Here is a 115,343-nt window from a genome sequence, read left to right as displayed (position 1 = left end):
GAAAGGGTTTAATTTGAACGCGCAATTCACGTTTTCAACACCCTTTCCATAAATATTTGCGATTAGATAGCCATCTTTTTTTAAAGCTTTAGCGTTAGCTTTAGTAATACTCTCTCTAATAACGCCTTCTAACATGTCAATCCTTTAAAATAAAATAAGGGCTTATTCTATCCAAAAAACCCTTAAAAATCAAAAACTGCTTAAAAGCTTTTCAAAGGATTGTTTGAACGCTATCAAGCCTTCTTTAAGGAGTTTTTGGGCGGTGTTTTCTAAATCAATGTTTTGCGCTTTTAATTCTTTTTTAAACGCTTCAATTTCTGTGATTTTTAAAGGGGTTTGACACTCGGTGTTTGGGTCAAGCAAATAAGCGTTTAGGGCGTCTAGGGGGGCTGTGTTGATAGAGTTTTTAAAACACAGCGCTTTAATGTAATAATCTTTAGCTAAAGAATTAGATTTAACGCCTGTGGACGCAAAAAGGGTGCTTATTAGCGTATTAGCATGCTGGTTGATTTGGTAATAGCACTCGGTAGCGTTCATGATCCCGCTTTGAGCTTGCAAGTTTTTTGGCACTAGTGGGTCTATTTCTTTGTCAAATCGTGAGACAAACACGCTAATGACCGCTCTCTTTCGCACTTCTTTGGCTAAGATTTGAGCGATTTCACTAGCAATTTTAGGCGAAAAGACTAGAGTTACATTAATGGGGATAGAGGCTTGAGCCAGAGCGCTAATGACTTCAAGACCGCTCTCGCTCGCCGGGACTTTAATCATCACATTAGGGCGGTTTAATGCTTTGAATAACCGCTTGGCTTCATCAATGCTTTTAATGGCATCATCTTCTAAAAAAGGGTCAATTTCTAGGCTAATGTAGCCATTATTAGGGTCTTTTTCATATAAAGGCATTAACGCACTAGAAGCTTGTAAAATATCCTTTAACGCCAAGGTTTCATAAATTTCTTTAGCTTTTTTGCCTTTGAGTTTAGCGATTTCATCTTGATAAAACGCGCTTTTTGTGATCGCTTCGCAAAACAAACTAGGGTTACTCGTCGCCCCACAAATAGCCCCCTTATTGATGAGCTTTAAAAAGTCGTTTTCTAAAAAATCCCTTTCTATAAAATCGCACCACAAACTGAATTCTTGCATGTTTTATCCTTGTTTTAAATTGAGATAATAATCTTTAACGACTTCTTGGTCGCTAAAAAAAATCGTTTTGTCTTTAAAGATTTGAATGTTTTCATCACCCTTGCCTAAAATCAACAACACCTCATCGTCTTTTAAATTTTCTAAAGCGTTTAAAATAGCCTTTTTTCGGTCTTTTTCTATAATGACTTTAGAAGAATCATTGATGCCTTTTAAAATATCCTTGATAATGTCTTCTTCATTCTCGCTTCTGGGGTTGTCTGAAGTTAAGATGATTTGATGCGCATAACAACTCGCTATCGCTCCCATTTTAGGGCGCTTGGTTTTATCCCTATCGCCCCCTGCTCCAAAAAGAGCGGTGATTTTTTGATTCTTAAAGCTTTCAAAAACTTGTTGCATGCCGTCTGTGGTGTGGGCAAAATCCACAACTACTAAAGGTTGAGAATGCACAATTTCCAAACGCCCCTTAACCCCATAAAAGTTTTCTAATAACGGCGTGATCGTTTCTAGAGGTAATTGAGTGAGTAATTTGACCCCTAAAACGCCCGCTAAGATATTATAAAGGTTGTAACGCCCTAAAAGGGGGGAATGGATGAGAACGATTTCTTTAAGATTAGGATCTCTTAAATTTTGTTGGTAGCATAAAGACGCGCTGATGGAGGGGTTGAGCGAAAAGGCTTGAACGTTTAAATGCGCTTTTTTATCCAGCGCGTAAGTGCGCGCGTTAATGGGGTTAAAAAGGGCGTTTGTTTCATCTCTGTTAATCACTTTCAAGCCCTCATCTTTAAAAAAGCTGTTTTTAATATCTCTGTAATTTTCTATATTTTGATGGAAATCTAAATGATCGCTTGTGATATTAGTGAGAATTTTAAGGGCGAAATCAAGCCCAGCGATGCGCTTTTGGACAATCGCATGGGAGCTCACTTCCATAATAAAGTATTCGCATTTTAAACGCACCGCTTCTTCTAAATCGCTATAAAGCTCTAAAAGAGTGGGCGTGGTCAAGCCCTTTTCTTTGATTTGTGTGTCGTTGATAAAAAACCCTCTTGTGCCTAAAAGAGCGGTCTTTTTATTCAAATCTAAGAGCAAGGAATACATCAAACTCGCTGTGGTCGTTTTACCATTAGTGCCAGTAATCCCTACAATTTTAATCTTAAAATCAAAGTAGTTTTTAAGCTCGTTAAAATCTAAAATAGCCAGGTTTTTTTCTGCAATTAAGGGGGCGTATTTTTCGTTTAAAGGCGTTTTGACAAAAAGGATTTCTTTAGGGTTTTCTAAAACTTCATGCGTGTTATCGCTCAAAAAAGAATAGGTGTGGTTTTGATAAGTCAGGGTTTTTTTAAGCTTCATTCTTTAAGCCTTATTGGATTTGAGAGCGTCTTCTAAAAGAGAACGCAAAAATTTATCGTAAATAAAAGAATCTTCATGCATGTTTTCAATGTAATTGATCGCTAATTCGTAATAGCCATAGTGGTTCAATTCTTTCAAAAATTCATAAAAATCCTCTTTATTGTCAAAAATCACCCTAGAGCTGAACATCAAATCTTCAAACGCTTCCTTAAAGCCGCGCTCCAAACTCAAGCGTTTGAAATCCGCATACAAAATGCCGTTCAACTCCTCGCCTTTTTGAGAAATTTGCGCATCAATCTTTTCAGCCATTTGGTTTAGCCCCTCATCAAAAGAAGCGATCAAATTGATGATTTGCTCTTCAGCCTGGTTTTTTAAACTCCGTTTTTGCATAGCGATCAAGCTTTGATACAATTCATAAAAGCTATGGGCTTCTTTAGGGAAATCCTTAGCGATGTCGCTTAATAACGCCCCCACTTTGGCTTTTTGGTTGTCTTTATCTAAAAACAACACTTCAGAAAAAAAGCGTAACGCTTCAGCGTAATGGGCTTGTTTGAACGCTAAAAAGCCATCTTTAATCAACGCTCGCTTTTTAAATTCATAATCAAACTTTTGCATGCCTATAATCCTTAAAGCTTATCAAACTCCTTAGCGTTTTCTAAGCACACCACTTCTAAATTGGGGTGGATATCCATTTTAAGCTGCCTTTCAATGACATTTTTTAAAGTGATTTTACTGCTAGAGCAAGTCTTACACGCTCCTTCTAAAGCCACATAAATTTTCATGCTTTTCACCCCTAGCACTTCAATATTGCCGCCATCTTTGAGCAAGTAAGGGCGGATCTTTTCTATTACAATACGCACCGGTTTTTGTAAATCTTCATCGCTAAATTCTATCATTTTTAAAAACCTTATTTTTAAAATTTTACTTTAAGATACCATATAATGAGCCATTTTTATCAAACAACGCTTTTTAAGAGTGGCTCAAGGGCTAATTGGATAGAATAGAGCCACTATTAGAATAAGGTTTTGATGACGATATGGAAATTAAAAACATCAAAGAGTTTGAAAAAGCTTCCAAAAAACTCCAAAAAGACACTTTAAAGATCGCTCTCGCTCTTTTGTTTCTCATCGGTGCCGCTTTGCTCGCTCTCATTTTTGGGCAGGCTAATTCTAAGGGATTGTTGCTTATTTTTGCGGCCGTGATTGGGGGGTATATGGCGATGAATATTGGCGCGAACGATGTGTCTAATAATGTCGGCCCTGCCGTAGGCTCTAAAGCCATTAGCATGGGCGGGGCGATTTTGATCGCTGCGATTTGTGAAATGCTTGGAGCGATCATTGCCGGGGGGGAAGTGGTTTCTACGATTAAGGGCCGTATCGTTTCGCCTGAATTTATTAATGATGCGCATGTTTTCATTAATGTCATGTTGGCTAGCCTTTTGAGTGGGGCGTTGTGGTTGCATGTGGCGACTTTAATAGGCGCTCCTGTTTCCACTTCACACTCTGTGGTGGGGGGGATTATGGGGGCTGGAATGGCAGCAGCTGGAATGTCTGCTATTAATTGGCATTTTTTATCAGGCATTGTGGCGAGTTGGGTAATCTCGCCTTTAATGGGAGCTTTGATAGCCATGTTTTTTTTAATGCTCATTAAAAAGACTATCGCTTATAAAGAAGATAAAAAGAGCGCGGCTTTAAAGGTCGTGCCTTATTTGGTAGCGTTGATGAGCTTAGCCTTTAGCTGGTATTTGATGGTTAAGGTTTTAAAACGACTCTATGCGGTGGGTTTTGAAATCCAACTGGCTTGCGGCTGTATCCTTGCGCTTTTAATCTTTATTCTTTTTAAAAGATTTGTGTTAAAGAAAGCCCCGCAATTAGAAAATAGCCATGAAAGCATTAATGAACTTTTCAATGTCCCTTTGATTTTTGCTGCTGCGCTTTTAAGCTTTGCACATGGGGCTAATGATGTGGCTAATGCTATAGGCCCACTAGCGGCCATCAGTCAAACTTTAGAAGATGCAAATAGCCCTATAGGGAGTACTTTAAGCTCTGTGCCGTTGTGGATTATGGTAGTGGGGGCAGCTGGGATCGCTTTAGGCTTGAGCTTGTATGGGCCAAAGCTCATTAAAACGGTGGGGTCTGAAATCACAGAATTAGACAAAATGCAAGCTTTTTGCATCGCGCTTTCAGCGGTCATTACCGTGCTTTTAGCCTCTCAATTAGGCTTACCGGTAAGCTCTACGCATATTGTGGTGGGCGCGGTGTTTGGGGTGGGCTTTTTAAGAGAGCGTTTAAGAGAGCAATCAAGAAGGCGTTTTGCTAGAATCAGAGACAACATTGTAGCGGCGCACTTTGGGGAAGATTTAGAAGAAATTGAAGGCTTTTTAGAGCGCTTTGATAAAGCCAATTTGAAAGAAAAATCGCTCATGCTAGAGAGCTTGAAAAAAAGCAAGAACACCGCTATCGCTTTGGAATTGAAAAAGAAAGAAAAAAAGTCGCTTAAAAAAGTGTATAAAGAAGAAGTGATCAAACGCTCCATTTTAAAAAAGATTGTTACCGCTTGGTTGGTAACCGTGCCGGTTTCTGCGCTTTTAGGCGCGCTTCTTTTTGTGGCTCTTGGTTTTATAGAAAAGTATTTCTAAGGTTTTAAAAGCTTGATTTTTTAAATATTTGCTAGATTAAACGCTAAAAATATTTAAAGTTAGGCTTAATCTTTTATGTTAAAATTCTAAGATTTTATATATTTTATATTTATCGTTAGGTTTTAGGTTTAAATCATGGGGAGGAATCAAGGAGCTTATTTGGATCCGTCTGAATCGATTTTGATGTTGATGGTTGCTTTTTTATTGGTGCTGTTGAACGCTTTTTTTGTGCTTTCAGAGTTTGCCCTTGTGAAAGTGCGTAAAACCCGCTTAGAAGAGCTGGTTAAAATCGGTAATTCCAACGCTAAACTCGCTTTAAAGATGAGTCAAAGACTGGACACTTATTTGAGCGCGACGCAGTTAGGCATCACCCTTTCTTCATTAGCTTTAGGCTGGGTGGGTGAGCCCGCTATCGCAAAATTGTTAGCCGCGTTGTTTGAGTCTATGGATTTGAGAGAAAATCCTATTTTCATCCATTCAATGAGCGTGGTCATAGCGTTTTTAAGCATCACTTTTTTGCATGTCGTGTTGGGCGAGATTGTGCCTAAATCTTTAGCGATCGCTAAATCTGAAAAAGCCACCCTTTTTGCCGCACGCCCTTTGCATGTGTTTTGGGTGGTGTTTTATCCGGTGGTGCGTTTGTTTGATGTGATCGCTCATTTTTTTTTGAAAAAGATGGGCGTCAATCCTAAAGAGCATGAGGGCATGCATTCTGAAGAAGAGTTAAAAATCATTGTGGGCGAGAGTTTGAGAGAGGGCATTATTGATTCAGTGGAGGGCGAAATCATTAAAAACGCGGTAGATTTTTCTGACACGAGCGCTAAAGAAATCATGACCCCACGAAAAGACATGGTGTGTTTGGACGAAGAAAACAGCTATGAAGAAAATATAGACATTGTTTTAAAAAGCCACTTCACGCGCTACCCTTATTGTAAAGGCTCTAAAGACAACATTATCGGCATGGTGCATATCAGAGACTTGCTTTCTCGCTCTATTTTTACCCCCAAAATGCATGATTTCAATCAAATCGTTAGGAAAATGATCATCGTCCCTGAAAGCGCGTCTATTTCTCAAATCCTTATTAAAATGAAAAAAGAGCAAATCCATACCGCTTTGGTGATTGATGAATACGGCGGCACGGCTGGGTTGCTCACTATGGAAGATATTATTGAAGAGATCATGGGCGAGATTAGCGACGAATACGATTTGAAACAAGAGGGCGTGAACAAGCTTGAAGAAGGCGTGTTTGAATTAGAGGGCATGCTGGATTTAGAAAGCGTAGAAGAAGTGCTTCATATCCAATTTGACAAAGAATGCGAGCAGGTAACGCTTGGGGGCTATGTTTTCAGCTTGTTAGAACGCATGCCTATGGAGGGGGATACAATCGTTTCGCATGGGTATGCTTTTGAAGTCTTAAGCGTGGATGGGGCTAGGATAAAACGCTTGAAAGCGGTTAAACAAGATCAGGGAGAAAATGAAGCATGAAAAAAACAACCCTCTTTGTATTGGGCTTATTATTCAATAACTCTTTAAACGCTGTTGATGGAGTTCCTAAAACCGATCTTTCTTCTTTGAATTTGGCTGAAGACAGCGTGCCTTTGAACCACCCTAACGCCCAAAAACTCTCTTTAAAAAACGCATGGAATAGGGTGTTGTCTAATCATGAAGGCTTGCATGCGCAAGAATACGCCATTAAACGAGCGAGCAAAATGAAATTAGCGGCTAAGCTTTCTTTTTTGCCTCAAATTGATTTGAGCGCGTTTTACGTGTATCTTTCTAACCCCATTAAAATGGATTTTGCCAGCCAAAAACAAGCGGGCGTGCAAAAAGCCACCAACCAGATCCATCAAGGCTTGCAAAACATCCAGCAAAATATCCCCCCTCAAGTATTAACCCCTCAAATCCAATCGGGTATACAAGGGGTGATGCAAGGTTTTGGGGCTTTGAGCAGCACTTTAGAAGCCCCCTTATTGTTTTCTAAGCAAAATGTGGTGATTGGGGCTTTGAGCATTATTTATCCCCTTTATATGGGTGGGGCAAGATTCACGATGGTGCGCATTGCGGATTTGATGCAAAAAGACGCTAATGAAGTGTATCGCTTGAAAAAGCTTTCCACTTTTCAAGAGCTTGTGAGCGTGTATTATGGCATGGTGTTAAACGCTGAAGTGTCTGAAACTTTAGAAGAGGTGGAAAAAGGCCATTACAAGCATTTCCAAAACGCTTTGAAAATGCAAAAAGTAGGGCAAATCGCTAGGGTAGAAACCTTAAGCGCTCAAGTGGCTTATGATAAGGCTCATATCGCTAGCGTTAAGGCTAAAGACGTGTTAGAGGTTTCGCAACTCTCATTCAATTCCATTTTATCTAGCAAGGACGATTTAGCGCCTTCAAGCAAATTAGAGATCCACACTGAGAAAAATCTGCCCGATCTGAGCTTTTTTGTTTCTTCCACGCTCAATTCCTACCCGGCTTTAAAAACTTTAGAAAACCAGGTTCAAATTTCTAAAGAAAACACGAAACTACAGATCGCTAAATTCTTGCCCCAAGTGCATTTTTTTGGCTCTTATCTCATGAAACAAAACAATTCGGTGTTTGAAGACATGATCCCTAATTGGTTTGTGGGCGTGGCCGGGCGTATGCCTATCCTTTCCCCCACAGGGCGCATTCAAAAATACCAAGCGAGCAAATTAGCCGAGTTACAGGTGAATAGCGAGCAAATCCAAGCTAAAAAAAACATGGAATTGCTAGTGAATAAGACTTATAAAGAGACGCTTTCTTATTTGAAAGAATACAAAAGCTTGCTTTCTAGCGTGGAATTAGCTAAGGAAAATTTAAAACTCCAAGAGCAGGCTTTTTTACAAGGCTTAAGCACCAACGCTCAAGTCATTGATGCGAGGAACACGCTTTCTTCTATCATTGTGGAGCAAAAAAGCGTGGCTTATAAATACATTGTTTCATTAGCGAATTTAATGGCGTTAAGCGATCACATTGATTTATTTTATGAATTTGTTTATTAAAGGAAAAAATCATGTCAAACAGCATGTTGGATAAAAATAAAGCGATTCTTACAGGGGGTGGGGCTTTATTGTTAGGGCTAATCGTGCTTTTTTATTTGGCTTATCGCCCTAAGGCTGAAGTGTTACAAGGGTTTTTGGAAGCCAGGGAATACAGCGTGAGCTCTAAAGTCCCTGGCCGCATTGAAAAGGTGTTTGTTAAAAAAGGCGATCACATTAAAAAGGGCGATTTGGTTTTTAGCATTTCTAGCCCTGAATTAGAAGCCAAGCTCGCTCAAGCTGAAGCCGGGCATAAAGCCGCTAAAGCGCTTAGCGATGAAGTGAAAAGAGGCTCAAGAGATGAAACGATCAATTCTGCGAGGGATGTTTGGCAAGCGGCAAAATCCCAAGCGAATTTGGCTAAAGAGACTTATAAGCGCGTTCAAGATTTGTATGACAATGGCGTGGCGAGTTTGCAAAAGCGCGATGAAGCCTATGCGGCTTATGAAAGCACCAAATACAACGAGAGCGCGGCTTACCAAAAGTATAAAATGGCTTTAGGGGGGGCGAGTTCTGAAAGCAAGATTGCCGCTAAGGCTAAAGAGAGTGCGGCTCTAGGGCAAGTGAATGAAGTGGAGTCTTATTTAAAAGACGTCAAAGCCCTAGCCCCTATTGATGGGGAAGTGAGTAATGTGCTTTTAAGCGGTGGCGAGCTTAGCCCTAAGGGTTTTCCTGTGGTGCTCATGATAGATTTAAAGGATAGTTGGTTAAAAATCAGCGTGCCTGAAAAGTATTTGAACGAGTTTAAAGTGGGTAAGGAATTTGAAGGCTATATCCCAGCGTTGAAAAGAAGCGCGAAATTCAGGGTCAAATATTTGAGCGTGATGGGGGATTTTGCGACCTGGAAAGCGACGAATAATTCCAACACTTACGACATGAAAAGCTATGAAGTGGAGGCCATACCCTTAGAAGAGTTGGAAAACTTTAGGGTGGGGATGAGCGTGTTGGTTACCATTAAACCTTAAAAAGGATTGTTTTGTTCAGATTGATAAGCGCATGGGTTTTACAAGACAAGTTCTTGTTTATCGTGTGTTTTATATTGCCTTTTTGTTTAGGGGTTTTAGGCACGCAAATCTTTAAACAAGAAACCCCAAGACAGCTCCCTATCGTGGTGGTGGATTTGGATAAGACCTCTACAAGCCATCAAGTGGCGTTTGAATTGGGCGCAACGAGCGCGGTTGAAATCAAGTACCAAGTGGCTAGCCTTTTAGAAGCCAAACGCTTTTTAAATTCCGCTGAAGCGTATGGGGCGTTGGTTTTGCCTAGAGATTTAGAGAAAAAAATCAAAATGGGGCGAAAGGTGGATTTGCCCTTTTATTATAACGCTGAGTATGTTTTAGTGGGCAAAACGCTCAAAAACGCCTTTTTGCAAACCGCTTTGACCTTAGACACTAAAACCTTAGCCACCAAAGCTTTAGTGCGAGATTCCAATTTGATTTCCGCTAAAGCCCAAGCAATGCCTATTGTTTTGAAATTGCATGCCCTATACAATGAAGAAAACAATTACACGCAATACCTTTTAAGCGTGATGCTGCCTTGCATGTGGCTCATTTTTATTGCGATTGGCATGCTCAATTTCATTCAAAAAATCTCTAACATGCGAGAGCTTTTAATCAGTATTGTAGCGAATGCGTGCGTGTTTAGCTTTTGGGGGATGGGCATGGCGTTTTATTTTAATCTCATTGGCATGGAGGGGCATTATGCACACTTGTCATTGGTCTTTTTAGCGGTAGTCTTGATGACGCTCATTATGAGCGGGTTTGTGGTGTTGGTTTATGGCGTTTCAAAAAGCGCTATTGAAACCGCTGGTGCGATTGGGGTCTATACCGCTCCAAGCTTTGCGTTTGCTGGGGTGACTTACCCGCAAAACAACATGGAAATTTTTGGGAGTTTTTGGAGCCATTGCTTGCCTATTAGCCATTTTATGAAGTTCTTTTTACAAGAGGCTTATTATAAGACGGAATTTAGAGAGTCTTTAAATTCGTTAATGCCGCTTGTGTTCTTTTTAATCTTTTTAGCTTTAGGGCTTTTGATTTTTTATTTTTCTTTTAAAAAAGACAAGGCTAGCGCATGAATTTTTTTAAAATCCTTTTAATGGAATTAAGAGCCATTGTTTCTCATAAAGGCGTTTTATTAATCCTTATAGGCGCTCCTTTAATCTATGGCTTATTATACCCTTTGCCTTATTTAAGAGATATTGTAACGCAGCAAAAAATCGCCCTTGTAGATGAAGACAACTCCTTTCTTTCTAGGCAATTAGCCTTCATGGCGCAAAGCTCCAACGAGTTAGAAATCGCTTTTTTTAGCCCCTCTATGCTGGAAGCTAAAAAGCTTTTAAAAGAAGAAAAAATTTATGGGATCTTGCATATCCCTTCGCATTTTGAAGCCAATATTTATAAACAAGTGCCTGTAACGATAGATTTTTATGCGAACGCCAATTACTTTTTGATTTATGGCGCGTTAGCGAATGCGGTGGTGGGGAGCATCAACGCTTTAAATGATGAAATAAGGTTCAAACGCAACGCCCAAATAGAAGAAGCTGAATTAGGGACAGATGGGATTAAAATCAGGCCTATCGCTTTGTATAACCCTAGTGAGGGGTATTTGAATTACGCGCTCTCTAGCGTGTTTATTTTCATTTTGCACCAGGTGATGCTCATTGCAAGCAGCATGTTTACTAGCTCCAGGCGTTTGGAATTGGCCCTTTTAGACAAAAAGCAAATCGCTTTAAGGCTGTGTGCAAGACTCTTGGTGTTTATGGCAGCGTTTAGCGTTTTTGTTTTATGGTATTTTGGGGCGCTGTTTTCTTTTTATGGGATCGAACGGCATGGAAGCGCTTTAATGGTGTTTTTGAATAGCTTGATTTTCATGCTTGCAACCTTGAGTTTGGGGTCGTTTTTAGGCGCATGGATTAAAAATGAAGCCCACACCACTCAAATCGTTTTGATTTCTTCTTTGCCCTTGATCTTTATGATGGGTTTTGTGTGGCCTTTTGAATCCTTGCCCTCTTATTTACAGGTTTTTGTTCAAATAGTGCCTGCTTATCATGGGATCAGTTTGTTAGGGCGATTGAATCAAATGCATGCGGAATTTATAGATGTTTCTGTGCATTTTTATGCGCTTATTGCGATTTTTATCGTGAGTTTTATAGGGTGCGTATTCAAACTCAGCTCTTTAAAGAAAGCTTGTGAAAACGCTTAAAAACCTCATCACCTCCAAGCACCAGACTAAAGCATCTCGCTTTTTAGGCTATCTCATGCCCTTTAGCGATTTTGAAAAAACCCTCACGGCTTTGAAAAAAGAGCATTTTAAAGCCGCGCATTTTGTAACGGCGTTCCGCTATTCTTTAGAGGGCAAAATCACGGAGGGTTTTAGCGATGATGGCGAGCCTAAAGGGAGTTCAGGCATGCCTATGCTTAGCGTTTTAAGGCGAGAGGATTTAATCAATATAGGATTAGTGAGCGTGCGTTATTTTGGAGGCACGCTTTTAGGGGTGGGGGGCTTGATGAAGGCTTATGCCACTAGCGCGTTATTGTGCGTAGAAAACGCTCAAAAAGAAAACGCTTTGAAGGATTTTGTGGAGTTGGAAACTTTAAGCGCTCATTATTCTTACAAAGAATTAGACGCTCTTCAGCGTGAAATTAAGAAATTTAGCTTACAATTAAGCAAAAAGAATTTTTCAAACCAAAGCGTGGAAGTGGAAATCAGCGGCGAAAGAGAAAATTTGCAAGCGTTTTTACAGCAAAATAAGATAAATTAGGGAGAGTGGTATGGGATTTTTGAGTGGGTATTTTTTATGGGTTAAGGCTTTCCATGTGATAGCGGTCATTTCGTGGATGGCGGCGTTATTTTATTTACCGCGCCTTTTTGTCTATCATGCAGAAAATGCGCATAAAAAAGAGTTTGTAGGAGTGGTTAAAATCCAAGAAAAAAAGCTCTATTCCTTTATCGCTTCGCCGGCTATGGGTTTCACGCTTATTACAGGGATTTTAATGCTGTTGATAGAGCCAACGCTTTTTAAAAGTGGGGGTTGGTTGCATGCTAAATTGGCTTTAGTGGTTTTACTTTTAGCCTATCATTTTTATTGCAAAAAATGCATGCGCGAGTTGGAAAAAGACCCCACAAGAAGAAACGCAAGGTTTTATCGTGTGTTTAATGAGGCGCCCACGATTTTAATGATCCTCATTGTGATTTTAGTGGTTGTCAAGCCTTTTTAAAGACCAATCATGAAAAAAGAAAATCGCCTTAAGCAAGAAAAAATCATCAACATGTTTGATGATATAGCCAGCTCTTACGATCAAGCCAACCGCTTGATGAGTTTTGGTTTAGATGTTAAATGGCGCCAAAGGGCTTGCGAGCATGCGTTTTTGTTTTTGGAGAATAAAAAAGCGTTAAGGCTTGTGGATGTGGCATGCGGGACTGGGGATATGCTTGTGGCTTGGCAAAAAAGCGCTCTCAATTGCGGCATAGAGTTTAAGGAATGTTTGGGGATTGACCCCTCTAATAACATGCTTGAATTAGCCATTAAAAAATGCGAAGAGCTTGAAAACAAAGCTTCTTTCATCCAAGCTCAAGCCAAAGATTTAAAGGGCGTTGAAAATAACAGCGTGGATATCCTCTCCATTGCGTATGGCTTGCGTAATATCGTGGAAAGACAAGAGGCTTTAAAAGAGTTTTTTAGGGTGTTAAAGCCTAGGGGCGTTTTAGTGATTTTAGAATTTTTAAAAAAAGACAACCCCACATGGCTGGATAAAATCTCAGGGTTTTACACGAATAAGGTTTTGCCTTTAGTGGGAGGGGCTATCAGTAAGAATTATGGCGCTTATTCTTATTTACCGCAATCCATTGAGGGGTTTTTGAGTTTGGAGGGTTTGAAATTTGAATTGAAAAACGTAGGGTTTGAGATTTTAAGGACTGAAGATTCTATCGCTCAAATTTCAACGACCATGCTTGTTAAAAAAAGCTAAAGGAATGTCATGCAAGATGAATTATTTGAAACCGAAAAAATCCCCCCAAAAAACACTAAAAACGCCAAAAACGCCCTTAAAAAAAGCTTTGAAGAGCATGTTCATTCCCTAGAGCAAGCCATAGATCGCTTGAATGATCCTAACTTGTCCTTAAAAGACGGGATGGATTTGTATAAAACGGCCATGCAAGAGTTGGTTTTGGCTCAAAAGCTTTTAGAAAACGCTTATTTGGAGTATGAAAAACTCCAAACGCCAGACAAAAAGGCTTAAAGGATGCGAGTGTTTGCTTTGCAGTTAGAGTCTTTTAAAGAAACCCTCATGCAATCCTTATTCAACTCCATACCCGAGCGAAGCGTAATCGTGTTGCCTGAATACGTGATCAACCCCTTTTTCCACCATAACATGGGATTGGATGTGAATGAAATCAGCAATCAGTCCAAGCGAGCGGTTGAGTTTTTATCGCAAAAATGCGAAGAGTTAGACTTAATTGTCTCGGCCCCGGTGCTTTTAGAAGAACATTCTAAAATCTATAAAAAAATCGCCCTCATTTCTAAAGAAAGCGTGAAGTATTACACGCAACAACGCTTAATCCCCTATCCTCATTGGGATGAAGAAAGCTTTTTTGACAATGAAAAAAGCGCTTTTAAAGAATTGCTCGTGTTTGAAAGAGACGGCTTGAAATTCTCCCCTATGTTTGGCTTTGAAGCGCATTTTGATGAAATATGGGTTCAAGCTAAAAATCAGGGCGTGGATGTGGTGCTTTTAAGCAGCGTGGCCACTTTTGAATCCAATGAAAGGTGGCGGCTTTTGTGCCAGATGCGCGCTTTTTGCGCTTCTTGCGTGGTGGTTAGGGCTAATAGGATCGGAGCGTATCGCCAAATCCTTGTAGAAGAAGATCAAAAAAACGAATTTTTGTGGAAATTTTATGGGGATAGTTTTGTGGCCTTGCCTAATGGCGCTATTGAAGATTCTTTAGAGGGTAAAATGGGGGCTTTGAACGCTCAAATAGATAAAAACGATATAGACGAATGGGCTAAATTGTGGCATTTTAGAACGATTAAAGAGGGTTGAATGATTGATAGAAAACTTTTATTGCAAGATTTTGACAAGATGGCTCTTTCTTTAAAAAAGCGTAACGATGCGATGGGTGATGAGTTGGAGCGTTTGCGCGAAGTCATCACGCATTATAAAAAACAGCTCATTGAATTAGAAAGCTTGCAGGCCTTTCAAAACAAGGTTTCTAAAGAATTTGGTATTAAAATGGCTCAAAAAATGGATACAAGCGATCTCAAAAAAGAGCTAGAAAACAATAAAATCAAATTGAATGAGCTTTCCAAAAGCGTGGGCGAAGCAGAACAAGAAATGGATTTAAAGCTTTCCATAATCCCTAATTTAGTGGATGAAAAAACCCCTTTAGGTGCGAATGAAGAAGACAACATAGAAATTAAAAAAATCTTAACCCCCAGGGTTTTCACTTTCAAACCCAAAGAGCATTTTGAACTCGCTCAACAAAACGGTTGGATTGATTTTGAAAGCGGCGTGAAACTCGCTAAAAGCCGTTTTTCGGTCATTAGGGGTTTTGGGGCTAAAATTTATCGCGCGCTCATTCATTTAATGTTAGATTTTAATGAAAAAAATGGCTTTGAAATCGTCTACACGCCGGCGTTAGTGAATGAAAAAATGCTTTTTGGGACTGGGCAATTACCCAAATTCAAAGAAGATGTTTTCAAAATAGAAAATGAAAATTTGTATTTAATCCCCACCGCTGAAGTAACGCTCACTAATCTATACAACGACACCATTATTAGCGTTGAAAACCTCCCCATTAAAATGACCGCGCACACGCCTTGTTTTAGGAGCGAAGCAGGGAGTGCGGGCAAGGACACAAGGGGGATGATAAGACAGCACCAATTTGATAAAGTAGAGCTTGTGGCTATCACGCACCCTAAAGAAAGCGATGTCATGCAAGAGCATATGCTAGAGAGCGCGAGCGAAATTTTAAGGGCTTTGGAATTACCGCACCGGTTCGTGCAATTGTGCAGTGGGGATTTAGGCTTTAGCGCGAGCAACACGATAGACATTGAAGTGTGGTTGCCCGGGCAAAATTGCTACAGAGAAATCAGCTCCGTGTCTAACACGAGGGATTTTCAAGCTAGGCGCGCTAAAATCCGCTTCAAAGAAAATCAAAAAAACCAATTAGCGCACACCTTAAACGGCTCTTCTTTAGCGGTAGGCAGGACGATGGTCGCTTTAATGGAAAACCACCAGCAAGCGGATGGGAGCATTCACATTCCTAAGGCGTTAGAAAAATACCTTTAAGGCTAGTTTGTGCTGAATGAAGAGCAAAATTCATTAGAAGAAAAAGGGGGCGAAAACAAAAACGAAAAAGAAACCCCCCTAAAGGGCATTCATTCTAAAATCCCCTCTTTGAAGCAGGCTTTAGAGCAGACGCTCAATAAAATCAAAAGCTCTAAAGAGTTTTTCAAACAGCTTTCACGCAATAAAAAAAAGCTTTATATCGCGCTTGGAATATTGCTTTCACTCATCGCGCTCATTGTAATTTTGGGCTTGTTACTAGGGCATAAAAAAGAAAACAAACAAACTTCTTTACAAACTAATACCGCCACCACCAATAACGAAACGCCTAATAACACCAACAACGCTAACAACGCGCAAGCCGAGGGGCAAATAGAGAATTTAGACTTACCCGATCTAATCGGCAAGGACTCCCTCAAACGAAGCGATGAGAATCAAGTGGATGCGATGATGAAAAAAGCGAGCCTTTTGTATGAGCAAGGGCAAAAAGATGAAGCTTTGCATTTGTTTGACAAGGCCGCTTCTTTTTCGCAAGGGATTGCGAGCCATAATTTAGGGGTGATTAAGTTTAAGGAAAAGGATTTTAATGGGGCGTTGGATTTGTTTGATTCTAGCATCGCTTCTAAAGAAAACGCGAGCGTGAGCGCGATTGATGCGTTAGTGAGCGCTTATCATTTGCAAGATGAGGATTTATATTATCATTATCTAAAAATTGCGAGAGACACTTTGTATAAAGACTATAAAAAATCTTTTTATTCCTACGCTTACGCGCTCAAATCCTATTACGCCGGGGAGTATTTTGAAGCCCTTTCGCCTTTAATGCACCCTAATTCCAACGCTTTTTTAAAGCCTAACGCGCGCTTAGCGTCTAAATTGTTTTTGATGTTTAAAGATGAAACGAACGCTTACAAGCAATTACAAAAAAGCGCGAACGCCCAAGATGAGCTTGCTTTAGGGCTTTTGCAGGCGCGTTTGGGCCATTACAAGCAGGCTTTGGAGCATTTGCAGCATTATTTGCACAACTACCCTAGAGATTTAAACGCTTTGATGGCTTTGGAATTAGTGAGTTTGAAAAAAGGCGACATCCTTAAAGCGAGCGAAGCCTTAAAATTAGCCAGCCACACCAAAGAAGACACGCTATTAGCCAACTCTTTTTACCCCATCAAGCCCACGATAAACCCTGTTTTTTTGGATAAAGAAAGGGCCAAAGAGCGTTTTTGGAACACGCAATATTTTGAAGGTAAAAGGGATTTTATCTACCGCTTGCTGTTTTATTACGCTCCTTTTAAGGTTTTAGACTCTAAAGAAACCTTAGGCGTGATTGAAGAGGGGCTGTTTCTTTTGGATTCTGAAGCGCAAAAGGATTTAGAGGGGGCAAGCCTTGCTTTTAAAAGGGGGCGTTTGATGGCGATAGCGGATAAAAACGCGCTCAAAGGGCTGAAAGCGTTAGAAAACAAGCAGTTAAAAAAAGCCCTTTCTTTTTTTGATTTGTCTTTAAAAAATAGCCCCAATAACGCGCTCCTCCATTATAATACGGGCTTGATTTATGCGCAATTAGAAAATTACCACAAAGCTTATTTCCATTTTTTAAGGGCTTTCCATTTGAATTCTGCGGATTATTTGAGCGCGGTTTTTGCGATTTTAGCCTCGCATTTCACCCACGAAGACACCACGGAGTTTTTAAGAGAAATCACAGAGAATTTTTATAGTCAGGATTTTTCTAGTCCCACGCAAAAAGCTTTACTCTCTTCGCTCATCGCTTATTTGAATTACCGCACCAATTGGGATATGGACTGGCTTAAAAACGCCCCTAAAAAACTCCCTTTTTATTACGCGCTAGAAGCGGTGTTCGCTAAAGAGAGCAAGGATAAAAAATTGATGGTGCAATCTTTTGGGCATTTAAAAAAAATGCTCCCTAAAGATCTCATCTCTAATATTTTTTATGAAATCGTTTCGTATTACGATGCGAGCATCCGGCACACTTTAAGCATTTACACCCTTTTAGATTCGCATAAAATCAGTTGGGATCAAACCATGCAAGGGCCCATTTTGGGGCGTCATTTCTACACCTACATGGGATTTATGGTCAATGATTTGGATCATCAAGAAAGATTATTAGAGCAAAAAATCGCCAGTTTAGAAGAAGGCGAAGCCCCTGACGATTGGTTAGAAAATTTAGCGCTAGTGAGTTTGTTTCAAGGCCAGTATGAAAAAGCGGGCGCGTTGTATCAAAACTTAATTAGCGATCTTAAGGACAATGAGACGCGTTTAAAAATCCTAGCGGGTTTGACTTATATCGCACAGAATAATTACAATAACGCCGCTTTATGGCTAGAGCTTGGGAAATTAGACGATCCGAATAATGAAAATATCCGTTACGCTTTAGGGTTGTTGTATCAAAGAAAAGGGGACTTGAAATCAGCGTTAAACCATTTTTTAGCCATTAAAACCTCTGATTTTTCGTCGCCTTATTTTGATTTTGAAATTGATGCCAACCTTTTGAAAGAGCGTTTGAGTCAAGAAAAAAAGGGCGAGTTTTTAGAATGATGGATTTTGAAAAAAGCATTTTAGGCAATTTGAACGGAGCGCAAAAAATCGCCGCAAGCCACATTCAAGGGCCATTGCTCATTTTAGCGGGAGCTGGGAGCGGTAAGACTAAGACTTTAACGAGCCGTTTAGCGTATTTGATTGGCGTTTGTGGCGTGCCTAGCGAGAACACTTTAACGCTCACTTTCACCAATAAAGCGAGTAAAGAAATGCAAGAAAGGGCTTTGAAATTATTGAACAATCAAGCGTTTATCCCCCCCTTGCTTTGCACTTTCCATCGTTTTGGTTTGCTGTTTTTAAGGCAACACATGAATCTTTTAAAAAGGGCGTGCGATTTTTCGGTGTTAGATAGCGATGAAGTCAAAACGCTGTGCAAGCAGCTCAAAATTTCAAACTTTAGAGCCAATATTTCTCAAATCAAAAACGGCATGATGGATTTGAGCATGCAAGATAGCGAATGCTATAAAGCGTATGAGCTTTATCAAAACGCGCTCAAAAAAGACAATTTAGTGGATTTTGACGATTTGCTTTGTTTAAGCCTTAAGATTTTACAAGATAATGAAAAACTCGCCAAAGAGACCAGCGAACGCTACCATTACATCATGGTAGATGAATACCAAGACACGAACGCCTTGCAATTAGAATTTTTAAAACAATTGAGTTGCACGCACCATAATTTGTGCGTGGTGGGCGATGACGATCAGAGCATTTATGGGTTTAGGGGGGCTGATATTTCTAACATTTTAAATTTTTCCAAGCATTTTAAAGGGGCTAAAATAGTGAAATTAGAGACCAACTACCGCTCCAGCGCTGAAATCTTAGCGTGCGCCAATTCCCTCATCAGCCATAACCAACACCGCCACATTAAAACGCTTCAAAGTTTCAAAGGCTCGCATAAAAGCGTGGTTTGTAAGGAATACCCCACGCAAAAAGAAGAGAGCCTGGATGTGGCTTATCAAATCAAAGCCTTTTTAAAGAAGGGCGAGAATTTAGAAAATATCGCTATTTTGTACCGCTTAAACGGGCTTAGTCGCAGCATTGAAGAGAGCTTGAACGCTTTGAATATCCCTTATAGGCTCATTGGGGCGGTGAGTTTCTATGAAAGAGCTGAGGTTAAAGACGCTTTGGCACTCATGCATGTAGTGGCTAAAAAAGACGATCGCTTTTTTATTAAGCGCGTTTTAAACAAACCTCCAAGAGGCCTTGGCAAGATCACTCAAGAATGGATTTTTTCTCTTTTAGATGATGGGGGTTTGAATTTAGAAGAGGCGCTAAAACTTGGGGCGTTTAAAGACAAACTCAACCCTAAAAACGAATACGCTTTAAAGAAATTCACCGCTATGATAGGGCGTTTGAGGGAGGCTTTTGAAATTTCAGTAGAGAAGTTTTGCGCTCAGTTTTTAGAAGAGACCAACCTTTTAAAAAGCTATGAAAAAGAAGACAATTACGAAGAAAGAGAGGGCTTTGTTAAAGAGCTTTTAAGTTTAGTGAAAGAGCATTTTAAAACTAACCCCACGCATTCTTTATTGGATTTTTTGAATGAAAGCGTGTTAGATGTCCATAATACAGAAAACGTGCAAAAAGTGAGCTGCATGAGCGTGCATATGAGTAAGGGATTAGAGTTTAAGCATGTGTTTGTGATCGGGTTAGAAGAAGGGTTTTTCCCGCATAGGGGGTTCAATCAAGAAAGCGATTTAGAAGAAGAAAGACGCTTGGCTTACGTAGCGATCACTAGGGCTAAAGAAGGATTGCAACTTTCTTATGTCAAAGAGCGTTCGTATTTTGGGAGGAAAATTTCTTGCTCGCCCTCTGTGTTTTTAGAAGAAGCCAAGCTGCTCCAACAAGAAAAACCCCCTAAACAAAATCACCAAAAAAACACGCCCATTAAAGTGGGGGATTTGGTCAAACATAAGATTTTTGGCACCGGTAGGGTTTTAGGCGTAGAAAAAGGCTTGAGCGGTTTGTGCTTGAAAATCAATTGCGGAGGGAATGTCTATGATAAAATCTCAGAAAAATTTGTAGAAAAAGTGGATAACGGGTTTTGAAAATTTTAATCCTTTTTTTTATCTGTTTAAACGCGCTATTCGCCCTGGATTCAAACGCGCTTAAAGCAGAAATTAAAGAAGCTTACCTTAAAGAATACAAAGACTTAAAATTAGAAATTGAAACCATTAACTTAGAAATCCCGGAGCGTTTTTCTCACGCTCCCATTTTAAGCTATGAATTAAACGCTTCTAACAAGCTTAAAAAAGATGGGGTCGTGTTTTTAAAATTGGAAAATGAGCCTAATTTACGCCTACCGGTGCGTTATAGCGTGATAGGCAGCATGCAGGCTTTTAAAAGCATAGGAGCGATTAAAAAAGACGAGAACATCACCGCTAACAACACTCAAAAAGAGCGCGTTTTGTTTGGTGCGCTTTCTAACCCCTTATTAGAGGGCGCGATCGATAAAGTGAGCGCGAAACATTTTATCCCCCCTGACACGCTTTTAAGCGCAGACAAAACCCAAGCTTTAATCATCGTGCGTAAAAACGACATCATCACCGGGGTATATGAAGAGGGGCAAATCAGCATAGAAATAAGCCTAAAAGCCCTAGAAAATGGCACGCTCCATCAAGTCATTCAAGCGAAAAATTTAGAAAGCAATAAAATCTTAAAAGCGAAAGTGTTGAGCAGCTCTAAAGCGCAAATCTTATAAAGGATATTCATGAAATTAGTTTTAGGCATCAGCGGGGCGAGCGGGATACCCCTAGCCTTGCGGTTTTTAGAGAAATTACCCAAAGAAATTGAAGTTTTTGTCGTGGCGTCTAAAAACGCACATGTCGTGGCGTTAGAAGAATCGAATATCAACCTTAAAAACGCCATGAAAGATTTACGGCCTGGCGCGACTTTTTTTAACGAGCAAGACATTCATGCGAGCATCGCCTCAGGGAGTTATGGCATCCATAAAATGGCGATCATTCCGGCGAGCATGGACATGGTGGCTAAAATTGCGCATGGCTTTGGGGGGGATTTGATCTCTAGGAGTGCCTCTGTGATGCTTAAAGAAAAGCGCCCCTTACTCATTGTCCCTAGAGAAATGCCTTTAAGCGCTATCATGTTGGAAAATTTGCTCAAACTCGCCCATTCTAATGCGATCATCGCGCCGCCGGTGATGACTTATTACACCCAGAGCAAGACTTTAGAAGCGATGCAAGATTTTTTAGTGGGGAAGTGGTTTGACAGCTTGGGGATAGAAAATGACTTATACCCACGATGGGGAATGAACTGATGCAAAAAATCGGCATTTACCCAGGCACTTTTGATCCGGTCACTAACGGGCATATAGACATTATCCATCGATCCAGCGAATTGTTTGAAAAGCTCATTGTCGCTGTGGCGCACTCAAGCGCTAAAAACCCCATGTTTAGTTTAGATGAGCGCTTAAAAATGATGCAACTCGCCACTAAAAGTTTTACAAATGTAGAATGCGTGGCGTTTGAAGGGCTGTTAGCCAACCTGGCTAAAGAGTATCATTGTAAGGTGTTAGTTAGGGGCTTAAGGGTGGTGAGCGATTTTGAATACGAATTGCAAATGGGCTATGCGAACAAATCCTTAAACCACGAATTAGAAACCTTGTATTTCATGCCCACTTTGCAAAACGCTTTCATAAGCTCTTCTATCGTGCGATCCATTATCGCGCATAAGGGCGATGCGAGCCATTTAGTGCCTAAAGAAATTTATCCTTTGATTTCAAAGGCTTAAAATGTATGTGGTGTTAGAAGGCGTTGATGGCGCGGGCAAAAGCACTCAAGTAGAATTATTAAAAACCAGGTTTAAAAACGCCCTTTTTACCAAAGAGCCAGGGGGGACAAGAATGGGCGAGAGTTTAAGGCGTATCGCTTTAAATGAAAATATTAGCGAATTGGCTAGAGCGTTTTTGTTTTTAAGCGATAGGGCTGAGCATACAGAAAGCGTGATAAAACCGGCATTGAAAGAAAAAAGACTCATCATTAGCGACAGGAGTTTAATCTCTGGCATGGCTTATAGCGAGTTTTCAAGCTTGGAATTAAACCTGCTTGCCACTCAAAGCATCTTGCCTACAAAAATCGTTCTTTTAGTGATAGATGAAGAGGGCTTAAAACAGCGCTTAAGCCTTAAAAGTTTAGACAAAATAGAAAACCAAGGCACAGAGAAATTACTCACCATCCAGCAAAAGCTCAAAACTCACGCTTATGCGTTACAAGAAAAATTCGGGTGCGAAGTTTTGGAACTAAACGCCAAAGAAAGCGTTAAAAACTTGCACGAGAAAATCGCCGCTTTTATAAAATGCGTTGTTTAACCTGTTTGAAGCTTTCTTTCAAACCCCTTTGCAAAAATTGCTTGAACGATTTGCCCTTAAGCTTAAAAGTAAGGGTTTTAGAGGGCGTGAGCGTGTATAGTTTTTACGCTTATAGCGAAATAGAAGAGCTCATTAAAAGCAAATACGCGCTGATTGGATCTCGCATTTTGCCCTTGCTTTCTCAAAAAGCCGGAACGGAATTTGTGAAAATCCTGCAAGAACAAGGCTTGAATATTCCCCTTTATGGCATCGCCATTGATGATAAAATCAAATCCTTTTACTCGCATTCAGCCGCGCTTTTAAAAGGCTTTTGTCAAGGCAATTTAAAACCCACTTACGGGCGTTTAAGGGCTAATAATGCTGTTTCGTATGCCGGGAAAAGCTTAGAATTTCGCACTAACAACCCACGGGATTTCACTTTCAAAGGCGATGAGAATTTAGATTATTTTTTATTAGATGACATTATCACCACCGGCACCACCCTAAAAGAAGCCCTAAAATACCTTAAAGCTTTAAACATTAAAGCGCACTTTGCGATCGCGCTTTGCAGCGCGGATGAATGAGTTATAATTTTATTTTTTAAAAGGATAAAACCATGCAAGCTTTTCGGTTAGAAGATGATGTTGATGACTATGTCAAAAAAGAATTGACCAATTTAGGGCTTATGAAAAATACGGATTTTAATGTTAAAAGCCAAATGAGTCCTAGCCTTAAAAACGCCCTTTTGAATGCGAGTAAAACCAAAGATAAAACTTCTTATGGCGAGCCAGATTTTAGCTTAGAAAGATACACGCACCCTAAAAATAAAGAGAGCGTTATCCCTGTAATCATAGAAAACAAACTCTACGCTAAAAATTTAAAAAAGCTCAAAAACAGCGCGTTGCAAAACGATGACAATTCCATTTCAAAATACGCCGTGAATGGGGCTTTACACTACGCTCAAAACATCTTAAGAGACAAAGAAAAATATAAAGAATGTATCGCCATAGGCATCGCCGGCGATGATGAAGAAAACCTTTTGATAGAAGTGTATTATGTTTTTGCAAGCGGGATCAATTCGCACAAGCTCACTAACGCTAAAAACCTGCATTTTTTAGAAAATCAAGAATCGTTTAACGCTTTTTATAAAGAATGCACGCTCACTGAAGAAGAAAAACACCTCATCTTAATCAAAACCAAAGCCGAGTTGAACGAAACCGCTAAAAAACTCAACCGCCTTATGCATAACCACAACATCACAGCGCCTCAGTGCGTGCTATACGTGAGCGGCATGCTTTTATCCATGCAAGAAATTAAGGGCAAAAAAGGGGGCTTAAAACCAAGCGATTTAAAAGGCGAAGTAACCGACACTAGCCGTGATGGCGTTTTAGTGTTTAACCAAATCAGCGAATTTTTAAAAACCAAAAACTTGAGCGAAGAAAAACGAGATCTGATGCTCGCTAGTTTTAAAGAAATCAGTAAAGACCCGCAGCGCGATAAAGAAACGAGCCTGGATAAAGCCATCAGCATGCTTTTAGAAAAAGATTCAAGCATCACTAAGCAAATTTTTACCTTTCTTTATGAGTTTGTCCATAAGCCCATTAATGAAAGCGACAATACCGGTCATTTAGACATCATGGGCGAACTTTATAGCGAATTTTTAAAATACGCTTTAGGGGATGGTAAGGAATTGGGCATTGTTTTAACCCCGCCTTATGTAACTAAAATGATGAGCGAACTTTTAGGGGTTAATGCGAAGTCTTTTGTGATGGATTTGGCCGCAGGGAGCGCGGGCTTTTTAATTTCTTCTATGGTGCTAATGATTGAAGACATTGAAAAAACCTATGGTAAAAACACCACTAAAGCGAACGAAAAAATCAAAAACGCAAAAACCACGCAACTTTTAGGCGTGGAGCTTAACGCTGAAATGTTTTCGCTAGCCACCACTAACATGATTTTAAGAGGCGATGGATCAAGCCTAATCATCAAAGGCAACACTTTTGAAACCAGTAAAAAGATTTATGAAGATTTTAAACCCAATATCCTTTTATTGAACCCTCCTTTTAGCTACGAAGAAAACGGCATGCCTTTTATCAAGTTTGGGTTAGAGTATATGCAAAAAGGCGGCTTAGGAGCGATCATTATCCAAGATAGCGCAGGGAGTGGGCAAGCTTTAAAATCCAATGTTGAAATTTTAAAAAAACATTCGCTTTTAGCGAGTATTAAAATGCCCACCGATTTATTCATGCCTCAAGCCTGGGCGCAAACCAGCGTTTATATTTTTAAAGCCCATGAGCCGCACGATTATGAAAAGCCCGTTAAATTCATAGACTTTAGAAACGACGGCTTCAAGCGCACCAAAAGAGGCTTAAATGAAACCTCTAACCCCACCAAACGCTACGAAGAAATCATTAAAATTTACAAAGCCGGCTTAAACGCTAAGGTTTCTAAAGAGCTGTGGGGCGATTTAAAAACAATCTATATTGAAGATTTTATCGCTAAGCCGCACGAAAACAAACATGCTAAAGACTTTAATTTTGAAGCGCACCAAAAGAATGTAATTTTTAAGCTAAATCTAATCTACAAAACGATTACTCTGTTATTATACCAAAAATCTACAAAACTAATCTTAAAGAATGCTTTATTTTCAATTAAAGCTCACATTCTTTTTTCTATTTTTCCTTTATCCTTTCTTTTTTTTGAAAACACTAATAACTACATGTCTAATATTACTTATTAAAAAAACTTCTTTCCCTTTATTACAATATAATTATATGGAAAATTTTTTCCGCTTTCTGTTTAATTATCGTATTCATGGGAGCTCAAAAGCTTAAAATAATCTTAAATTTTTAGGCTATTAACGGCATTTTACTTCGTTATTGTTGCGAAAAAAGTCTCATTCTTAACCCTACAAGATGATTTTTATGGATTAAAAATAATTAAGGGAGAAAGAGATGAGTGATTGTAAAATGAGTAGGGTTAGTAGAGAATTGTTTAATAATATTAAGTCATTTTTACACCATAAGCTTAAAACAATGATACGCATTCAAAGCGTGAATGATTTACAATTGGTCTTAAAATGGCAGGATAGAGTTTTAGAGTGCCAAAGTCTTATCGCATTGAAAGAACTCAATCGCAAGCTTTATAATCAAGGTATTAGGCATACGATTATGATGCAAGGCTTGTTTTTGTTCTTTGAATATTTTGATAATAGGATTAAGCTCAAATCCTTGCACAATCTAGCAGAAGAACAAGTTATAGACTTCTTATTTGGATTAGCCAAAAACAGGAAGCCAAGCTCTATGGCTAAATATGTGATGTATTTAAGACAATTCTTTGATTATTTAGACAGAAAAAGAAACTATAGCTTTGATTTTGAACTTAAAAATCTATCGTTTGCCAAGAAAGAAATGCATTTGCCTAAACATTTGAATAAAAATGATTTTAAGGCTTTTATTCAAGCTCTTCTAAAATACCGTCCCAAAACCAGTTTTGAAAAACGCAATCAGTGTATTTTACTGCTTATTGCATTAGGGGGGTTAAGGAAGTTTGAAGCCTTAGATTTGGAGCTAAAAAACATTGCTTTAGAAAATAACCACTACCGCCTTTTAATCAAAGGCAAAAACAACAAAGAGAGATACGCTTATATTGAAAAAGAGTTTTTGCAAGTTCCTTTGAATGCGTGGCTAAGCGATACTAAACGATTAAAGAGTTTTAAGGGGCGTTTTGTGTTTAAAAAAGCAAAAACAACACCACGCAAAAAACTTGCTCTTTAAAGAGCTTTATCGCTAAAATTTTTAAGCTCTCTAATATTGATGTAAAATCTTATGGATTAGGTTTGCATCTTTTTAGGCATAGTTTTGCCACTTTTATTTATGATGAAACACAGGATTTGGTTTTAACTTCAAGAGCGTTGGGACATAGTTCTTTGCTTTCTACTAAAATCTATATCCATACCACTCAAGAACACAATAAAAAAGTGGCTCTTGTGTTAAAAGGATTGTTAAAAAATGAAAAAAGCGAGTAAGCTTTTAAGAAATCTTGATTTATTTTGATTTTTGAGTTATAATGTATCTACATTCAATGGGCTAACCGAAGCCCACCTTTTCACAAACCACTTAAATTTTCCAAGTCTTTATTCCCAATGCTTTTAATTAAATCATCTAAAAACAAGACGATTTTACTTGGTTCTACACTTATATTCATAGGCATTTTTGCCCTATCATTGTCTTTTAACCCAGTGAAATAAGTCGTAATGCGTGGGCGGTTGTTTGGTTTGGTTTTGAGTAAGTTTTCCCAATGATACGCGCGATTTCTAATCGTCCATAGCAAGTTTAAAGCAATATGAACCTTTGAGGCACTAGATAATGGATTTTTTTTATTGTTGATAAATAATGCATTTTTATTATTGGGGTAATAGGATTTGAAATTGATGCGCTTTAAATCTAATATTACCCCCTCTAATTTATAACAAAAAATAAGCTTAATCACTGCCCCTAAAGACATTTTAGATAAAATCAAAGAATGCGTGATTTCTTTTTTCTTTTCTTTTTGCTCGTTAATTAAATTTGTTAAAGAATTTTCACTAAATACCCAATCACTCCCTTTGATTTGGGTTAAACAATAATCTAAAGCGTTGCGTAAATAAATTTCTAAGCTAGAGATTTTAGGCGTGATGAAAGAAATGAGTTTCAAATTTTCTTTGTATTGCTCTAGGCTATCGTAAGTATCTAATCTTTCTCTAGATAAAATGAGTGCAATATCATTTTTGAAATGTTGTAAATCTTGCATGATTTCTCTTAAGGTTTTTTGAAAAATTATCACTAAAAATAATTTTCAAAAATTGCCCTAAAATGGCCTTTATCATTTGCTAGCTCTATGAGACTTGGGAAGTTCAATCGTCTCCACACCTACTCTAACACCAGGATGTCCTGGCATGTCTCTCATGTTAGCCGTAGTGCTGTTTATCGTAGATTTTGCGTCTTTATAAGCTTCTAGCGTTCTGCCAAACGCTGAACGACCCGCACTCTTAAGACTTCCAGCTATGGCTCCAGCTCCAGCACTAGCCATTTGCACACCTTGATATATGAAGCTTTTAGCATCCGTTAGACCACCTTGTGTGCCAAAGATAGCGTTAATCATTTCGGGGATTTTTTGAATGAAAGTCAGTGAAATTCCTATTACTACAATAATGCCAAATTTAACCACTATTTCATTGCTCCCTCCCACTTTGATTGCGTATTGTAATGCAAAAGAGTTGAATAACACTAATAGCAACAATAAAGGCATGTAAAAAGTCAATGAAATAATCTTTTTCACATAAGACACTAAAAAACCTCTAGTCTGCTGAAAAAACCCTAGCGGTAGCATGAAAATAACCAAAGACAAGTAAATAATTTTTTCTAAATAAGTCATAAAAACATAACAGAAAACTTTGAATAACAAAAACAATTCTAATCCTAAAATAACCAATAACAAAACAGCTGCAATAAGAGTTTTTGGCGATAGTCCATTATTAATTGTGAAGTCTTCATATAATTTATTCAAACTCGTCAAAATTTGTCTGACATGGAATGAAATATTAGCGTTAGTGATGCTGTGGTGCGTGTCTATATTCTTGTGTTCTCTTGCACTATTTGTTTGATATTCCTTAATTACATTAGAAATCCCAGCATTTAGCAAGTTAGCAGGCGTGTCAAAAATTTCTGTTACATGATTTTGAAAGGCAAAACTAGAGCGACCATTACCGCTACTAGAACCATCAGATTTAAAAGCGTAATGATACAAAGAAAGATATCCAACAAATACAAAAAGCATCAAAAAGGTTTTGATTTCAAATAAATCATTGTTTTGATAGTGCTTGAAGGAGTATAAAAGGATCAAAAGCACTCCTAAGACCATACCAAAAGGTTGGACAACATTGGCTAAAGGCTCGCCAATTCCCTTCAAGATCTTGTTAGAAAACGAAATGAAAAACCCAAGAATCTCGCTGTAAAGCCCATCTGCTTGCACAACTAAAGAATCTTGCTTATTGTAAAATAAGTAAGCACCCGTTCCTATGACAGCTAAAGCACCAAGCACTAAAGGATTAGAAAGAAACGGCAAGGCAAGTAGTGGAGCGGCCATGTTATTTAATCTCCAACATTCTTCTATTTCTTTCACCAGCAGCTATTCTCATAGCAGCCGAGCAATCCACTTTATCACCTCCTTTTTCAAAGCATTCGCTATCCTTTTTCAAAGCTTCTTCTATATGGTTTTTATAATATTCTTCCCTTTCTTTCACTTGTGATAGATAATGAGCATGTTTTAAATCTTCTATTCTGTATTTTATAACATCCCAAAAAACCACCACTAAAATCCCTAAAATCCCTAATAAAATCCATGAATTTAATCTGCTTTTAAACATAAAAAATCCTTTTTAAAATATTTGACTAATTTTAACACAATAACCCTTATTTCAATACGGATTAAACGACTGGATATTATCAGAGCTTGGAGCTTCATTATTACTATTTGAATTCACGCCACTTGCCTTTCCTACACTACCATTAGGGAAACCATAAGCGTCCAATTTAGCCCTATAGACTTTTTCTATTTCTTGTTGTTTTTGTTTAAGATTTTCTTGATGCTCTTTGTTATCTTTTAGAGCGTCAGTAGGAATAATATCTTCAAAATAGCCCATTTGTTGCTTGAATGCATAGCTTTGCATTTGTGCCATCAAACCCAGTGTCTTATTCATGAAGCTTAAATTTTGAGCGATTTCTAAAGCAGTTTCTACGCTTAATTGCTGGAATCGGTGTTTGTAGTCATTGAACACTTTAGCGGCTGCTTCACCTTTTTTACCAGCAATATCCCTACTATAATCTAAATTGAGCTCATCAAATTGTGCTTTTAAGCGATTAACATTGAGCATGTTAGGGATGCATTCGCTTTTGCCATTTCTGTTTTCTTTTTTGCAATAACCTTTTTTAACATTCTCATCGTTAAACCCAAAAGTTTTAACACCCAACTCATTATCCATTTGACTAAACGCTCTATCTTGGGAAGCTACAGCAAGCTGTTTGACTTTAGCATACACATTTGAAGCGATTTGTCTTTTTAATTCTTCTTTTTCAGCTCTAAGTTTTTCATAGGCCGTATAGTCGTTATTGAGTAGAGCTAAAGTCATTTGGCTGTCTAATAATTGGATTTTTTTAGCCGCTTCTAAATTGCCTTTTTGAATGCAAATGTATTCTAATAAGGCTCTGCCTCTAAGTCCAGCTCCTAAATCGTTCGCCGTGCTGATTTGAGTGTTGCCTATGGCGTTAGCAAAATCCTTTAGAGCCTTTGTGTTAGCGCTTTCTTTCCCCTTGCTCGTGAAAAATTGGTGTAAGTTTTTCTCTGTAGGACTTGCGTCCTGACTGACATCCCAATTGAGTTCAGGGCATTTTTCAGAGATGCGTTTGGCTGCAATTTGATTGCGTATATCATAGTTTTGTGCATTTTCTTTGATCCTTTCAGCGTTGTCTTGAACTTGTTTGGCAAAACTTTGGGTTTTTTCTACATACTGCATGGGATTGGGGACGCTTAAAATACTGCCTGTTAGAAATTGATTGGTTTTGTTCAAAACATCATTCACTTTGTTGATGGAATTAAGAGTCTGATTAGCCCTATCTAATGTGTCTTGAGCGAGCTTGATCCTTTCAGTGATAGTGGCTAAATGTTTAGCCCACTTGCTTTCATCCCATGCTCTTTTAGCACCATTCCAAGCGTTCTGCGTAGGATTATCTACAATCATAGCCACAGCGTTTAAGTGGTTTAAAGCAACCGCCAATAACAAAATAAAGGATTTTTTTAAAAAAGTCTTTAACGCTTTCATGCCTTATCCTTGAAAAGGTCTATAAATCAGTCTTTGAGCGCAAGAAATTTTATTATCACGCCAATGATACCAATTCTTACCAATTTTTGTGCTTTCACTCCAAATGCTGTATTGAGAGCAAAAGCCTTCATTCTGATTGAGGTAGTAATTGGACCAATCAATATAGCCTTGCGATTGTTTAAGATCATTATCCTTGTAATAGCCTTGATGGATTTCTACATACTTCAAATAATCATTACTCAAATGCAATTCGTTTTTCAAAACGCTTTGAGTCCTGTTGATGGTGGTTTGAGTGGTGATAAGATTGTAGGTTGTGGGGCTTTCATTATCTTGGGCTGGGCGCAAATAAGGTTGAGTGGTTTGAGTGGTAGTGGTTTTGTAAGTGGCGCTCCAATCAGTGATACTAGGATCAGTATGGAAATATTGCGGTTGGCAACGATTGACTCCATAAGGTTTTTGGCATTGTTCTCTCTCACCATAATTTTTCCTTTCTATCCTAAAATAATGGCTTGTAGTAATATCGCTTAAGACTTTAGAGCTGGACACACCCATCACATAAGGGCTAACAACCGCACCGCTTTTAATCCCTGCTTCAAAATTACAAGGCGTAACTTCTACCCATTCGCCATTAAGCTTGTTATAGCTTTTTAGCATTGTAGGTCTTTTGGCTTCTAATTTAGCGTCATTGTATTCCCATTGACCGCATGCAAATTCTTGATATTGCGAGCTTAATTGGGTGGCAATCCCACGATTTAAAATCTCTTGCTTGTTAGGATTGCTGGGATCATTGTAATATTGATCTACTATGGGCGTTAAGGTTTGGGTTTTATCGTTTTTTTCATACCTAACAATCCTGTCTTGCACCCTTGCATAATCGCTGCAAGGCACAGCGACATGGATTAAATTATCCATCCCACGAAACACGATTTCAGTTTGAAAGGTTTGCGTTTTCCCCATACCATAACCTTTATCGCTCGTGGTTTGTAAGGTGCATTTGCTGTCATCTTTGTAAAGTTGCATGGCGTATTGAGCGCCTTGTAAATCCACACAACCACCGATATTTTGCGTTTTATTTTCCCTGTCTACATAGTAGTATTGCGTTTGCTTGATGGCTTTACCGGCTTCAAAATCGTATCTATAAGCGCATTTAGTGTCATCTCTTAAAGCGTTCATAGAAATACAAGAGCCATCTTTAGCGATAACATCTAGTTTCATCGTGTTGTTGGGGCTTAACTCTGGCGCTTTACAATACTGGCTGGAGTAATTGTTTTCTTGCGAACTAGGATTGGTGGCGTTATTAGAACTACTGCCATTAGTTGGGCTAGTGGTGTTAGTGGGATTATTGGAATTGTTTGTGTCGCCATTACCAAAAGGAATAGGGAAAAGCCCCCCATTCCCTAAACTCCCACCACTTGAGCTATTATTATTAAAATTGTCATACCCTCCTGTGTTATTGTTAGTAGAGCCATGATTAGTGAAATTATTCTCATAACCCCCTACAGAGCCACCGCTTGAAGAGTTAGATCCATTCACCCCATCCACCCCTAACACGCCATCTGTATCAATACCACTGCCTATTGCATTATTATTTGAATTATTCCCATTACTCCCACTGCTCCCATTTATCCCATCGTTGCCATTTATCCCATAGCCGTTACTCCCATTTGCACCATCTTTACCATTGATAGCGTTATTGCTAGGGCTATTAGGATTGTTATCGTAAGCGGAACTATCAGAGCCATTACTAAAAGGCGTGTTAGCGTACATAGGGTCATTGGTCGCTTTGGTTTGAGCGGTGTTTTCTAGCTTTTGGTATTCTTCTTTGCTAATACCTAAAATCTTAGCTACTTCTTCAGCATTCTCGCCCTTTAAAACAAGGATAGTGGATTTTTTAATCTTGGCGTTAGGAGGTATTTTTAAACTGGTTTTAGCGCTACTAGTCAAAGGAAACGATTGATTGTCTCTTAAAAGACTGGTGATTTCTATATCTATGCTGTTAGTTGCATTGTTTCTAAAATAAAACCCATGAGCTTCTACTTTAAACACCCTCTTGCCTAACACCACCCTGCTTTCTATCGCTCCATTAGGCAAATTAGCGTCAATTTCTTTAGTGGTGATAATACTCAAAGCATAAGCTGGACTAAGCAAACCTAATAAAAACGCTCCTAGAATAAAGCAGAAAAATAAAAAATGGGTATATGGATAAGTTTTCATTTGTTTTTGCTCCTTTATTAAAGCTTTTGTTGGGGGATTTTTGTGTTGATTTTTCATTAGCGCTCCATTCCAACATTTTTGGTTAGTTTTTTTGAATACAAATAAGCGCTACGCTCACTAGCATTACCGGTAGCGACTTTATAGGGAGTTTTGCTGTTGTAAGCTTGTGTGCTAAATTTTTTGCCAACATAATTGCCATTAGCGTCCATTTGATTTTCAAACATGTCCGCTACAAGCTTGTTGTAGTCAGTATTTGAAGTTAGATCCGAATTTGAAAGCGAATGATTTTGTTTAGAGTTATTGGTTTTATTGTTAGGCTCTTTTACATTATTTTGTCCTACATTATTTTGAGTGGTGCTATTTTCATTAAAATGAGATAATTTAGAATTATTTTGTGTTAATTCTTCACTCATAGAGGCGTTTTCTTTGCTTCCAAACTCCCATGATTTGAAAGTTCTTGCGTCTATTTCATTGTTTTCTAAAGCGGTGTTTAAAGCTTGTTCTTCGTTTGCATTTAAAGGCTGTAGTATTTCTTTTTCTTTTTTAGGTATTTTAAGTTTTTCAGCAATATTTTCATTAAAAATTCCCAATGAATGATTATAAGTTCTAACTAAAAAACCTTCTGTTTTATTGATGGGCAAGTGTGCGATATTGTTTCTAATGGCATACTCAGTGGTCTTATTGATATTTTTATTGTGCAAAACCGCTTCTATTAGGCATTCTTGTAAAAATTCCTTATGACTAGGTCTTAGATTACCTTTTTTGTTGTTGATTATCAATAAAAGCACTTGCATTTCTTCATTAGTCATGCCGTTTTTAGCTCTGTCTTTTAGAAATTTTTTAAATTCCTTATCGCTAAATCGCTTGTTAGAGCCTTTTTCTTTTTCATTAAAATGATTTTTAGCTTCTTCAACGCGACTCCTTAAAACATTAACGCCTAAAGAGTGGTTAAAACCCAGTGTCTCTTTTGATTCTTTTTCCTTGCTTTCCAGTTCTTCTTCTTTTGAAGCTTCTTTTTTGTCAAGGGGAACAAGTTCGCCGTTTTCCTTATTATATTCATTGTTTTGCAATCCGCTTTCTCTTTTTTGATCTCTAATAGGAGCAATCTCTTGTTTTTCTAATTTTTCTAAAGATCCAATGAATGCGTTTAATAATTCGCTTGAGTTTTCATCATTGTCAAGGCTGGGATCATAATCTCTATTGGTCTGATAAAACTCTAGTTGCTCTTTAAAAGAGAGGCTGTTTAACTCTTGCATGAATTCTTTGACCAACTCGTTATCTTGGGCTTTTATCATCTCATTTTTATTTTTAGCGAAAGCCAAATCTTTCATAAAGGCTTTCATCATGTCTTTAGACTTATCATTAGAACCAAACATCTCATACCAATACAGAAAAATGCTTTTAAGGTCTTTTAAGTTTTTTCTTGCTTTATCTATCATGATGAGTTACCTTTCAATACCGCTAGAAGCTTTATTTTTCTTTTGATAATAGCTTTGAGATTGAGAGCGCGTTTGGGTTTGTTGCTTTGTTTCATTTGCTAATTGATTGTATTTTTCATTTTTAAGCAGAGTGTAGCTACGCATTCTTTCCAATAAAGCTTCATTCCTGTTATCTGGAGACAAATCTTTATGCAAGTCTTCGTAAATAATGTTTGTCTTGTCTCTTTTTTCTTGCGAATAATCTTTTTGATGGAAGAGCCTAGTCTTATAGGCATAGTTTGAGAGCTTGTCCAAGTTTAAAGGTTTGATTTTTTCCTTGTTAATGCTTGGAAACATTTCTACATTATAAACAAACTTGAATTGCGCTTGGGGCTCAATGTCTCTGTAGGCAGGTTTGAACACCTTTTGACCATTTTCAATGACAGGAAACTGCTTGTGTTTAGGTTTTTTAGTGTTTTTATCAATCACTAATTCGCCATTATTATCCACTAAAGGCACAAGCTCTTTGTTTTTGATAAACATCAAACGAACAGGCGAGATTTCCTTATCTTGAGTGGCTTTAAAAATCGCATCTCTTTCTTCTTTGCTCGCTCCAAGCATTTTAGCTTCATCTAAACTCACCCATGCATTACTTTTAAATCCCAAGCGGTTCTTTTCCATATCTAAAAGCATGTCGTTAAGATTGCAATAAGGTTCGCCGTTTAAAGCGTTATGTCCTCTTTCTTTGTTAGCCACTATTTCAGGTTTGTCCCAAAAAGGCGAGTTTTTTTCTTTCAAACCTTGAATAATCCTTGTTTTAAGATAATTGATTTGACCGGATTTAGCTTTAAGTAAAGCTTCTTTGCTTTCTGAATTATCTGGTTGATTGGGTGTTTTTTGCGCCTTATCTTCTTCTGAATTGTGTGAATAGTTTGAATTTTGTGGTGGCTCTTGCTTAAGCCCTCCCCTTTCTAATAAGATGTTTTGCAAATAATCAATCATGCCATTGATTTGTGCATCGCTTAAGTTGTTAAGATTATTCATATTCTTCTCCTTGTGGGTTAGATTTTGCAAAATCTCTTTGAGCAATGTATTCTTCGTGTTGGGTTTCTATGCTCAATTCATCGCAAAACCCAGCTTCATAGAAAGCGTCTTGTTTTAATGTGTTTTCATTTTCTTGCATAATAGCTCCTTAAAAATATTGATGAGAAAAAACTTGCCATAAGTAAGGTAAACGAAAAAAGGCACATGGATTTTAAAAAATGCTCTAATTTTGAAAAAAATGTGCGTTTCTTTATTTCTCAAATTTGGTTTTACTTGTAAAAACCTACTCTAAAGGATTACACATGCAAAAAAAGAAAGCTAAAAACCCACAACCGAATTTATTTAGCATCTTAGATAATAGTGATATTGCCATAAGCAACCCTACTGAAGAATCAGACAAGATCAATGAAATACAAGAGCCACTCCCTTATGTCGTTAAAACGCAAATCAATAAAGCCAGCATGATTTCTAGAAATCCTATTGAATGGGCGAGGTATTTAAGCTTTGAAAAACGAGTGTATAAGGACAATAGTAAAGAAGATGTTAGGTTCTTTGCTAATGGTGTGATAAAAGAAAGTTCTCGTGTTTATGAAGCGAATAAGGAAGGGTTTGAAAGGTGCATCACTAAAAGATACGATCTGATTGATACTATAAGAAATAGAGAATTTTTTCCAAGAGAAATTGAAATTCTAACTTACACAAACAGCTTAGAAGAATTGAAAGAGCAAGGTTTAGAAATCCAATTGACCCACCATAATGAAACGCATAAGAAAACCTTAGAAAATGGCAATGAAATCGCTAAAGAATACGACTACCTTAAAGATATTTACCAAGAAGTAGAAAAAACAAAAGATGGTAAATTGGTAAGAGAAATAATACCCAGTATTTCTAGCGCTGAGTGTTTCAAGCTCTATAACAAACTGCCTTTTGAATCAATAAACAATGAAAATACCAAACTGAATACTAACGACAATGAAGAAGTTAAAAAACTATCGGTAAGCTTGAATGAAGCAATCATTCAAGCTAAAGAGGGTGGTAATGAGCGGCAAAATTCTAACGCAAACAACAATAACCCTATTAACAACACAATAGAGACTAATACTTCTAACAATATTATTAAAAATAATGATAACAATCATCCAAATTTAAGCGTTGCTGATTTAGAATTAGAGCAACAAAATTTAGGAGAACCAAATGAAAAAGAAAGAACGAATCGCGCAGATGAGCCGGGCAGAGCTAGAGCAGGAATTCCGCAAGAAATTCACCGCAGAAGCGAACCTAAAGGACAGCAAGAGGGAATGGAGCGATCGAGTGATGAAGAACTTTCACACCAAGACCCTAGTTTATTTACTGAGCCTAGAGAGCAGGGAGGAACAAGAGGAGTTTATAGACCTAGCGACCAACAGGCAGTTTCAGAAAAATCCCATAGAGAGAGAGATAGACTACATGAACATGTATCTAGAGGAGATGGAATATCAGCAAGAGCAAATAGCAATGGCGCATCAAGTCAAGCAAGCCGAATGGAAAATGGAGCAAGAAGCGAAGAAAAGGGGGATAATCCCCCAAATGAGAGAGGAGTATCACAGCCACCGCAATCCCCATCTCATCAACAAAATAGCTCCAGAGATTTGGGGCTTTCTCTCTCTAGAGAACAGCCAGGACAGACTGGACGCTTACGCCTTTTTGATCATGGACAGATGGGCTCATTATTTCCCACAGACCATGAAAACCAAAGATCACAGAACAATAACGAGCTTGATAAAAGCGGTGATAGAGCAAACGAAAATGGAGACAAAAGCCCTAGACAGAATGGGAGCGCAAATCAAGAGAGCACAAGGGGTGAGCGATTTGGAATTGCTCCAGGAAGCTCAAATCAATCAGTATTATTACCTGCTCAAAGCCGATTACATCATGCAAGACTCATCACACCAAATGGACTTGGAAACCTTGAACAAAACAGGGATCAAGAGGGAAGACTTTTATCAAATTTAGATAATTTAGAAAACTTGCTTAACGCTATTAGAAACAACACCATAGCGAGTGAGTCTGACTTTAGATCCAGGCTCTTAGAAGCTATTTACCACAACGAGCCTTTAAAGGATAGCCTTGTGGGGGCACAACTCCTTAAAGACCCTACGACTAAAGTCTTTTATGACAAATTCCAATTAAAAATCAGCCCTAAAAAAGTCTTAGAGATTTTAGAAAATCGCCTTAAAAAATCCATTGAAACAGCGAACGAAGCCTTAAACGCATTCAACGCGCCAGATAGTCAAGCTATTGATAAAAACGCTATCTCTAATAATAGCGTAGGAGTGAATCCCGCACAAGAGAACGAAATAACAGACAATAGCGTAGAGTTGAATAACGCGCAAGAACAAACCGCGCAAGAGCAAGACACTCAAGAAACCGTGCAAACCGCGCTAAAACAAGAAACACAAGAGCAAGAAACACCCACCACGCCAACCATCCCCCTTAATCCTAAGATAGATTTTAAACCGAGCGAAGAAGTTTTAATTAAAGGGGCTAAAACCCGCTATAAGGCTAACATTAAAGCCATTAAGCTTTTAAAAGAACTGCAAGCCAAACAAGAGATCTTAAAAGGCGATTATTACGCCACTTTAAAAGAGCAAGAAATCCTAGCGCAATTTAGCGGATGGGGCGCTTTAGAAAGCTACTTTAAAAAAGATCAACGCCCTAAAGAATTTGAAGAATTAAAAGCCTTACTCACTAAAGATGAATTCAGAAGAGCTTATTTGAGCGCAAGAGACGCTTACTACACCCCTAAATTGGTTATTGATAGCATTTATCAGGCTTTAGATCGATTAGGGTTTAATAACGACAACTATCCAAAAGAAATCTTTGAACCCAGTTTAGGCACAGGCAAATTCATCGCTCATGCGCCAAGCGATAAGAATTACCGCTTTATCGGCACAGAATTAGATCCTATTAGCGCTAATATTTCTCAATTCCTTTACCCTAATCAAGTCATCACAAACACCGCTTTAGAAAACCACCAATTCTATCAAGAATACGATGCGTTTGTGGGCAATCCTCCTTATGGCAATCATAAAATCTATAGCTCCAATGACAAAGAATTGAGTAACGAGAGCGTTCATAATTACTTTTTAGGGAAAGCGATTAAGGAATTGAAAGATGATGGCATAGGGGCGTTTGTGGTGAGTTCTTGGTTTATGGATGCTAAAAACCCTAAAATGAGAGAACACATCGCAAAAAACGCCACCTTTTTAGGCGCGATAAGACTGCCTAATAGCGTGTTTAAAGCAACAGGAGCGGAAGTTACGAGCGACATTGTGTTTTTCAAAAAAGGCGTTGAAAAAGCAACCAATCAAAGCTTCACTAAAGCCATGCCTTATTATGACAAGATACTCAATAGCTTGGATGATGACACCCTTTTTGCCTTACAAAACAACCGCTTTGATAGTTTCACCCCTAGCGACCAACTTAAGATTGTCATTGCGGTTGCAAACCATTTTGGTTTCAAACAAGAAAAATTGCAACGCTGGTATGAAAAAATAGACACCACTAACTTTGGCTACAGCGCGCAAGATTATCAGGTTATCAAAGACTTCATGGATAAAGTTGGTGAGAATAATATCCATCTCAACGAACAAACCCTAAATGAATACTTTATCCACCACCCTGAAAACATTCTAGGGCATTTGAGTTTGGAAAAAACCCGCTATAGATCTGAAGTCAATGGCGAACAAATTTACAAATACGAGTTGCAAGCTTTAGAGGATAAAAGCTTAGATTTATCCCAAGCTCTTAATCAAGCGATAGAAAAATTGCCTAAAGGTGTCTATCAATACCATAAGACTACCCTTAAAACAGACGCTATTATCATTGATGCAAATAACGAACGCTATCAAGAAGTCCAAAAGCTTATCAAAAATTTAGAAAGGGGGGAATTAGTCAAGTGGGATAGTCTTTATTGCCAACTAGAACAAAATAATGAAATGGGCATCTTTTTAAAACCCACTAAAATCAACTCTAAAGCCCAAGACTCACGACTAAAAGCCTATTTTAAAATTAAAGACGCTTTGAATGATTTAACGAGCGCAGAATTAAACCCCTTAAGTTCTGATTTAGAGCTAGAAAACAAGAGGGCTAAACTCAATCTTGTTTATGATGGATTTGTCAAGAAATTTGGCTACCTCAATGAAAACAAAAACCGCAAGGACATCAAACAAGATTTGTATGGCGCTAAAGTCTTAGGATTAGAAAAAGACTTTGAAAAAGAAATCACCCCTAGAAGCGCTAAAATGCAAAACATAGAGCCAAGGCAAGCTCAAGCCAAAAAAGCTCAAATCTTTTTTGAAAGGACTTTGAACCCTAAAAAAGAACTTATTATCACTAACGCTAAAGAGGCATTAATTGCAAGCATCAATCAAAAAGGGTGTTTGGACTTGCATTTCATTAGAGATCATTTCACAACCCAAAGCTTAGAAACCACGATTAAAGAACTTTTAGAGCAAAAACTAATTTATAAAGACCACAAGGATAATGGCGATTATATTTTAGCGAACGATTATTTGAGCGGCAATGTGAAAAGAAAACTCAAAGAAGTTAAAAAAGCCATCAATCAAGGCGTGGAGGGATTAGAGGCTAATGTGAAAGATTTAGAGCTGATTATCCCTAAAGATTTGAAAGCCACTGAGATCATGGCTAATATCAACAGCCCTTGGATACCCACCTATTATTTAGAAGAGTTTTTAATGGAATTGAGCGCTAACCATTATGAAAAGCAATACGGCGATAAAATGACGGATTACCAACTAGACAATCTCAAAGAAAATATCAAAGTAGAACACCTAAACGGCGCTTATGAAGTTTCTATTAGAAGCGATGAATTAAACGAGCTTTATGGCATCAGGCACAAAGACAAGCCGCATTCCTATAAAGCGCCTTTTGAAAGTCTTTTAAATAGGGTTTTAAACAATAAGGATTTGAGCGTTAAATACGCCCAAGTTGATCCTAATGACCCTAAAAAAGAAATCTTTATCACTGATGAAGAGCAAAGCAATCTCGCCAGACAAAAAGCAGAAGAATTGAAAGAAGCCTTTAAAGACTGGATTTACAAAGACTATGCAAGAAGAACCCATTTAGAGCAAATCTATAATGACACTTTCAACAACCTGGTTTTAAAAACCTATGATGGCTCGCAATTAGAACTAGAGGGCTTTAATCACAATATCAAATTGCGACCCCACCAAAAGAACGCTATTTTTAGAACTATCCAAGACAGGGCAGTGTGTTTAGACCATCAGGTTGGAGCAGGCAAGACTTTGTGCGCTATAGCCAGTTGCATGGAACAAAAACGCATGGGATTAGTGAATAAAACGCTCATTGCCGTGCCTAACCATTTGACCAAACAATGGGGTGATGAATTCTATAGGGCTTACCCTAACGCTAATGTGTTAGTCGTTGATAGCAAGGACATCACTGAAAAAGAAAGAGAGCTTTTGTACAATCAAATCGCTAACAACAATTATGACGCTGTGATTATCGCGCACACCCATTTGGAATTATTGTCTAACCCTAGAGAAATCATAGAAGGATTGAAAGAAGAAGAGCTGGTGAATGCTGAAAAAAACTTTGAAAGGCAAGAATTAGCTTATAAAAATAACCCTAGAGAAACTAAAAAACCCAATGAAAGAGCCTTTAAAAACAAGCTGGATAAAATCCGCGCTCAATACGATGCGATTTTAGAAAAACAAGGCTCTCATATTGATATCAGTCAAATGGGGATTGATAATTTGATTGTGGATGAAGCCCACTTATTCAAAAATCTAGCCTTTGAAACTTCTATGGAAAAAATTGCAGGGCTTGGTAACCAACAAGGCTCTAATCGCGCTAGAGATCTGTATCTCAAAACCCGCTACTTGCATCAAAACAATAAGAAAATCATGTTTTTAACCGGCACGCCTATAGCCAATTCTTTGAGCGAAATGTATCACTTGCAACGCTATTTAACCCCTGATGCGCTCAAAGAAAGAGGGTTAGAATTCTTTGATGATTGGGCTAAGACTTATGGGGAAGTGGTGAATGATTTTGAATTAGACACTTCCGCTCAAAGTTATAAAATGGTCAATCGCTTTTCTAAATTTAGCGATGTGCAAGGCTTAAGCACCATGTATAGAGCCTTTGCGGATATTGTCTCTAATGATGACATTTTAAAGCATAACCCCCACTTTGTGCCTAAAGTGTATGGGGATAAGCCTATCAATGTGGTGGTGAAAAGAAGCGAAGAAGTGGCTCAATTTATTGGCGTGGCTTTAGAAAATGGCAAATATAATGAAGGCTCTATCATTGATAGGATGCAAAAATGCGAGGGCAAGAAAAATAAAAAAGGGCAAGACAATATCCTTTCTTGCACCACAGACGCTAGAAAAGTGGCTTTGGATTACCGCTTGATTGATCCAAACGCTAAAGTGGAAAAAGAATTTTCTAAAAGCTATGCTATGGCAGAAAATATCTATGAGAATTATTTAGAAACTCATGCCACTAAAGGCACACAACTTGGTTTCATAGGGCTATCCACGCCCAAAACCCATAGCCAAAAAGTGAGTTTAGAAGTGTTAGATAACGCTAACGAAACCGAAAACAAAAATCCCCTAGATGAAGCTCAAGAACTTTTAGAGAGCTTGTCTAGCTATGATGAAAACGGCAATCTCATCGCTCCTAGCAAGAAAGAATTAGAGAACGAACTCAAAGAGAAAAAGGCTAAAAGCGTCAATTTAGATGAAGAGCTGGCTAAAGGCTGTTCGTTTGATGTTTACAGCGATGTTTTAAGGCATTTAGTCCAAATGGGTATCCCACAAAATGAAATCGCTTTCATCCATGACGCTAAAACCGAAGAACAAAGGCAGGATTTGTTTAAAAGAGTCAATCGTGGCGAAGTCAGGGTTTTATTAGGCAGTCCCGCTAAAATGGGAGTAGGCACTAATGTGCAAGAAAGATTAGTCGCTATGCATGAATTAGATTGCCCATGGAGGCCTGATGAATTGCTGCAAATGGAAGGGCGTGGGATAAGGCAAGGCAATATTTTGCACCAAAATGACCCTGAAAATTTTAGAATGAAAATCTATCGTTACGCCACTGAAAAGACTTACGATAGCCGTATGTGGCAAATCATAGAAACTAAATCTAAAGGCATAGAGCAATTTAGAAACGCGCACAAATTAGGCTTGAATGAATTAGAAGACTTTAATATGGGGAGTTCTAATGCGAGCGAGATGAAAGCAGAAGCGACAGGCAATCCCTTGATTATTGAAGAAGTCAAATTGAGAGCGGAGATTAAAAGCGAAGAATCAAAATACAAAGCTTTCAATAAAGAGCATTACTTCAATGAAGAAAGCTTAAAGAACAACGCTTCTCAATGGGATTATCTTAAACAGGAATTGAAAGATTTAGAAACGCTTAAAAGCTCCGTGATAATCCCCACTCATACAGAGATCAAGCTCTATGATTTGAAAAATGAAGAGAGTAAGGATTATGAGCTTATCAAAGTTAAAGAGGTAGAGCCTTTAAAAGAAAACGCCTCTATGAGTGAAGAATTAACACACAAGAAACTCAAAGAACAAAACAAGCAAATAGCCGAACAAAATAAAGAAAAACTAGACGCTATTAAAAAGCAATTTGCAAGCAACTTGAACACCTTGTTTGTGAATGAAGAAAGAGATTGTAAGCTTTTAGAATACAAGGGCTTTGTGGTGAAAGCTTATAAAACTAAGTATCAAGTGGAGTTTAGTTTAAGCCCTAAAGACAATCCCAATATTGCCTATAGCCCTAGCAATATGGTTTATAAAAACGATACGGGCAACATGTTTAGCTCTTATAATTTCTGTGCTGAGATCAAGTTTGATGGGTTTTTAAAGAAGTTGGATAACGCTATCACTAAACTCCCTGAAAAAATCAAGGAATTAGAAAACTCCATTGAAACCACTAAAGAAAATATCGCTAAATACACCAGATTAGTGGAGCAAAAACTTCCTTACCCACGATTAGAATACTTGCAAGCTTTAAAATGGGATCATAAAACTCTAATAGACGATTTAGCCAAAATGGGTAAAGACAGGGATTATAAGCCTGTATTCAACCCTAAATCTAAAGAAGTCTTAAAGAAAATGAACGCTGAAAAAAGAGCGAGTTTAGTGGATGAGAGGGAAGAGATAAAAGAGCAAGCCAACCAAGAAGCGTATAAGCCAATGAAAAAAGCGGCTAATGATGATTACGACATGGGGATGTGAGTTCCACTAATGCTTTCAATAACATGTGTTTAAATAATGTTATTGAATTTGGCGTAACGCCTTTTAATATTCTTTTTCTCTAAATTTTTCCCTTTTAAAAAACACCCTAAAAAACCACCACTAATAAATTTTACTAACCATTACAAAAAGAACTAACAGATAACATAACTATTTATAATAACATAGTATTAAGTTTTTCTATTTTATATACTTTTAAGCTATTTATATTTAAAATATGTTTAACAAAATGATAAAGGAATAAGCGATGATAATCACCATAGCCAATGAAAAAGGAGGGAGCGGTAAATCCACTTTGTGCTTGAACTTGTGCGTTCAATTATTGCTAGACAAGAAAGATATTGCCGCACTAGACACTGATAGCCAAAAGAGTTTGGAAGTGTTTAACAATATTAGGAGTGAAACAATTTTGCCCAATTTCACGCTCTTTAACCGCACAGGAAACATTACAGACACCTTAAAACAGATGACGGATAAATACGAATACATCCTTATTGACACTAAGGGCGAACACTCCAAAGAAAGCCAAAGGGCTATGCTATTGAGCGATTGGGTGCTAATACCAACCACGCCAAGCCAACTAGACACAGCGGTGCTATTAGACATGCTAGAAAGGATTAGAGACATCCAAGCGTTGAATGAAAACTTAAAAGCTTGTATTGTAATGAATCGCATCCCTACTATCCCCACCCTTAAAGAGAAAAAAGCCCTCATTGATTTCATCAACCAAAATAACGCTAATGAGAGCGTGTTTTTAATGGATAACATATTAAGCGAAAGGATAGCCTATAAGCGTTCGGTGAGTGAAGGTATGGGTGTGATGGAATACAATGACAATAAGGCTAAAAACGAATGGTCTCAATTCTATGATGAATTGATCGGGTATTTAGGGGGCAAAAAATGAAAGGGTAGAATTAGTTTAATTCTAAATAACGCTTAATTGTGTTATGATATTAAAAACAATCTACTTTAAAGGCTAAATATGGAATTTAAAAACACTAAAAAAGACAGGCTGAGCGATTTAGAAAACCGCTTTGAGAATGCCAACAAGCATGAAACAAACAAACATGAAAAAGAAGACAGGAAAAAAGCCCACACGCTCTATATTTCAGAGAAAGTGATGCATAGCGTAGAAGAGTATTTGAATGAATTTGGAGCGTTCAGAGAAAATAAAAGCGTGTTTGTTCAAGACGCTATTGTTTTTTATTTAGAACACAAGAAAAAAGAAATGAAGCAAATGCTTTTAGATAAGGCGAGCAAGTTGTGATTTTATGGTGTTTTCATACCAATTTTCATACCAAGGATCTTAAATGAAAAATCCAAGACTTTTAAAGTTGAGAGCTTTAGCATGTTTAATGGGATTAGGCGTGAGTGGGTGCGCGTTTGTAGATAAGCAAATTTTAAACGACCACTTGACTAAGGCTAAAAATAACCCAAAATACGATTGCCAAAAAGAAATGTGGTCCTTCCCTAAAAAATACAATGGAATAGAGCAATGCTTAAAGACTCAAGAAGAGCTTATTGAACCAATCATCACTAAAAAGATTGATCAATATCAATGCGATGATTTCACTAATGAAGGCTTAAAAGATAAGTGCTTTAAAAGAAACGATGCCTACTTAAACACTCTTCTAACGCCCATCATTCAAAAACAAGAGCGTCGTTTTAGCTGCTCTGATTTCCATAACCCAGAGTTACAAGAACAATGCAAGGATAAAACTAACGCTTATGAAAAACAAAAAGACCAACAAAAAAGGCTAATCAATCTCGCGCAATTAGAAGCGTTTGAAAAAGAATACGCACAATACAAACCATACATTATCCCTTATTTCACCAAAGAATGCGTTAAAAATTCGCCCCATTTAGCTAACAAGGAAAGACTATGCCAAAAAGAAGTGCATGAAAAATTTCACGACCCTTATTCTAGCTCTAAAGAATTGAGCGTTCAATCGGCTATTTCTTTTTGCATTAAAAAAGTTGATCCAAAATTAGAAAAAGCCGCTCTGATGAATGGCATTTTTATAAGCCCTTATAAAAAATCCACCCATTGCCAAAGAACGCATTTAGAGGATAAGAGCTTGAAAGAAATCGCTTTGAATATGAACCCTAAATTAGAAAAGCAAAGCCCTTTTATTGATGCAGACAGGTTGGCTATGCAATCTGCGGGGTTATTGAGAAAGAATAAAGATGTCTTGATCGCTTTTGCTGCAGATATTTGCATGGAGCGTAACGAACACAAAAAAGGAGAGTTTATCAGCCTTAAAGAGAGTTGCACCCAATCGCAAGCCAAACTCTATAACAACAAAGAGCGCTTTGATAAATTCATACAAGATTACCAAAAAGACTTAAAAACTTGCCTTTTAGACACTTCTAACACTAAAGAAGAAGTGGAGCAAAATGTTTCACAATGCCAAAAAGAGCAATTGAGGGACGATAACAAAGGCTTCACTTTAGAAGAGTTGGTTCAAAAATACGCTAAGTGAAGTTATTTAATTTTATGAAATGGTTTTAAAAATCCATTTCATAGTTATTGTTAGGGTTTGTGGGTTCATTAGTGGTTTTGTTAAAATCTTTGAGTGGTATTTTTTTGAGTGCGTTTGTGTTTTCTTGCGTGTCTTGTGTAACGGCTGTGATTTGATGGTTATTTTGCAAGTTTTCTAAAGCTATGCTTGCACTTTTTGATAGGGTTTTAAAGCATTGCAATTCTTTCTGTAAAAAATTAAGCGATTTTTCACAGCGTTTGATGATTTTATCCTTTTGCCCTCTTTCATAAATGGGCAAATCATTTTCATTAGCTTGCGTTAAAAATTTCAAATCTTTTGATAGCTCCATCGCTCTATTCTCTAAGAATTCTTTTCGCTTCTTAGCAAAACAATAATTTTCCTCTTCAAGTCTTTTTAAATGTTCTAAAAGATTGAGCCAAACTTGTTTGTCTAATAAATTGTCTTGTGGGTTAGAATTTTTAACACTATCATCTATCTTTTTCATTTCAAACCTAGCAATATTAACAAGTAAAGCGCTATTTTTAAAAAACTTAGCCACTAAAAACATATTACTTTTATCAGTCAAACTTAAATTTTGATAATTCATAATACCTAAAAAATTCAAAAGCTCTTTGCGAAATACTATGTCTATCGCTTTTAAAATCTAAAGCAATTTTTTCTAAATTTTTAACAATGTTTTTACTTGTGAAAACTTTACTCATGCTTTTTAATTTAGTGTAAAGCTCAAAGCGTTTTTTTGAATGGGATAGATCAATTTCTAAATCTTTGCTAAATTCTTCCTTTAAGGCTCTTAAATCTTTATAATCTTTTTCTAAATCTATAATCTTTTTTTGTGTGGCAAAAAGTTTTTTGGTGGTATAAAGATAGTCTTTTATTAAAGGGCTTTTATAAACAGCTAATTTTTGAATTTTTTTATAAGTGTTTTTAGGAGTTAAAGACTCTTTATTTAACCATTTTATTTCTTTAAGTTGCCTATTAAGTTCTTTTTCATTTGTAGGGGGCGTGAATTTTTCTTTTTCCCAATGTGTTTTTTCTAATAGATTTTTTAGACTATCTAAATGATCAAATAGAGCATTTTCTCTTTTTTTCAAGCTTTCTATTTGAGAAGTTGCGCTACCCAAAACTTTATAAAAATAGTTTTCATGCCTAAAACTCTTATTGTTTCTAGCTTGTGTTTCTAGCGTATCTAACTCTGTTTCTATATTTTTAATCGCCTTATGAATATTGGGCGTGTTAGAATATTGCAATTCGCCTTTTGAGTTAGCAAATAAATAATCTTTAAATGTTTCTCTTAGTGTGTGGTAAAACTCTTTACAGCTGTCTTTAGAATGAAAGCGTAGTTGCTTATTGGTAATTTTGTTAGTTTTGTTGATAATCACATGCACATGCGGATTGTTTTGGTGCGCATGGAGTTTCATTATGAAAGGATAATCATAACCTAGCGTGTTAGTGAGTGTTTGATACACGCTTAATTCCAAAATTTTTAAATTTTTTTCATTACAATTTTCATCAATGCTAAATACCAGATGTAAAGCGCAATTTTTAATACGGATATTCTTTTCTAATATTCTTTCAAATTGCTCATTCCATTGCTCTGCTATATCATTATAATTAACCCTACTAAAAAATTCATCTCTCACTAGCTCACCATGTTTAGCGATATAATCCATCGCCCTTTTTGAATGCAAGCGTGTCATATTGCCTATGTTTTTGATGACCACTTGTTTTTGCGGCTCTCTTAAACGCATGAAGTTTTCTTGTGTGAGTTGGGTTAAATTTTTAGCAAACTTTTCTGCTTCCTTATGGTAGCGTTTAGTATAAGTGTATCGTATCTTAAGCGTCTTTTTAGGCTTGATGATCTCATAATCAAAAAGCTCATCGCTTTCAAAATCTTTGCTATAACTTTTTTCTAACGCCATTTTATTGTAATTTTATCCTCTCAAAAACTTTGCCGCTTGTTTTAATTTATTAGCTCTTATTCTACATTATTATTCCCCCTTTTTAAAGTGCAGGATAACACTTCAATTCCGTAAAAATTGAAGTCAATTTGACCTTGCAGGTGGCTAAAACACGCAATTAAAAGCTATTCTTAAATCAAACTTAATCAAAAAAACTTATTTTAAAACTTTCAATTTACTCTTTTAAGATCATTTTTTACAAGAATTTGGGCTATAATCTTTCTTGACAAGAAAAAGGGGGAGAGAGATAAAATAAAAAAGCGTTTGTAATGCGTGCGATTTTTTGATTGAGGGGCAAAGACTCAATGCAAATAGTGCTAAAGGTTATGACAAGTTGCGCTAAAATGAAAACGAGTTGCGCTAACTATCTTTTATTAAAAAGGAGTTCAATATGTCAAAGATTATTACAGATTACTCACAATACAATGAAAAGCAACTGCAACATTTTTTAAACTCCATTGAAAAACAACTGCTTAAGGCAGAAGGGGATAAAAATAAAGCGATAAAAAAAATCCAAGAGTGTGAATTGCAAGAACAAATGATCAGACAAGTTTTAGCCCAAAAACATTCTCAAGAAAAAGAACCCACGCAAAGCTTGTTAAATACGATCGCCTCAAAAGATGACCCAGAATACGATGTTTCGTTTGGAGACTTCAATGATTTTTTACAAATAGCGAAACAAGAAAGAGAAAGGCATGATGCTTAAAGTCAGAGCTAAGAAAGATTTTCTTAAAGACTTTAATAAGCATATCTTATCCGGGCGTATTACAGAAAGCGATGTTACAAGCGTTGTTGATTGTCTCAAAGAACAAAAACCACTCCAACAAAAATATTGCGACCATGCTTTGAGTGGCAATCTTAAAGGGTTGAGAGAATGCCATGTCAAACCAAACTTGTTATTGATTTATGAAATCAAAAAACAAGAAAACGAACTTGTCTTATTGCGTCTAGACACTCATAGCGAGCTATTTAAAAAGTAATCAAACAATATGCAAGAAAATTTATCCACACAACCATCCGCGCTAAATTTTAATTTAAATCGCGCTAACTTTAAAATAAAACATGCTAATTTCTAAAAATAAGCTATGCTAAGCCACACTACAAAAACGTTAATCTTTATTTTAAATCTTACTCATGCAAGTCTGTGCTATAAATCAACGTATTTCTTTTAATAACAAGGATAAGGAGTTGTAGAAAGCGATTTTTAAAAAGCAATTAAAAATACTCGTGCAAACTTTTTTAATTCATCAAAACACTTCTTCATTGGGCTTGACTTCCCAGTTAATACGAGAGAGTAATTCTTGATTTTTGAAATAATAATTCGCTTTTAATTTTAAGGGTTTAGCCTTATGACCGCTCACTAAAATGATCACTTCATCTTTATCAATATTCATAATATCTTGCGCGCTCAATAAGTCCCACGCCTCTTTTCCTATACTAGAAGTCCCTCCAGTAATGAGCTGTCCTTTTTCTGTAGAATGGCTTCGTGTTTTTCTAGTCATCTTACCGACTTCTTCGCTCACTTGTTTAGCGTATTCTAAATCATCCATTTTGAAAATTATTTTGTAAGCCACGGTGCTATTAATAATTCTTGCATCTTCTCTGCTATAATATTTTTCAATAAGAGCGTTGGATTGCGTGATAAAAATTAAAACCACACCATAGCTCCTACTCAATGCTGGCATTTCTAATAAAAAAGGCAATTTACCAAAACGCACAAATTCATCTAAAAAGAGATAAACCCTTTCTTCAAATTTCTTACTCTCTTTCAATAAAAGATTTTTAGCAATACTTTCCAAAAGGATACGGATAAGCGGTGCGAGCGTGTCAATATCTGTTTGAGCGATTTTAATATAGAGTGAAATATTGTCAGCCCTTAAATCCTCGTATTCAAAACTCATGCTGTCTGTAGCGCTTTTAACTTGATAGCTTGTAAAGACTTGCATAAAACGGCTATAAACTGATTTAATGCTCGCAAACTCTTTATCATTCGCCTTAGCCCATTTGTTCGCTTCGTTTCTAATAATAGGATCTAACATGCCCTCTTTCATTATAATATTGCCTTGATTGTCTTTTTCTAAAGTATTCACAGAGCCATCATAATTTTTAGGATTTTCTGGGTCAGTATAGACTTGTTCGGCTACTTGTTTATACCATAGCAATTCCACATTGACATTAGGTTTCATTTTTTTAACGCCATTTTCTACTTTAGCCATATAACGCCCATTCTCTTTAATAAAACCATTATCGCTACTTTGACATTCATATAATTCAGTATAAAATCGGCTTTGTGGATTGATTAAGGGGACATAATTTTTTATAGGAGCGCTTGCAATTTCAAAAAAGGTGCTAGTGTTATGCACGCACAAATCATAAAGAGCGTAAAAGACAAATAAATTTTTAGCTTGCTGTGTCCAATGAGGGTCTTTATTTGCCCCATCTTCAGCAAAAATAGTATTACCCACTTCATCTACAAGCCTTCGCTTTCTGTTAAAATCTAATTTTTCTATAATGCGTTTATCAAACGGATTGAATTTAAGCGTGTTGTCATTTCCCAAGGGATCAAATACAAAAATTTTATTTTTTAAAACTTGTTGTCTGTAACCAGCCGTTAAATCAAATAACTCCCCTTTAATATCTAACACCACACAAGAGCTAGGCACATTTAAAAGATTAGGCACAGCCACAGCTGCGGTTTTACCACTTCCAGGAGGAGCGATAATTAAAGTAGAAAGCGGAGCATCATAATAAGTAGGCTTAAGCGAATTTAATCCTTTATATAGCCCCACACAAAAACCTTTGTCAAAATTTAAAGTCATAGGATAACTTTTAGAAGAACCTAGCGTAAAGACATCTTTGTAAGCCTTAGGAAGAATTTTAGTGTAATAATCTTTTTGAATGCTATTAAGCTTATGAAATAAATTGCTAGTTTTATCTTTAAATCTATCTTTTAATGTTTTGGATTTTTCTCTCATTTAAAATAATCCTTTTAGATATTTCATAAATAGCGTTAGTTTTACACTTAAAAATCCCCTAAATACAAAGATTAAGACACAAATCACTACTAAAAAGGATAAGATCGTAAAGAAAACCTTAGGTCTTTTCTTGGCAAGTTGATAAACTTTATAAAATATACACCCTGTGAAAATAGGCAATAGCGTAAAGCTAGAGACAACAAGCATTAGAGGTAAAAACAAAATTAAGAACAAGCCTTTAAAAATATTAAAAATCCTATATTCGTATTTAATAATATCTTTCATTTCAGCCCAAACTGCCTTGCCATGACTATCCATATTGCGCCCATTAAAAAACAAGTAGGCTGTCAAAAATAGCGGTAATAACGCACAAAAGAATGAAAAATAAATCTCAAATTTAAAATGGGGAAAATTATGTAGGTTAAGAATAATTTTTTTTAGATAGTTATAGCTCGCTAAAAAACTAGGAAAATCTAAGAAATAATGCGATACACCTAAAAAAATAAAAGGAATGGCTAAAATAGAAATGATATAGCAATAAGGTTTATAAATTTGCATTTATTCTACTTTGATTTTACTATCTAATAAACTCATAAAATGCATAAAATCATTCTCAAAACTCTCATCTTTCATGAACTCTTCAAACTCCTCTTCGCTTTTAGCCCAAACTTCACTAACATATTCCATTAAAAGAGTGAAATTTTCTTGCAAATTTTCTTGCAATATTTTTGCTTGGTTTTCATCTTTTAGAAAATGGGGGGCGTTGATAATGCTTTGAGAATTTTTAATAATAGACGCCATTTTTTCTAAATAATTTCTAATTAAATCAATATCAGTTTCATTTGTCATAAATTCATCCCTTTAAAATTTTTCTTATCCCCTTTTAAACAATGCGCTACGATGAAAGCGCTCTTTTTGATAGCTAGGTTTAAAATTTTTGTTTTTTCACTCCAAGCTTTCAGTTGCGTTTCAATATCTTGCAATAAGCCCAAATGGATAACATTTTCTCCTAAAAGTGCCGCATTATTTAAATGGTAAGCGATCTGGTTAAAATTAGAACAAGTCGCATTCAATGAGCTATATAACATCGCTAAACTGCCTAAAGTGCTTGTGATTTTTTGCTGTTTGTAGAAACTAATTTGACTATTTAAAATAAGATTTTCTACAATTTTGGTGTAAGACTTGTTGTGCCTAGTCTTTAAATCATTTAAAATTTGCACACATCTAACATCCAATAAAAATTCCATCCTTTTAGCGCCCTCTTTTTGTTTAGATTTCCTATAAAGTCTTGGATTTTTCATAGCATCAACTCCTTTTTAAATTCGCTTTTAACATTTAAAACATCATCAATTATCCTATCGCTACCTTTTTTTTTGATCTGGATAACATAGTCCATACCAGTGCAAAAATAATCTAAAAGCGTTTCTTTAGGGGTAGGCTTACCTCCTTTATTCAAGTTGATATTTTGACAAATAGCTACAAAAGCATCTACCACACTATTAGCATGTAAGGTACTTATCATTCCGCTATGCCCGGTATTTGCTAAACGCAAAAATAACGCAGTGTTATGCGTGTCAATTTCGCCTAATAATAATCTATCAGGAGACATTCTCATAGCCGCATTTAAGCCATCTTCATAAGTAAAAAACCCGCTCCCGCTTTTATCCACTAAAATATTGACTTGATCTTCGTTACTGATTTTTAATTCAGGACTATCTTCAATAGTAACTACCCTTTCGTTTTTGGGAATATTTTCAATCAAAGAATTAACAAAGCTAGTCTTACCGCTAGCTGTGCCACCACTGATTAAGATATTTTTACCTGCACTTACTAAGCCAAGTAAAAAATCATAGGTAATGTTTTTAGCCAGACATTTCTCACTTAATTTAAAGGCGTTAATTTCAAACTTGAAATTGCTAGGCACTCTGATATTGATAGAGATATTAGAACTAGCAATAATGCTAGGGTGTAATGCGTTAATTCTAATTTGCGTGTAAGGCAAAGAAGTGTTTAACTTAGGCGTTTTTAGAGTGAATTTTTGGTTTCTAAAAATGGCTAATTGCTCACAGAAAACCAACAAATAATCATTAGTAAATTTTTCATTAAAACACCTCACTTTTTCTTTTGGGCGGTGCAAGAAATACTCTTTTTCTTTATTAAAAACCACTTCATTTAAATTAGGCTGGCTTAAAATAGGCATAAAGTCATCAAGGTAACTTTTTAAAAGATTAGAAACCATTATAGCTCTCCTTGATGATTATCAAAATCCCTTAACATTTTTCTTTGAAGCCCAATGCGCTCTTTTTCCCTTTTATCTTCTATTCTTTTAGCTAAAGAATAGAGATGGTGGATTTTAGAAAGCCTTTTATTATTAGCTTTAATCTCCAAGTTTTTTTCACAATTTTCGTGCTTTTCCAGTAAGTATTCTTGATAAATTTTATGGCTTGTGAGTTTTAGATTAGATAACTCTTTTTCTAAATCTAGTTTATCTAATTCATTAAGCTCTAGTTTTAATAATTTGTCTAGTTTTTCTTTCATAATTGTTTCCTTAAGTTTTCCAATTCTTTTAATAAATTATTGAGTTCTTGCTGTTTTTGTTCGCACAACCTATAAGTCTCATCAAATTTCTTTTGAATTTCAACATTTTTGCTCACATAGGAGGCATAAAAATCTAAATCCTTAATTTTAGAATTTCTAGGCTTTTTAGGTTTTTTATCTTTTTTAGGCGCTTCTAAAGTGGGTTGCTCTTCATTTAAAGGAGCAAGCTTTTTATCGCAATTAAAATTTTCATCAATCATTGTTATAAGTCCTTTCTATATCAAAAATAATTTCAAGCGGTTTCTCGTTTTGGATAATCTTTTTTGAAAAATGCTCTTCAGTATTTAAAATTTCTGAAACCAGCCTTTCAGTAATCCTTGCTTGCATTCTGGATCTTAACTCTTTGGTTTCATTTTCTAGGCGTTTATCCATAACTTTTCTTAATTCCATTTGCGCCTCTACTACTTTTTTGCAAAGCTCCACATATTCTGCATCTTTGCTTTCTTCTAGAGTGTTCAATAATTCTTCTTCAGGGTTGAATTCCATTGGTAATCCTTATGTTTAATATTGTATTTTAATTTTACACTATTTAGAATAAAATTATTCTTAATAATGCTATTTTGTATTATTGTTTTGCTCCTTTTCTTCATTAAAAAATTTCGCTAAGACCTCATTGTTTTTAGGGATAGGAAACCAAATATCCGTATTAGGACTAATGAAGATATGGCTTCCTTCTCTAATAGTGATAATGGGCTTAATCCTGATTTGCTCTCGCATGATTTGAGCGATAATGTTATTCAGGCTGATACCAGTTTGCCTCGTCATTTGCATCATCATGTAATCTCCAAAATAGTTTTGATTGAAACCGCCTCTTTTGTTTTTCATCGCTTCGGTAAGACCGCTAGTAAGTCCTATGAGTAGCCCGTTTGACAAAGTGCTTAAGGATAAGGGGATACCATAGCGTTCCCAATATTTGTTATGGAGCGTGCCTATTATGCCGTTATAGCCCTTGACATCAGCTCCCTTAGCATCGCTTAGTATGATATTGACCCCTTGTGGCGTGATTATCCTATTCCAAGCAATTTCTAATCGGTATTCTCCTATTTTGTTATTGGAGTTGTAATAACCTATAGCTCTACTCCCTTTAGGGATTAAAACCGCTCTACCCATCGTTGCGTATATATCGCTCTCCACTTGAGCGACTATCTTACTCCCCCCTATTTCACTGCTAATAGGAGTGATCAGAATGGCTGGGATCATCCTGTCAGCTGTAATCGTTCTTAAAAGTTTGTTTTCACTGCTCGCTACATTTTTTCTTTTAAAATTTTTAAAACCGCTAGAGCCGTATTCTTTTTCAAGTTCTTGTTTTTCTTTGGATTTTGTGTTAGAAACACTATTTTTTATAGAGATTGGAGGTTGCGTTTCTTTTTGGCTGCTAATACGAGACGCTAAAATCACCAGGCGGGATTTTTCATCTTCGTTAGCGGTATTGTAGTTGGAAGGATTGGAGGTAACAGTAGGTTTGGTTTTAAGTATATCTTTTGGTAAGTTTGGTAAATTATTAACTTGTTTTTGAGTGGCTATAATATTGCAATCATCATCTATTAAATTACCCTTACTATCTGTTATCTGACCCTTACAAGATTTTTTAATTCTTTCTTCTTTAATTTCTTGTTTAACGACATTGTTCTGTGGTAGGATTTTCTTTTCATCCGCTTTTTTGTAGAGATAGTCAGAGATTGGAAACTTACCTTTAACATATTTTTTCACTGCTTTAGGCGAGCTATCATCATAAAGGAAAAACCATGTGCAAAAAATAAGCATCAAAACAATAAAGATACTTACAATCGGTGCGTTTCTAATTACTATAAAAAAGCCCATTATTTTTTAATCTCTTTAATAGGGTCCGCTTGATTTTGTTTTTTGGTGTTATTTAGCCCCTTTTGATGCTTCTCTAAACCATCAGTGGTTTTTAGTCTTTCAATATAGGGGATAGGCACGCAATATTGGGTTTTGATGGTGTGTTTTTTAGCGTTCTTTTTCAAATCTTTTTGCAAAGGCTTAGGAGCTTTTATGATGTTTTTAACCTCTTCTAAAGTCTTAACTTCTTCTTCATTTAAGGCTCGGCATTTTTCATTTGGAGTTTGGTTTTTGATTTGAGCTAACAACTCCGTTACGCTAATGGCATTTTTAGGTTGAGGCGTAGTGTCTTCAATCAAGTGGATGTTGTTTCGTTTGGCTTTCATGGCTTCATCTTGTTCTAAAAGCCTTTTTAAAAGCATGAAGTCCTTAGACTTTTGGTATTTGCGCTTGTCTCTTCTTACGCACACGTATTCCTTACCGCTCCTTAAAGTCCATTTTTTAGAAATGTCTTCAGCAATAATGTAATTCCCTACCACACGGCTATTGATAGGATTATCATACCCATCTACAACCTTATAGGTGTAAGGAAATTTTGAAAAGGCTTGATCCCTGTCATATCTAAAATAAGTGTATTTGCCATCATCAAAGACATCTAGCGCCTTTATATCAAGTGCGTCATCACTGGGTTTTTTATAGAGCCACAAACTCCACCAGGTGCGTTTGTGTTTGGGGTTTTGCAAATAACCACGATTGATTTTAGCTTTTTCAATGAAAATGTGATTGACTTCATCTCCAATTCTTATAAACTTGCCATCATCAATTTCCTTGCTCTCATAATTGATTTTTCTGTAGTCAAGCTTGTGCTTATCTTGTTTATTGGAGTTATCTGTTTCTGTTTTAGCCAATTGTTCTTGTTCCCTTTTTTCTAACTTGCTCTTAGACAAAATATTGAGCTTACCGATAGATCTTTTATTAGAAACAAACACTGAAAAATAGCTTTGAAACTTGCTGGTGTAAGTGGTGCTAAACAAGTAAAAGGTATAAATTGTGCCGCTCGCTCCGACTACGGTTAGGTTCGTATCCACCCCTATAAGCAAGGGTTTGATCACTAGCATGTTGGATAAATCGTAATGATCATTAGTGGGGTAAGTGAGTTCAAAACCGCTAGGATCTCCTAAGCTTACATAGATAATAGGATCATTATCAAAAATAAAAGTGGTAGTCATCGCATAGCGTAAGCGGATTTTGTTGGTGTTGCCTGCCACATATAAGACATTGAAATTATTGTCTTGCAATTTTCTATTTTTAGAAAAATACACGCTCTGTAAGGCTTTTAAATCCATAAGTTGTTTGGCTTTTTCTTTGTTTTCTTGTTCTTTGAAACTTTCTAAACTATCAGATTTTGCTGGGATAAGATTGTTGTTTTCTTTGCCATGTTCAAAAGAACTTGTAGGATCAGTTTCATTTGCATTGTTCCTAAAAATATCCTCTTCAGCGTTAAGTAAAGCGCAATACAAAAATAGCGATAGAGTAAATTTTTTCATTATTGTTCCTTAACATCTTTATATTGGCTCATGTGAGGGTCTTTTTTCTCGGTATGGATAATCCTAGATTTCACACCATCATCTTTGACTTTATTTTTCTCATCTAAATCTTTTAAAATCGCAATTTCAGTTACATCATAACCTGTAACAATAAAGCCTGTAGGGTTTAAGGGAACAGATTTTGTATCAATTTCAATAGGTTCAAATTCAAAGGTCATAATTATTCTATAACGCTTTTTGCTTTCTAACTTTTCTTTATTAAAAAGTTGTGCGGATATTTCAATATTGGCTTGGGTTTTACTGATTAAAGCGATATTGATAATGCTAATTTTTTGTGTTAGATTTACATTAGTGTAAATGCTATGTTCATAAGAAACCAGTTTTTCAAAAAAATCCCACACTTCAAATGCGCTTTGCAACCTAATGGTTTCGTGGGCTATTTCGTTTTGCTCTTTTATACTTGAAATATTTTCTCTATTATTGACATAAGACGCTACCAATTGTCTCACAAGCGCTTGATTGGCGCGGATGCTCTTGTCTGCTCTTTTGACTATGGCAAAATTTTGTGTAGCGTTTGAAAAGGTTACTAAATACGGCACTTTTTCTTTTAACGGCAATAAGCATACAATAATAATGGCTTCTATAAGGGCTAGAGCAAAAAAGAACACCGCACTGCTAAAAATCCAATCGCCAATTTTACGCTCTGCTTGAAAAAGCACATCAGCTTCTTTGACTCCATCAAACAGCATAGTGCTTTGTAACATATCACGCTTTTTTAAGCCAACTTTTTTTAAAAATCCATTGAGTGTTTTTTCTCTTTGTGTCTTTTGTTGCTCTTTGGCTTTAGCTTTGACTTGTTCTTCAAGCTCTTCTTCGTTTATTGCTTTAGCCTTAACATATTTTTCCCAATCATCGCCATATTTTTCTTTTAATCTTTCTTCTAAAACCTTAGGCAACTCCCATGCGCTCACGCAAACTTTTTCCATTTTATGCCTTAAAGCCTTTTTGAAGATTCTCTAAGTTCGTGCAAGGGCTTTTATACATTTCATATTGTTTATTAGAGCAACCCACAAGAATAATTATTACATAGCAAATAGATACAAGTTTTAATACCATCACTTATCCTTTTTAGGCATTTTTTTACTATGTTCTTCTATAAACCTCATGCACGCAAACTTGTCTTTTTTTGTCATATCAGAAGCTTTTATTTGAAGAGTTTTTTCTATAGTTTCTACAAAATTAAGTTGTTTTTCAGTGGGAGGTATCATTTCTTTTTTTGTAGCAGAAGCGTTGTTATTGCTATTATTTCTATATAAGTTAGAAATTTCTGTACCTAATTTCTTTTGGATATTTTGCATTAAATCAAGATAAGCGCTTTTACCATCTTCTATAATCATATCTAGCATTTCTTCTAATTTTTTGGTAAAACTATCATCCACTTTAGAAATAGCAATCCATTGTGTTTGGCTATCATTTAAGAAGAAATCAACGATGCTTTTACCCAAAGCCGTGGGCGTGATCTTTCTATTTTTGCCCTCTAATGTGATGTAATTTTTGTTTTTTAAGATCTCAAATACACTTGTATAAGTGCTAGGTCTTCCTATACCATAGGTCTCCATCATTGCAATAAAAGTGCTTTCAGTATAAGGGCTAGGAGCTTTAGTTTTTATTTCTTTGATATTAAAATCTAAAATAGGCATTTGAGTTTTTAATTGCAAGCTAGAAAAATCAAGATCGCTTTCAATCTCTTCTTCATCTTTCTTTTCTTCTTCTAAATCTTTAATCGCTTTAAAACCTTTAGATTTGAGTTGGCTAAAACTGCATTTAAAGCTGTGCGTTTTTACCTTAAAGTTTAAAGTTGTGTTTTCATAAATAGCGTTTTTGCTTTGAGAACAAATGGTGTTAAAAAAGATAAGCGTATAAACTTTTAAATCATCAATATCTGTAATATTGTGTTCCTCACACACTTTTTTAAGATCTTCATAGCAGTGAGGGTGTGTAATTCTTATAGCCTCATGCGCTTCAGCTTGCGAATTTTTACCAGCCCTATATTCTCTGTATTCATACACGCTAGGATAAATACTTTCAAAAAACACTTTATGCTCTTGCAAGTATTCTTTACTTAACGCTTCGCTATCGGTGCGAATATAAGTAATCAATCCAGCTTCAAAAAGTTTTTGGGCGTGTTCTTGGATTTGCTTAACGCCCATTTCTAAAATTCTAGCCCCATCTTTTAAAAGATTGGAAGTGGTGAAAGGTTTAGGTGGAGTTTTTTCTTTATCTTTTTGCTCTATTGCGTCTAAAAAAGCTAATGGGTTAAGATTGTTTTTTAAGTCATTTAAAAAATTTTGGGCTAATTCTTTAGTCTCAAACACTTTCCTTTTATCCTCTTCTACTAAAGCAATAGAGATTTGAGAACCTAGCGCATCAATAATAGCTTCTATGCTATAACTTAATTTCTCATCATTATTCTTTTGCTCAAAGGCTTGGATTTTTCTGTCTAATTCTACTAGAATGGAAAGAGCAGGGGTTTGAACCCTACCAGCACTCACTTCAAAATTCTTAATGTTTTTGCGCAAATAAGGCGTTAAAGTAAAACCTATAAATTGATCGCTTACAATCCTACCTAGCCAGCTATAATAGAGATTGGGATTGCTTTGAGAAAATAGCACAGCATTATTCAAGCCTTTTTCCACACCGCTTTTTGTGATTTCATGAAACTCCGTGCGATAAATTGTTTTAGCCAGATTTTTGATTTTTTCATAAAATTTATAGCCTATGCCATAACCTTCTCTATCAGGGTCAGTAGCAATATAGACTACTTTATCTTTACATTGATTGATCATGTAATTGATATGAGTGGATCTATCTTTTTTCTTATCTGTGCTTTTTTTGATTTCAAAAATAGGGTTAAATTCTTTACTCACTTCAATATTGACTAGCTCAACAAAATGCCCACCAGTTGCAAAAACAAATGAACTTCCTGTTAATTCTTTGATTTTAATGATTTTATTAGGACTTTCTATGATAAATACGCAGTTTTTATACATATTGAACTTTCTCGCTTTCTTTTTTAATTTTAGTTTTTAAATACTCTTCCTTGTAAGTTTCTTGGTTTGTTTTTTTAAGGTCATTGAGGATTTTTCTATTACCAGCATTGCTATCAAGGATATAAAGTAGTTCTTGCAAATCTTTTTTTAAATCAATTTCAATAAAAGCTGAAGCGTTTGTAACGATATTTTTTACTAGTACTTGTCTGGCTCTCATATCCGTGTTGTGCAAGAAATTGATTTCACTATCGCTTAATGGGACGCCACATTCTATTAATTCATCAGTATCTTTTGTGGGGTAGATAATCACTTGAGAAAGGTTGCCTATCAAACTCTTTGCTTTATCAATGCCTAATTCTTTGACTTGAGATATTTTTTGAAACGCCATGCAAAGTGTTCCGTTGATCTTTCTAGCTTGAGCGAGCGCGTTAGTGATATAGGCAAACATTATAGGATGCATAATGTAGTCTTTAGTTTCATCAATGAATAGGAAAAAAGGTTTGTTGTGTTCCTTTGCTTCAAAAAACAATTTGTGGAACAAATACATAGCAATTAGCCCCATAAGTTTTTTATCATGAGCAAAAACATCCATATTGATCACGCTTAAAGGACTTTTAGAAAAATCCAAACAATCTTGAAAATTTTTAAAATAGACTTTTTCCCCTTGTGATTTTAAAATCTCATTAAAATCTTGTTCGCTAGAGCCTAAATTTTTGGCAATTTCTAATAAGTTTATTTGATTTTTTTGTTCACCCATGTAATTATAAGTATCTCTAATAACCTTATCTATAGACTGAGAAGCCTTATTATCTTGTTGGTTATCGCTATCAATGTTAAGCATGAATTTAATCCAGTTTGCCAGAAATTGCCTATTTTCTTCTGTATCTTTTAAACTGAAAGGGTTGATGTAAAAACCACCATCTGTATTAGCAGTATTGTATTGCCCTTCAAAAAAGTCAGTCATAATCTCTAAACCATTCATTCTGTCAAGAGCCACCACGCTCATATCGTATTTAGTTAGTAAGTTGGCGATTAAAAAACTAATAAAAGTGGATTTACTGCTCCCTGTGCTACCAATTATCATGGTATGCCCTACAACATTGTCGTTTCTATCTCTACCTTGCTTAGCTTGAAAATTGAAAAAGTGGGCTGATCCATTTTGATTTTTAAACACGCTGACAGGACAATCCCCCCAACTATTTTCTTTAAAGCCTTCTTGATATTTTTCAAACATAATCAAACTAGCAATATTTTGACTAGTTTGAGGTCTTAGGCGTGAATTTAAAAAATTTCTTTCAGGAAAAAATGAAAAAAATATAGGACGCATATTGATGCTTTCTAAAACCGCTGAAAAGCCTTCTTTCTTCAAAGTGTTATATACAATAATTGATTTTTCATCTAATTCTTTTTTGGAATTAGCAAAAACCATAATTGATAAACTAACCTTTTGTATTTGCACCCTATCAGTAGAAACCATTTATTCTAAATCGTCTATATTTTGATAGCTAATGTTTTTAGAGCGTTTTTTACGCTCTCTAATGAAAAACAAAGCTCTTTCTTTATCCATAGTTTCTATAGTAAGAAAAATATCTAAGCTAAATTTTTCACACAAAAGATTAGATAAAGCCAAAGAAGTGATATTATCCACATCATAAGCTTTCACAGCAATAAAACGCTTAAAAGTCTCTATTCCGTTAAAGTCGTGTATAAAGTGGTCTTTTTTAAAATACAAATGAGATTGGATATTCCCATCGCTCAATCGTCCTTGCTTGTATTTAAGATCACAATAATGACCATTACAATATTCGGCGTATAAATTCAATAAAGCGTCTGAACTTAAAAATTTAGGCTCAAAGTCTGTTAATACAGAACTCATCTTATTTAAAATTTCAGATAGAAGAGTTGCTTTATCTTGCAATTCTTTATTTTCTATTGCATTCTTTTTCACTTTATATGAGTTTTTAGGATTATCTTTTAATGGCTCTTCTTCATCATTGTTTTTATATTTATCAGTAGTCATTTTAGCTTTCCACTTTTCTAAAAGCCCTTTTATATTGACGCTTTTTGTTTCAATAATTAAATAGTAAGTTGTGATATAAAATTCTTTATTTTTTTCATAAGTATTAACAATTTTTTTAGCGTATTTACTCACACCATCTTTGTTGTAAATGGTTTGAGTTTTTATATTTCTTCGTTTAGCAACAATTCTTAGCGTAACACCATCTATCAATTCATTCAAAGCTTGTGTTCTGTATAAAAATTGTGTAGCCACCTCTTCTTTATCAAAATTTGAATAAGTTATTCCACATAAAGATATTGCTCCTACTAAGTTTCCTTTATGCGTTAACACAAACTTTTCATCAAATTTCCCATTGATATTGTTTTCTTGAACTAAAGAATATTGGCTAGGAATACAAAAATTTAAAAAATTAAAAATAAGTCTTTTAAAACCCTCTAAACCAAGAAACATTTTTAAAACCCTTTAAGCATAATATTCTTTAGTGTCATTTTTTAGCGTTAGGTTTGCCAAGATAATGTTTGTAATATCTTCATCAAAAAATTCTAATATGTAAAACATTGTTACCAATGCTACCAATAGCACCACGCCATACAATAAAGACCACACAAACAAGAAAGAAGCGCTCAAAAAAGAAATTATCCAACTATTCATATTAAGCTTTAAAAACTTCTCTTTTTTAGATATTTCTCTAACATTGATGGTCTCTACATAATTTAAAATCATTCACCCAACTCCAAATAATTTAGTGGCAATCGTTTGGGCGTTTGCAATAGCGATAGTGGCTAAAATTATTCCTATACATTTCCACGCAATTTCTCCTAACCTGTCTAGGTTTTTAACTACATAAATACCCACACAAATCACAATAATTGCACCTATTGCTTTCATAAAAGGACCGCTAGTAAAATTGATGATTGTTTGCAATGCATTAGACTGCCACACGCCAGTGCCACTTGCCAACAATAAATTGGGCATAGCTAACAGCATAAAATACAAAGCTCTTTCTTTGAAATTTTTACATTTCATAATCTACTCCTTGAATTGGTTTTTCATTTTCTTTTGTGTTGTTTTGTGAGATTGTTTGTTCTTGTGGTTTTATTAAGGATAAGCACTCATTTTTTAGAGCTTCTAATTTTTCTTTTTTCTCACCATCAAAAAACAAAGATTGTCTCTCTATTCTTTCTAAAAAGTTTTTTATCATTTCATTATTGATATGATTATTACCGATCAAATTGGTTAGTTTTAAGTCATCGTTACAATCCTTAGAATATGGGATAAAAACATTAGGCATATTTCCTGTATGTTTATAAATGATTTCTTCACTAATCTGTGTATAGATTTGTCCGTTTTTATCATTGTCATAGGCTAAAACAATATTTAAAGACAAATCAGGTTTATTTACAGGCTCAGGCTCTGTGGTTTGGATTTGCTTGTTCTGCGTAAATAGATTACTCATTGCTTGTTGTTTTAAATGGGTTAAATCCATAATGCGCCCTTTTAAAATAATAGGCGTTGCATCATTAGGGCTTTTATAATACGCCCTTGATTGATCCACAGAAACTTTTTTATCTATGTAATCATAAATACCCAAAGCCTTAGCGCAAAGATTGTTAAAGGCACTAAAATCATCGTTACAATTAAAATCTTGACCTATAGGTTGTTGTGTAGGGATAATGATTCTAAATCTTTCAGCAATGTGTCCGTGCTTTTCTTTATTATGGTTTCTTGATGGGATAATAAGCGTTTCTATGCCATGTTTTTTAAAGAGACTTTTAGTTTCTTCTAGGCTAATATTAGGTTTATCTTTGTCATTATCTATATCAAAAATAAGCAAGTTAGAAAAGCCTTTGGTGTTATGGGTATTTCTATAGTTATTCTTATAGATCGCGCTTGAATAATGGTAGTTTGTAATCACCTTAACTAATTCATCTAAACTTTTTACGCTTTCATTAACCCAATCTTTAGCTGGCATAAAATCTGTGCTACTAGGATATTTAGCCCTTGAAAAATGGATAGTTAAATTATCTCTAGTGGTGTTTGTTTTATTTTCAATTTTTGTTTGAGTGCCTTTATACAATTCAAAACTCTGAGCCTTTTTAAGATAGTCAGCGTATTCTTTGCTTTTAGATTGCTCAATGTCGCTCAATAATTTTTCTAAAAAAGCGTCCAATTTCTCAGCATTAAATTGCCCATTACAGCTTAACAGAATACTCTCACAAGCATTGAGCTTTCTTAGTTGCAAATAACTCATGCTATCAATAATGCTTTCACTCAAAACAATATTTTTAACCAGCTTTAAATCCTTAGGGGTCAGCATTTCTATACCTTTTTCCCCCTTATTTAAAGCATTGATAGGTCTGCTTAATACTTGATTATTTAAGCTAGTCATAGGATTTTCCAAGCGTCTAGTGTAAGAAATGATCTCATTAGAATGGCTATTTTTGGAATATAAGAAGTTAGGCACACACATGTTATTATGTTTGTCTTTTTTTAAAGAGTGGTTATAGACTAAAAACAGATTACCATTAAGCTTTCTTTTTTCTAACATTTTGGAATTGGTTAAATCATAAAGTTCAAATTGATTGAATTTATCAATAATTTTTTGTTGCTCTTTAGATTTATCCGCTTCTTTACTGGCTAGTCTAAGAGTATTTTCTTTTATGGTGTTATCATTTACGCTTAAGCCTTGCGTAAAACCCATTAAATCTAAATTTCTGTTCTTACAAAAATTGATAATATTGCCGCTATCAGCTTTATTGTCACAGTTTAAATAAAACCATTGAAAATTAGCGTTTTGTCTTACAAGAAGCTTTTCATTGCTATTACCATAAACTTTCCAAATTTTAGTGCTTTTTTGTGCGTTCAATCTATAACCATTTCTTTCTAAAAGGCTATCTAGTGGTAAGTGTATAGCGTTCTTTACATAAGCCATAATATAAGCCTTTATGCGCATCCTCTTAAATCTTTAGATTTAACGCTCAATCTATGAAAACCTCTTTGCAAATTTTTCAATACAATAGCTTTTTGATAAGGGCATTTGTTACTGGGGAGTGCTTTTTTGCTCAAGCTTTTATAATTGAGCGTAAAAATTGTCTGTGTGTCATTTAGAGGATTAAAACTAAAAAGCAAGTCGTTAAATTGTCTGAATTTATTAAAAACGATCTCTTTAAGCTCGCAAATTTGATTATTAACTCTATACTTCACGCTTTTTAGCCTTTGTGTGTTCTTTTGTAAAAAGTTAATAATTTTTAAAAAAAAGGGGGAAGGGAGTGTGTTTTTATTAAATTTACTCCCTTGAAACTCCTTATTTTTTGTGAAGTCTTTTAAATAGATATACACATAGCCTGGCTTATTTTTTACCGCTTCAATTAATCCTTGAGCTTCCAAATCATTGATTGCGTTTCTTAAAGACCTATCTACACACTGATGCACTTGCGTGTAATAGTGTCTACTTAATGCAATTTTATTGCTTTTTGAACCTAGTGCAATCTCACAAAGCTCTCTGTAAAGCCTTCTAGCACCAACCCCACCAAATAAAGTGCTATAAAACCTATCTTCAACAACTTTTCTAAAGATTTCTACATTAACATCTGGATAGTTTTGGAAATAAAATTGTTGTGTCTTTTTGGAAAATTTAACATTGTCCAAAAACATTTCTTGGCACTCTTTAGAATTTAAGTGCAGTTTAGGGATTTTAAAAAACTTCATAAACTTCCTTTAAAAAGAAGCTTAGATAAGAGTTTTATAAATAATTACATTCTCCAAAGAATGAACCCACGCACCGTCGCCCTTTAGAAAACTTGCTTATAAGTTTAAAAGACCATTTCAATAAAGAATTTAAGATTGAGCATGAACCTAAAAGAGAGCGAGGAAGTCAGCCTGATTTTCGCATCTCTTATCAAGGGCTAAACATCGGCTATATAGAAAATAAAAGGGTAGGGACTGATCTTAGCCAGCTCTTAAAAAGCGATCAAATCCTTAAATACTTAGAATTAAACCCTAATCTCATGCTCACCGATTACCTTAATTTCGTGTGGGTAGGGAAAGATGAAAATAATGAGCCTTCAATTAAAAGAGGAATTTCTATCGCTAGCCTTGATGAACTCTCTAAACCCCTAAAACCCAACCCACAAACCGAGCGCGATTTAATTGAATTGTTCAAAAGCTTTTTCAATCACGAAGCAGCCCCTATCACTAACGCTAAAGATTTCGCAACGCATTTAAGCACGCCTACCAAGTATTTAAAAGACGCTTTAATCCAATACCAAAAAGACACGCAAGTTTCTAGTATTTTTAAGAATTTTAAAGAATATCTTTATGAAGAATTGAGTTTTGAAGACTTTAGCGATGCGTTCGCTCAAACGCTCACCTACAGCCTTTTTATAGCCAAGCTCAACCACCCTTTTGAAAAAATTAATTTGGATAATGTGAGGAGTTCCATCCCTAAAAATTTCGCTGTGATCAGAGAAATGGCGGATTTTTTAAAGAAACTTGATGAAATTAAAGAAATCCAATGGCTTTTAAATGAAATTTTAAGCTCGATAAATCATGTTGATATGGATTCTATCATTAAAGATTTGAATGACGATAAAGACCCTTATTTGCATTTTTATGAAACCTTTTTAAGTGCTTATGACCCTAAATTGCGAGAGAGTAAGGGCGTGTATTACACCCCAGATTCTGTGGTGAAATTCATCATTAACGCTTTGGATAGTTTGCTTAAAACGCATTTCAAAGACGCTCCCTTAGGCTTAAAAAGCGCTTTGGATAACGAAAATATCAAGCTCTTAGATTTTGCCACCGGCACGGGCACTTTTTTATTAGAGGCGTTCAGGAAAGCCCTAGAAACGAGAAAAACAAGCGATGGAGGCATCTCCACTAAAGAGGACAAATACCAAAACCTCTTGAAGCAATTTTATGGATTTGAATACTTGATCGCTCCTTATGCGATCGCTCATTTGAATCTCAGCCAAGCCTTTAAGGAGGAATTTAAAAAGCCTCTCAAAGAAAACGACGCGCTTAAGATTATTTTAACCAACACCCTCATACAGCCTAGTGAGATCGTTGCTTATCGTGGGCTAAACCCGATTTTTGAAAAAGAGCTTAAAAGCGCTCAAGAAATTAAAAAAGATGAAAATATCCTTATCATCACCGGCAACCCCCCTTATAGCGGGGCGAGCAGTAATGAGGGCTTGTTTGAATGGGAAGTGAAAGCCACTTACGGCATAGAACCTGAATCTCAAACCATAGAAATTGAAAAAAATGTTAAGCTTACCGATAAAATCCAAACGCTTTTAAAGAATGTTCAAAAACAAAAAGAAAGCAGTAGTAAAGACGCCCTAAAGGCTCTTAAAAACCTCCATTCCAAATACAAACTGCAAAAGGAGAAAAACCCTAAATGGCTATTAGACGATTACGTGAAATTCATGCGTTTCGCTCAAAACAAGATCGAATCATTAGGGCATGGCCTTTTTGGCTTTATCTCTAACAACGCCTTTTTAGATAACCCTACTTTTAGGGGGTTAAGGCGCTCTCTTTTAGAATGCTACGATGAGCTTTATATCTTAAATTTGCATGGAAATGCGAGGAAAAAGGAGGAAACCCAACAAGGCACAAAAGATGAAAACGTTTTCAATATCATGCAAGGCGTGTCCATTAACCTCTTTGTCAAAAAGGCGCAAGCCACCAAGCAAAAAATCTATTATTATGATGTGTATGGCGAAAGGGCTGAAAAATACGCCTTTTTAGCCCAAAATGATTTGAATAGCATTGAATGGCTTGAGCTTGCCCCAAGAGAGCCTTTTTACTTACTCATACCCCAAAAAACGCCTTTGTTAGAGGAATACGAACAAGGCTTTAGCGTTCAGGATATGTTTCAAGTTGGAGGTACCGGCATTTGCTCTAAACGAGACCATGTCGTTTTCCATAAAGACAAAGAAAGCTTGCTCAAGCTTTTAAAAAATTTTTCAACCTTAGAACCCAGTGAATTACGCAGAGTTTATAATATTAAAAAAGATGGCAGAGATTGGCGTTTAGAATATGCTATTAAAGACGTTAAGGCAAACGCTAACAATTTAGAAGAATACATTGTTTCGTGCCAATACCGCCCTTTTGATTTTTACTACACTTATTATACCGGTAAATCAAAGTCTTTCACCGCTTATCCACGAGGCGAAGTCTTCAAGCACATGTTACCCCCCCCCCCCAACAAACCCTAAAACACCCAATCAAACGCACCAAAATGTCGCGCTAAATATTGCACGACAAAGCAAAATGCATGGCGAATGGCGTTATGTGATGGCACATAAAGAATTAGTTGATATAAATCTAATAGCTTCGGCAGGAAGCATGGGGGTAGGATATAATTACCCCCTTTATCAATTCAAACACCCCAACTACACCGAAAATTTTACGCCAGAGTTTAGAAGCTTTATAGACAAGCATTATAGCCACCCTTTTGAGCCGCTAGAGGTTTTAGGCTATATCTATGCACTATTGTATTCCCCAAACTACCGCAAGCGTTATGAAGAGTTTCTCAAAGCCGATTACCCTAAAATCCTTTTCACAAACAATAAAGATTTGTTTAGGGCTTTAAGCCTTTTAGGGATTGAACTAATCGGCTTGCATGTCTTAAATAAAGAAAGCCTGAATCACAGCTTTAACAAATTAAAAGACGCCACCATAGGCGAATCCTGCTACAAAGAAGCACATGATGGCATCATCAAAAACCCTCTCATAACGAACCAGAACAACGCCTTTACATCAACCATAGCGCTTATTTTAGGGGGGTGAGTCAAGAAATTTATGATTATAGAATAGGGGGGTATGGCGTTTTAGACAAGTATTTAAAAAGCCACAAAAACGAGCCTTGCGACTTTGATCATGTAACCTGTATCATTAAAGTCATCGCGCGCACGATTGAAATCCAAAAAACGCTTGGATTTTTGACGAGCGATTTGCCCCATTTAAAAGGGAATGACAGCAAAGCCTTAATACAAGAAATCTTGCAAAATCCACCCCCCCCCCCATTTAATACCAATATCGCCCTTATCTTATCGCGCCAAGCCAAAGCCATCGGAGATTTTGACTTTGATGCCGCATTCATCAGCAAAGAAGCGAGCGATCTCAACATCTCTTCCGGAGGTGGGGGTTCAGCTTTCCCCTTATTCTGTATTGCCTAATCTGGCTCTCATTTGCGATAGAGGCTCTAAAGTAAGCCCCATTTCTAATGTTTTTGTAACGGGCATGCTTTGCGATTTGCATTTGAATGGATCGGGGAGTTATGCGTTTTTGTTGTATCGTTTAGGCTCAAAATGAGTGAATGAATGGGCATGTTATCTAAATTTTAGATAGAATAAACGCAAAAAATTGAATAAAACCTTAAAGGTGATTCTTTCTAATCTCAAAAATGGGTGGTGCTATTAACAATGACAAAACGACTTTTTAAAGGGTTGTTAGCGATTTCTCTTGCTGTGAGTTTGCATGGTGGTGAAGTTAAGGAAAAAAAGCCGGTCAAGCCGGTTAAAGAAGATCCGCAAGAATTAGCGGCTAAAAGGGTGGAAGCGTTCAGTCGTTTCTCTAATGTGGTTACAGAAATTGAAAAAAAGTATGTGGATAAAATCAGTATTTCTGAGATCATGACTAAAGCGATTGAAGGCTTGCTCTCTAATTTGGACGCGCATTCAGCGTATTTGAACGAAAAGAAGTTTAAGGAATTTCAAGCCCAAACCGAGGGCGAATTTGGGGGGCTTGGGATCACGGTGGGCATGCGCGATGGCGTTTTAACCGTTATTGCCCCCCTAGAAGGTACTCCCGCTTACAAGGCTGGGGTTAAATCAGGCGATAACATTTTAAAAATCAACAACGAAAGCACGCTGAGCATGAGCATTGATGATGCGATCAATCTCATGCGTGGCAAGCCAAAGACCCCTATTCAGATCACCATTGTGAGAAAAAACGAGCCAAAACCCTTGGTGTTTAACATCATTAGAGACATCATTAAACTCCCCTCTGTCTATGTGAAAAAGATTAAAGAAACCCCTTATCTGTATGTGAGAGTGAGTGGTTTTGACAAGAATGTTACCAAATCGGTTTTAGAAGGCTTAAAAGCTAACCCTAAGGCTAAGGGGATCGTGTTGGATTTGAGGGGGAATCCTGGAGGGCTATTAAACCAGGCGGTGGGCTTGTCTAACCTCTTCATTAAAGAGGGGGTTTTAGTCTCTCAAAAAGGCAAAAATAAAGAAGAAAATTTAGAATACAAGGCTAATGGCAGAGCCCCTTATGCCAATTTGCCTGTTGCGGTGTTAGTCAATGGCGGTTCAGCGAGTGCGAGCGAGATCGTCGCAGGGGCACTGCAGGATCACAAGCGAGCCATCATTATCGGTGAAAAAACCTTTGGTAAGGGAAGCGTGCAGATGCTGCTCCCTGTCAATAAAGACGAAGCCATTAAAATCACGACCGCACGCTACTATTTGCCGAGCGGGCGCACCATTCAAGCTAAGGGGATCACGCCTGATATTGTGATTTATCCGGGTAAAGCGCCAGAAAATGAAAACAAATTCAGCTTGAAAGAAGCGGATTTGAAACACCATTTAGAGCAAGAGCTTAAAAAACTTGATGATAAAACCCCTAATTCCAAAGAGGCGGATAAAGACAAGAAAAATGAAGAGGAAAAAGAGGTTACTCCTAAAATGATCAACGATGATATTCAGCTAAAAACCGCTATTGACAGCTTGAAAACCTGGTCTATCGTGGATGAGAAAATAGATGAAAAAGCGCCTAAGAAGAAATAAAAACTCATGGGGTTTTTATTTGAAAAATCGTTAATGAGTTTTTTCGCTCATTCAATCAAAATCCTTAAAATCACCAGTTTGATTTTAAGCTTTTTGGTAAGCTTTTGGACAAGCTTTTTGGTTGCTGAAAACACTTCTGAGTCAGAAGAAATCAAGGCTAAAGTGGTTTATGTGAAAATCCCCCAATTAGAAGATTTGGAAAACAACCCGGTTTATATCGGTCAAATTATAGGCGTAACTTATGATTTATTGCTGTTTGACGCTGAGTTTTTGGAAGCCAAAATCAAGGACGGGTTGGATAAAACCCAAATTGAGCTTTTAAACAAGATGCCTAAATGGAAAAAGGTGGAAAAAGAGCTTTTTAGAGCGACTTATTATTACAAGATTAAGGGCGTAAAAGCGAGTATCCCGTCCTTAGAAGTGAGCGCGTTTTCCAATAAAGACAAATACATCGATCATTCCATAGCCCCAAAAGTTGCTTTGCAGGTAACGGATTTGTCCAAAAACCCTCGTTATGCGAATGTCATGGCCAAAGATTTACAAGTTGTGCAATACAAAACCAAAGATTATGACGATAAAAACAATATTTTGGTGATGGAATTAGCGTTCAAAGAAGCCACTTGGGAAGATTTTCATATCAAAGAAGCGATCAAACAGGGGTTTGATAACGCCTCTTTAAACCAAATCAAGGCTAAAGAAGGGAGCGTTTTTTATTATTGCGTGTTGCCTAAAACCCTTCAAAACCTTTCTTTTGATTATTTTTCGCTTTCAAATAAGCAATTTAAAACCTTATCTTTTTCAACCATTCCCACTCAAGACACTACCGGTATTCAAAGCGATCTCATCCCTAAAAACAATTTTTTAGTCTTTTCTAATGTGGCGTTGCTCGCTTTGTGCGTGTTTTTCTTGGTGCTGTTTTTCATTTTTGGGCGCAAACTCATTTTTTTAGGGCTTGGGGTTTTGTGCTTAGGGTTTGTTTTGTATCACCTTTTATTCACGCAAAAATCAGCCCTATTGCTCGCTCATAAAAAAATCCGCATTCTGCCCACGCAAAATTCCACCATTTTAGGGCTTTCTAAAAATGAAATGCCGATTAAAATCTTAGGTTCGCATGATGATTATTATAAAATCCTAACGCCGCATGAACAAATAGGATGGGTCAAAAAAAATGAAGTCAAATAGTTTGAGAGCGATTTATAGGGCTTTAGTGATCGCTATAGGCTTAGCCGTTATCATTGTTTTCAATTATTTTAACCGCAAAAACAATAACGCGCGCTCTAGCCGTAAAACTTGCGCGTGTTTTTTCACGCTCACCGGGGTTACTTTAGAAAAAATAGGTGCTTTTGATACGGACGCTAAATTCATTGTCTTAAACCACCAAAGCTTACTAGACATTATTTATTTAGAAGCCTACCACCCCAGCAATATTTGCTGGATCGCTAAAAAAGAGCTGGGCGAAATCCCTTTTTATGGGCATGCCTTAACGGATACGGGAATGATTTTAATTGACAGAGAGGATAAAAAGGGGATCGTGAGCCTTTTGAAAGCGTGTAAGGAAAAGCTAGACCAAAACCGCCCTTTAGTGATTTTCCCTGAAGGCACTAGAGGCAAAGGGGGAGAAAAATTCCTCCCTTTCAAGCAAGGGGCTAAAATCATCGCCGAAAAATTCCAGCTCAAAATCCAGCCCATGGTGTTAATCAATTCCATTAAAATCTTTAATTCCAAACCCCTAGAAGCCTATAAAGCCCGCACCCGTTTAGTCATGCTAGAAAGCTATACGCCTGATTTTAACTCGCCCACCTGGTATGAAGAATTACAAGAACGCATGCAAAAAGAGTATTTAAAACACTACCATGAACTAAACGCATGAAGCTTTTTGACTACGCTCCTTTGAGCTTGGCTTGGCGGGAGTTTTTGCAAAGCGAATTTAAAAAGCCTTATTTTTTAGAAATAGAAAAACGCTACCTAGAAGCCCTAAAAAGCCCTAAAACCATTTTCCCTAAAAGCTCTAATCTGTTTTATGCACTCAATTTAACGCCCCCTAGTGCGGTTAAAATCATCCTTTTAGGGCAAGACCCCTACCATTCCACCTACCTAGAAAATGAGCGAGAATTGCCGGTGGCGATGGGCTTAAGCTTTAGCGTGGAAAAAAACGCCCCCATCCCCCCAAGCTTAAAAAATATTTTTAAAGAATTGCATGCGAATTTAGGCGTGCCTGTGCCTTGTTGTGGGGATTTGAGCGCGTGGGCTAAAAGGGGCATGCTGTTATTGAACGCCATTTTAAGCGTGGAAAAAAATAAGGCCGCTTCGCACCAATATATTGGCTGGGAAGCTTTTAGCGATCAAATATTGATGCGCCTTTTTGAAACGATCTCCCCTTTAATCGTGGTGTTATTAGGGAAAGTCGCCCAAAAAAAGATCGCGCTAATTCCCCCTAATAAGCATATCATCATCACAGCCCCTCACCCTAGCCCCTTATCTAGAGGGTTTTTAGGGAGTGGGGTTTTTACAAGCGTTCAAAAAGCTTATAGAGAGGTTTATCGCAAGGATTTTGATTTCAGTTTGTGATTGATGCTTAATGAGACTAGAACCCCTTAAGAATGCCTTGATTTAAAAGCATTTGTGATAAAATATCAATTTTTAAATAAAGGGAAAACATGCCAATTAAAATCGCTATCAATGGGACCGGGCGCATCGGTTTGTGCGCTATAAGGGTCGCTAGTCAAAGAAAAGACGTGGAAATCGTAGCCATCAATTCTACCGCTGAATTAGAAACTCTTTTGCATTTGATACGCCATGATAGCGTGCATGGGCATTTTGAAGCCAAACTGAATGCCAATAGAACTTTAAATATCGGGCATAGTAAAAATATTTTAGTGTTGAGCGAGCGAGACATTAACAAGCTTGATTTTTCTGCCGCTAACGCAGAAATCATCATAGAATGCACCGGCAAATTCAATTCCTTAGAGGCTTCAAGCGCTCATCTTAAAAACAGCGTGAAAAAAGTCATCATCTCCGCTCCCGCACAAAACGCCCCCACCTTTGTCTATGGGGTGAATCATAAGAATTACCATAACGAAAGCGTGATTTCTAACGCCTCTTGCACGACTAACGCTACCGCTCCTTTATTAAAAATATTAGATGAAGCCTTTAAAGTAGAAAATGCGCTTTTAACCACCATCCACAGCTATACTAACGATCAAAACCTTTTAGACACCAAGCACAAAGACATCCGCCGCGCTAGAGCGGCTAGCCTTAACCTTATCCCCACAAGCACCGGCGTGAGCAAAGCCATTTCGCTAGTCTTACCGCATTTAGGCCCTAAGATTACAGGCCTTGCGATTAGAGTGCCTACCCCTAATGTGAGCTTAGTGGATCTATCTTTGAGCTTTAAAAAAGTTGTGAGCAAAGCAAGCGTTCAGCATGCGCTTAAAGACGCCAGTAAGCATGCCTTTAAAGGGATTGTAAGCGTTGATGAAGAAAGGCTCGTTTCAAGCGATTTTATTTCTTCGCCTTTTAGCGCGATCGTGATTGATGATCAAATCATGACAATAGGCGAAAAAAATGCTAAAGTATTGGCATGGTATGATAATGAAATGGGTTATAGCGAGCGCTTGATAGACATGGTGCAATATATAGCGCAAAATTAAAAGAAAGGATTTTTCATGTTAGCTAAAATGTCGTTTATGCAAAACGTTAAAAACATTCAAGAAGTGGAAGTGAGCCATAAAAGGGTGCTTATTAGAGTGGATTTTAATGTGCCTTTAGATGAAAATTTGAATATTACCGATGACACGCGCATTAGAGAGAGCTTGCCTACCATCCAATATTGTATTGACAACAAGGCTAAGGATATTATTTTAGTGAGCCATTTGGGCCGCCCTAAAGGGGTTGAAGAAAAATTGAGCTTGAAACCTTTTTTAAAACGCCTTGAAAGACTCTTAAATCATGAAGTGGTTTTTTTTCAAAACATCGCGCAACTCAAGCAGGCTTTAAACGAAAACGCGCCCACAAGGATTTTTCTTTTAGAAAACATCCGCTTTTTAAAAGGCGAAGAAGAAAATGATGAAAATCTGGCTAAAGATTTAGCGAGCTTGTGCGATGTGTTTGTGAATGACGCTTTTGGCACGAGCCACAGAAAGCATGCCAGCACTTATGGCACCGCCAAATTCGCTCCCATAAAAGTGAGCGGGTTTTTACTCAAAAAAGAAATTGATTCGTTTTATCAAGCGTTTAACCACCCTTTACGCCCTCTATTGTTGATTGTAGGGGGGGCTAAGGTCAGCTCCAAACTCACCCTATTAAAAAATATTTTAGATCTCATTGACAAGCTCATCATTGCCGGGGCGATGAGTAACACCTTCTTAAAAGCTTTAGGCTATGATGTGCAAGATTCTTCTGTAGAAGACGCTCTAATCAATGACGCCCTAGAATTATTGCAAAGCGCGAAAGAAAAAAAAGTCAAAGTCTATTTGCCCATAGACGCTGTTACCACTGATGACATTCTTAACCCCAAACACATCAAAATTTCACCCGTCCAAGACATTGAGCCTAAGCACAAGATCGCTGATATAGGGCCTGCGAGCGTGAAATTATTTTCTGAAGTCATAGAGAGCGCGCCCACGATCCTATGGAATGGCCCCTTAGGCGTGCATGAAAAGCAAGAATTTGCCAGAGGCACAACCTTTTTAGCCCATAAGATCGCTGACACTTACGCTTTCTCGCTCATTGGGGGGGGCGATACCATTGATGCGATCAACCGCGCGGGCGAAAAGGATAACATGAGTTTTATTTCTACCGGTGGGGGAGCGAGTTTGGAATTGTTAGAGGGCAAAATTTTACCTTGTTTTGAGGTTTTGGATAAACGCCATTAACTCTAAGGATCGCTTATGGTGAACGTGTTTTTCAAACAGCAAAAATTTGTCATTAAAAAACGCTTTAATGATTTTAATGGTTTTGATATAGAAGAAAATGAAGTTTTATGGTTTGAGTTAATCAACCCTACGCCCAATGAATTAGCCACTCTAAGCCAAGAATACGCTATCCACTACAACACGGATCATTCCCAACGAGTCTCATCAGTTACCAAATACTGGGAAGACAGCTCCAGCGTTACGATCAACGCTTTTTTCACTAACCAGGATGAAAATGAGACTTTCCACACGGAAATGGCGACCTTTATTTTGTCCAATAACATTCTTTTCACGATTTATTACGGGACTTTGGAAATCTTTGATTCTATCCAAAAAAAGGTTTTGGCTAGCCCTAAAAAATTTGAAGACGGGTTTGATATTCTAACTAAAATCTTTGAAGTGTATTTTGAAAAAGGGGTGGAATGTTTGGAGTGGATCAACAAACAAACGAGCCTGTTGCGCAAAAACATCATTTTCAAAGAAACTTCTACGCATGATGATATTTTAGTGCGCTTGTCCAATTTGCAAGAATTTAATGTGGCTTTGAGGGATTCTTTTTTTGACAAACGGCGCATTATCACCGCTTTATTAAGGAGCAATAAAGTGGATAGCGATACTAAAAATAATTTAAATATCATTTTAACCGATTTTAGCTCTTTGGTGGAGTCTACAACGGTCAATCTCAACTCGCTTGATAACATTCAAAACCTGTTCGCTTCTCAAGTCAATGTGGAGCAAAATAAAATCATCAAGCTCTTCACTGTGGCGACTATGGCGATGATGCCCCCCACTTTGATTGGCACGATTTATGGCATGAATTTTAAATTCATGCCGGAGTTAGAATGGCAATATGGGTATCTTTTCGCGCTGATTGTCATGGCGATTTCTACGATTTTGCCTGTGCTCTATTTTAAAAAGAAAGGCTGGTTGTAGCCTTTTATGGAATTTTTATCCTCACTCCTAGACGCCCTTTCTACACCGCATGGCGTAATCTCCTTGGCTACGCTCACGCTTTTAGAGATCGTTTTAGGGATTGATAACATCATTTTTATCACGGTGATGGTTTATAAACTCCCCAAACACCAGCAAAATAAGGCCATGATTTTAGGCTTGGGTCTGGCTATGATCGCTCGTATAGGGCTTTTAGGGAGCTTGTTTTTTATCAGCCATTTGCAAAAGCCTTTATTCACTATAGCGGGCATGAGCTTTTCATGGCGTGATGTGGTGCTGCTTGTAGGGGGGGCGTTTTTGGCTTTTAAAGCGTTAGTGGAATTAAAAGAGCAGATCTACCCTAAAGAAAAACACCAAGAAAAAGCGTTTGGCTTTTCCATCACTTTAATAGAAATCATGTTTTTAGACATTGTTTTTTCTTTAGACTCCGTGATCACGGCTATTGGGATCGCTAAACACCTAGAAGTCATGGCGCTTGCTATTATTTTATCTGTAATCGTGATGATGTTTTTTTCCAAAATCGTTGGCGATTTTATTGAAAGGCATTATCGCATCAAAACTTTAGCCTTTGTTTTTTTGCTCGTTGTGGGCGTGTTTTTGTTTTTAGAAGGCTTGCATTTGCATGTTGATAAAAATTATTTGTATGCGGGTATTGGTTTTGCCTTGCTCATAGAATGCTTGAACATTTTCATAGAAAAGAAAATGAAAAAATAAGAAGCGTTTTTTAAAAACAAAATTAAAGGAGTTGTGTGTAAAAGGCTTTGCACTTTTTAAGCGTGGGTAACTAAAATTTTAACCAAAACTCACAAGCAAATAGGGGGGCATTTTGCAACACTCCCCCAAAAAAAGAGGGGTTCAAAGAGGGTTTTAATAAGCAAACACATAATTGAGATACACGCTATAGAGCCTTCTGTATTCTAGTTTAGCGCCCATGAAAGAATAATAGTTGGTGTTGATCGTGGGGATCTTAAAGCCTAATTCAATGCCATGCTGAGCGGTATGATCGCTGTTTTTTTTCTTGGGCCTAGCGAGGTTCATTCTCAAGCCTAGATTGAATAAAAATTGGAAGTTAGAAGTGCTGACATTAGCGTTATAAATGCCATTCATCATGGTCAAATTCACTTGTTGGGAATTAAGCCACGAAGTCCCAGCTAGCGCAAAGCCACCAAAAAGCCCCACAGAAAGCTTGTTATTTTTGCCTAAAAAGTTGGTGTTTTTATCGTTAATGAAGTTATAAAGCGCATCCATACCCACCCCATAAGTCCACACATCAGAAGCGGAGTTAAAAAAATTAGATTTGATATAAGCATGGTTATAATCAAAGAAACCATAATACCTTAACCCCCAATTCCTTTTTTGCCAAAGAATTGCTTATAGCCCACTTGCACGCCGATCCCATTCATCGCCCCGTTATTGTTTTGATAGTCAATCACGCCGATACGCCTAAAGGGGTTTTTGCCTAATTCTTGAGCGATGGTTTGGAATTGGTTGTATTTGTTGGTATCTAAAGAATAAGTGAGCAAACCTTCTGGGGAATTGGGGTTTTGAGTGGAATGCGTCATGTTTTGAAGAGATTTAGCGTTAGGCAATCTAGAGATAGTGCTATTGATCGCTTTTGAGTCGTTGTTTAAAGTGTTAAGGGCTTCTTTAAAATTCAAAATGGTTTGAGACAAAGCCCTATCCTGATTGACCTGGTTGCCATAATAAGCGGTGTGTTGCACTAAAGAATTGAGAGTCTCTTTCACAAACGCGCAGCCTGAACCATAAGTGTTGTCGTTAATCACACCAGCTGATCCTGCTTTACATTCTTCCAAATCCCCTTGAATAGGCCCTTGAATGCTGTGGAAATTGTCCGCAACTTGCTTAGCTAAACCTAAAATCTCTGCTTGAGCGTTAGCTCTATTGAGCATTTCTTGAGCGAACTGCTTATTTTTAGAAGTGTAGGGGTTGAAATTGTTGGGTTGCGTGATTTGGGTGTTTTCATTAGCGTTAAGCTGTTTGGTTTTTTCTAAAACGGCTTGAGCGTTTTTGATCATCTCGTTAATAGCGTTAAAGCTATCGCCAAAAATATCCACTACATTCCCAGGTGTAGAACTCAACCCCCACGCTTTACCGCCATTGCTCGTTTGCACATGCGGCCTTTGGGTGGTAAGGACTTGCATGATAGTAGCGGCTTGTTGCAAAAGGTATTCAGCGTCATTGTGGTATGTCAATTGTATCGTAGGCGAGAATGATGATCCGCCTGAATAAGAGGTTGGGATCTCTTTCCCATTCTCTGTATAATAATGCTCTATGATATTGTTTTGTGTGGTAGTCCTATAATTGGTTTGTTGTATGTTGACTACCCCTGTTTTGGTGGTGTCATTCAAGGCAGGCATCCCGCCTCCTTGGTTTTGGTTTAAAGCGGTTTGGATAATTTGATAAGCTTGGTTGAGTTTTTGGTATTCATCAATGGATAGAATGCCATTAGGGCCTGTCCCATACGCTTGATTGCAAGTGGTGGTTGTCCCATTAAGGGCTGGTGTGTTACCAAACGATTGGTAGCTTTGATTGTTGGTAGGGCCAGGGCCGCAGCCAATAAAAAGGGCTATGACTTGCCACATGCCCACAGCGGCATTGAGCGCTAAAGCCACAGCTTGATAGGCCGGAGAAGTGGTGGTAGCGCTAGTGAGGTTGATCGCGCTTGAGCTTAAATTGTCAATCGCACCCGTGATCGCACTCGGTGTGCTGGCTAGATTGACTAAAGAGTTAAGGTAATTGTATTGGTTTAAAAGGTTGCTCAAGTTATCGTATCTGTCTGCAAGATTTTGCAATGCTCCAGTGTTTTTCACTTGTTGGACCGCTTCACCGATCTGATAGCCCACGCTCATGTAAAATCCGTCGTCTTCAGCCCTTGATAATGAGAGCATGAGAGAAAGAGAGAGCCAGAGGGATTTTTTGATTTTCATGTTTTCTCCTTTTAATAGATTTTTCTTCTTAAAAGAAGCTTATATTATAAGCGATGAATGGAATTTTAACTAATTTTAGCGCTAAATTTTAGAGATTTTGTTTTTTTTTTGTAAAAATTGGGAAAAATGGGGACTTTGACCCGGCTTTTAAGGCTTGAATCGCCCCTAAAAGAAAGGCTAATCAGTCTTCTTTCAAGCTATAAGCGATAGGGATTTTTAGATGCACGGTTTCGTCTGGTTTAGGGAATAAATATGCCGCGCTTTTAATGGCCTCTAAAGCCGCATGGTTTAAAATATCTGTCGTGTTGCTTTTGACAACTTTAATGTCTGTAACGCTCCCATCAGCATTGATCGTAAAGCTCACTAGCACTTCGCCCTCAATGCCCCTAATTTGCGCCATTTTGGGATAGCGGTTCTTAGAAGAAATAGCGGTTTGGATCTTCATTAAAAATTCGTTACTCACCCCTGGGTTATACGCTTGAGCTTCGGAAGTTGCACCCTCAGAGGTTTTGTTGGATTCTTCTTGCTTGTCTTTTTCTTTGACTATATCTTTAGTCGTTACTTGTTTAGGAGCGCTTTTTTCTTTAGCTTCCTCTTTAGCTTCTTCTTTTTTGGGTTCTTCTTTAGGCTCTTCTTTCTTAGGTTCTTCAACTTTAGGTTCAGGCTTAGGCTCGGGTTTTGGTTCAGGTTTAGGTTTTGGCTTTGGCTCAGGTTTGGGTTTTGGCTTAGGCTTGGGTTTTGGCTTGGGTTTGGGTTTAGGCTTTGGAACCTCTTTTTTGGGTTCTTCTTTTTTGGGTTTTTCTTTAGGCTCTTCTTTGGGTTTAGCGGATTCGGCATTTGTCTTCACTTTAGAATTGGTGTTAATGCTGGCTAAACTCATGGTAACCTTAGTGGTCCCGGCTTGCGCTAAAGGCTCTGGGGCGTCTTCGCGCAGTAAAAAATAACCAAACCCTATAGCGTATAGGGCAAAAGAGATTAAAAAGCTAACACTCGTTGAAACTTTACTGAGCTTCTGTGGAGATGGAGAAATTTTCATGATTATGCTCTTTTAAAATATCCATAATGCTGATAAAAGTTTCAAAACGAGAGCTTTTGTCGCTTTTTAAGTCTATAAGGGTTTTAGGGTCTGTTTGTTTGACTACAGCACTCAAAGCTTCCAAATTCATCGGTTTGTCATCTACGAAAATATTGTCATGCTCATCTACAGAGATGACCACCACTTTTTGATCGTTTGGCTGGGATTTTTCCGCATTTTTAGCGTTAGGGAGACTGACTTTAATCTTACCTTGCGCGATAAAAGTAGAAACGCTTAACACAATCGCTAGCAAAACGAGCATAATATCAATAAAAGGGACAACATTCAGCCCATCGCCTCTTCTGATGCTTTTCATTTTTTCATGATCCTAAATTTTTCGCTCAAAACATCGGATTTTCTCAATAAGCCATTATATGCAATCAGCGTAGGGATCGCCACAGCAAGCCCTAAAGCGGTCGCTTTTAAAGCTAAAGACAAACCTACCATGATCGTTTTAGCGTCCATCCCGCCGCTCACGCCCATGTCATAGAAAATCACCATAATCCCTAAAACCGTCCCTAATAAGCCCACATAAGGCGCGTTAGAATAAATCACATAGAGAATGGTTAGATTCTTGGTTAAATCCAAATTTAGGGCGTCTATATCATCATAAGCTTTCAAATTGACTTTAGAATAAAAAATAACCCTTTCAATCGCAAACCACAAGGCTAAAAAACTGGCCACGCCAAGCACCGCAAAAACAAATATGTCCACATAATCTTTCAACATTCCCACTGAAAAACCGCCCATAAAAACTCCTTGTCTATGATAAAACAATTCCCTTAAGATTAAAGCAACATGCGATACAGACATACTCTAAAGAGCATGCACTCTTTAAGAAGCATTCGTTCGCATAAATGCTCCAAAATGATAAAAGAATGTTAGTTTGTTGATTATATTGTTTTAATAATAACAAGTCAATAATGATTAAGCTAATAATTACAATCAAATTCAAACGCTCTTATGACCAACCATTTAAATCCGATCTGTATTATAATTGTTAATTTTAAATTAATTCAATCATACTAGCATGAGCGGCTTTTAACAAACTCATGCCAAAAAAGGATTTTTCTCAATGGATACACCCAATAAAGACGATTCAATCATCCGCTTTTCGGTTTCTTTACAACAAAATTTATTGGACGAATTGGACAACCGCATCATTAAAAACGGCTATTCTTCTCGCTCAGAATTGGTGCGCGACATGATCAGGGAAAAATTAGTAGAAGACAATTGGGCCGAAGATAACCCTAATGATGAGGGTAAAATCGCCGTGCTTGTGGTGATTTATGATCACCACCAAAGGGAATTAAACCAGCGCATGATAGACATTCAGCACGCCAGTGGGACGCATGTTTTATGCACCACTCATATTCACATGGATGAGCATAATTGTTTAGAGACGATTATTTTACAAGGCAATTCGTTTGAAATCCAACGCTTGCAATTAGAAATCGGAGGGCTTAGGGGGGTTAAATTCGCTAAATTGACTAAGGCGTCTAGCTTTGAATACAATGAATAGCGTCTTAAAATACAAAGAATTAGCGCTCTATGGAGGGAGTTTTGATCCTCTGCACAAGGCTCATTTAGCCATCATTGAGCAAACTTTAGAATTACTGCCATTCGCTCAGCTCATTGTCTTGCCCGCTTATCAAAACCCTTTTAAAAAGCCATGTTTTTTGGACGCAAAAACCCGTTTTAAGGAATTGGAAAGAGCTTTAAAGGGAATGCCTAGGGTACTATTGAGCGATTTTGAAATCAAGCAAGAAAGGGCCGTGCCTACGATAGAAAGCGTTCTTCATTTCCAAAAACTTTACCGCCCTAAAACGCTTTATTTAGTCATAGGGGCGGATTGTTTGAGGCACCTTTCTTCTTGGACTAACGCTACAGAGCTTTTAAAAAGGGTGGAATTAGTGGTTTTTGAAAGGATTGGCTATGAAGAGATCCAATTTAAGGGGCGTTATTTCCCTTTAAAAGGCATTGATGCGCCGATTTCTTCTAGCGCGATTAGGGCTAGTTTAGGGGTTTAGGCGTGTTTTTTAATGTGGCTATAGGCTTCTTGAATGATAGCGAAGCGTTTGGCGTAAAGAGCCTTTTTTTCTTTAAGATCGCATAAATCAGGGTGGTAGGTTTTAGCCAATTCCAAATAGCGCTTTTTGACTTCGCTGAAATTTTCATGCTTGATAAACCCTAGCGTTTTATAGCATTCTTTTAATTTGCGTTCAGCCAAGGTGGTGTAGCTGTCCTTGCCAAAGCCATTAGGGTAGATGAAATCTAAGCATGCGTTATGGACGATTCTATTTTCATTGAGCGTTACAATAAGCTCCCAAAAACGCTCTGAATCGCCTCTTATATGCAATTCATCTTGGGTTTCTAAAAACACATAGCCGCTAAATTTCTGGTGTAAAAAGCGCTTAGCGATAGGGTGCTTGGTGATAAAAAGCGCGTATTCTGCCCCAAAGGTTAAAACTTTCACTTCTATCTTTTCTAAAAGCGTGTTTTGATTGATGATTTTGATGCGTATGGGCAGGTGGCTTTTTTGTAAAACCTCTTCTAAAGAATGCGTGCTAATATCTTTCTCATGCACGCATTCAAGGGCATGATAGACCCAATTGAGCAAGTAGTTTTTTTTAAAGCATTCCGTGTCGTTTAAAATGAGCAACGATGAAGAGAGCATGTGGCACTGGCTGAAATGTTTTTTGGCGTAGTGTAAAACTTTTTTCAATAAAGGGTGGCTGTTAGGGAGCGCGATTTGCGTGAATTTGGCTAACAATTCAATCTTGGCCATTACCCTCATTTCTCCATGCGTTTTAGGTGGTTTTAAAAAATATTAGGCGTATTTTAGCATGCCAATGGTTAAAAAAGGTAGTTATGAATGGTTTTTGCGCTAGACTACAAGCCATAACTCATAATGAAAGATACAAAAATGAAAATAGCGGTATTACTCAGTGGGGGGGTGGATAGCTCTTATAGCGCTTATAGCTTAAAAGAGCAAGGGCATGAATTAGTGGGGATTTATTTGAAACTCCATGCGAGTGAAAAAAAGCATGATTTATACATCAAAAACGCTCAAAAAGCATGCGAGTTTTTAGGCATTCCTTTAGAGGTGTTGGATTTTCAAAAGGATTTTAAAAGCGCGGTTTATGATGAATTTATCAGCGCCTATGAAGAAGGGCAAACCCCTAACCCATGCGCGTTGTGTAACCCTTTAATGAAGTTTGGGCTAGCTTTAGATCACGCTTTAAAATTAGGGTGTGAAAAGATCGCTACCGGGCATTATGCGAGAGTCAAAGAAATTGATAAGGTAAGTTATATTCAAGAGGCTTTGGATAAGACTAAAGATCAGAGCTATTTTTTATACGCTTTAGAGCATGAAGTCATCGCTAAATTGGTGTTCCCTTTAGGGGATTTGTTAAAAAAAGACATTAAACCTTTAGCCTTGAATGCGATGCCTTTTTTAGGCACTTTAGAGACTTATAAGGAATCTCAAGAAATTTGCTTTGTGGAAAAAAGCTACATTGACACCTTAAAAAAGCATGTTGAAGTGGAAAAAGAGGGCGTGGTGAAGAACCTACAAGGCGAAATCATTGGCACGCATAAGGGTTATATGCAATACACGATTGGCAAACGCAAAGGCTTTAGTATTAAAGGTGCGTTAGAGCCGCATTTTGTGGTGGGGATTGACGCTAAAAAGAACGAGTTGATTGTGGGCAAAAAAGAAGATCTCGCCACGCATTCGCTTAAGGCTAAAAACAAATCTTTAATGAAAGATTTTAAAGATGGCGAATATTTTATCAAGGCCCGTTACAGGAGCGTGCCTGCTAAAGCGTTTGTCAGCTTAAAAGATGAGGTGATTGAGGTGGAGTTTAAAGAGCCTTTTTATGGCGTGGCTAAAGGGCAAGCTTTGGTCGTTTATCAAGATGACATCTTGCTGGGCGGGGGCGTGATCGTTTAGGGCTTTTGGCGTTTATAGCCTAGTTGATCGCTTTTTTAACTCACTCTCGCTTAAAATTTTTAAAGCTAGGGAATCCATGCGGATCTAAGCGGATATTTTTAATAAGAGCCTTTTCATTGCTCAAATCACCGCTCAAATTTAGGGGCTTTTTAGTCGGTTGTTTGGCTAAAAGGGCTAAAACTTTGGCGTTTAACGCCATGGTTTCATTCAAAAACGCCATTTGCTCACTCAATTCGCTTAAAAATTCTACATTCAAGGTTTTTAGCGTATGCTCGTAATTGGCTAAGATTAGAGCATGCTTTTCTTTATTATTTTTAGCGTTTTTTAATTCTTTGTCCCGCTCTATGAGAGCGTTTTGGTAGCGTTGGTGCAATTCTTTAGCGCATGATTTGAGGTTTTCTTTATCGCATAAAAAATGCGTTTTTAAAGTTTCTAGGCGTTTTTCTAGGGGTAAAAAGGTTTTTAGAGCGTCTTCTTTAGCTTGGATTTGGCTTTGAAGCTTGTTTTTAAATTTTTTCAAACGCATGGCTTTATAGGCTTGAAAATCATGGTTTATAAGAGCGTTGTATTCTAGGGTTTTGTTATGGGATTGTTGGTTATGGGCTTGGTTTTCTAAAACTTGATCGCATAAGGCGTTTAAAGCACTCATTAAGTCTAATCGTGAGAGCAAATGGGCGAGTTTAGGCTCTTTGAGCAAGAAAAGGGCGTTGTTTTGTTCTTGGACTTCTAAAGCGTTTGACGCCTCTTCTAAATTCTTAACACCGCTCAAATAAGGGCAATGCTCTTGTAAAAAAAGCGTTTGGGATTCTTTGATTAAGCGTTCTTGTTCCATGCTCTCTTTTAAGCGTTTTTCTAAAGCTTGTAATTTTTCTAATTCCAAAGCGCTTTGCTTCAATAACGCATCAGTGTCCATAAGGCGGATCTGGCTAGCGTTAAAAAAACGCCTCTGGCTAGTTAGGGTGCTGTTAGCCTTTTTGATTTCTTTAAGTTGATCCTGGTTATTGGAAAGCACGCTTTGATAGATCCTTAAACTTTCATTGAGTTTGTAAAGCATGTCAGAAAGCTGTTCGTTGGAGCGCGAGAGCTTGGCGTTAGTTTGAGAATCAAAAGTCATCATTATCTGCGCGTTTGAAAAGGTTAGAAAAAATAAGAAAAAGCAAAAAAATCTCATGGGGTTATCTTTATTACTATAGTTTCATCGTGTTATTTTATCTAAGTTTTGGCATGCGCTAAAACACGCAAACTCATCGCTTTTAAGATAAAATAAGCGTTTTGATGCCATTTTTGGAGCGATCGTGGAATTGAGTTATTATGAAATTTTAGAAGTGGAAAAACACAGCAACCAAGAGACCATTAAAAAGTCTTACAGAAAGCTGGCTTTAAAATACCACCCGGACCGAAACGCCGGCGATAAAGAGGCCGAAGAAAAATTCAAGCTCATCAATGAAGCCTATGGGGTGCTAAGCGATGAAAAGAAGCGGGCTTTATACGATAGGTATGGCAAAAAAGGCTTAAACCAAGCCGGTGCAAGCCAGAGCGATTTTTCTGATTTTTTTGAAGATTTAGGCTCGTTTTTTGAAGACGCTTTTGGCTTTGGCGCTAGAGGGAGTAAAAGGCAAAAAAGCTCTATCGCACCGGATTATTTGCAAATTATTGAATTGAGTTTTAAAGAAGCGGTTTTTGGCTGTAAGAAAACCATTAAAGTCCAATACCAAAGCGTTTGTGAGAGTTGCGATGGCACAGGCGCTAAAGATAAAGCCCTAGAAACTTGCAAGCAATGCAACGGGCAAGGGCAAGTGTTTATGCGTCAAGGTTTTATGAGTTTTGCGCAAACTTGCGGGGCGTGTAAAGGCAAGGGCAAAACCATTAAAACCCCATGCCAAGCGTGTAAGGGTAAAACCTACATCCTTAAAGATGAAGAAATTGATGCGATGATCCCTGAGGGCATTGATGATCAAAACCGCATGGTGCTTAAAAATAAAGGCAATGAATACGAGAAGGGAAAAAGAGGGGATTTGTATTTAGAAGCGCGAGTCAAAGAAGATGAGCATTTCAAGCGCGAAGGCTGTGATTTGTTCATTGAAGCGCCGGTATTTTTCACCACTATCGCTTTAGGGCATACGATTAAAGTGCCGTCTTTAAAAGGGGACGAATTGGAATTAAAAATCCCTAGAAACGCCAAAGACAGGCAGACTTTTGCGTTTAGAAACGAGGGCGTGAAACACCCGGAAAGCTCTTATAGAGGGAGTTTGATCGTGGAATTGCAAGTGATTTACCCTAAAAGTTTGAATAAAGAGCAGCAAGAATTATTGGAAAAGTTGCATGCGAGTTTTGGCTATGAGGGCGAGCCGCATAAAAGCGTTTTAGAAACCTGTATTTCTAAAATTAAAGGCTGGTTTAAATGAAAGGTTGTTGATGCATGATTTTCTAAAAGCCTTCAAAGACGCTTTCCCTCATACCATTTCTATCTTTTTAGGGTATTTGCTTATGGGAATGACTTTTGGAATGCTTTTAGTCCAGCATGGCTATGATTATAAAGTCGCTCTGTTCATGTCATTATTCATCTATGCTGGGGCGGTGCAATTCGTAGCGATCACGCTTTTAAGCGCGCAAGCGAGTTTGATGAATGTCGTTATTGTGAGCTTGTTAGTGAATGCGAGGCAGACTTGTTATGCGCTTTCTATGCTAGATCGATTTAAAAACACCCAATGGCGTTTGCCCTATTTAGCGCATGCGCTCACGGATGAAACCTTTGCTTTATTGAATTTATACGCCCCTAAAGAGGGGGTGAGTGAAAAAGACTTCATTTTTAGTATTTCCTTACTCAACCACTCTTATTGGATTTTTGGCTCGTTAGTGGGTTCGTTGGTGGGTTCGCATTTTTCTTTTGACACTCAAGGCATGGAATTTGTGATGACAGCGATTTTTATCGTGCTGTTCATGGAGCAATACAAACGAAACACAAACCACAAAAACGCATGGCTTGGGATTATTATTGCGGTCGTTTGTTTAGCGCTCTTTGGGACTGAATACTTTTTGCTCATTGCTTTAGTTTTAATGGTGCTTGCCCTCATTTTGTTTAGAAAGCAGTTAGAATGTTAATGCATTCTATACTCATTATTTTAGTCATTATAATAACGACTTATTTCACACGCATTTGGCCTTTTATGGTGTTTAATGCAAAAAACCCGCCCAACGACTTTGTGCGTTATTTGGGTAGGGCTTTATCATGCTCAGTGATAGGCATGCTCGTGATCTATTGTTTTAAAGACATTCACGTTTTAAAACCCCCTTATGGGATCAATGAAATCACCGCTTTTTTATCCGTTATCCTTTTGCACCGCATTTTTAAGGTGTTTGTTTTAAGCATCACGCTCCCTACCATTCTTTATATGGTTTTAGTCCAAAGCCATGCGTTAGAAAAGGTTTTTTTTAATATTCATGTTTCCTAACCCTAGCGTTTTTAATCACAAAATACGCCGTAGGGATAATAAAAAGCGTTAAAACAACGCTACTCATCATGCCCCCTAGCATGGGCGCGGCGATGGATTTCATGATTTCACTTCCGGTGCCATGGCTATACATGATCGGAATGAGTGAAGCTAAAATGCTAAAAAAGGTCATCAGCTTGGGCCTTACCCTAAGCACCGCCCCATGCATGATAGCTTCTTTTAAGGCGGTAGTCGTCTGCTCTTTTAGGGGGGTTTTGATGAACTTTTGAAACGCATCCTCTAAATAAATAATCATCACAATAGCCGTTTCGCTCGCTACCCCTAAAAGGGCTAAAAAGCCCACTAACGCCGCCACGCTCATGTTAAATCCCATGAGATTCATAAAAATTAACCCCCCCAAAAACGCAAAAGGCAGAGTGAAAAAGCATAGTAAGGAATTAGTGAGATTCTTTAAAGCAAAGACAATTAAAATAAAAATGATAAACACACTCACCGGCACGATGTATTGTAAGGTTTTAAACGCTTCTTCTAAATACTGGCTTTCGCCGCTGAATTCATAATAATACCCGTTAGGCAATTGGATTTTTTCTAGCGCTTTTATCGCTAGTTGTCTGTAAGTGTCAGAGCTGATACCATTTTGCGGCACAATATAAATAAAATTCACGTTCAAGCCCTTTTCGCTCTTTAACACCGCCGGCGAGTTGTCGTAATAGATGCGGGCTAACTCCCTTAAGGGCATGTAATTGTAAGCGGTTTTGATGTAGAGGTTTTTTAATTTTTCAATGGTGTTTCTTTCGGTGTCTTCTAAGCGTAAAGAAATAGGGTAGCTTTCTACGCCTTTAATCATGGTCGTGAGCGTGGCTCCGCCCAAAGCGAATTTAATCGCATCTAACACGGCACTTTTATTGATGCCGTAACGAGCTAAATTTTCATCGTTCAAATCCAGCGTGATGTAGTAGCCGTTATTCGATCGCTCAGCAAAAACGGATAAACTCTCTTTTAGGGTTTTGAGCTGTTGCTCCATAAGGATCGCTAATTCTTGTAATTTATCCGTGTTATTACCATAGAGCTTGATGCCTAGGGGCGTTCTAATGCCGGTTAAGAGCATGTCCGTCCTCCCACGAATGGGGTAAGTCCATGAATTGGTCAGGCCTTTTAATTGTAAGGTTTTTTCCAATTTGTCCCTAACTTCTTTATAGCTGAGCTTTTCTTTCCATTCGTTTTTTGGCTTTAATTCAATGTAGGTTTCTATCATTCCTAAACCGGCGGCATCGGTGCTGGTGTTAGCACGCCCCACCTTGCCAAAAACCTGTTTGACAAAATCCAGTTGCTTGATAGCGGCATTACTTTTTTTCAAGTATTCTAAAGCGGTATCAATGCCCACGCCATTAAGCGTTACAGGCATATACATGATTACCCCTTCATTGATTTGGGGGATAAATTCCCAGTTGAGTTTTTTATACGCTACATACAAGCCCCCTAAACCCACAACGCTCGCTATCAAAAAAGCGTATCTGAACTTAAGCACAACATTCAAACTCGCGCCATAAATTTTCATGAAAAAAGCGTTAATCGGGTTTTTAGACTCTTCTAAAATCCGCCCTTTAATGAGCCATACCATTAAAATAGGGACCATGGTGATAGAAAGCAACGCTCCTACTAGCATGGCAAAGGTTTTGGTGTAAGCTAAAGGGGCAAAAAGCTTTTCTTCTTGGCCGGTGAGCGCAAAAATTGGCAAGAAAGAAACCACGATGATCATTAAAGCAAAAAATATCGCGCCCCCCACATGCTTAACCCCTTGCATGATAGCATTAACCCTTTGAATATCATCTTTTGTATCAATGCGTTGCAGATGCTTGTGAGCGTTCTCTACCATCACAATAGCCGCATCCACCATCGCCCCTATAGCGATCGCAATGCCCCCTAAACTCATGATGCTCGCTTCAATATTGAAATAACGCATGAGTAAGAAACTGATGCACACGCTTAAAGGCAGAGTGATAATCACCACTAAAGCGCTCCTGAAATGCAGTAAGAAAATCGCAATAATGATTAACACAATTACGCTTTCTTCTATGAGCGTGTGGATTAAATTGTCAATGCCTTTTTCAATCAATTCGCTCCTGTCATACACGCTGGTGATTTTCACATCAGGGTTGCTCGCTTGTAAGGTGGCGATTTTTTCTTTAATGGCTTTAAGCACCTTATAAGTGTCAGCGTGATAGCGCACCATGACAATCCCGCCCACCACTTCCTTATCGCCATTGAGATTGGCCGCTCCTCTGCGCGGTTTTGGCACTAGCCTAACGCTGGCTATATCTTTGATTTTTAAAGGGATAGCCCCTTCTTTTTTAACCACAATTTCTTCTAAATCCTTCAAAGATTGGATATAGCCATGCGATCTTATAATTTTTTCAAACCCGTTTTCTAAAATAACCCCCCCACCGGTATCGTTATTGGAATTTTTAATCGCGTTAGCGACTTGCTCCAAACTCAAGTTATAGCGGATCAAAGAATCGTTTTGAAGCGTTACTTCATAATCTTTTACAAATCCCCCCACACTCGCAATCTCACTCACCCCATCAACCCCTAAAAGCGCGTAGCGGTAATAGAAATCTTGCAAGACTTTCAAATCGCTTAAATTCTTGCTATCGCTAGATAGAGCGTATTGATACGCCCAGCCAATAGAAGTGGAATCGCTCCCTATTTCCACTTTAGCGTCCTTAGGCAGATTATTCACTCGGTTTAGCTGCTCTAAAACCCTATCCCTAGCCCAATACAAATTGACGCCGTCTTTAAAAATGATGTAAATCAGAGCGCTTTCATAGCTAGAAATCCCCCTAACCGTGTCAATGTTAGCGATGCTCATGAAAGTAGAAACTAGTGGGTAAGTAACCTGCTCTTGCACGATTTTAGGGCTTTGATTGGGGTAAGTGATTTGCACGACCACTTGAGCGGGGCTTAAATCCGGCAAAGCGTCTAAACGAACGCTTTTTATCGCCCACAAAGAGGCTAAAAAAATGAGTAGAGTGACTAAAGTGGTAAGGAGTTTGTTTTTAACGCTTAAATCAATGATTTTTTCTATCATTCAATAATCCCCATTGTTTTGAGCGTCAGCGTCTAGCACGAATAAAGCGTTATTAGCGACTTCTTCACCCGCTTCTAAACCCTCTAAAATTTCATAACTCCCATCGCTCAAGCGAACGGCTTTAATTTCTAACGGGCTTAAGCCAAAATCATCTTTTTTAAACACGATAGTTTTCCCCCCCTTAATCAAAACCGCTTCTTTAGGCAAAATCTTCATTTTTTGGGGTTTGTGAAAGATTTCTACTTGAGCGAACATGTTAGGGTAATAAAGCTGTTTGACATTAGGCACATTGAAGCGCGCTTCTAGCATTTTATCTTGCACATTTATGATGGGGTTGATGTTTTCAAGCGTGATTTCTTGCTTGCCTTTAACCCCTTCTACGAACAAGATCGCTTGATGCGTGTTTTTTAAAAACTCTAAATCCTCTTGATTGACTTTAACAAGTGCCCACAATTGGCTTAAATCTATGATTTGAAACAACTCTTGCCCTTTTTTAATGAAACTCCCCTCATTGAGATCCGGGCTTTTTTTAAAAATAACGCCGTTGAAGCGAGAGTAAATAGTCATTTCATTTTGGACTTTATGGGTGCTGATGATTTTTTCAATGCTAGAGTTTTCTAGCCCTAATAGTTTGAGTTTTTCTTTAATCGCTCCCACTTGTTGGTTGAATTTCAATGATGATAACAACTCGCTTTGAACGCCCGCTAATTCAGGGGAATACACGCTCAATAACCTATCGCCCTTTTTAATGGGGGTATAGGTTTTATTCGCATAAAGCTTTTCCACATAGCCATCAAAACGCAGGGTTTGAGAAAAAATCAGCGCTTCATTAGGCTCTAAAATCGCGTAATAGCGCCGGCTTTGAGAAAATTCTTTTTCTATGACCTTAGTGGTGGAAATATTAAAACGGGTTTGGCTTTTAGCTTCTTTAGTTTTTTTAGTCTCTTGAGTTTCTTTAATTTCTTGAGCGTTAGCGCATGAGAGGCTAAAAAATAAGGTCAGGGCTAACAATAAAAGCCGTTTCATTCTAATCCTTTAAGGTTTTGTAAGGACAAATAAGCGCTATTTAGAGCGCTCAAGGTTTCAAGCTGGGTGATTTGAATGGTGATTTTGTCATTAAAAGCGTTGTAATAAGCGTTGTAATCGCCATTAGATTTCAAATCAAGTGCATAAATTTGCGCGATTTTTTCATTCTGCCTTACAATTTTATTGATCGCTTCCAGGTTTTTTTGCAAGGTTTCTAATTTTTTAAGGAGTTTTAGGGCCAGGTGGTGCGTTTTGTTTTTGGCGTTTTCCACTTCGCTTTTAAACACCAAGCTTTCTTTTTTCTTTTGCTCCACTAATTTAGCCTGCTTGCCATAAAGGGGTAAGGGGATAGACAAAGCGACGCTAAACATGTCGTAGTTATAGTATTGTTTGGAGCGGAAATAATACACCCCGGTAACATTCACGTCTTCTAAAAAGCTTTTTTTAGCCAAAGTGATGTCTTTTTGCGCTTTTTCTTCATCAAGCCTGGCGATCGCAATATCGTAATTAGTGGCGCTGATGTTATATAGCTCTTGCTCTTTATTAAATTCAAAATTTTTAGGGGCAATGCTTAAAATCTCGTTTTCTTTAAAAGCCAATTCGCCCATGGAATAATGGCTGCTAGAGAGCGCTTCTTCTAAATTGTTTTTTTTGATTTCTAATTGCGATTTTAAAATTTCTAATTTAGCGATCGCTATTAAATCGGGCGAACTGGAATGGTTGGCTTGATAGAGGGTGTTTTCTAAGTTTTTAATCGCTGTCTTTAAAAGCTCTATTTCTTGTTGGTTTTTATAATTTTCAATGCCATTTATCATTAAATTGATCGCTAATTGCTGTTTGGTTTTTTTAAGCTCTAATATCTTTTTTTGCTTTTCTAGATTGATCATTTGAGATTGCGTGAGTTTTTTACCATTTAAATCCACTTTTTGAGACAATCCCAAGCTCATGTTTTGCATTAAGGTGCTATCCAGCCTGAAAAAATCGCTCACGTTAGCGTTGTTATAGCCTAAATACAAAATAGGGTTATCCCATTTGCTAACGACTTTTTCTTGAGAATTTAAAGCGTCAATTTGCTCTTGTAAGGCTTGTATTTTTTGATTTTTAGAAAGGTATTTAGCCACAAAAGATTGGATCTCTAAATCTTTAGCCAAACCCAAACTAAAAAGCAGTAACAAGGCTGTTAGGAGGCGTATTAAAACACCCCTTTTATCAAACGCGCTTATAAAAGATCGCATGCACTTATAAATCCAGGCTTGTTTTAGCGCGATAAACTTTGCCTTCTTTGGATTTAATATCCACCCTAACTTGCCATGTCCCGTTCATGGAAAGATTGGTTTTAGCTTCATAAAGGCCGTTTTTTTCACTCACTTGCGCCATTTCTTTCATCGCTGGCATGCCAGGCATTTCAGGCATCATAAACTGCACCCTAACGATAGCTTTTTCTAAAGCCTTACCTTTTAAAGTGGGGCTAAGCACAAAAGTGTTATCGCCTTTAATGGGGTTACCCACGGATTTGATTTTCACTTCCAAATCATTAGCTTTTAGGGTTTGCTCCCATGCGTTCAAACTCATAACCCCCAACACGCTTATTAAAAATAAAGTGGCTAACTTTTTCATCGTTTTGACCTTTAAATTAAGATAACAAGGAAATCCTTGTTGCGAACGGATAATAACCCTCTTTTGTGTAAAAATTGTGGAAATGGTGTTTAAAAAATTAGGGTTTTTAAGTAGAAGGTATAAGAGTTTATGCTATTTTTTTAAGGTTTTAAAATCAAATTTCAAAGGATTAGCATGCAATTTAGGATTGAACATGACACGATGGGCGAAATCAAAGTAGATGATAGCCAATACTGGGGGGCTCAAACACAACGCAGTCTTGAAAACTTTAAAATCGGCATTGAAAAAATGCCTAAAGAACTCATTGGCGCGTTTGCCAAACTCAAAAGGAGTCTGGCGGTTGTCAATCACAAGTTAGGGAAATTGAGTCTGGAAAAATCGCAAGCCATTATCAAGGCATGCGATTGCATTTTAAAAGGCGAGTTGTGCGGCGAGTTTCCCTTAGCGATATGGCAAACAGGGAGCGGGACTCAAACGAACATGAACCTCAATGAAGTCATTGCCAATAAGGCTACCGAAATTTTAGGGGGTAATTTTAGAGAGAAAAAACTCATCCACCCTAACGATGATGTGAACATGTCTCAAAGCTCCAACGACACTTTCCCTACCGCTATGCACATTGTGAGTGTGCTAGAAATCACGCACAAACTGCTCCCTAGTTTAGAGAATTTGTTAAAGACTTTTAAAGACAAAAGCCAACAATTTAAAGAGATTGTCAAAATCGGACGCACGCATTTACAAGACGCTACGCCTTTAACTTTGGGGCAAGAATTTAGCGGGTATGCGAGCATGCTAGAGCATTCTAAACAACAAATTTTAGAGAGTTTGGAGCATTTAAGAGAATTGGCCATAGGTGGGACGGCCGTAGGCACAGGGCTAAACGCTCATAAAGAATTGAGTGAAAAAGTGGCTGAAGAATTGAGCGAGTTTAGCGGCGTGAAATTCATCTCTGCGCCCAATAAATTCCATGCGCTCACTAGCCATGACGCTATCGCTTATGCGCATGGGGCTTTTAAGGCTTTAGCGGCGAATTTAATGAAAATCGCTAACGATATTAGATGGCTTGCGAGCGGGCCGCGCTGTGGTTTGGGCGAGCTTAATATCCCTGAAAACGAGCCGGGCAGTTCTATTATGCCTGGTAAAGTCAACCCCACGCAATGCGAAGCGATGACCATGGTGGCCGTGCAAGTGATGGGGAATGATACCGCTATTGGCATTGCGGCCAGTCAGGGTAATTTTGAATTGAACGTGTTCAAGCCGGTGATTATTTATAACTTCTTGCAAAGTTTGAGGCTCTTAAGCGATAGCATGGAAAGTTTTAATACCCATTGCGCGAGCGGTATTGAGCCTAATAGAGAAAAAATTGATTATTACTTGCACCATTCTTTAATGCTAGTAACCGCCCTAAACCCGCATGTAGGCTATGAAAACGCCGCTAAAATCGCTAAAAACGCCCACAAAAAAGGCATTTCTCTAAAAGAAAGTGCGGTGGAATTGAAACTCTTGAGCACTGAAGATTTTGACAAATTCGTGGTGCCTGAAAAGATGATTGGGCCTAAGGCTTGAAACCTTGGGTGGGCGTGTGAGATGAATCCTGAAAAAGCCACTCATAGCAAAGAGATTCGTAAGATCTTAAAAGAGGCGTTGCATGACAATAAAGATTTGAATCTTTATTTGGAATCTGGAAGCAAGCACGCCAAGCTGACTAGTGGGGCGAATCATTTGACTATCCCCTCATCGCCAGGCGACAGAAAAAACGTGAAAAACTTTGAAAAAGAATTAACAGAGTTTATTAAGAAGCTAAGAGGAAACAGGATAACGCATGGAGCGTGTGAGTAGGAATTTTATACCGGTTTGGTTGCGTATCAATGGTTTTAGGCATTGATGAAGCGGGTAGGGGGTGTTTGGCTGGCTCGCTTTTTGTGGCTGGGGTGGTGTGCGATGAAAAAACAGCCTTAGAATTTCTAAAAATGGGTCTTAAGGATAGCAAAAAGCTCAGCCCCAAAAAGCGCTTTTTCTTGGAAGATAAAATCAAAACGCATGGTGAGGTGGGGTTTTTCGTGGTTAAAAAAAGCGCGAATGAAATTGATCATTTGGGCTTAGGGGTGTGTTTGAAACTCGCTATTGAAGAAATTTTAGAAAATGGTTGCTCTTTAGCTGATAAAATAAAAATAGACGGCAACACGGCGTTTGGCTTGAACAAACGCTACCCTAATATACAAACCATCATCAAGGGCGATGAAAAGATCGCTCAAATCGCTATGGCGTCTGTTTTGGCGAAAGCCTTTAAGGACAGAGAAATGCTAGAGTTGCACGCTTTGTTTAAGGAATACGGCTGGGATAAGAATTGCGGGTATGGGACTAAACGACATATAGAAGCGATCATTAAGCTAGGGGCTACGCCTTTTCATCGGCATAGCTTCACGCTTAAAAACCGCATCTTAAATCCCAAACTCTTAGAGGTGGAACAACGCCTTATTTAAAACGGCACTGAGATGGGTAGCGCTCGTTAAAGAAAGGTCGATGCGTTTGGCTTTAAAGTAAGCGATTAAGTCTTCAGGCTGAATGAAAGGGAATTGCACCATGACACACACACGATGGTTGGTGGTATCCACGAACCTTTTAGCCAAAATGGATTTAGAGGTTAAAAAATCAACAAGCCCGAATAAATGGCTGGTAGCGTTATTTTTAACTTGAAGCGCTTTAACAATACGATGGTGCATTTTAGTGATTAAAACGCTTTCTAACGAGCTGTAAGCGTTCATTCTGGCCCTTAAAAGAGCGACTTTTTCAGCGTTCTCTTCAGGGGGTAATTTGTCATCATAGGGAATATAGTTGGAATAAAAATCGTTCCTTTTACCGGAAATAGAAGCCGATCCGACATATTGATTGGGCGGGTTCTTTTCTTTAAAAAGATTGATTTTAAGCCAATCAGGATAGTTAATCGTGTCTTTCAAACTCTTAGCATGCGCTGTTTGAGCGAAGAGGCCTAGGGATAGCAAGGCGCAGAAACTTAATTTTTTCAATGCGTTCATTGTAGCTTCCTTTCTGTGAAAAAAATGTCCTACGCTTTTAGGGTAGGTGGTATTTCTCAAAAAAGCGAAATACTGGGATAACTTATAGTAAGTTAGCTTAAGAAAAAATAAAAATATGCAATAATAATTTAAAAATGTGAGTAATAATATTAAATACATAAATACATAAATACATAAATACATAAATACATAAATATATAAATACAAGTAATTATTATACCAAAATAGATTGAATATCCAAAGAAAAATCAATGAAATTAAGGTGTTTGTAGGGGGTATTAGCTGCTGAAATAGGGGCGTTGATAGAAACCACCACGATATTAAAAAACCCATGTTTATGGCACCATAGAAGCTGTTTTTCTAAAAAATGGGGCGTGGGGAAAGCGTGGGCGATGAGGGCGAGCTTGTTGGTAGGATTTCGCAAGATAAAAATCCCGTTATCATGGGAGTAAAGCTCATAATTTGGGAATTGCTTGTAAAGCTCTAAAAAAACCATGTTTTCAAAAACGCTTAAAAGCGAGGGGCTAGGAGTCAAGCTATAAGGCAAGGCAAAATCGCACAGATACAATTTGGTTTTATGGTTTTCAAAACTGGGGACTAAAAAAAGGATGCGTTGTTTTTCTAGCGCGTGTAACAATTTATAAAGGGTGTCTTTAGAAGTTTTCAGCTCTTTTTTGAATTGCGTATAAAGATAAAAAGCGCTCACAAACTTAGATTGATGCGCGCAGATTTTAGCCATTAAGGGGGCGTAAGTTTGAAAGGCTAGTTTGATATTTTCTTGTTTTTTTAGGATTTTTTCCTGTTCGTTTTCTGTAAAAAGCGAATCTAAAGCGTTGCCATCTCTTAAAAAGCGGTTAAACAGGGTGTTTTTAGGGGTGTTGGGCTTGAAAAAGCGAGTGTATTCTTTAAAACTCAACCCTAACGCATAGCATAAGCTAAAATTGGGCGTTGTTATGGGGCTTAAACAATTAGGGATAAGAATGATTTTGGGAAGCTTAGGCAGGCTGAAATCCAAGCGCTCTATATTGTCTAAAATGAGCAAGTCCATTTTCTTTTCTAAATGCCATTTTAAAAGCCACGAGCTTAAAATATTTTGGTTCAAACGCATGTCGTTGTAATTGAGATACACAGGGTTTTTAAAATCCTTCGCTAGTTTGAGGGCGAAAGTGGTTTTACCGGATTTCATCGGCCCTAAAAGACAGATTTTATCGCTTGAAGGTGGGCTTAAAAGCGGGTTGTTTAACGCCGGCTCTTTAGGGGTTTCAAAAGGCCCAAAAGGGTGCAAGCAAGAAAGGGGCATGAACTTCCTTTCAAATGGGATTGAATTGAGATAATCGTAGCGCATTTTTTTATATTTCCTTATAAAAAGGAAGTAAAAATCTTTAAAAAGCCCTAGAAACAGCAAAAGTTATTGACTAAATGGCGCATTTTGAGTAGTATTTCAGTTTTTATTTTATTGTTTTATTCTGTTTGATAATGGATAAAACGAGTTCTTTTAGGAGAGTTTATGGAAAAAATCAGGTTGAAGCTCAAAGCTTATGACCATAGAGTGTTGGATCGCTCTGTTGTGGCTATCGTGGAAGCCGTAAAGCGCTCAGGTTCTGAAATTAGAGGGCCTATCCCTTTACCGACTAAGAATAAGCGTTACACCGTTTTGCGCTCCCCGCATGTCAATAAGGATTCAAGAGAGCAGTTTGAGATTAGGGTTTATAGCCGATTGATTGATATTATCTCGGCCACCCCAGAAACCGTGGATAGCTTGATGAAGTTGGATTTAGCTCCTGAAGTGGATGTAGAAGTAACTTCTATGGAAACGAAGTAGTCCTAACGCATTGAGATAATAAAATAAGGGTTAGATATGGAATTTTTAGTTCAAAAGATAGGCATGAGCCGCACCATTGATGCTAACAGCACGCCTGTAACCTTGCTTAAAGTCTTGCAAGCGAAAGTGTGCCAGCTAGAAAACGGGAAAGCTTTGGTGGCCTATGCGATGCATAAAAAACACAATAAGGCGATTGAAGGCCAGCAAAAGAAATACCAGCTCAGCAAAGAGTTCAACCATTTCGCTACCTTAAAAGCTTCCCAACAACAAGAGTTGGGCGATTTGGATTTGAGCGCTTTAGAAACGCTTAAAAGGGTTAAAGCGAGCTTTAAAACGAAGGGAAGAGGCTTTGCGGGGGTGATGAAGCGTTGGAATTTCCAAGGCGGGCCTGCAGCGCATGGGAGTCGATTCCACCGCCGCCCTGGTTCTATTGGTAATAGAGAATGGCCAGGAAGAGTGCAAAAGGGTAGGAAAATGGCAGGGCATTATGGCAATGAGCTAGTTACTTGCCAAAACGAGGTGCTCTCTTTTGATAAAGAAAGTATGGTGTTAGTGCTAAAGGGTTCAGTGGCCGGCTTTTCTGGGGCTTATGGACGCATTAGAGCGGTATAAAACCATACATTGAATATAATATAAAGGGTTTGATATGAGTAAGGCCATCGTTTTAGACAGCCATTTGAAAGAAAAGGGTAGCGTGGAGTTACCTAAAAGATATGAGGGCATTAACAGCCATAACCTCTATCTTTACGTGAAACATTATTTATCTTCTGTGCGCGCTAATACCGCTAAAAGTAAAAACCGCGCTGAAGTGAGCGGGGGCGGTAGGAAGCCTTGGGCGCAAAAAGGAGGCGGGAGAGCCAGAGCAGGGAGCATCACTTCGCCTGTGTTTGTCGGTGGGGGTGTCTCTCATGGGGCTACGAATAAGCGCAACTACAACCTTAAAATCAATAAAAAACAAAAACGCTTGGCTTTAGAATACGCTTTAGAAGAAAAAGCGCAAGCGAATAAGCTTTTTGTGGTGGAAAAAATCGCTATAAAAGGCGTGGTTGAAGACAATAAAAGAAAGCATTTGACTAAAGAAGCCAACCAAATGTTTCAGGCTTTAGAGCAACGAGACACTTTGTTTGTGTGCATGAACATGGACGAATACACCGAGTTAGCCTTTAGCAACCTTAAAAAATGCCTTGTTATTGATGTGAGCGAGTTAAACGCTTATCTTTTAGCGGTGTTTAGCTCTGTGGTGATGGAAGAAGCGGCGTTTCAGCATGTGGTGCAAGATAAGACAGAGGAGTAAAAAATGGCAGACATCATGGATATAAAGTCAATTCTTTACACTGAAAAGTCATTAGGATTGCAAGAAAAAGGTGTTTTAGTGGTTCAGACGGCTCAAAATGTAACCAAAAACCAGCTCAAAGAAGTGTTTAAAACTTACTTTGGCTTTGAGCCTTTGAAAATCAATTCTTTGAAACAAGAGGGTAAGGTGAAACGCTTTAGAGGGAAGCTTGGACAAAGAAAGTCGTTTAAGAAATTTTATGTGAAAGTTCCAGAGGGCGCTAGCATTGCCGCCCTTGGCGCGTAGAAAGGAGAAAGCGTTATGGCGATTAAAACTTATAAGCCCTACACCCCAAGCAGGCGCTTCATGTCGGTGTTGGACTCTAAAGACATTACCGCAAAAAGCAGTGTCAAAGGCTTACTCACTAAGCTTAAAGCGACAGCAGGGAGAAACAATAACGGGCGCATCACCAGCCGCCACAAAGAGAGAGGGGCTAAAAAACTCTATCGCATTATTGATTTCAAACGCAACAAATACAATATTGAAGGGAAAGTGGCTGCGATTGAGTATGATCCTTACAGAAACGCGCGCATCGCTCTTGTAGTCTATCCTGATGGGGACAAACGCTATATTTTACAGCCAAGCGGTTTGAAAGTGGGCGATAGCGTTATCGCTGCTGAAGGCGGTTTGGATATTAAAGTGGGCTTTGCGATGAAGTTAAAAAATATCCCCATAGGAACGGTGGTGCATAATATTGAAATGCATCCAGGGGCTGGCGGGCAATTAGCCAGAAGCGCAGGGATGAGCGCTCAAATCATGGGTAGAGAAAATAAATACACCATTCTTAGGATGCCAAGCTCTGAAATGCGCTACATTTTGAGCGAATGCATGGCGAGTGTTGGCGTGGTAGGGAATGAAGATTTTATCAATGTCTCTATCGGTAAGGCAGGGCGTAACCGCCACAGAGGGATTCGCCCACAAACTCGTGGTAGCGCGATGAACCCCGTGGATCACCCGCATGGTGGGGGTGAGGGTAAAACAGGGACAAGCGGTCATCCTGTATCGCCTTGGGGCACTCCAGCTAAGGGCTATAAAACTAGAAAGAAAAAAGCTAGCGACAAGCTCATCATTTCCAGAAAGAAACATAAATAAAGGGTTAAAGAATGTCTAGGTCAATTAAAAAGGGTCCTTTTATAGACGACCACTTGATGAAAAAAACGCTCAAGGCAAAAGAGGGTAAGGATAACCGCCCGATTAAAACATGGTCTAGAAGAAGCACCATTTTGCCTGAAATGATTGGTTTTACTTATAATGTGCATAACGGAAGGGTTTTTGTCCCTGTGTATATCACAGAAAACCATGTGGGTTATAAGTTAGGGGAATTCGCTCCTACAAGAACTTTTAAAGGGCACAAAGGCAGTGTCCAAAAAAAGATTGGCAAGTAAGGGGGTAGAATGAGTAAAGCGTTATTAAAATTTGTGCGGTTATCTCCTACTAAAGCCAGATTGATTGCAAGACAGATTCAAGGCATGAACGCTGAATTAGCGATCGCTAGTTTGGAATTTACGCCCAATAAAGCGGCTAGAGTGCTTTCAAAAGTGGTGGCTTCTGCGGTCGCTAACGGCTCATTAGACGCTAAGAGTGCTCTGATTGTTTCTTGCAGAGTGGATGCTGGCCCTGTGCTTAGGCGCTCCATTCCAAGGGCTAAAGGTAGGGCCACAGCCATTAGAAAGCCAACATCTCATGTATTCGTAGAAGTAGCAGAAGGGAAAGAAATGAAATCTTCTAAAAGCCATAAAAAAAATCAAGCAGAAGGTAAGTAGGGCATGGGACAAAAAGTTAATCCGGTAGGTTTAAGATTAGGTATTAATAGGAATTGGACTTCCAGATGGTTCCCTAGCGCTCGCACCGCTCCAAGCAATATTGATGAAGACAATAAGATTAGGAAATTCCTTAAAAAAGAGCTTTATTATGCTGGCGTGAGCGAGATTGTGATTGAAAGAGCGGCTAAAAAACTGCGCGTTACGGTTGTAGCGGCTCGCCCAGGGCTTATCATTGGTAAAAAAGGCGTGGATATTGAAAAAGTCAAAGAAGGCTTAAAAACGCTCATCAAAAAAGAAGTCTCCATTAATATTAAAGAAGTCAAACGCCCCCAAGCTGACGCCCAATTAGCCGCAGAAAATGTAGCCACCCAACTAGAAAAAAGGGTCGCTTTCCGCCGCGCGATGAAAAAAGTCATGCAAGCGGCGTTAAAATCCGGCGCTAAAGGGATTAAGGTGCGCGTTTCTGGCCGTTTAGCAGGGGCTGAAATCGCTCGCACCGAATGGTATATGGAAGGGCGCGTGCCTTTACACACTTTAAGGGCTAAAATTGATTATGGCTTTGCTGAAGCGATGACGGTATATGGTATTATTGGCGTGAAAGTGTGGATTTTCAAAGGGGAAGTTTTGCAAAAAGGCATCCAATTTGAGAAAAAAGAAGAGGCTAAAGAAGAAAGAGAGCCTAGAAGAAGCAGAAGAGGGAGGCAATAATCATGTTAATGCCAAAAAGAACAAAATACAGAAAGCAAATGAAAGGGCGCAATCGTGGGAAAGCCCATCGTGGCAATTCCATTGCGTTTGGGGATATTGCGATTAAAGCCATAGAGCATGGGAGGATTGATTCACGCCAGATTGAATCCGCAAGGGTGGCTATGACAAGGCACATTAAAAGAGCGGGTAAGGTGTGGATTAGAGTATTTCCCGATAAGCCTTTGACCGCTAAACCTTTAGAAACCAGGATGGGTAAAGGTAAAGGCTCTGTGGAAAAATGGGTGATGAATATCAAGCCGGGCAGGATCGTTTATGAAATGCTAGGCATTGAAGAAGGACTAGCGAGAGAAGCTTTAGCGTTAGCTCAGAGCAAACTTCCTTTTAAAACCAAAATTGTAACTTGTGAGAGCGAAAATGAAATATACTGAATTGAAAGATAAAAGTATCAAGGAATTAGAAGAGTTGTTGCATGCTAAAAAAGCGGAGCTTTTTGAGTTACGCGTTAAGTTAAAGGCTATGCAATTGAGTAATCCTAACGAGATTAAGAAAGCCAGAAGAAATATCGCTCGCATTAACACGGCCATTAATGCATATTATTCTTCTAGCGTTGAGTAAAAAAAGGGTAAGCAATGAATACAAAAGAGCCGCATAAAAGGCTAGTGCAAGGCAAGGTTATCAGCAAGTTTGCTGAAAAAAGCGCTGTGATTCTTGTGGAAAGAAAAGTGGTGCATGAAAAATACCGCAAGATTGTTAAAAAGTTTAAAAAATACACTATCCATGATGAAAACAATCAGGTGAAAGTAGGGGATTTTGTGAGCGCGATTGAGTGCAGACCGCTTTCTAAAACCAAGTCTTTCACGCTTAAAGAAATTTTAGTAGTGGGAGTATAAGCATGATACAGAGTTTTACAAGATTGAATGTCGCTGACAATAGCGGCGCTAAAGAAATCATGTGCATTAAGGTGTTAGGGGGTAGTCATAAACGCTATGCGAGCGTGGGTAGCGTGATCGTGGCTTCCGTGAAAAAAGCTATCCCTAATGGTAAGGTGAAGCGCGGTCAAGTCGTCAAAGCCGTTGTAGTGAGAACGAAAAAAGAAATCCAAAGGAAAAATGGTTCTTTGGTGCGTTTTGATGACAATGCAGCGGTGATTTTGGACGCTAAAAAAGATCCTGTTGGCACAAGGATTTTTGGGCCAGTGAGCCGAGAAGTGCGTTACGCTAATTTCATGAAAATTATTTCTCTAGCGCCGGAGGTTGTATAATGAAAAGCGAAATTAAAAAAAATGACATGGTGAAAGTCATTGCAGGAGACGATAAGGGTAAGGTCGCTAAGGTTCTAGCGGTGTTGCCTAAGACTTCTCAAGTGGTTGTTGAAGGGTGTAAGGTGGTGAAAAAAGCGATTAAACCTACTGATGATAACCCTAAAGGGGGCTTTATCCATAAAGAAAAGCCCATGCACATTTCCAATGTGAAGAAAGCCTAAGGAGTTGGATACATGTTTGGTTTGAAACAATTTTATCAAAATGAAGTGAGGGCAAAACTCGCTCAAGAATTGGACATCAAAAACTCCATGCTTTTACCCAAGCTAGAAAAAATCGTTATCAGCGTGGGTGCTGGAGTGCATGCAAAAGACATGAAAATCATGCAAAATATTGCGCAAACGATTTCTTTGATTGCAGGGCAAAAAGCCGTTATCACTAAAGCGAAAAAATCCGTTGCAGGCTTTAAGATCAGAGAAGGCATGGCGGTAGGGGCGAAAGTTACCTTAAGGAATAAACGCATGTATAATTTCTTAGAAAAGCTGATTGTGATTTCGTTGCCCAGAGTGAAAGACTTTAGAGGGATTTCACGGAATGGTTTTGATGGGCGTGGGAATTACACCTTTGGGATCAATGAGCAGTTGATTTTCCCGGAAGTGGTTTATGATGATATTATGGTCAGTCATGGCATGAACATCACTATGGTAACTTCTACGGACAACGATAAAGAAGCGTTCAAGTTGTTAGAATTGCTTGGATTGCCTTTTGCAAAAGTGAGATAAGGGGTTAATATGGCTAAAAAATCAATGATAGCAAAGGCTCAAAGGAAACCAAAATTCCAAGTAAGGGCTTATACGAGATGCCGCATTTGTGGGAGACCTCATTCGGTTTATAGGGATTTTGGACTTTGTAGGGTGTGCCTAAGGAAAATGGGCAGTGAGGGACTCATCCCAGGCTTGAGAAAAGCCAGTTGGTAAGGATAAGATATGGTAAATGATATAATTGCAGATTCATTAACTCGTTTGAGAAACGCTTCTATGCGCCGCTTAGAATTCACGCAGCTTTATTACGCAAAGATCGTGGTTTCTATCTTAGAGATTTTTAAAGAAAAGGGTTTCATTAAAGATTTCAATGTCAAAGATAAAGACAAGAAACAATCGGTTTATGTGCAATTGGCTTATGATGAAAAAGGGCATTCAAAAATCAGCGAAGTGAAGCGTCTAAGCAAGCCCGGTCGTCGTGTGTATAAGCAAAAAAACGAGTTGAAGCGCTTTAAAAATGGCTATGGCGTGATTGTGGTAAGCACTTCTAAGGGTGTGATCACTAACGAAGAAGCTTACAGACAAAATGTCGGTGGCGAAGTGCTTTGCAGCATTTGGTAAAGGATTAAAAATGTCAAGAATCGGGAAAAGAATCATTGAAATCCCAAGCTCTGTGCAAGCGAGCGTGGAAGGGAGTAAGCTTCTTTTTAAAAACAGCAAGGAAAAGCATGAGTTAGAAACTCACAACCGAGTGAAAATCACGCTTGAAAACAACCAATTGAGCTTCCAGCCTGTGGGCGAAGACGCGCAGTCTAGGGCTTATTGGGGGACTTATGGGGCTTTAGCGAATAACATTGTAATAGGCTTAAGCGCCGGTTTCAGTAAGACTTTAGAAGTCAATGGCGTGGGCTATAAGGTGGCTTTGGGCAATAAAACTTTGGATTTGAGTTTGGGTTTTAGCCACCCGGTGAAATACCCCATTCCAGCAGGGATTGAAATGGTGGTGGAAAAAAACACGATCACTATCAAAGGGAGCGATAAGCAAAAAGTAGGGCAAGTCGCCGCTGAAATCAGGAGCTTCAGACCCCCAGAGCCATACAAAGGCAAGGGCGTGAAATACAGCAATGAAGTCATTATTAGAAAAGCTGGTAAAACAGCTAAAAAATAAATAAGGTGGAGTGATGAACGCAAAAGCATTGTATAAAAAGAAAGCCTTAAGGGATCGCCGAAAATTAAGGATTAAAAGCAAACTCTTGGGCGATAATTTAAGACCTAGGGTGAGCGTTTTTCGTTCGAATCGCTATTTCTATGCACAAGCGATTGATGATGTGAAACAAAGCACCATAACGCATATTGACGGCAGGAAAATGGGCTTTAAAAACACGCAAGAAGACGCTAAAAAATTAGGCGCTCTCTTTGCTGAAGAATTGAAAAAAGCAGGGATTGAGCGAGCGGTTTATGACAGGAATGGTTACCTCTATCATGGCGTGGTGGCAGCGTTTGCTGAAAGCTTGAGAGAGAACGGGATCGCTCTATGACAGAAAGGAAAGGTATGGAAGAGATTAACAGAGAAGAGTTTCAAGAAGTCGTTGTGAATATTGGCCGTGTAACCAAAGTGGTTAAGGGCGGTAGGCGGTTTCGTTTTAACGCTTTAGTGGTTGTGGGCAATAAAAATGGGCTTGTAGGCTTTGGTTTAGGCAAGGCTAAAGAAGTCCCTGATGCGATTAAAAAAGCGGTAGATGATGCGTTTAAAAACCTCATTCATGTAACGATTAAAGGCACGACTATCGCTCATGATATTGAGCATAAATACAACGCAAGTCGTATTTTACTCAAACCGGCAAGTGAGGGAACGGGAGTGATTGCTGGGGGTTCAACGCGCCCTATCGTGGAATTAGCAGGCATTAAGGATATTCTCACCAAATCTTTAGGCTCCAACAACCCCTATAATGTGGTGCGCGCGACTTTTGACGCTTTAGCGAAAATCAAGGCGTAGTTAAAAAGGATATTATAATGGGATTAGAAAATTTAAAACCGGCTAAAGGTAGCGTTAAAAAAATCAAACGAGTGGGCCGTGGTCAAGGAAGCGGCATGGGAAAAACCGCTACAAGAGGCGGTAAAGGTCAAACCGCAAGGACAGGCTATAAGGCTAAAAGAGGCTTTGAAGGAGGGCAACAACCCTTACAACGCCGTTTGCCTAAAATAGGTTTTAGGACTAAAGATTCTCATATTTATTCTATCAATGTGGAAAAGAATGAAGCGATTAAAAATTTAGAAGAAATCACTTTTTCAAGCTTGCGCGCTTTACACCATTTCCCCCTTTATATTGAAGGCGTGAAATTGATCGGTAAAGACGCTAAAAACTTGGCTTCTAAAATTAAAGATGAGAGAATCAAAACAAGCGGGCAGAAGTAATGCCCTATTGTATCAGCTTGATTTAAGAGGAATAAGTTAATATGAATAAAGCTATTGCTAGTAAGATACTCATCACTTTGGGTTTTTTATTTCTCTACAGAGTCTTAGCTTATATCCCCATTCCTGGCGTAGATTTAGCAGCGATCAAGGCTTTTTTTGACAGCAATTCCAACAACGCTTTGGGGTTGTTTAACATGTTTAGCGGGAATGCGGTTTCTCGCTTGAGTATCATCTCTTTGGGTATCATGCCCTATATCACTTCTTCCATTATCATGGAGCTTTTGAGTGCGACTTTCCCCAACCTGGCTAAAATGAAAAAAGAGCGAGACGGCATGCAAAAATACATGCAAATCGTGCGCTATTTGACCATTTTAATCACCCTAATCCAAGCGGTGAGCGTTTCAGTGGGCTTAAGGAGTATTAGTGGAGGAGCGAATGGAGCGATCATGATTGATATGCAAGTTTTTATGATCGTTTCGGCGTTTTCTATGCTTACAGGGACGATGCTGCTCATGTGGATAGGGGAGCAAATCACGCAAAGGGGCGTGGGGAATGGGATTAGCCTTATTATTTTTGCTGGGATTGTTTCAGGGATCCCATCAGCTATTTCAGGCACATTCAATTTGGTCAATACGGGCGTGATCAATATCTTAATGCTCATTGGTATTGTGCTGATTGTTTTAGCGACTATTTTTGCGATCATCTATGTGGAATTAGCTGAGCGCAGAATCCCTATTTCTTATGCGCGTAAAGTGGTGATGCAAAACCAAAACAAGCGTATCATGAATTACATTCCTATTAAGTTGAATTTAAGCGGGGTGATCCCCCCTATTTTCGCTTCAGCTTTGCTCGTGTTCCCTTCTACGATTTTGCAGCAAGCCACAAGCAACAAAACCTTGCAAGCGATTGCGGATTTTTTAAGCCCGCAAGGGTATGCGTATAATATTTTGATGTTCCTACTCATCATCTTTTTTGCTTACTTTTATTCTTCTATTGTGTTCAATTCTAAGGATATTGCGGATAATTTGAGGCGTAATGGTGGGTATATTCCAGGGCTTAGGCCTGGAGAGGGGACTTCATCGTTTTTAAATTCTGTAGCGAGTAAGCTCACTTTGTGGGGTTCATTGTATTTAGCGCTCATTTCTACCGTGCCTTGGATTTTGGTTAAGGCTATGGGCGTGCCTTTTTACTTTGGAGGCACAGCGGTGCTGATTGTGGTTCAAGTCGCTATTGACACCATGAAAAAGATTGAAGCGCAAATTTATATGAGCAAGTATAAAACTTTAAGCGCGGTAGGCTTTTAATGGCAATCTCTATTAAAAGCCCAAAAGAAATCAAAGCTCTAAGAAAAGCCGGGGAATTAACCGCTCAAGCGTTAGCCCTTTTAGAGCGAGAAGTAAGGCCTGGGGTTTCACTTTTAGAGCTGGATAAAATGGCTGAAGATTTTATCAAATCCTCTCATGCCAGGCCTGCTTTTAAGGGGCTATATGGATTCCCTAACTCTGTGTGCATGTCCTTAAATGAGGTGGTTATTCATGGCATTCCTACGGATTATGTTTTACAAGAAGGGGATATTATAGGCTTGGATTTGGGGGTGGAGGTGGATGGTTATTATGGCGATTCGGCCCTCACGCTTCCCATAGGCGCGATAAGCCCGCAAGATGAAAAATTGCTCGCTTGCTCTAAAGAGAGCTTGATGCATGCCATTAATTCAATTAGAGTGGGCATGCATTTTAAAGAGTTGAGTCAGATTTTAGAGAGAGCTATTGTAGAAAGGGGCTTTGTGCCTTTGAAAGGATTTTGTGGGCATGGCATTGGTAAAAAACCCCATGAAGAGCCAGAGATCCCCAACTACCTAGAAAAAGGCGTCAAAGCTAATAGCGGCCCTAAAATCAAAGAGGGCATGGTATTTTGCTTAGAGCCTATGGTGTGTCAAAAACAGGGCGAGCCTAAAATACTAGCGGATAAGTGGAGCGTGGTTTCAGTGGATGGGCTTAACACAAGCCACCATGAGCATACTATCGCCATAGTTGGCAATAAAGCAGTGATTCTTACGGAGCGTTAATGGCAAGAGATGATGTTATAGAAGTGGATGGAAAAGTGATTGAGGCGTTGCCTAACGCCACTTTTAAGGTGGAGTTAGACAATAAGCATGTGGTGTTGTGCCGTATTTCTGGAAAGATGCGCATGCACTATATTAGGATTGCTTTAGGCGATAGGGTCAAGCTAGAGCTTACGCCCTATAGCTTAGACAAGGGTCGGATAACTTTTAGATATAAATGAATTTAAGGGTTATTTCAATGAAAATATGTTAGTATAAGAGTTTTTAGTAGTGCCTAATTTTTTCAAAGGAGAAAAATCATGAAAGTCAGGCCATCAGTGAAAAAGATGTGCGATAAGTGCAAAATCATTAAAAGAAGGGGTGTTATTAGAGTGATCTGCGCTACCCCCAAACACAAACAAAGACAAGGATAAAGCATGGCAAGGATTGCTGGTGTGGATTTACCAAAAAAGAAGAGAGTAGAGTATGCCCTTACCTATATTTATGGGATTGGGCTTAAGAGTTCCAGAGAGATTTTAGAAGCGGTAGGCATTTCTTTTGACAAGCGCGTGCATGAATTGAATGAAGATGAAGTGTCTGGTATCGCTAAAAAAATCCAACAAAGCTACCTAGTAGAGGGCGATTTGCGTAAAAAAGTTCAAATGGATATTAAATCTTTAATGGACTTAGGGAATTATCGTGGGATCAGGCATCGTAAGGGTCTTCCTGTAAGGGGCCAAACCACTAAAAATAACGCTAGGACTCGTAAGGGTAAGAAAAAAACCGTGGGCAGCAAGTAGCAAATAAGGAGATGATGATTTAATGGCTAAGAGAAATGTAACGGCTAAAAAGAAAGTAGTCAAAAAGAATATTGCTAGAGGGGTTGTTTATATTTCAGCGACCTTTAACAACACCAACATCACTATCACTGATGAAATGGGCAATGTGATTTGCTGGAGCACGGCGGGCGGTTTAGGGTTTAAAGGCTCTAAAAAATCCACCCCTTATGCGGCCCAACAAGCTGTAGAAAGTGCTCTAAGCAAGGCTAAAGAGCATGGCGTTAAAGAAGTGGGCATTAAGGTTCAAGGGCCAGGTAGTGGGCGTGAGACCGCCATTAAGAGCGTGGGTGCGACAGAGGGCGTTAAAGTGCTTTGGATTAAAGACATCACCCCGCTCCCTCATAATGGTTGCAGACCCCCTAAAAGAAGAAGAGTGTAAGGAGGCTTTATGGCAAGATATAGAGGCGCAGTAGAAAGACTAGAAAGGCGTTTTGGGGTTTCTTTAGCTTTAAAAGGTGAAAGGCGATTGAGTGGGAAGAGCGCGCTAGATAAAAGGGCTTATGGGCCAGGCCAGCATGGGCAAAGACGCGCTAAGACTTCTGATTACGGGTTGCAATTGAAAGAAAAGCAAAAAGCTAAAATGATGTATGGCATTTCTGAAAAGCAATTCAGGAGTATTTTTGTGGAAGCCAATCGCTTGGACGGCAATACGGGTGAAAACCTTATCCGTTTGATTGAAAGAAGATTGGATAATGTCGTCTATCGCATGGGGTTTGCGACCACTAGAAGCTCTGCTAGGCAATTGGTAACGCATGGGCATGTGCTTGTGGATGGTAAGCGTTTGGATATTCCCTCTTATTTCGTGCGTTCAGGGCAAAAAATTGAGATCAAAGAAAAAACCAAGAGCAACCCTCAAGTGGTGCGCGCGATGGAATTGACAGCTCAAACAGGGATTGTGCCATGGATTGATGTGGAAAAAGATAAAAAATACGGCATCTTCACCCGCTACCCTGAAAGAGAAGAAGTGGTTGTCCCTATTGAAGAAAGACTCATTGTAGAATTGTATTCTAAGTAAGGGGTTAGAGCATGAAAGTTATCAAAACAGCACCTTTGATCCCATCAGAAATTAAGGTACTAGAGAAAGAGGGCAATCGGGTTAAGATTTCTCTGGCTCCATTTGAGTTTGGTTACGCTGTTACGCTCGCTCATCCTATTAGAAGACTCTTGCTTTTAAGCTCTGTGGGGTATGCTCCCGTAGGTTTAAAGATTGAAGGTGTGCATCATGAGTTTGACTCATTAAGAGGGGTTACTGAAGATGTGTCGCTTTTTATCATGAATTTAAAGAATATCCGCTTTATAGCTAAGGCGTTAGTGGGGCAGGATAGCTCTTTAGAAAACCAATCGGTTGTGGTGGATTATTCTTTTAAAGGGCCTATGGAGCTTAGGGCTAGGGATTTGAATTCTGAGCAGATAGAAATCGTCAATCCTGAAATGCCTCTAGCCACAATCAACGAAGACGCTCAATTGAATTTTTCGCTCATTATCTATAAAGGAATGGGGTATGTCCCAAGCGAAAACACAAGGGAATTGATGCCTGAGGGCTACATGCCGCTAGACGGCTCTTTCACGCCGATTAAAAACGTGGTTTATGAGATTGAAAATGTTTTGGTTGAGGGCGATCCTAACTATGAAAAAATCATTTTTGACATTGAAACGGACGGGCAGATTGACCCTTATAAAGCGTTTTTATCAGCGGTGAAAGTGATGAGCAAGCAGCTGGGCGTTTTTGGCGAAAGGCCCATTGCTAACACGGAGTATTCAGGCGATTACGCTCAAAGAGATGACGCTAAAGACTTGAGCGCTAAAATTGAAAGCATGAATTTGAGCGCTAGGTGTTTTAATTGCTTGGATAAAATCGGCATCAAGTATGTGGGCGAACTCGTGTTGATGAGCGAAGAAGAACTTAAGGGCGTGAAGAACATGGGTAAAAAATCCTATGATGAAATCGCTGAAAAATTGAATGATTTGGGCTATCCGGTAGGCACAGAATTAAGCCCTGAACAAAGAGAAAGTTTAAAGAAAAGATTAGAAAAATTAGAAGATAAAGGAGGTAACGACTGATGAGACACAAACACGGATACCGCAAGCTTGGGAGAACCAGCTCGCACAGGAAGGCGTTATTAAAGAATTTAGCGATTGCTTTGATTGAGCATAACAAAATTGAAACAGGGATTTATAAAGCTAAGGAGTTGCGCAGTTACATTGAGAAGTTAACGACAGCGGCTCGTGTTGGCGATTTTAACGCGCATCGCCATGTTTTTGCATATTTGCAAAACAAAGAAGCCACCCACAAGCTTGTAACTGAAATCGCGCCCAAATACGCGCAAAGGAATGGCGGATACACTAGGATCCAACGCACCACTTTTAGAAGAGGGGACGCTTCCACTCTAGCTACCATTGAATTTGTATGAAATTTGATGAACTGCTAGCCAAGATTTAGTCTTGGTTGGTGGTTATCGCTTTGATTTTATCCTTTTAAAAGAAGCACTCAAAAGCTTTGACTTTGTTTTATTGATCATGAAATTTAAAAAATCTAAAAAGCATTTTCTGTAATCAAAATATAAAAGAGCTTAGTTAAGCGATAACCTCCAAACTGCAAAAATAAAGTAACTAAAAACCCCATTTTTAAAAAATCAAAATAAACTCAAAACTCACACTGGCTTTTATCCCACCCTTTAATGACCCTGTTGTATTCTTGAATCGCCTAAACTTCATCGTTCAAATAGATTTTTCTGTCTTTACTTGAGCGGTATTCCTTACATTTTTATTAAGATTTTTAATTGGTTTGATGATTTTAAAAAATCCAACTGCTGGAGATTAAGTTAGATGGATTGTTTTTTAGACATGCTAGATCTTGGTTATTTTTTGTGCTAAACTGCTTTGGATTTTAGCCGATATGAGTGATGGGTTGGTTTATTCGCTTTGTAGTGGTTTTGTTGAAAAAATATGAACTCCTATCATTGTGTCCTCCACACAATGCATAATGAAAACGCAAAATCTGACCGCCTTTTCCACACAAAGCGAGACTGAATCAATCTTTCTCTACTTGCTAACTCAAATGCTTCTTAACTTGACACAATATACAGACAAAAATTTGCCTAACAAAACCCACTCATGAGAATTTTTGATACACTAACACTACCGATTTAGGTTCAGAGCTAAGGCTAAAAAAATGATCTGTAGCTTCATTGAGCGAGCCAGAAAAGAGCGTTTTTAAACGCAAGTTTTTTAAGGGGTATTTGAGGTTTTTAGAAGTGAATTGGGCTTTAAGATCCAGGCTAAAAAGCGAGATTTGTTCCCCTTTAAAACTGGGCAAAGTAAAAGGGGTTTCTAACACCCTAAAAAGACCATAATCGCTTACGGATTGGATTTTTTGGCAAAATTTAAAATATTCCAACAATAAAAAAGTGTTCGCCAGGGCATGATCTTCTCGCTTGCCATTCAACCCTAAAAAGATAAAGTCATCACAGCCCCTATTCAAAGCATAAAAAAAGGCTTTGGACAAATCGTTGCTGTTTTGTTCGCTCACGCGTATAGGGTTATACAAGGCTTTCAAATGCGAATCAATGCTATCTAGATCGCCTATAACAACGCTGGGTTTAAGTTGAAGCGCATGCAATGATATAACAGCCCCATCGCATGCGATTAAAAAGGGAGCGTTTTTTAAAAGGTCTAAGCATTTTTGGGATTTAGGAAACTCCCCATTCGCTAAAATCACTGCTTGCATGACTGATTCCAGCGGTTAAAATAATACAAGCCAATAAAAAGGTATAGGATCGTTGTGAAGAGTTGCACCAAGCTCTCTGTTGAAATTTGAAAGATACAAAACCACACGATAATGGACACGATATTCCCCAAAGTTACTAGCACATAATTTTCTATATAGCGCAAAACCTGTAAAATAAAAGCAATGATAAAAATGACGAAATTAAAACTCTCTGCCCATAAAAAATTCGTTTTAATCTCTTTAAAAAACAAAGCGCTCACATAAGTTAAAACCCCTATGCCTAAAACGAGCGCAAAACGCCACTTTTTGGGAAGTTTTTGAGCCTTAATAACGCCTTCATGCTGCTCTGTCTTTTTCCATGCGAACAGCCCATAAATCGTTACTGGCATATACAAAAAAAGGCATAAAATCACATCAGCGTTTAATTTCCACTGATAAGCGACATAAGCGTAACTCAAATTATAAACAAGACCAAATACAAAGCAAATCGTTTGCCTTTCTCCGGCAAAAAACGCATACAAAACCCCACTAAGCCCCGCTAAAAGATTGATAAACGAGCCTTTGACAAGAATATTAGTGATGGTTAAAAACACGCAAGCGAGAATGAGTGTGGCGTAAAATCGTTTGGATAGTTGGGTGGTTATTAACATGCTATTTCCTTACGCAAGAATTACCTTGACAAGTTCTACGGGTTTGATCTCAGCCTTTTAAAAACTTGAGCGTTTTAAAAAGCACCCCTTTATTTTGATTGTAACATAAATCAACGAAAATTAGCTTTTTTGATACGCCATATCCCAAAACATGTATTCATATTTACTTGTAGTGATAAAAATGTCCTTTAATTTTTCAATTTCTTGTTTTGAAGAAGTGAGGGTGAGGGAATCAAGCAAATTAATATTCCAATTTACGCACGCTTGAAATTCTTTTGAACTATAGCCCTTAATCCAATGCCCATAAAAGGCATGTTCTAAAGCGTTTGGGATTTGGCTTAAATTTTGCGCGATCACTAAATAGCTCCAACCACAGGATAGAACAGCCGCCGCAACTTCTTTGATAGAGCCCTTAAACCCTTCAGCGAGCATGTAGCTTGTATAGGATTTATTCGCTAGAGTGGGGCGCGCATTTTGCAATTCTTTTGGAGTGATTTGAAGCTCTCTAATGTAATGGTTATGGATACTCATCTCGTTATTTAAAATATCTTGTATAGCGTTAGAAAACTCCCTCATCACCGCTTCATCACAAGCCTTAACTACGCCTAAAGCAAACACCTTAGCGTATTCTAAAAGAAACAAATAATCCTGAATGATATAAAAACGGAATTTATCCCTTTCTAAAGTCCCACGCCCTATGCCTTGAACAAACGGATGGGAAATACAATCCCCCCAAATAGATTGCGCGTTTTGATACAGATATTGTGAAACTTGCATTTTTACACTCCTAAAATCAATTCAATATGCATTCTAACACGAAAGCTCGTGATATGGTATAAAAATTTGTTTTTAAAAGATTTGTGAGTGGAATCTTGTTTTCAAAAATTGAACGCTATATCAAAATATCTGTGATTTTGAATAGCGATTAATGATATTATAAGGCTTGTATTGGTTGTTTAAGATTGGCTATCCTTTGTAATCATACAAAGGTTAATTCCATCTCGCTCTGCAGGTTTTGATTTTTAGAAGTTTTTATTATGGGAACTTGTAGTATGGCACTTACAAGATAGGAGTCAATCTTAGATGCATGGTTTCAAACCTATTACAGAGCGAGATGGAATTAACCCTACCATTTATGATTGGTTTAACCTCTGTGAAGTCATATCGACCAAAACTCAAAATAGTTTAGCATAAAAATAAAAAAGCGTCTAATATATTCAAAACAGGCGTTCAATTTTTTAAGCGGTTGGTGTAAAAACGCTATTAAAAGCTTTGATGTTTTAGGGTATTGGGCAGAATAAAGACTATTATTAGATAGAAAAGAAAGCCACAAGAAACAAAAAATTGTTTCTTGCAAAAAGTTTATTGGGCGTAAGCTTCTAGTTTGAGCTCAATCTTTACCTCATCTCCAACGACAGCATCGCTAAAGGTTTTACCGATACCAAAATCCTTGCGGTTGATTTTGCCTTCAGCTTGTAACACCATGAATTCTTTTTTATTCATGGGGTTTTGTAAGGGGGCTTGGATTTTGGCTTCTAACACGACAGGTTTGGTTACGCCATGAAGGGTCAAATCCCCATGGATTTTACCATCTT

At 37.9% G+C, this 115,343-nt stretch carries 117 protein-coding genes and 5 pseudogenes (2 of these 122 only partly in view); 75 read left to right on the top strand and 47 right to left on the bottom strand.

Going from position 1 to position 115,343, the window contains the following annotated elements:
* The 5 genes in view from AYS37_RS07130 to AYS37_RS07110 are tightly spaced (at most 54 nt apart) and all read right to left on the bottom strand, a layout consistent with a single transcriptional unit that may run on beyond the window.
* Positions 1-135: the start of a 50S ribosomal protein L25/general stress protein Ctc gene (locus tag AYS37_RS07130; protein WP_000889309.1), read on the bottom strand. The gene continues 402 nt to the left of window position 1, outside the view; only the first 135 of its 537 coding nucleotides appear in the window; it begins with the start codon at positions 133-135; its stop codon lies beyond the left edge, outside the window.
* Between the two features lie 54 nt (positions 136-189).
* Positions 190-1,140, bottom strand: coding sequence for a transaldolase (gene tal / locus AYS37_RS07125; protein ID WP_001155083.1), 951 nt, complete (start codon positions 1,138-1,140; stop codon positions 190-192).
* A 3-nt stretch (positions 1,141-1,143) separates the two neighbouring features.
* Positions 1,144-2,487 carry a UDP-N-acetylmuramoyl-L-alanyl-D-glutamate--2,6-diaminopimelate ligase gene (locus AYS37_RS07120; protein ID WP_000768789.1) on the bottom strand — a complete coding sequence of 448 codons (1,344 nt, stop codon included), beginning with the start codon at positions 2,485-2,487 and terminating at the stop codon, positions 1,144-1,146.
* Between the two features lie 3 nt (positions 2,488-2,490).
* Positions 2,491-3,102 carry a hypothetical protein gene (locus tag AYS37_RS07115; protein ID WP_001168564.1) on the bottom strand — a complete coding sequence of 204 codons (612 nt, stop codon included), beginning with the start codon at positions 3,100-3,102 and terminating at the stop codon, positions 2,491-2,493.
* An 11-nt stretch (positions 3,103-3,113) separates the two neighbouring features.
* Entirely contained in the window at positions 3,114-3,383 is a 270-nt protein-coding gene (locus tag AYS37_RS07110) for a NifU family protein (RefSeq protein ID WP_000569296.1), read from the bottom strand.
* A gap of 140 nt (positions 3,384-3,523) precedes the next feature.
* Between AYS37_RS07110 and AYS37_RS07105 the strand changes: the two genes are divergently transcribed.
* From AYS37_RS07105 to AYS37_RS08915, 21 genes and pseudogenes are all read left to right on the top strand, one after another.
* Positions 3,524-5,125, top strand: coding sequence for an inorganic phosphate transporter (locus tag AYS37_RS07105; protein ID WP_000403648.1), 1,602 nt, complete (start codon positions 3,524-3,526; stop codon positions 5,123-5,125).
* Positions 5,126-5,260: 135 nt separating this feature from the next.
* Complete coding sequence (locus AYS37_RS07100; RefSeq protein WP_000533333.1) at positions 5,261-6,610, top strand: hemolysin family protein; 1,350 nt, start codon at positions 5,261-5,263, stop codon at positions 6,608-6,610.
* The gene (locus tag AYS37_RS07095; protein ID WP_000753979.1) at positions 6,607-8,139 is read left to right on the top strand and encodes a TolC family protein; all 1,533 of its coding nucleotides are present in this window, start codon (positions 6,607-6,609) and stop codon (positions 8,137-8,139) included. Before AYS37_RS07100 ends, AYS37_RS07095 begins: the two co-directional genes overlap by 4 nt.
* A gap of 11 nt (positions 8,140-8,150) precedes the next feature.
* Positions 8,151-9,140: an HlyD family secretion protein gene (locus tag AYS37_RS07090; protein WP_000071813.1), complete on the top strand. Its 990-nt coding sequence runs from the start codon at positions 8,151-8,153 to the stop codon at positions 9,138-9,140.
* 20 nt (positions 9,141-9,160) lie between these two features.
* On the top strand, positions 9,161-10,249 hold the full coding sequence (locus AYS37_RS07085) for an ABC transporter permease (RefSeq protein ID WP_025445983.1): 1,089 nt from the start codon (positions 9,161-9,163) through the stop codon (positions 10,247-10,249).
* Positions 10,246-11,376, top strand: a complete 1,131-nt coding sequence (locus tag AYS37_RS07080) for an ABC transporter permease (RefSeq protein ID WP_001008925.1) — start codon at positions 10,246-10,248, stop codon at positions 11,374-11,376. Before AYS37_RS07085 ends, AYS37_RS07080 begins: the two co-directional genes overlap by 4 nt.
* Positions 11,363-11,935 carry a YigZ family protein gene (locus tag AYS37_RS07075; protein ID WP_000854233.1) on the top strand — a complete coding sequence of 191 codons (573 nt, stop codon included), beginning with the start codon at positions 11,363-11,365 and terminating at the stop codon, positions 11,933-11,935. Before AYS37_RS07080 ends, AYS37_RS07075 begins: the two co-directional genes overlap by 14 nt.
* Before the next feature lie 10 nt (positions 11,936-11,945).
* Entirely contained in the window at positions 11,946-12,392 is a 447-nt protein-coding gene (hemJ, locus tag AYS37_RS07070; protein WP_000506514.1) for a protoporphyrinogen oxidase HemJ, read from the top strand.
* Between the two features lie 9 nt (positions 12,393-12,401).
* Positions 12,402-13,142, top strand: coding sequence for a bifunctional demethylmenaquinone methyltransferase/2-methoxy-6-polyprenyl-1,4-benzoquinol methylase UbiE (gene ubiE / locus AYS37_RS07065; RefSeq protein ID WP_000712015.1), 741 nt, complete (start codon positions 12,402-12,404; stop codon positions 13,140-13,142).
* A gap of 9 nt (positions 13,143-13,151) precedes the next feature.
* Positions 13,152-13,412 carry an exodeoxyribonuclease VII small subunit gene (locus tag AYS37_RS07060; RefSeq protein ID WP_001150338.1) on the top strand — a complete coding sequence of 87 codons (261 nt, stop codon included), beginning with the start codon at positions 13,152-13,154 and terminating at the stop codon, positions 13,410-13,412.
* A 3-nt stretch (positions 13,413-13,415) separates the two neighbouring features.
* Entirely contained in the window at positions 13,416-14,213 is a 798-nt protein-coding gene (locus AYS37_RS07055) for a carbon-nitrogen hydrolase family protein (protein ID WP_001263134.1), read from the top strand.
* Positions 14,214-15,461, top strand: coding sequence for a serine--tRNA ligase (serS, locus tag AYS37_RS07050; RefSeq protein WP_000567087.1), 1,248 nt, complete (start codon positions 14,214-14,216; stop codon positions 15,459-15,461).
* 9 nt (positions 15,462-15,470) lie between these two features.
* Positions 15,471-18,005 carry a tetratricopeptide repeat protein gene (locus tag AYS37_RS07045; RefSeq protein ID WP_000931111.1) on the top strand — a complete coding sequence of 845 codons (2,535 nt, stop codon included), beginning with the start codon at positions 15,471-15,473 and terminating at the stop codon, positions 18,003-18,005.
* Positions 18,005-20,050, top strand: coding sequence for a DNA helicase UvrD (gene uvrD, locus AYS37_RS07040; protein WP_001874776.1), 2,046 nt, complete (start codon positions 18,005-18,007; stop codon positions 20,048-20,050). The genes AYS37_RS07045 and uvrD overlap by 1 nt, the downstream gene beginning before the upstream one ends.
* Positions 20,047-20,703: a flagellar basal body P-ring formation chaperone FlgA gene (gene flgA, locus AYS37_RS07035; RefSeq protein WP_000697635.1), complete on the top strand. Its 657-nt coding sequence runs from the start codon at positions 20,047-20,049 to the stop codon at positions 20,701-20,703. Before uvrD ends, flgA begins: the two co-directional genes overlap by 4 nt.
* A gap of 9 nt (positions 20,704-20,712) precedes the next feature.
* Positions 20,713-21,276, top strand: coding sequence for a UbiX family flavin prenyltransferase (locus tag AYS37_RS07030; RefSeq protein ID WP_000780102.1), 564 nt, complete (start codon positions 20,713-20,715; stop codon positions 21,274-21,276).
* A complete protein-coding gene (gene coaD / locus AYS37_RS07025; protein WP_001169246.1) occupies positions 21,276-21,749 on the top strand; it encodes a pantetheine-phosphate adenylyltransferase in 474 nt (157 codons plus the stop codon). The genes AYS37_RS07030 and coaD overlap by 1 nt, the downstream gene beginning before the upstream one ends.
* Position 21,750: 1 nt before the next feature.
* Entirely contained in the window at positions 21,751-22,326 is a 576-nt protein-coding gene (gene tmk, locus AYS37_RS07020; protein WP_000289717.1) for a dTMP kinase, read from the top strand.
* Positions 22,314-22,889, top strand: coding sequence for a ComF family protein (locus AYS37_RS07015; protein WP_001203548.1), 576 nt, complete (start codon positions 22,314-22,316; stop codon positions 22,887-22,889). The genes tmk and AYS37_RS07015 overlap by 13 nt, the downstream gene beginning before the upstream one ends.
* Before the next feature lie 32 nt (positions 22,890-22,921).
* Positions 22,922-25,045, top strand: coding sequence for an HsdM family class I SAM-dependent methyltransferase (locus AYS37_RS07010; protein ID WP_001147713.1), 2,124 nt, complete (start codon positions 22,922-22,924; stop codon positions 25,043-25,045).
* A gap of 214 nt (positions 25,046-25,259) precedes the next feature.
* Positions 25,260-26,332 (top strand): annotated as a pseudogene (locus AYS37_RS08915) (tyrosine-type recombinase/integrase).
* Between the two features lie 80 nt (positions 26,333-26,412).
* Here the strand turns inward: AYS37_RS08915 and AYS37_RS07000 are convergent.
* The 8 genes from AYS37_RS07000 to AYS37_RS08675 form a co-directional block, all read right to left on the bottom strand.
* Positions 26,413-27,096, bottom strand: a complete 684-nt coding sequence (locus AYS37_RS07000) for a hypothetical protein (RefSeq protein WP_001153486.1) — start codon at positions 27,094-27,096, stop codon at positions 26,413-26,415.
* A gap of 72 nt (positions 27,097-27,168) precedes the next feature.
* Complete coding sequence (locus AYS37_RS06995) at positions 27,169-28,431, bottom strand: type IV secretion system protein (RefSeq protein WP_000729941.1); 1,263 nt, start codon at positions 28,429-28,431, stop codon at positions 27,169-27,171.
* A gap of 1 nt (position 28,432) precedes the next feature.
* A complete protein-coding gene (locus tag AYS37_RS06990) occupies positions 28,433-28,711 on the bottom strand; it encodes a hypothetical protein (protein ID WP_000477191.1) in 279 nt (92 codons plus the stop codon).
* Positions 28,712-28,762: 51 nt separating this feature from the next.
* Positions 28,763-30,163 (bottom strand): hypothetical protein, encoded by a 1,401-nt coding sequence (locus AYS37_RS06985; RefSeq protein WP_000645640.1) that lies wholly within the window; start codon positions 30,161-30,163, stop codon positions 28,763-28,765.
* Positions 30,164-30,166: 3 nt separating this feature from the next.
* Positions 30,167-32,434 carry a hypothetical protein gene (locus tag AYS37_RS06980; protein WP_000795740.1) on the bottom strand — a complete coding sequence of 756 codons (2,268 nt, stop codon included), beginning with the start codon at positions 32,432-32,434 and terminating at the stop codon, positions 30,167-30,169.
* The gene (locus AYS37_RS06975) at positions 32,434-33,816 is read right to left on the bottom strand and encodes a hypothetical protein (RefSeq protein WP_000565633.1); all 1,383 of its coding nucleotides are present in this window, start codon (positions 33,814-33,816) and stop codon (positions 32,434-32,436) included. Before AYS37_RS06975 ends, AYS37_RS06980 begins: the two co-directional genes overlap by 1 nt.
* A 6-nt stretch (positions 33,817-33,822) precedes the next feature.
* Positions 33,823-34,839 (bottom strand): ArdC-like ssDNA-binding domain-containing protein, encoded by a 1,017-nt coding sequence (locus AYS37_RS06970; protein WP_001061508.1) that lies wholly within the window; start codon positions 34,837-34,839, stop codon positions 33,823-33,825.
* On the bottom strand, positions 34,832-34,978 hold the full coding sequence (locus AYS37_RS08675) for a hypothetical protein (protein WP_001157188.1): 147 nt from the start codon (positions 34,976-34,978) through the stop codon (positions 34,832-34,834). Before AYS37_RS08675 ends, AYS37_RS06970 begins: the two co-directional genes overlap by 8 nt.
* 163 nt (positions 34,979-35,141) lie before the next feature.
* Between AYS37_RS08675 and AYS37_RS06965 the strand changes: the two genes are divergently transcribed.
* The 4 genes from AYS37_RS06965 (at position 35,142) to AYS37_RS06950 (ending at position 45,610) form a co-directional block, all read left to right on the top strand.
* Positions 35,142-43,109 (top strand): helicase-like domain-containing protein, encoded by a 7,968-nt coding sequence (locus AYS37_RS06965; protein ID WP_001169873.1) that lies wholly within the window; start codon positions 35,142-35,144, stop codon positions 43,107-43,109.
* A gap of 265 nt (positions 43,110-43,374) precedes the next feature.
* Complete coding sequence (locus AYS37_RS06960; protein ID WP_000587372.1) at positions 43,375-44,031, top strand: AAA family ATPase; 657 nt, start codon at positions 43,375-43,377, stop codon at positions 44,029-44,031.
* A gap of 78 nt (positions 44,032-44,109) precedes the next feature.
* Positions 44,110-44,394: a hypothetical protein gene (locus tag AYS37_RS06955; protein WP_000394634.1), complete on the top strand. Its 285-nt coding sequence runs from the start codon at positions 44,110-44,112 to the stop codon at positions 44,392-44,394.
* 43 nt (positions 44,395-44,437) lie between these two features.
* A complete protein-coding gene (locus AYS37_RS06950) occupies positions 44,438-45,610 on the top strand; it encodes a hypothetical protein (protein ID WP_000795407.1) in 1,173 nt (390 codons plus the stop codon).
* Between the two features lie 25 nt (positions 45,611-45,635).
* On the opposite strand, the pseudogene AYS37_RS06945 reads toward AYS37_RS06950, so the two are convergent.
* Positions 45,636-47,550: pseudogene (locus tag AYS37_RS06945) on the bottom strand (relaxase/mobilization nuclease domain-containing protein).
* A gap of 430 nt (positions 47,551-47,980) precedes the next feature.
* Between AYS37_RS06945 and AYS37_RS06940 the strand changes: the two are divergent.
* Both AYS37_RS06940 and AYS37_RS06935 read left to right on the top strand, forming a co-directional pair.
* Complete coding sequence (locus AYS37_RS06940) at positions 47,981-48,295, top strand: hypothetical protein (protein ID WP_000034786.1); 315 nt, start codon at positions 47,981-47,983, stop codon at positions 48,293-48,295.
* On the top strand, positions 48,288-48,569 hold the full coding sequence (locus tag AYS37_RS06935) for a type II toxin-antitoxin system RelE/ParE family toxin (RefSeq protein WP_001874769.1): 282 nt from the start codon (positions 48,288-48,290) through the stop codon (positions 48,567-48,569). Before AYS37_RS06940 ends, AYS37_RS06935 begins: the two co-directional genes overlap by 8 nt.
* A 267-nt stretch (positions 48,570-48,836) precedes the next feature.
* Here the strand turns inward: AYS37_RS06935 and AYS37_RS06930 are convergent, their stop codons facing one another.
* From AYS37_RS06930 to AYS37_RS06850, 17 genes and pseudogenes are all read right to left on the bottom strand, one after another.
* A complete protein-coding gene (locus tag AYS37_RS06930; RefSeq protein WP_001208454.1) occupies positions 48,837-50,564 on the bottom strand; it encodes a type IV secretory system conjugative DNA transfer family protein in 1,728 nt (575 codons plus the stop codon).
* Positions 50,565-51,122: a hypothetical protein gene (locus AYS37_RS06925; RefSeq protein ID WP_001167775.1), complete on the bottom strand. Its 558-nt coding sequence runs from the start codon at positions 51,120-51,122 to the stop codon at positions 50,565-50,567.
* Positions 51,123-51,413, bottom strand: coding sequence for a hypothetical protein (locus AYS37_RS06920; RefSeq protein ID WP_000180699.1), 291 nt, complete (start codon positions 51,411-51,413; stop codon positions 51,123-51,125). It lies immediately after the preceding gene.
* A complete protein-coding gene (locus AYS37_RS06915; protein WP_000795429.1) occupies positions 51,410-51,865 on the bottom strand; it encodes a hypothetical protein in 456 nt (151 codons plus the stop codon). Before AYS37_RS06915 ends, AYS37_RS06920 begins: the two co-directional genes overlap by 4 nt.
* Positions 51,862-52,803: a CpaF/VirB11 family protein gene (locus tag AYS37_RS06910; RefSeq protein WP_000254420.1), complete on the bottom strand. Its 942-nt coding sequence runs from the start codon at positions 52,801-52,803 to the stop codon at positions 51,862-51,864. Before AYS37_RS06910 ends, AYS37_RS06915 begins: the two co-directional genes overlap by 4 nt.
* The gene (locus tag AYS37_RS06905; protein WP_000660143.1) at positions 52,803-53,102 is read right to left on the bottom strand and encodes a hypothetical protein; all 300 of its coding nucleotides are present in this window, start codon (positions 53,100-53,102) and stop codon (positions 52,803-52,805) included. Before AYS37_RS06905 ends, AYS37_RS06910 begins: the two co-directional genes overlap by 1 nt.
* Complete coding sequence (locus AYS37_RS06900; protein WP_000564651.1) at positions 53,099-53,362, bottom strand: hypothetical protein; 264 nt, start codon at positions 53,360-53,362, stop codon at positions 53,099-53,101. Before AYS37_RS06900 ends, AYS37_RS06905 begins: the two co-directional genes overlap by 4 nt.
* A complete protein-coding gene (locus tag AYS37_RS06895; RefSeq protein WP_000395557.1) occupies positions 53,355-53,648 on the bottom strand; it encodes a hypothetical protein in 294 nt (97 codons plus the stop codon). The genes AYS37_RS06900 and AYS37_RS06895 overlap by 8 nt, the downstream gene beginning before the upstream one ends.
* Positions 53,649-53,717: 69 nt before the next feature.
* On the bottom strand, positions 53,718-54,983 hold the full coding sequence (locus tag AYS37_RS06890) for a DNA type IV secretion system protein ComB10 (RefSeq protein WP_000505414.1): 1,266 nt from the start codon (positions 54,981-54,983) through the stop codon (positions 53,718-53,720).
* The gene (locus tag AYS37_RS06885; protein WP_000714762.1) at positions 54,983-56,509 is read right to left on the bottom strand and encodes a TrbG/VirB9 family P-type conjugative transfer protein; all 1,527 of its coding nucleotides are present in this window, start codon (positions 56,507-56,509) and stop codon (positions 54,983-54,985) included. The genes AYS37_RS06890 and AYS37_RS06885 overlap by 1 nt, the downstream gene beginning before the upstream one ends.
* Entirely contained in the window at positions 56,509-57,495 is a 987-nt protein-coding gene (locus tag AYS37_RS06880) for a VirB8 family type IV secretion system protein (protein WP_000416500.1), read from the bottom strand. Before AYS37_RS06880 ends, AYS37_RS06885 begins: the two co-directional genes overlap by 1 nt.
* 129 nt (positions 57,496-57,624) lie before the next feature.
* Complete coding sequence (locus AYS37_RS06875) at positions 57,625-59,559, bottom strand: type IA DNA topoisomerase (RefSeq protein WP_000277575.1); 1,935 nt, start codon at positions 59,557-59,559, stop codon at positions 57,625-57,627.
* A pseudogene (locus AYS37_RS06870) lies at positions 59,552-62,029 on the bottom strand (VirB4 family type IV secretion/conjugal transfer ATPase). The gene AYS37_RS06875 and the pseudogene AYS37_RS06870 overlap by 8 nt, the downstream one beginning before the upstream one ends.
* A 12-nt stretch (positions 62,030-62,041) precedes the next feature.
* Entirely contained in the window at positions 62,042-62,302 is a 261-nt protein-coding gene (locus AYS37_RS06865; protein ID WP_000602757.1) for a hypothetical protein, read from the bottom strand.
* Positions 62,303-62,605: a TrbC/VirB2 family protein gene (locus AYS37_RS06860; RefSeq protein WP_000649852.1), complete on the bottom strand. Its 303-nt coding sequence runs from the start codon at positions 62,603-62,605 to the stop codon at positions 62,303-62,305.
* On the bottom strand, positions 62,595-64,511 hold the full coding sequence (locus tag AYS37_RS06855; protein WP_000332144.1) for a toprim domain-containing protein: 1,917 nt from the start codon (positions 64,509-64,511) through the stop codon (positions 62,595-62,597). The genes AYS37_RS06860 and AYS37_RS06855 overlap by 11 nt, the downstream gene beginning before the upstream one ends.
* Before the next feature lie 11 nt (positions 64,512-64,522).
* The gene (locus AYS37_RS06850; RefSeq protein WP_000667732.1) at positions 64,523-65,287 is read right to left on the bottom strand and encodes a hypothetical protein; all 765 of its coding nucleotides are present in this window, start codon (positions 65,285-65,287) and stop codon (positions 64,523-64,525) included.
* Between the two features lie 59 nt (positions 65,288-65,346).
* Between AYS37_RS06850 and AYS37_RS06845 the strand changes: the two are divergent.
* The 10 genes and pseudogenes from AYS37_RS06845 to AYS37_RS06795 form a co-directional block, all read left to right on the top strand.
* A pseudogene (locus AYS37_RS06845) lies at positions 65,347-68,760 on the top strand (type ISP restriction/modification enzyme); the annotation flags it as partial.
* Positions 68,723-68,896 carry a DNA methyltransferase gene (locus tag AYS37_RS08540; protein ID WP_154079723.1) on the top strand — a complete coding sequence of 58 codons (174 nt, stop codon included), beginning with the start codon at positions 68,723-68,725 and terminating at the stop codon, positions 68,894-68,896. The pseudogene AYS37_RS06845 and the gene AYS37_RS08540, both read left to right, overlap by 38 nt.
* A gap of 110 nt (positions 68,897-69,006) precedes the next feature.
* A complete protein-coding gene (locus AYS37_RS06830) occupies positions 69,007-70,371 on the top strand; it encodes a S41 family peptidase (RefSeq protein ID WP_001874762.1) in 1,365 nt (454 codons plus the stop codon).
* 6 nt (positions 70,372-70,377) lie between these two features.
* Positions 70,378-71,553 carry an SH3 domain-containing protein gene (locus AYS37_RS06825; RefSeq protein ID WP_000506098.1) on the top strand — a complete coding sequence of 392 codons (1,176 nt, stop codon included), beginning with the start codon at positions 70,378-70,380 and terminating at the stop codon, positions 71,551-71,553.
* Positions 71,540-72,241 (top strand): 1-acyl-sn-glycerol-3-phosphate acyltransferase, encoded by a 702-nt coding sequence (locus AYS37_RS06820; protein WP_000841615.1) that lies wholly within the window; start codon positions 71,540-71,542, stop codon positions 72,239-72,241. Before AYS37_RS06825 ends, AYS37_RS06820 begins: the two co-directional genes overlap by 14 nt.
* A complete protein-coding gene (gene ung / locus AYS37_RS06815; RefSeq protein WP_000764893.1) occupies positions 72,238-72,939 on the top strand; it encodes a uracil-DNA glycosylase in 702 nt (233 codons plus the stop codon). Before AYS37_RS06820 ends, ung begins: the two co-directional genes overlap by 4 nt.
* Positions 72,940-73,028: 89 nt before the next feature.
* Complete coding sequence (gene gap / locus AYS37_RS06810; RefSeq protein ID WP_001121844.1) at positions 73,029-74,021, top strand: type I glyceraldehyde-3-phosphate dehydrogenase; 993 nt, start codon at positions 73,029-73,031, stop codon at positions 74,019-74,021.
* Between the two features lie 15 nt (positions 74,022-74,036).
* On the top strand, positions 74,037-75,245 hold the full coding sequence (locus tag AYS37_RS06805; protein ID WP_000880045.1) for a phosphoglycerate kinase: 1,209 nt from the start codon (positions 74,037-74,039) through the stop codon (positions 75,243-75,245).
* A gap of 15 nt (positions 75,246-75,260) precedes the next feature.
* Positions 75,261-76,217, top strand: a complete 957-nt coding sequence (gene corA / locus AYS37_RS06800) for a magnesium/cobalt transporter CorA (protein ID WP_000248511.1) — start codon at positions 75,261-75,263, stop codon at positions 76,215-76,217.
* A 6-nt stretch (positions 76,218-76,223) separates the two neighbouring features.
* Positions 76,224-76,949, top strand: a complete 726-nt coding sequence (locus tag AYS37_RS06795; RefSeq protein WP_000395234.1) for a TerC family protein — start codon at positions 76,224-76,226, stop codon at positions 76,947-76,949.
* Positions 76,950-77,102: 153 nt separating this feature from the next.
* Here the strand turns inward: AYS37_RS06795 and hopM are convergent.
* The 4 genes and pseudogenes from hopM to exbB all read right to left on the bottom strand — a co-directional run bounded on the left by hopM (position 77,103) and on the right by exbB (position 81,008).
* A pseudogene (gene hopM / locus AYS37_RS06790) lies at positions 77,103-79,183 on the bottom strand (Hop family outer membrane protein HopM/HopN).
* 181 nt (positions 79,184-79,364) lie between these two features.
* A complete protein-coding gene (locus AYS37_RS06785; protein ID WP_000703718.1) occupies positions 79,365-80,219 on the bottom strand; it encodes an energy transducer TonB family protein in 855 nt (284 codons plus the stop codon).
* Entirely contained in the window at positions 80,185-80,574 is a 390-nt protein-coding gene (gene exbD / locus AYS37_RS06780) for a TonB system transport protein ExbD (RefSeq protein ID WP_000836371.1), read from the bottom strand. Before exbD ends, AYS37_RS06785 begins: the two co-directional genes overlap by 35 nt.
* Complete coding sequence (exbB, locus tag AYS37_RS06775; RefSeq protein ID WP_001874757.1) at positions 80,571-81,008, bottom strand: TonB-system energizer ExbB; 438 nt, start codon at positions 81,006-81,008, stop codon at positions 80,571-80,573. The genes exbD and exbB overlap by 4 nt, the downstream gene beginning before the upstream one ends.
* A 325-nt stretch (positions 81,009-81,333) precedes the next feature.
* Between exbB and nikR the strand changes: the two genes are divergently transcribed.
* Complete coding sequence (nikR, locus tag AYS37_RS06770; RefSeq protein WP_000380770.1) at positions 81,334-81,780, top strand: nickel-responsive transcriptional regulator NikR; 447 nt, start codon at positions 81,334-81,336, stop codon at positions 81,778-81,780.
* Positions 81,773-82,288: a nicotinate (nicotinamide) nucleotide adenylyltransferase gene (nadD, locus tag AYS37_RS06765; RefSeq protein WP_001874756.1), complete on the top strand. Its 516-nt coding sequence runs from the start codon at positions 81,773-81,775 to the stop codon at positions 82,286-82,288. Before nikR ends, nadD begins: the two co-directional genes overlap by 8 nt.
* Here nadD and AYS37_RS06760 read toward each other — a convergent pair.
* On the bottom strand, positions 82,285-83,046 hold the full coding sequence (locus AYS37_RS06760; RefSeq protein WP_001062406.1) for a J domain-containing protein: 762 nt from the start codon (positions 83,044-83,046) through the stop codon (positions 82,285-82,287). The two genes, nadD and AYS37_RS06760, sit on opposite strands and share 4 nt — an antisense overlap.
* A 138-nt stretch (positions 83,047-83,184) precedes the next feature.
* On the opposite strand from AYS37_RS06760, the gene mnmA reads away from it, so the two are divergent.
* On the top strand, positions 83,185-84,213 hold the full coding sequence (gene mnmA, locus AYS37_RS06755) for a tRNA 2-thiouridine(34) synthase MnmA (protein ID WP_000686251.1): 1,029 nt from the start codon (positions 83,185-83,187) through the stop codon (positions 84,211-84,213).
* 40 nt (positions 84,214-84,253) lie between these two features.
* Here mnmA and AYS37_RS06750 read toward each other — a convergent pair whose 3' ends face one another.
* A complete protein-coding gene (locus AYS37_RS06750) occupies positions 84,254-85,384 on the bottom strand; it encodes a hypothetical protein (protein WP_001210186.1) in 1,131 nt (376 codons plus the stop codon).
* A gap of 124 nt (positions 85,385-85,508) precedes the next feature.
* Here AYS37_RS06750 and dnaJ point away from each other — a divergent pair, with 124 nt between their 5' ends.
* From dnaJ to AYS37_RS06735, 3 genes are read left to right on the top strand one after another with little or no spacing between them, the layout of a single operon-like run.
* Positions 85,509-86,618 carry a molecular chaperone DnaJ gene (gene dnaJ, locus AYS37_RS06745; protein ID WP_000423858.1) on the top strand — a complete coding sequence of 370 codons (1,110 nt, stop codon included), beginning with the start codon at positions 85,509-85,511 and terminating at the stop codon, positions 86,616-86,618.
* Between the two features lie 10 nt (positions 86,619-86,628).
* The gene (azlC, locus tag AYS37_RS06740) at positions 86,629-87,315 is read left to right on the top strand and encodes an azaleucine resistance protein AzlC (protein ID WP_000543665.1); all 687 of its coding nucleotides are present in this window, start codon (positions 86,629-86,631) and stop codon (positions 87,313-87,315) included.
* Positions 87,309-87,665: a branched-chain amino acid transporter permease gene (locus AYS37_RS06735; RefSeq protein WP_000928528.1), complete on the top strand. Its 357-nt coding sequence runs from the start codon at positions 87,309-87,311 to the stop codon at positions 87,663-87,665. Before azlC ends, AYS37_RS06735 begins: the two co-directional genes overlap by 7 nt.
* Here AYS37_RS06735 and AYS37_RS06730 read toward each other — a convergent pair.
* The 4 genes from AYS37_RS06730 to crdA are packed head-to-tail and all read right to left on the bottom strand — an operon-like array spanning position 87,646 to position 93,396.
* Positions 87,646-90,753 carry an efflux RND transporter permease subunit gene (locus AYS37_RS06730; protein WP_000570412.1) on the bottom strand — a complete coding sequence of 1,036 codons (3,108 nt, stop codon included), beginning with the start codon at positions 90,751-90,753 and terminating at the stop codon, positions 87,646-87,648. The two genes, AYS37_RS06735 and AYS37_RS06730, sit on opposite strands and share 20 nt — an antisense overlap.
* Positions 90,754-91,779, bottom strand: coding sequence for an efflux RND transporter periplasmic adaptor subunit (locus AYS37_RS06725; RefSeq protein WP_000826097.1), 1,026 nt, complete (start codon positions 91,777-91,779; stop codon positions 90,754-90,756).
* On the bottom strand, positions 91,776-93,014 hold the full coding sequence (gene crdB, locus AYS37_RS06720; protein ID WP_001256109.1) for a copper resistance outer membrane protein CrdB: 1,239 nt from the start codon (positions 93,012-93,014) through the stop codon (positions 91,776-91,778). Before crdB ends, AYS37_RS06725 begins: the two co-directional genes overlap by 4 nt.
* Positions 93,015-93,018: 4 nt before the next feature.
* Positions 93,019-93,396 (bottom strand): copper resistance determinant CrdA, encoded by a 378-nt coding sequence (gene crdA, locus AYS37_RS06715; RefSeq protein WP_000731886.1) that lies wholly within the window; start codon positions 93,394-93,396, stop codon positions 93,019-93,021.
* 174 nt (positions 93,397-93,570) lie between these two features.
* Between crdA and fumC the strand changes: the two genes are divergently transcribed.
* Genes fumC through AYS37_RS06700 form a run of 3 tightly spaced genes read left to right on the top strand, consistent with a single transcriptional unit; the run spans position 93,571 to position 95,879 of the window.
* Positions 93,571-94,962 (top strand): class II fumarate hydratase, encoded by a 1,392-nt coding sequence (gene fumC / locus AYS37_RS06710; RefSeq protein ID WP_001160460.1) that lies wholly within the window; start codon positions 93,571-93,573, stop codon positions 94,960-94,962.
* 21 nt (positions 94,963-94,983) lie between these two features.
* On the top strand, positions 94,984-95,235 hold the full coding sequence (locus AYS37_RS06705) for a hypothetical protein (RefSeq protein ID WP_001067660.1): 252 nt from the start codon (positions 94,984-94,986) through the stop codon (positions 95,233-95,235).
* A 29-nt stretch (positions 95,236-95,264) separates the two neighbouring features.
* Complete coding sequence (locus tag AYS37_RS06700; protein WP_000242688.1) at positions 95,265-95,879, top strand: ribonuclease HII; 615 nt, start codon at positions 95,265-95,267, stop codon at positions 95,877-95,879.
* Here AYS37_RS06700 and AYS37_RS06695 read toward each other — a convergent pair.
* Together AYS37_RS06695 and AYS37_RS06690 are read right to left on the bottom strand one after the other, a co-directional pair.
* Positions 95,853-96,431, bottom strand: a complete 579-nt coding sequence (locus tag AYS37_RS06695; protein WP_000992753.1) for a hypothetical protein — start codon at positions 96,429-96,431, stop codon at positions 95,853-95,855. The two genes, AYS37_RS06700 and AYS37_RS06695, sit on opposite strands and share 27 nt — an antisense overlap.
* Before the next feature lie 214 nt (positions 96,432-96,645).
* Positions 96,646-97,731 (bottom strand): ATP-binding protein, encoded by a 1,086-nt coding sequence (locus AYS37_RS06690; RefSeq protein ID WP_001874753.1) that lies wholly within the window; start codon positions 97,729-97,731, stop codon positions 96,646-96,648.
* 207 nt (positions 97,732-97,938) lie between these two features.
* On the opposite strand from AYS37_RS06690, the gene rpsJ reads away from it, so the two are divergent.
* From rpsJ to rplQ, 29 genes are all read left to right on the top strand, one after another.
* Positions 97,939-98,253 carry a 30S ribosomal protein S10 gene (gene rpsJ / locus AYS37_RS06685; protein ID WP_000411561.1) on the top strand — a complete coding sequence of 105 codons (315 nt, stop codon included), beginning with the start codon at positions 97,939-97,941 and terminating at the stop codon, positions 98,251-98,253.
* A gap of 36 nt (positions 98,254-98,289) precedes the next feature.
* Positions 98,290-98,865, top strand: a complete 576-nt coding sequence (gene rplC / locus AYS37_RS06680) for a 50S ribosomal protein L3 (protein ID WP_000395323.1) — start codon at positions 98,290-98,292, stop codon at positions 98,863-98,865.
* Positions 98,866-98,899: 34 nt separating this feature from the next.
* The gene (gene rplD / locus AYS37_RS06675) at positions 98,900-99,547 is read left to right on the top strand and encodes a 50S ribosomal protein L4 (protein WP_000030185.1); all 648 of its coding nucleotides are present in this window, start codon (positions 98,900-98,902) and stop codon (positions 99,545-99,547) included.
* Positions 99,548-99,550: 3 nt separating this feature from the next.
* A complete protein-coding gene (locus AYS37_RS06670; protein ID WP_000763613.1) occupies positions 99,551-99,832 on the top strand; it encodes a 50S ribosomal protein L23 in 282 nt (93 codons plus the stop codon).
* Positions 99,833-99,847: 15 nt separating this feature from the next.
* The gene (gene rplB / locus AYS37_RS06665) at positions 99,848-100,678 is read left to right on the top strand and encodes a 50S ribosomal protein L2 (protein ID WP_000985811.1); all 831 of its coding nucleotides are present in this window, start codon (positions 99,848-99,850) and stop codon (positions 100,676-100,678) included.
* 11 nt (positions 100,679-100,689) lie between these two features.
* Complete coding sequence (rpsS, locus tag AYS37_RS06660; protein ID WP_000091385.1) at positions 100,690-100,971, top strand: 30S ribosomal protein S19; 282 nt, start codon at positions 100,690-100,692, stop codon at positions 100,969-100,971.
* Positions 100,972-100,980: 9 nt separating this feature from the next.
* The gene (rplV, locus tag AYS37_RS06655; RefSeq protein WP_000030349.1) at positions 100,981-101,349 is read left to right on the top strand and encodes a 50S ribosomal protein L22; all 369 of its coding nucleotides are present in this window, start codon (positions 100,981-100,983) and stop codon (positions 101,347-101,349) included.
* A gap of 3 nt (positions 101,350-101,352) precedes the next feature.
* On the top strand, positions 101,353-102,057 hold the full coding sequence (gene rpsC / locus AYS37_RS06650; RefSeq protein WP_000529972.1) for a 30S ribosomal protein S3: 705 nt from the start codon (positions 101,353-101,355) through the stop codon (positions 102,055-102,057).
* Between the two features lie 2 nt (positions 102,058-102,059).
* The gene (gene rplP / locus AYS37_RS06645; protein WP_000928961.1) at positions 102,060-102,485 is read left to right on the top strand and encodes a 50S ribosomal protein L16; all 426 of its coding nucleotides are present in this window, start codon (positions 102,060-102,062) and stop codon (positions 102,483-102,485) included.
* The gene (gene rpmC, locus AYS37_RS06640; protein WP_000877885.1) at positions 102,472-102,672 is read left to right on the top strand and encodes a 50S ribosomal protein L29; all 201 of its coding nucleotides are present in this window, start codon (positions 102,472-102,474) and stop codon (positions 102,670-102,672) included. The genes rplP and rpmC overlap by 14 nt, the downstream gene beginning before the upstream one ends.
* Before the next feature lie 14 nt (positions 102,673-102,686).
* Positions 102,687-102,947, top strand: coding sequence for a 30S ribosomal protein S17 (gene rpsQ / locus AYS37_RS06635; RefSeq protein ID WP_001092746.1), 261 nt, complete (start codon positions 102,687-102,689; stop codon positions 102,945-102,947).
* Between the two features lie 2 nt (positions 102,948-102,949).
* Positions 102,950-103,318 (top strand): 50S ribosomal protein L14, encoded by a 369-nt coding sequence (gene rplN, locus AYS37_RS06630; RefSeq protein WP_000616110.1) that lies wholly within the window; start codon positions 102,950-102,952, stop codon positions 103,316-103,318.
* The gene (gene rplX, locus AYS37_RS06625) at positions 103,318-103,539 is read left to right on the top strand and encodes a 50S ribosomal protein L24 (protein ID WP_000834238.1); all 222 of its coding nucleotides are present in this window, start codon (positions 103,318-103,320) and stop codon (positions 103,537-103,539) included. The genes rplN and rplX overlap by 1 nt, the downstream gene beginning before the upstream one ends.
* A 12-nt stretch (positions 103,540-103,551) precedes the next feature.
* Positions 103,552-104,097 carry a 50S ribosomal protein L5 gene (gene rplE, locus AYS37_RS06620; RefSeq protein ID WP_000467378.1) on the top strand — a complete coding sequence of 182 codons (546 nt, stop codon included), beginning with the start codon at positions 103,552-103,554 and terminating at the stop codon, positions 104,095-104,097.
* Between the two features lie 9 nt (positions 104,098-104,106).
* Positions 104,107-104,292 (top strand): type Z 30S ribosomal protein S14, encoded by a 186-nt coding sequence (locus AYS37_RS06615; protein ID WP_001085694.1) that lies wholly within the window; start codon positions 104,107-104,109, stop codon positions 104,290-104,292.
* Positions 104,293-104,301: 9 nt separating this feature from the next.
* Complete coding sequence (gene rpsH, locus AYS37_RS06610) at positions 104,302-104,697, top strand: 30S ribosomal protein S8 (protein WP_000245805.1); 396 nt, start codon at positions 104,302-104,304, stop codon at positions 104,695-104,697.
* 10 nt (positions 104,698-104,707) lie between these two features.
* Entirely contained in the window at positions 104,708-105,244 is a 537-nt protein-coding gene (rplF, locus tag AYS37_RS06605; protein WP_000086584.1) for a 50S ribosomal protein L6, read from the top strand.
* Positions 105,245-105,257: 13 nt separating this feature from the next.
* On the top strand, positions 105,258-105,614 hold the full coding sequence (rplR, locus tag AYS37_RS06600; protein ID WP_000991872.1) for a 50S ribosomal protein L18: 357 nt from the start codon (positions 105,258-105,260) through the stop codon (positions 105,612-105,614).
* Positions 105,615-105,628: 14 nt separating this feature from the next.
* Positions 105,629-106,072 carry a 30S ribosomal protein S5 gene (rpsE, locus tag AYS37_RS06595; RefSeq protein ID WP_001860543.1) on the top strand — a complete coding sequence of 148 codons (444 nt, stop codon included), beginning with the start codon at positions 105,629-105,631 and terminating at the stop codon, positions 106,070-106,072.
* A 17-nt stretch (positions 106,073-106,089) separates the two neighbouring features.
* Positions 106,090-106,491: a 50S ribosomal protein L15 gene (rplO, locus tag AYS37_RS06590; RefSeq protein ID WP_000522167.1), complete on the top strand. Its 402-nt coding sequence runs from the start codon at positions 106,090-106,092 to the stop codon at positions 106,489-106,491.
* Positions 106,492-106,532: 41 nt separating this feature from the next.
* Positions 106,533-107,795, top strand: a complete 1,263-nt coding sequence (secY, locus tag AYS37_RS06585; RefSeq protein ID WP_001030183.1) for a preprotein translocase subunit SecY — start codon at positions 106,533-106,535, stop codon at positions 107,793-107,795.
* On the top strand, positions 107,795-108,556 hold the full coding sequence (gene map, locus AYS37_RS06580; RefSeq protein WP_001018127.1) for a type I methionyl aminopeptidase: 762 nt from the start codon (positions 107,795-107,797) through the stop codon (positions 108,554-108,556). Before secY ends, map begins: the two co-directional genes overlap by 1 nt.
* Positions 108,556-108,774, top strand: a complete 219-nt coding sequence (gene infA, locus AYS37_RS06575) for a translation initiation factor IF-1 (protein WP_000090248.1) — start codon at positions 108,556-108,558, stop codon at positions 108,772-108,774. The genes map and infA overlap by 1 nt, the downstream gene beginning before the upstream one ends.
* Before the next feature lie 78 nt (positions 108,775-108,852).
* Positions 108,853-108,966: a 50S ribosomal protein L36 gene (gene rpmJ / locus AYS37_RS06570; protein ID WP_000868339.1), complete on the top strand. Its 114-nt coding sequence runs from the start codon at positions 108,853-108,855 to the stop codon at positions 108,964-108,966.
* Between the two features lie 3 nt (positions 108,967-108,969).
* Complete coding sequence (gene rpsM, locus AYS37_RS06565; protein WP_000090802.1) at positions 108,970-109,332, top strand: 30S ribosomal protein S13; 363 nt, start codon at positions 108,970-108,972, stop codon at positions 109,330-109,332.
* Between the two features lie 22 nt (positions 109,333-109,354).
* Positions 109,355-109,750 (top strand): 30S ribosomal protein S11, encoded by a 396-nt coding sequence (gene rpsK / locus AYS37_RS06560; RefSeq protein ID WP_001129289.1) that lies wholly within the window; start codon positions 109,355-109,357, stop codon positions 109,748-109,750.
* A 9-nt stretch (positions 109,751-109,759) separates the two neighbouring features.
* The gene (rpsD, locus tag AYS37_RS06555) at positions 109,760-110,386 is read left to right on the top strand and encodes a 30S ribosomal protein S4 (protein WP_000135247.1); all 627 of its coding nucleotides are present in this window, start codon (positions 109,760-109,762) and stop codon (positions 110,384-110,386) included.
* An 11-nt stretch (positions 110,387-110,397) separates the two neighbouring features.
* Positions 110,398-111,432 carry a DNA-directed RNA polymerase subunit alpha gene (locus AYS37_RS06550; protein WP_000864551.1) on the top strand — a complete coding sequence of 345 codons (1,035 nt, stop codon included), beginning with the start codon at positions 110,398-110,400 and terminating at the stop codon, positions 111,430-111,432.
* Complete coding sequence (gene rplQ / locus AYS37_RS06545) at positions 111,432-111,782, top strand: 50S ribosomal protein L17 (RefSeq protein WP_001216119.1); 351 nt, start codon at positions 111,432-111,434, stop codon at positions 111,780-111,782. The genes AYS37_RS06550 and rplQ overlap by 1 nt, the downstream gene beginning before the upstream one ends.
* 701 nt (positions 111,783-112,483) lie before the next feature.
* Here the strand turns inward: rplQ and AYS37_RS06540 are convergent.
* The 4 genes from AYS37_RS06540 to AYS37_RS06525 form a co-directional block, all read right to left on the bottom strand.
* A complete protein-coding gene (locus AYS37_RS06540; RefSeq protein ID WP_001149268.1) occupies positions 112,484-113,098 on the bottom strand; it encodes a thiamine diphosphokinase in 615 nt (204 codons plus the stop codon).
* Entirely contained in the window at positions 113,086-113,748 is a 663-nt protein-coding gene (gene pnuC / locus AYS37_RS06535) for a nicotinamide riboside transporter PnuC (RefSeq protein WP_000909352.1), read from the bottom strand. The genes AYS37_RS06540 and pnuC overlap by 13 nt, the downstream gene beginning before the upstream one ends.
* A 120-nt stretch (positions 113,749-113,868) precedes the next feature.
* Positions 113,869-114,525, bottom strand: coding sequence for a thiaminase II (gene tenA / locus AYS37_RS06530; RefSeq protein WP_001198299.1), 657 nt, complete (start codon positions 114,523-114,525; stop codon positions 113,869-113,871).
* A gap of 585 nt (positions 114,526-115,110) precedes the next feature.
* On the bottom strand, positions 115,111-115,343 hold the 3' end of the coding sequence (locus AYS37_RS06525; protein WP_000709816.1) for a YceI family protein. 316 nt of this gene lie beyond the right edge of the window; only the last 233 of its 549 coding nucleotides appear in the window; its start codon lies beyond the right edge, outside the window; the stop codon is at positions 115,111-115,113.

It is taken from the genome of Helicobacter pylori NQ4053 (assembly GCF_000274605.1).
Taxonomy (GTDB): domain Bacteria; phylum Campylobacterota; class Campylobacteria; order Campylobacterales; family Helicobacteraceae; genus Helicobacter; species Helicobacter pylori_CV.
The sequence above is the reverse complement of the archived record's forward strand: the minus strand, read 5'-3'. Positions and strand labels throughout refer to the sequence as shown.

Coding starts and splice junctions, on each gene's coding strand:
- tal (WP_001155083.1), bottom strand. CDS start 1,140: ATGCAAGAATTCAGTTTGTGGTGCGATTTTATAGAAAGGGATTTTTTA.
- AYS37_RS07120 (WP_000768789.1), bottom strand. CDS start 2,487: ATGAAGCTTAAAAAAACCCTGACTTATCAAAACCACACCTATTCTTTT.
- AYS37_RS07115 (WP_001168564.1), bottom strand. CDS start 3,102: ATGCAAAAGTTTGATTATGAATTTAAAAAGCGAGCGTTGATTAAAGAT.
- AYS37_RS07110 (WP_000569296.1), bottom strand. CDS start 3,383: ATGATAGAATTTAGCGATGAAGATTTACAAAAACCGGTGCGTATTGTA.
- AYS37_RS07105 (WP_000403648.1), top strand. CDS start 3,524: ATGGAAATTAAAAACATCAAAGAGTTTGAAAAAGCTTCCAAAAAACTC.
- AYS37_RS07100 (WP_000533333.1), top strand. CDS start 5,261: ATGGGGAGGAATCAAGGAGCTTATTTGGATCCGTCTGAATCGATTTTG.
- AYS37_RS07095 (WP_000753979.1), top strand. CDS start 6,607: ATGAAAAAAACAACCCTCTTTGTATTGGGCTTATTATTCAATAACTCT.
- AYS37_RS07090 (WP_000071813.1), top strand. CDS start 8,151: ATGTCAAACAGCATGTTGGATAAAAATAAAGCGATTCTTACAGGGGGT.
- AYS37_RS07080 (WP_001008925.1), top strand. CDS start 10,246: ATGAATTTTTTTAAAATCCTTTTAATGGAATTAAGAGCCATTGTTTCT.
- hemJ (WP_000506514.1), top strand. CDS start 11,946: ATGGGATTTTTGAGTGGGTATTTTTTATGGGTTAAGGCTTTCCATGTG.
- ubiE (WP_000712015.1), top strand. CDS start 12,402: ATGAAAAAAGAAAATCGCCTTAAGCAAGAAAAAATCATCAACATGTTT.
- AYS37_RS07060 (WP_001150338.1), top strand. CDS start 13,152: ATGCAAGATGAATTATTTGAAACCGAAAAAATCCCCCCAAAAAACACT.
- AYS37_RS07055 (WP_001263134.1), top strand. CDS start 13,416: ATGCGAGTGTTTGCTTTGCAGTTAGAGTCTTTTAAAGAAACCCTCATG.
- serS (WP_000567087.1), top strand. CDS start 14,214: ATGATTGATAGAAAACTTTTATTGCAAGATTTTGACAAGATGGCTCTT.
- uvrD (WP_001874776.1), top strand. CDS start 18,005: ATGGATTTTGAAAAAAGCATTTTAGGCAATTTGAACGGAGCGCAAAAA.
- AYS37_RS07030 (WP_000780102.1), top strand. CDS start 20,713: ATGAAATTAGTTTTAGGCATCAGCGGGGCGAGCGGGATACCCCTAGCC.
- coaD (WP_001169246.1), top strand. CDS start 21,276: ATGCAAAAAATCGGCATTTACCCAGGCACTTTTGATCCGGTCACTAAC.
- tmk (WP_000289717.1), top strand. CDS start 21,751: ATGTATGTGGTGTTAGAAGGCGTTGATGGCGCGGGCAAAAGCACTCAA.
- AYS37_RS07015 (WP_001203548.1), top strand. CDS start 22,314: ATGCGTTGTTTAACCTGTTTGAAGCTTTCTTTCAAACCCCTTTGCAAA.
- AYS37_RS07010 (WP_001147713.1), top strand. CDS start 22,922: ATGCAAGCTTTTCGGTTAGAAGATGATGTTGATGACTATGTCAAAAAA.
- AYS37_RS07000 (WP_001153486.1), bottom strand. CDS start 27,096: ATGCAAGATTTACAACATTTCAAAAATGATATTGCACTCATTTTATCT.
- AYS37_RS06995 (WP_000729941.1), bottom strand. CDS start 28,431: ATGGCCGCTCCACTACTTGCCTTGCCGTTTCTTTCTAATCCTTTAGTG.
- AYS37_RS06990 (WP_000477191.1), bottom strand. CDS start 28,711: ATGTTTAAAAGCAGATTAAATTCATGGATTTTATTAGGGATTTTAGGG.
- AYS37_RS06985 (WP_000645640.1), bottom strand. CDS start 30,163: ATGAAAGCGTTAAAGACTTTTTTAAAAAAATCCTTTATTTTGTTATTG.
- AYS37_RS06980 (WP_000795740.1), bottom strand. CDS start 32,434: ATGAAAAATCAACACAAAAATCCCCCAACAAAAGCTTTAATAAAGGAG.
- AYS37_RS06975 (WP_000565633.1), bottom strand. CDS start 33,816: ATGATAGATAAAGCAAGAAAAAACTTAAAAGACCTTAAAAGCATTTTT.
- AYS37_RS06970 (WP_001061508.1), bottom strand. CDS start 34,839: ATGAATAATCTTAACAACTTAAGCGATGCACAAATCAATGGCATGATT.
- AYS37_RS08675 (WP_001157188.1), bottom strand. CDS start 34,978: ATGCAAGAAAATGAAAACACATTAAAACAAGACGCTTTCTATGAAGCT.
- AYS37_RS06965 (WP_001169873.1), top strand. CDS start 35,142: ATGCAAAAAAAGAAAGCTAAAAACCCACAACCGAATTTATTTAGCATC.
- AYS37_RS06960 (WP_000587372.1), top strand. CDS start 43,375: ATGATAATCACCATAGCCAATGAAAAAGGAGGGAGCGGTAAATCCACT.
- AYS37_RS06955 (WP_000394634.1), top strand. CDS start 44,110: ATGGAATTTAAAAACACTAAAAAAGACAGGCTGAGCGATTTAGAAAAC.
- AYS37_RS06950 (WP_000795407.1), top strand. CDS start 44,438: ATGAAAAATCCAAGACTTTTAAAGTTGAGAGCTTTAGCATGTTTAATG.
- AYS37_RS06940 (WP_000034786.1), top strand. CDS start 47,981: ATGTCAAAGATTATTACAGATTACTCACAATACAATGAAAAGCAACTG.
- AYS37_RS06935 (WP_001874769.1), top strand. CDS start 48,288: ATGCTTAAAGTCAGAGCTAAGAAAGATTTTCTTAAAGACTTTAATAAG.
- AYS37_RS06930 (WP_001208454.1), bottom strand. CDS start 50,564: ATGAGAGAAAAATCCAAAACATTAAAAGATAGATTTAAAGATAAAACT.
- AYS37_RS06925 (WP_001167775.1), bottom strand. CDS start 51,122: ATGCAAATTTATAAACCTTATTGCTATATCATTTCTATTTTAGCCATT.
- AYS37_RS06920 (WP_000180699.1), bottom strand. CDS start 51,413: ATGACAAATGAAACTGATATTGATTTAATTAGAAATTATTTAGAAAAA.
- AYS37_RS06915 (WP_000795429.1), bottom strand. CDS start 51,865: ATGAAAAATCCAAGACTTTATAGGAAATCTAAACAAAAAGAGGGCGCT.
- AYS37_RS06910 (WP_000254420.1), bottom strand. CDS start 52,803: ATGGTTTCTAATCTTTTAAAAAGTTACCTTGATGACTTTATGCCTATT.
- AYS37_RS06905 (WP_000660143.1), bottom strand. CDS start 53,102: ATGAAAGAAAAACTAGACAAATTATTAAAACTAGAGCTTAATGAATTA.
- AYS37_RS06900 (WP_000564651.1), bottom strand. CDS start 53,362: ATGATTGATGAAAATTTTAATTGCGATAAAAAGCTTGCTCCTTTAAAT.
- AYS37_RS06895 (WP_000395557.1), bottom strand. CDS start 53,648: ATGGAATTCAACCCTGAAGAAGAATTATTGAACACTCTAGAAGAAAGC.
- AYS37_RS06890 (WP_000505414.1), bottom strand. CDS start 54,983: ATGGGCTTTTTTATAGTAATTAGAAACGCACCGATTGTAAGTATCTTT.
- AYS37_RS06885 (WP_000714762.1), bottom strand. CDS start 56,509: ATGAAAAAATTTACTCTATCGCTATTTTTGTATTGCGCTTTACTTAAC.
- AYS37_RS06880 (WP_000416500.1), bottom strand. CDS start 57,495: ATGGAAAAAGTTTGCGTGAGCGCATGGGAGTTGCCTAAGGTTTTAGAA.
- AYS37_RS06875 (WP_000277575.1), bottom strand. CDS start 59,559: ATGTATAAAAACTGCGTATTTATCATAGAAAGTCCTAATAAAATCATT.
- AYS37_RS06865 (WP_000602757.1), bottom strand. CDS start 62,302: ATGATTTTAAATTATGTAGAGACCATCAATGTTAGAGAAATATCTAAA.
- AYS37_RS06860 (WP_000649852.1), bottom strand. CDS start 62,605: ATGAAATGTAAAAATTTCAAAGAAAGAGCTTTGTATTTTATGCTGTTA.
- AYS37_RS06855 (WP_000332144.1), bottom strand. CDS start 64,511: ATGGCTTATGTAAAGAACGCTATACACTTACCACTAGATAGCCTTTTA.
- AYS37_RS06850 (WP_000667732.1), bottom strand. CDS start 65,287: ATGAAGTTTTTTAAAATCCCTAAACTGCACTTAAATTCTAAAGAGTGC.
- AYS37_RS06830 (WP_001874762.1), top strand. CDS start 69,007: ATGACAAAACGACTTTTTAAAGGGTTGTTAGCGATTTCTCTTGCTGTG.
- AYS37_RS06825 (WP_000506098.1), top strand. CDS start 70,378: ATGGGGTTTTTATTTGAAAAATCGTTAATGAGTTTTTTCGCTCATTCA.
- AYS37_RS06820 (WP_000841615.1), top strand. CDS start 71,540: ATGAAGTCAAATAGTTTGAGAGCGATTTATAGGGCTTTAGTGATCGCT.
- ung (WP_000764893.1), top strand. CDS start 72,238: ATGAAGCTTTTTGACTACGCTCCTTTGAGCTTGGCTTGGCGGGAGTTT.
- gap (WP_001121844.1), top strand. CDS start 73,029: ATGCCAATTAAAATCGCTATCAATGGGACCGGGCGCATCGGTTTGTGC.
- AYS37_RS06805 (WP_000880045.1), top strand. CDS start 74,037: ATGTTAGCTAAAATGTCGTTTATGCAAAACGTTAAAAACATTCAAGAA.
- corA (WP_000248511.1), top strand. CDS start 75,261: ATGGTGAACGTGTTTTTCAAACAGCAAAAATTTGTCATTAAAAAACGC.
- AYS37_RS06795 (WP_000395234.1), top strand. CDS start 76,224: ATGGAATTTTTATCCTCACTCCTAGACGCCCTTTCTACACCGCATGGC.
- AYS37_RS06785 (WP_000703718.1), bottom strand. CDS start 80,219: ATGAAAATTTCTCCATCTCCACAGAAGCTCAGTAAAGTTTCAACGAGT.
- exbD (WP_000836371.1), bottom strand. CDS start 80,574: ATGAAAAGCATCAGAAGAGGCGATGGGCTGAATGTTGTCCCTTTTATT.
- exbB (WP_001874757.1), bottom strand. CDS start 81,008: ATGGGCGGTTTTTCAGTGGGAATGTTGAAAGATTATGTGGACATATTT.
- nikR (WP_000380770.1), top strand. CDS start 81,334: ATGGATACACCCAATAAAGACGATTCAATCATCCGCTTTTCGGTTTCT.
- nadD (WP_001874756.1), top strand. CDS start 81,773: ATGAATAGCGTCTTAAAATACAAAGAATTAGCGCTCTATGGAGGGAGT.
- AYS37_RS06760 (WP_001062406.1), bottom strand. CDS start 83,046: ATGGCCAAGATTGAATTGTTAGCCAAATTCACGCAAATCGCGCTCCCT.
- mnmA (WP_000686251.1), top strand. CDS start 83,185: ATGAAAATAGCGGTATTACTCAGTGGGGGGGTGGATAGCTCTTATAGC.
- AYS37_RS06750 (WP_001210186.1), bottom strand. CDS start 85,384: ATGAGATTTTTTTGCTTTTTCTTATTTTTTCTAACCTTTTCAAACGCG.
- azlC (WP_000543665.1), top strand. CDS start 86,629: ATGCATGATTTTCTAAAAGCCTTCAAAGACGCTTTCCCTCATACCATT.
- AYS37_RS06735 (WP_000928528.1), top strand. CDS start 87,309: ATGTTAATGCATTCTATACTCATTATTTTAGTCATTATAATAACGACT.
- AYS37_RS06730 (WP_000570412.1), bottom strand. CDS start 90,753: ATGATAGAAAAAATCATTGATTTAAGCGTTAAAAACAAACTCCTTACC.
- AYS37_RS06725 (WP_000826097.1), bottom strand. CDS start 91,779: ATGAAACGGCTTTTATTGTTAGCCCTGACCTTATTTTTTAGCCTCTCA.
- crdB (WP_001256109.1), bottom strand. CDS start 93,014: ATGCGATCTTTTATAAGCGCGTTTGATAAAAGGGGTGTTTTAATACGC.
- crdA (WP_000731886.1), bottom strand. CDS start 93,396: ATGAAAAAGTTAGCCACTTTATTTTTAATAAGCGTGTTGGGGGTTATG.
- fumC (WP_001160460.1), top strand. CDS start 93,571: ATGCAATTTAGGATTGAACATGACACGATGGGCGAAATCAAAGTAGAT.
- AYS37_RS06705 (WP_001067660.1), top strand. CDS start 94,984: ATGAATCCTGAAAAAGCCACTCATAGCAAAGAGATTCGTAAGATCTTA.
- AYS37_RS06700 (WP_000242688.1), top strand. CDS start 95,265: ATGGTTTTAGGCATTGATGAAGCGGGTAGGGGGTGTTTGGCTGGCTCG.
- AYS37_RS06695 (WP_000992753.1), bottom strand. CDS start 96,431: ATGAACGCATTGAAAAAATTAAGTTTCTGCGCCTTGCTATCCCTAGGC.
- AYS37_RS06690 (WP_001874753.1), bottom strand. CDS start 97,731: ATGCCCCTTTCTTGCTTGCACCCTTTTGGGCCTTTTGAAACCCCTAAA.
- rpsJ (WP_000411561.1), top strand. CDS start 97,939: ATGGAAAAAATCAGGTTGAAGCTCAAAGCTTATGACCATAGAGTGTTG.
- rplC (WP_000395323.1), top strand. CDS start 98,290: ATGGAATTTTTAGTTCAAAAGATAGGCATGAGCCGCACCATTGATGCT.
- rplD (WP_000030185.1), top strand. CDS start 98,900: ATGAGTAAGGCCATCGTTTTAGACAGCCATTTGAAAGAAAAGGGTAGC.
- AYS37_RS06670 (WP_000763613.1), top strand. CDS start 99,551: ATGGCAGACATCATGGATATAAAGTCAATTCTTTACACTGAAAAGTCA.
- rplB (WP_000985811.1), top strand. CDS start 99,848: ATGGCGATTAAAACTTATAAGCCCTACACCCCAAGCAGGCGCTTCATG.
- rpsS (WP_000091385.1), top strand. CDS start 100,690: ATGTCTAGGTCAATTAAAAAGGGTCCTTTTATAGACGACCACTTGATG.
- rplV (WP_000030349.1), top strand. CDS start 100,981: ATGAGTAAAGCGTTATTAAAATTTGTGCGGTTATCTCCTACTAAAGCC.
- rpsC (WP_000529972.1), top strand. CDS start 101,353: ATGGGACAAAAAGTTAATCCGGTAGGTTTAAGATTAGGTATTAATAGG.
- rplP (WP_000928961.1), top strand. CDS start 102,060: ATGTTAATGCCAAAAAGAACAAAATACAGAAAGCAAATGAAAGGGCGC.
- rpmC (WP_000877885.1), top strand. CDS start 102,472: ATGAAATATACTGAATTGAAAGATAAAAGTATCAAGGAATTAGAAGAG.
- rpsQ (WP_001092746.1), top strand. CDS start 102,687: ATGAATACAAAAGAGCCGCATAAAAGGCTAGTGCAAGGCAAGGTTATC.
- rplN (WP_000616110.1), top strand. CDS start 102,950: ATGATACAGAGTTTTACAAGATTGAATGTCGCTGACAATAGCGGCGCT.
- rplX (WP_000834238.1), top strand. CDS start 103,318: ATGAAAAGCGAAATTAAAAAAAATGACATGGTGAAAGTCATTGCAGGA.
- rplE (WP_000467378.1), top strand. CDS start 103,552: ATGTTTGGTTTGAAACAATTTTATCAAAATGAAGTGAGGGCAAAACTC.
- AYS37_RS06615 (WP_001085694.1), top strand. CDS start 104,107: ATGGCTAAAAAATCAATGATAGCAAAGGCTCAAAGGAAACCAAAATTC.
- rpsH (WP_000245805.1), top strand. CDS start 104,302: ATGGTAAATGATATAATTGCAGATTCATTAACTCGTTTGAGAAACGCT.
- rplF (WP_000086584.1), top strand. CDS start 104,708: ATGTCAAGAATCGGGAAAAGAATCATTGAAATCCCAAGCTCTGTGCAA.
- rplR (WP_000991872.1), top strand. CDS start 105,258: ATGAACGCAAAAGCATTGTATAAAAAGAAAGCCTTAAGGGATCGCCGA.
- rpsE (WP_001860543.1), top strand. CDS start 105,629: ATGGAAGAGATTAACAGAGAAGAGTTTCAAGAAGTCGTTGTGAATATT.
- rplO (WP_000522167.1), top strand. CDS start 106,090: ATGGGATTAGAAAATTTAAAACCGGCTAAAGGTAGCGTTAAAAAAATC.
- secY (WP_001030183.1), top strand. CDS start 106,533: ATGAATAAAGCTATTGCTAGTAAGATACTCATCACTTTGGGTTTTTTA.
- map (WP_001018127.1), top strand. CDS start 107,795: ATGGCAATCTCTATTAAAAGCCCAAAAGAAATCAAAGCTCTAAGAAAA.
- infA (WP_000090248.1), top strand. CDS start 108,556: ATGGCAAGAGATGATGTTATAGAAGTGGATGGAAAAGTGATTGAGGCG.
- rpmJ (WP_000868339.1), top strand. CDS start 108,853: ATGAAAGTCAGGCCATCAGTGAAAAAGATGTGCGATAAGTGCAAAATC.
- rpsM (WP_000090802.1), top strand. CDS start 108,970: ATGGCAAGGATTGCTGGTGTGGATTTACCAAAAAAGAAGAGAGTAGAG.
- rpsK (WP_001129289.1), top strand. CDS start 109,355: ATGGCTAAGAGAAATGTAACGGCTAAAAAGAAAGTAGTCAAAAAGAAT.
- rpsD (WP_000135247.1), top strand. CDS start 109,760: ATGGCAAGATATAGAGGCGCAGTAGAAAGACTAGAAAGGCGTTTTGGG.
- AYS37_RS06550 (WP_000864551.1), top strand. CDS start 110,398: ATGAAAGTTATCAAAACAGCACCTTTGATCCCATCAGAAATTAAGGTA.
- rplQ (WP_001216119.1), top strand. CDS start 111,432: ATGAGACACAAACACGGATACCGCAAGCTTGGGAGAACCAGCTCGCAC.
- AYS37_RS06540 (WP_001149268.1), bottom strand. CDS start 113,098: ATGCAAGCAGTGATTTTAGCGAATGGGGAGTTTCCTAAATCCCAAAAA.
- pnuC (WP_000909352.1), bottom strand. CDS start 113,748: ATGTTAATAACCACCCAACTATCCAAACGATTTTACGCCACACTCATT.
- tenA (WP_001198299.1), bottom strand. CDS start 114,525: ATGCAAGTTTCACAATATCTGTATCAAAACGCGCAATCTATTTGGGGG.